A 115,343-nucleotide genomic window follows, 5' to 3' on the forward strand; every position below is an offset into this window, starting at 1 on the left:
CAACGGATAGCAACAGCACATCCCAATGAATCAGGAAGCCAGTGCTGTATGCTACGCATCAGCGTCTGGTAGTTCACATCCAGTAAAGCCATTGAGGAGCATCTGGTGTTTGGCATTTGATGTGCGATCACATCAATCAAAAAATGCTTTTTGCCCAACTAAGATGCTCCTAGCCATTGATACCTTTAGCGGTATCCCCGTCTCCCCATACCCAGTCTAATTTTGGGCTTTCACATCATCCCAAGAAATCCCCCACCCAACGAGTGCATCTTGAAACAGAAAAGCTTAAGGCGCTGCCGCCGCCCTGCGGTTGGCCACAATCAGATTAGCCTGATACTCTGTCGCTTTTTGCTGAGCCTTTTGATAGTTCGGGCTAGTTGACGGCACGGCTCTCATCAGCCCAACCGCTTTCTGCCACTCGCTTGCTACTGCAATCCACTCATTTTGAGACTGAGCCGTCTGGGCCAACACAGCCGCCTTCTGAGCGTTGTTAACGCCTTCTCTCCAAGGATCTGGCTTAGGCGCGACGGCTTTTGGTGCAGGAGAAGCTGCCTTGGGCGCTGGAGATGTCGGAGCTGGGCTGGCGGGCGCTGCTGTGGGAGAGGCTTTGGGTACAGGAGAGACTGGCTTTGGAGTTGCGCCAGATGCGTTTGGAGAGGGTGCGGTGGGGGTTTTTGATGCGCCAGATGAGGCTTTGGGGGAGGGGGAAGCAGCTTCGGGGACGCTTGGTTCTGGGTTCGAGCCGCCGAAGGGCAAATTTCCCGTGAAGTAAAGCCCTGCGATCGCCACCACAGGCACTAAGATACCCACAGGTATTACCCATTTGGGGAATTGTTTTTTCGCAGGCGTGGCTATATCTTCGTGTTCGTCTTCGTCTTCGTCTTCGTCGCCGTCATCTCGATCGAATTCTGATTCTTGATAATAGTCTTCGTCTTCGGGTTCGACATCATCTAAACCTATAGAATCATCAGGTATTCCACTCTCGGAGGGGTAAAGCGACTCTTCGGGCATCAGATTTATTTCATCTTCCCACGCAGCCGAGCCGTCACCTGTTCGACGTCCGTAAACCTTGACAGTATGAATTGATTCGACTCCCAAATTCGTCATCCCGTTGCGGATGAAATCGACCAATGCCATTTGACTCGGTACTTTGCTGGACTCCAAAATTATGTGGAGGCAGCCGTTGTCCCGCGTCACGTCGGCTTTGATGCCTTTGGGTTGGAGTGTACGGTTGATGCTAGATGCGATCGTATCTGGATCGCCCTGCTTGAGAAGTTCCTGCAGGTTTTGTTGTGTCATGGGTAGCGCTCTTTTTTTTTTGGGGGGGGGTTGGAGAGCCGGCAAATAATATTATTAACCGATCGGCGTTAGGCCGCGGACAATATTTATTTACCACATTAGCTTCTAGTGTGGCATTCTGAGACTATTTCTCGTATCTATTCAAAACCTTTTGACCTGCGATCGGGCATCAAGCACACAGGCGCGAGCAAAATTTGTTGTAAAAATTTACAGTAATCTCGCCCAAAAACGGTTATAATTTTCCTGCACTCCTGGCAGACTCCCAAAATTTGAGAAACTTGGACGGTTCGGCAGTAGAGGTGGCAACGGGTTCGCGCGGTGAGAGCAGCCGAACCGAACGTCTCGCGCCGAAGTTTCAAATCAATCTCAAATCGACGCTTCGGGCTGCTCCTGCTGCCAGCAGAGGACATCAGCGAAACAAGCTAGAAAGTTCTATAACTTTGGTTTGCAGAGTTGAGATTTCTTCCCGGCCCCGTTTTAAAGAAGCTTCTAATTCTAGGAGCAACGGCAAACTTTTTTGCAGTTTTTCTAAGCTGGCGTTCTTGACTTCTTGACGAAAATAGTATATGCGTTTGGGATTGCCAAGGTCTAGAGATCGAGCAATTTTATCGTCGCCCTCGCCCGCTTGGATCATTGCCTTTACCCACAGCCAAATCCGAAACTTACCAGTCAAGCCTGCCACAATCCTCAAACCAGGCTCGTTTTTGGCCGCTAAGCCCGCCAATAACTCCAAAGCACCTCCCGTATTGCCCTCGCGAATTGCATCGGCTAGTTGGAAGGTATTCTGGGCGTGACAGTGCACTAATGCGGCTACTTCCTCCGGGTTGAGAGGTTGGCTGCGGTTGCCGGCAAAGAGTCGTAATTTTTCCAATTCGCTGTATAGCTGACGGGTATCGCTACCGATGGATTCGGCCAAAAGTTCGATCGCCGTGGCGGTCAATTTGACATTCATTTCGCCGGCAACTTGGCGCGCCCGCTGGGCTAATTCCTTGTCATTCCAAGGCGGAATCGGTGAAAATTCGCGAAATTCGCCGGACTTGTTGAGTAGCTTGGTAGATTTGAGCCGGCTGTCGGGTTTTTTGACGGATGTCAGCAGCAACACTGTTGTAGGGGGAATCACCGGCAGCGTCCGTTCCAATTGGGCCAAGAGTTCTGGAGAACACTGCTGGGTGAGAGTCGTATTTGTCAGCCAGACAAAACGGCTGCCGCTACCGAAGGGGGGTGTTAAGGCTCGATCGAGTCCTTCGATCACTGCTTCGGGCCGATCGGCAATTATCTTGTCATAGTTAAAACTAGCCCAGTTGGGGTCGAGGACTGTTTGGCGCAATTTTGTGACTGCTTGCGCGATCGCAAAGTCGTCTTCCCCCCAAAATAGGTAAAACTGCATATTTAAAGCTCTGTACAGGAAAAAATTTGAGTCGCACGATCGTCGGCTTGTCCAACATATCCTGAATCCGACTGTTGGAAGCCCGCACCATAATATAAAATTTGGTGTGGGAGTATTTCACCGCGAGGAAATCAAGATTGGATGATACTTATCAAGCTTACGTAAACCGGGTGGCGCGAATGACGCTGCTGGACTCCTATAAGTCCCAGATGGAACACATCCAGGAATCTCCAAAATTTAAGCCTGATGAAGCCGGTCACAGAAATCCTGTACCTTTTCCGGGTTATTCGGTGATTACGCCACCTGCGGGGGAAGATGCAGAAAATACTGCTCTTTATAGTAATTTGCAGTCAGTCCAACAACGGCTATTGCAGGAAATCGCGGACGGTGCGATCGTAGCACTGCCTCCTGATAGCTTCCATTTAACCGTGGCAGATCTGATTTGGAGCAGCGCTTTTCAAGATGCTTCTGAGAACAATCCAGAATTTGAAGAGCAACTGCGCGATCGAATGAAAGAGTGTTTTGCCACCTGCAAACCCTTGGCGGGAGGCCCGGAGATTCGCTGGACTGTGCTGGGGTTGATGGTGATGACTAGGGCTGTGGGTGTTTGTTTGGCACCGACTGACGAAAACTCTTACAAGCAAATTCTAGAGTTTCGGCGATCGATCTATCAAAATCCCGATTTAATTGCTTTAGGAATTGAACAGCAATATCATTTGACGGCACACATTACTCTGGCTTATTTTGGGGACACCGGGCCGAATTTAGACCGCGATCGTTTGGTCGCCGTGATGTCTGAGTTAAATGACCAATGGCTTGACACGCCACAAGAACTGTGCGTGCACCGAGCCGAACTGCGGAAGTTTGACGACATGACTAGCTACGTGCGGCAACCGGATTGGCCTGTTTTTGAATTTTAAGGAAGTCATTAGTCATTAGTCATTAGTCATTAGTCATCAGTCATTAGTCAGTAGTCAGTAGTCATTAGTCATTAGTCATCAGTCATTAGTCATCAGTCATTAGTCAGTAGTCAGTAGTCATTAGTCATTAGTCATCAGTCATTAGTGCTGTCCCCCCCCCGAGCTTTCCGTCCAACGTCATCAGGAAGAGGGAAGAGGGAAGAGGGAAGAGGGAAGTTCGGCAACGAGCTAGGTAGGGAATTTAACGGATACAAGTCAGAATTCAGAGGACTCAATCAAGGAAAATTCTCCCCACTCTCCATTCTCCCCACTCTCCATTCTCCCCTTCTCCGCCTCTGGCATCTCCTCTGTTTCAAGGGTCAGGATACTGCCTATAGCGGTTCTCACAAAAGTGAGGTATGCTTTTAGGCCCGATGCCCGATGCCCGATGCTTTTAGGCCCGATGCCCGATGCCGGATAGTGCCTCATCTTTCTGAGAAAGGCGATATTAAATGCTTTAATTATTCTGGCTTGGTAACAAAATCAAGCAAAAAATTTATGATAAACCCGGAAAAATCAGTAATTCTGGTTTTTTACTTTTTGCTTAAATAGTGACTGTACACGTTGTTGGTATTGGTTTAGATGGAGCTGCTGGGCTGAGCGAATCGGCGCGGCAGGTTGTAGAAACGGCCGCTCTGCTGGTAGGGAGCGATCGACATTTGAGCTATTTTCCCGATCGCGGCCGAGAGCGCTGGGTGTTGGAAGATTCAACCGAAGCAATTCTGGAAATTCGGCGCTGGCTGGCGGAAGTACCGCAGTTAGAGGCGGATGCGGAAACTGTGGAAAGAGGCCGAGGTTCGATCGTCATTTTAGTAGCCGGCGACCCCATGTTCCACGGCTGGGGAAAGTTACTAATTTCCCAAATTCCGCCAGATAAATTGACATTTCACCCCCATGTGAGCTCGGTGCAACTGGCCTTCAACCGCTTGCAAATCCCGTGGCAGGATGCTCATTTTGTGGCCTCCCAGGGACGTTATTTTGAGGAATTGACGGCAAAACTCAAGTTAGGTGTGGAAAAAATTGCCGTGCTCGCGGACGAAACTCTCACTCCGGCGGCTTTAGCAAATTTGGTGAAAGCTCTAGATTTGCCGGCACGCTATCAGTTTTGGGTTTGCGAAAATTTGGGTTCTCCAGAGGAGAAGGTTGGCTTGTATTCTCTAGAAGCTTTGCTGCGAGAGTCTTTTTCACTTCTGAGCGTGGTTGTAATGCAGAGGGTGTTCCCGCCAGCAGAAGCTTTGGATTTGGCAAGTTTGCCTTTGTTGGGGATTCCCGATGCAGCTTTTATCGGTGGCGGTGACAGGCTTGGTTTGACGGTGGAACGGGAGGTGCGGGTGTTGGTGCTGGCACAGTTGGCTTTGCGGCCGGAACAAGTTGTCTGGGATGTGGGTGCTGGTAACGGTTCTGTGTCGATCGAGATTGCTCGATTATTCCCGCAGTCTGAGGTATACGCGATCGAACAAACGGTTTCTGGTACTTCTGCGATCGAACTTAATTGTAGTCGTTTTGAGCTGCAAAACGTGCTTTCGATTCATGGCAGGGCACCGGAAATTTTGCACCGCTTGCGCCCGCCGCACCGGATTTTTATTGGCTGCTGCGGTGAAGGGCTGACCAAAATTTTGGGCGTTTGCGCCCTGCGGCTGCTCGCTGGAGGCTCGATCGTCCTAGCTTTGGATGTTTTTGAGGATATTGCTACTGTTTTGAGCTGGATTGGCGATCGGGTGCGCCGGGAACCGCACTGGAGTTACCGAATTCTGCAGGTGCAGTTGTCGCGTTCTATTTCTGCGGGCAGTTTGACTCGTTTTGAGGCGCTGAATCCAATTTCGATTGTGACTATCGATCGACATTTGAATTAATGTCTGATTTTTAACTGCTGATTAATGGCTGTGTTATCTATGTTTTGTTTTTTTATTGAATGTAATCTTTTTTTTACCGCAGAGGGCGCAGAGGGCGCAGAGGAAGAGAATAGGTAATTTTAAAGGGGTTGGGGATATTAGGTTTTAATTTTTAATTAACAAAATTACGGCTGCTGTTGCTAGCAATAACAGAATTCCGGCTGCACCGGCTAGGGGTTTTGCTGCTATTCCTGTAATCCATTCCGGTACCTTAGAAGTTGGTTTAATTGCGCCTTCTGTATCTACGGTAGTTATACCCCAAATCCAAGCTGCGTGAATGCCGATCGCCAATCCTAAACTGCCATTGTCGGCGATGCGGGCTAAGGTTAAAACCATGCCCATCAGCCACAATCCCGGCAGTTGCGGTAGGGTTTCTTTGGCGGCCCAAATGAGGTGGGCGATCGCGAATATGAAACTGGCGATCGCACCTGCTATTAATATTGAGTAATCTTGCTGGAGGATTGTTTGCAAGCAGCCGCGAAAGATTAACTCTTCTGTGGCGCTAATCCACAGTCCTAATAACAGAGTCAGCAGACTAGCAGGATTAATGATTAATGCCCAGAAATTAATGTTTTTTTCGCCTGTTTCGGTGGAAATTTCACCTTTTTTTAACTCGATCCAGCCTGCGGTTAATTGTAGACCGAATAAAATTACTAAGCTGATTATTCCTAATCCTAATCCCCCCAGTAATGACATCACAACTGCGGGTTGCCAATCCCAACCCCAACTAGCAAAAGTTGTGTTTTCGATCCAACTTGTCGCCCACAAAATGAAGGGTACAATCAGGTATAGGGAAGCGAGTAAAGGTAGTTTTTTGTTTCCCAAAGGTTGGGGCGGATGCCATTTGAGGGCGATCGCCAGTACGATCGCTACGGGTAGCCACACAGCAATCCAAGTTGAGAAAAACAAGATTATTTTGATAATTGCTGGTATTGACGGCGACATCAGTCGCAGGTTGTTGATACTATTCCACATTTAATGGGTTGCAACTATAATACTGTTCACTGTTGACTGTTGACTGTTGATTGTTGATTGTTGATTGTTGATTGTTGATTGTTAGTTGTTATTGGGAATTGTTATTTGTTAGTTGTTATTTGTTAGTTGTTATTGGGAATTGAGAATTGGCAATTGGGAATTCGTAGCAAGTAACCAACAACTACTGACAAATTCCCAACAACTACTGACAAATTCCCAACAACTACTGACAAATTCCCAACAACTACTGACTACTGACTACTGACTACTAACTACTAACTACTAACTACTGACTACTGACTACTAACTACTAACTACTGCCAACTGCCAACTGTCAACTGCCAACTGCCAACTGACTACCGATCGATCTTGCGCTGAATTTGCCTTAGAGACTGGTACATTTCTGGAAGGCGGTTGTAAATAGCTGTGGCTTTGAGAAATAGTTTGTGGGGAATTGCTGGAGTGCCGGTGACGATCGCGCCTGCGGGTACGTCGTTGTGAATTCCGGCTTTGGCTGTGGCGATCGCCCCATCTCCGATTTTAGCTTGATTGGCAATGCCAACTTGACCTGCCAAAATTACATTGTTGCCAATTTTCACCCCGCCAGCCATGCCAACGTGAGCGGCAAACGCGCAATTTTTCCCGACTTGACAGCCGTGACCTACCTGTACTAAGTTGTCGATTTTTGTATTCTGGCCGATGCGGGTTTCTCCGACGGCGGGCCTGTCGATCGTGCTGTTGCAGCCAACCTCAACACCCTCTTCTAATACGGTGCAGCCAGACTGCTCCATTTTCACCCACCCGGAGGCTGTCGGCACGAACCCAAAACCTTCGGAACCGATCGCCGCACCGCTGTGAATCACGCAATTTGCCCCGATGCGAGTACGTTCGTGAATCACGCAGTTAGCGTGTAAAACAGTGTTTTCGCCTATTTCCGCATCCGGGTAAATTACGACATTTGGGTGAATGCAAGCGTTGCTGCCAATTTTGACTTTTGCTTGAATTACGCTGTGGGGCCCGATACTGACATTTTCACCGATTTCTGCGCTGGGGTGAACGACGGCTGAGGGATGAATTTCGGATGGTGGGCGAAACGGTTGATAGAAAAGGGCGATCGTTTGAGCAAATAACAATCGCGGATCTGCTGCGGCTATCCAAGCAATGTTGCGATCGCTGCATTGAGCTTGCAGGTTTTCGTCTAAGGGTAAAATTAAGGCGGAAGCGTTTGTAGTGGCTGTATGAGCGGCAAATTTAGCTCCTTCTATATAACTGATAGTACCGGGTGCAGCTTCATCGACTGGGGCGGGGCCTGTAATTTCTCGATCGTCCGCGCTGGAGGATTTGAGGCTGTGGTTGTTGGCTAAATTAAGTTTCTCTACTATTTCGCTAAACTTCATTTATAAAAATTTGTTGTTAACACAGATGGATCATAGTTAAAAGTACCAGCTTTGGAGCACGATCCGAGCAGTTGGCATTGAAAAAACAAAAACCCCGACTTCTCACAGAAATCGGGGTTGTAGCGATCGATTGTTTTTGTCAACTATTGAACGGAAACTGCATCTACATCAACGGTACTCGCTGTAGTGTCCGAGGGGCTGCCGGTGGCTTGGGAGGCTGATGCTGTCTCTGTTTGGCGGGATTTAAAATAGTCGGTAGCCATTTGCGAGACTTCCGAAATCAGCAATACTGCGATCGCCAAGTCGTCAATTTGTCCGATTACGGGGAGAAAATCGGGCGCAATGTCGATCGGGCTGACTAGATATGCCAACGTTCCCAGAATAATCCACCAGCGGTACTTGGGGTTGCGGAGCGTGTCGCGATACCAGTTGTAAACAGATTGTATAGAAAAGTTCATGGGGTTGTCCTCTCGTTATATTTTCAATCTTGACAAATTATCGCTCGAAACGCTTGTGGAGATATCCCCCCTAAGATTGGGAAGAGACTTCTACCTGGGAGTATAGGGAATTGGGGAGGGACAATTTGTCAATCTGTGTCCCAAAGGCGGGGACTCTTGACAACGCCCCTACAGAAACCTGACAGATGAAAGGCGATGGAATTAATCTGTGTTGATCTGCGTCGATCTGCTGTTTAAACAAATCTTCATATTAGACCTCTTGCAAAAGTCAAATTGACCCCCCTTAGTCCCCCCTTCCGCGGGGAGAAACAAGAATAATCTTGCTCCCTCCCCTTAATAAGGGGAGGGTTGGGGTGGGGTGCTTTGGATTTTTGCAAGAGTTCTATTGTTGACGGTAGATTCGGAATCTATTACTTGTATATCGTGATTAAAGCAAGTTACTTAGATTGGGATTTTTAAACTGCAGATGTTAACAGATAAACACAGATGAACGCTGATGGGATTTATCTGTGTTGATCTGCTGTTTAAAAAAATCTTCATATCTTTCAATCACGAATCTTGAAACACCCATTTTTGGTCGCCGATCGCAATTTCGCAACCGTTGGCTAACCAAAAAGGGTCGTTAGCAGCCAGCCTCTGTCCGCCCACAAAAGTGCCGTTGGAACTGCCGCTATCGACAAGTTGATATCGCTGTTTGCCAACTTCGTCAGTGGCCCTGCGAATCTGGGCGTGGTAGCGCGAACTTTGCGGATCTTGCAATACTAAAGTGTTAGTTGGTTCGCGTCCAATTGTAAAAGGATTGGCCGTTAAACCGATCGCCTGTCCAGAAAACTTGTAGATTAAATATGCGGTGTTTTTGCGATCGCTGCTGGCGAGTACCGTCGGTGCAAGTGAAGGTGAATTTCTCGCAGGTGGGAGACTGTTTTGGGCGAGTTGTTCTGTCAGTTGTTGCAAATCGCGATCGAATGCTGCTGCTGTGTCAGAAGCTGGAAGACTCGCGGGAGAATGACCTGAAATTAAGTTTAACTGCTGTACTGGCGCTTGAGGCGCGATCGGGCGGCCCGCTTCGGCAATTCTCATTTGCAGGGCGGCGGCATTTTCTGCTTCTTGTCGAGCACTCATTCCCTCAACTTGGCGAATAACTCCGTTGGTTTCGGGAAAGCTGACATCGCCAATTCGCACGTCTTCTAAGTTAAAACCTAGGGTATAAAAATCTTGGACGCGATCGAGCAAATTTTGGCGCAGCAAGAGCCGGCCTTGGGTGATAAGCTGTTGTAGGGGAATTTGCCCGATCGCTAATCCCATACAATCCTTAACTGCACTTGCTAAAACAGCTAGAGGATCGGACAATTCTAAAGCTACTCGTTTCGGATCTATAACTTGATAAATAACCGTCAGAGTCGCATCAATTAAAAATCTATCCTTAGACAAAAAATCTCCGTGCGACTGTACATCCAAATTGCGGAGTTTGGTGTCTACGATGACAATTTGACACTGTTCCAGCAGGGGAAGGGCGAAGCTGAAATGCCGCCCGGATTTCAGGGTACGCACGGCGCGGCCGTTTTTGACCAACAGCCCCGTGTAACCCGCCCCGATAAAGTCCATACTAAACCCGGCCCAGCGTTCGGGTGTGACGGTTTGAATTAGGGGAGAGGCGTTGTTCATGACAGGGAGTTGAGGGAGGTTTGATTCTATTTTTAGGGTAACAAATTGCTGGCGGCGAGCGATCGGGCGGTGTGCCGGTTCTGCAACCTCTATTCTATACTTCTGGACTCCCCGCGATTCAGCCCGGACTGGAGCTCGTTTGTATTTAGTTGGTAGTTAGTTGGTGGTTAGGGCGATCGAAATACTGTTCGTAGGGTGCGTCAGATCCGAAAAACTTGTTGAAATCGAAATAATTAATGTCTGACGCACCTTACAATTTCCTGTGACTGTGACTATTTGTGCTAATCTTAAAGAGATTCAAGATTACCAAGAAGTGTATGCTACGGGGAAAAAATGCCAGTATTTAGTAGAATATTCTAATAACCAATCTCGTGAATACGCTAGGGCTATTTTGAAAGAAGATGAAATTTTAGTTCTGGATTATGAACTCGCAGTTGCCTAAATAATCTTGACAATTAAAATTACTTAACCATACCGCACAGGAATCAGTGCCATGTCCATTTCCAAACCTGAAAAGCCATAGTATTTAAAACCGATTAATTCCCCCGATATTCAAATGCGATCCATCGCCTACAGTTTAGATACTTTGATTCCAGGACTCTACATTTGGCTGGGTGCGCTCAAAATTCGGGCGTTGCTGAGTTATAGTATGAACAGGAGGAATAATTTATGCAATGCAAGCGAATGTAAATCAACCCATATCCGTAAAAACGGCAAAAAAAAAGGAAAACAAAACCACATTTGTGTCGAATGTGGTCGTCAATTCATTAATGAGTATGCACCCCAGCGAGGCTATAGCGAGAGCATCAAACGTGACTGCCTAAAAATGTACGTCAATGGTATGGGGTTACGAGGGATAGAACGAGTTAAAGGAGTTCATCATACCACCGTAATGAATTGGGTAAAACAAGTCGGCAAACTGTTACCAGATGTTTATGACCCTGAAGTCATTCCAGAAGTTGGTGAACTCGATGAATTACAAACTTATGTGAAAAAAAAAACAGACAAAATATGGCTGTGGACAGCCGTTGACCACTTTAAACCAGGAATTTTAGGATGGGTATTAGGGGATCATAGCGCTAAGACGTTTGAACCATTATGGGACAAAGTAAGTGCATGGAAATGCTATTTTTATGTAACAGATGGATGGTCTGTATATCCCATGTTTATCCCTGATGGCGATCAGATTATTAGTAAGACTTATATGACACGAGTAGAAGGGGAAAATACAAGACTAAGACATTATCTAGCTAGGCTACATCGCAAGACTCTTTGTTATTCTAAATGTGAGGAAATGCTCAAGCATTCTATTAAGTTATTAATACATTACTTGAAATTTGACGATATTCCTATGACCGGGGCATTCATACCTTGATTCAGCAACGCCAAGTTTTGAGCGAATTGAATGAAGGGGAGCCATAGTGTGCGATCGCACCTCAATCAACCAATATAACTGAAGGGCGATCAATCTTGTTTGATTGTAGCCGATCGCCAGATCGAGAGTACAACTGACTAAAAAGGAATATACTCAACAGCATTCATCCATTCATCAGATTCCGAGGCTAAAGCAATGAGTTCCAATGCCACTTACAACAACCCCTTAGCTCGCATTCTTACGAAAAATGGTGAAGGCGAAAGCAGAGATTTGTCCTGTTGTACCTGCTCCCATTCCGTCCGAATCTCCTGCTCAATTTCAACTTGAAAGTCGAAGTAATAAGCCATTGCTGCATGAGCCTCTGACTGCATCAAATAAGAATGCTGGCGGCACATCTCTTCCACTGACCAACCGTAAGCTAGATAATCCATGACAATCTGAGCAACCCGCACGCGGGGTATCCGGTGCAACCGTGCGGGTTGACCCGCTACTTTCTCGATATGAGGATAAATTAAAGCTGATGTCATTGCTTTTTGGATCTATCTCTACAGGACATTAGCACAAATAGTATTATAACAGTCAGCAAAAATCAAAAGAATTAAACAAAGCGATCGCACCTCAACAAACCAATCTAACTGAAGGGCGTAAAGCGCCGCTATCCTATAGAGAATCGCCTACAATAGAATAAACACCCCTCATCTCAAACACCATGCAAATTGTTTTGCCACCTGAAGCCGAAGCCCTAGTGCAGCGCCAACTCACCAGCGGCAAATACAACAGCGCGATCGACGTTATCCTCGCAGCCATTAAACTACTCGAACAACAGCAAGACATTTATCAAGGACGACTGCAAGAACTCCAACAAGACGCACTGATTGGACATCTTGCATCCCAACACGGTGAAGTCGTAGACGGTGCAACCGCAATGGCACAAATTCGAGCTAATTTGCGTTCGCGTTACACTTCCTCAGAAGCATGAGTCCACAATGCAAGCCTCACCCAACCCGCAATTCAAGACATTGAGCAAATTGCAGACTACATCGCTAGTCGATCGGGACTCGATCGAGCCGATCGCTTTTTAAGCAATCTTGACGCTAAATTCGCCAAAATTGCTCAATTTCCCAATATTGGACGACAAAGAGACGAAATTTTACCCTTGCTTCGCAGTCTCTCCACAGACAACTATCTCATCCTCTATATGCCGATCGGACAGGATGTAGAGATTTTTCGAGTAGTCAGTGGTTATCGAGATTTGTCAGCCCTGTTCACCGATGCCGATGATTGAATTTAACTAAACAACGATCGCCCTTTAATTCACCTCACCAAAAACGCCGCACACTCCACATGAGAAGTCTGAGGAAAGAAATCCGCCGGCTGCACCCGTGCTAACTTATAATCCCCATTTTCGCACAAAATCTTCAGGTCGCGAGCCAAAGTAGCAGGCTTGCAGCTAACATACACAATCCGATTTGGCTTGATTTCCTTAATTGTTTCCAACACCGCGCGATCGCACCCTTTACGCGGCGGATCTAATAACACAATATCCGGTATCAATCCCAAAGCAGGCAGCAAACTCTCTACAGTTCCCACCTGAAAATCGACATTTTTCACATCATTTAATTCAGCATTTAGCTTAGCTTGCTCGATCGCAGCAGGTTGCACTTCTAAACCGATCGCTATTTTGACTTGTTTGGCCAGCGGTAAAGTAAAAGTCCCAATGCCGCAGTAAGCGTCAACCAAAACCTCATTTCCCTGCAAATTCAATTCCCCGACAATCACCTGCAACAGCCCTTCGGCAGCCTCAGTATTTACCTGAAAAAAAGTATCTGCCCTTAGTTGAAAGTTCAAACCAGCAAATTTTTCTCGCAGATCGGACTGACCGGCAATACAGCGAGTTTCCGCACCAAAAATTACATTAGTTTGAGCTGAATTCACATTCAAACAAACACCTACAAGTTGAGGATAGTGTTTCAGCCACTCAGCCGCTTGTGCTTCAATTCCCGGCAAGTCTCCCGTGCGAACTATTAAAGTTAGCAGCATTTCCCCGGTGCGCCGTCCGATTCGCAAGGACAAATGACGCAGTTCTCCTGTATGTTTCTTTTCGTCGTAGACTGGCCAATCTCTCCAGTGTATGTCTTCTTTGACTTCTTTTAATAACGGATTGAGGCGCGGGTCTTGCACCGGACACTGATTGAGATTGACTAATTTGTGGGTACTTTTTTGATAGTAACCTGCTTGCACTTGACCTGTGGCAGAAATTGCTACCGGATAAGTTGCTTTGTTGCGGTATCCCAAAAATTGGGGAAATCCTTCGATTTTTCCCGTTAATATTTCATCGACTTGCAGATTGCTAAATCCGCCAATCCGTTCTAAGGCTTGAATAATTTGATTTTGCTTGGCTGCAAGCTGGTATTCGTAGTCTACGTGCTGCCACTGACAGCCGCCGCACTTATCTGCGACAATGCAGTTGGCTCGGATTCGGTGTTCGGATGCTTCCAGAAGTGTGTCCAGCTTACCTGTAGCATAGGTGGATTTGACTTGCACGAGGCGCGCTAGGATGCGATCGCCCGTCACGGTATCGGGCACAAACACCACGAGTTCGCCAAAGCGGCCAACGCCGTCGCCGGTGTCTGTCAAGTCGGTAATTTCTATCTCAACCAGTTGACCTTGCTGACAAGGGTTGGCCACTTTCGTCGAGTTGCGCGTGGAAAATTTAGATTTGGTCATTAACAAATACCTGAGTAGTTTTGGAAGCCGTTAGAAGCAGTCGTGGTAAAATTTCAGATAGTAACGCACGATCGCTGTCTCAGATTGAAGTAAGCCATCGCACTCAAGCTCAATTGCAGAGTGTATTCCTGCTTCCGAGCCCCGGCTGCTGTAACGCCGGTAGATTGCCCTCGATCGAACCTGTGCGATATGCTATTAGGGCCAAGCAGCCAAAACTCGTCAAACAGTCTAAATGTCTGCCGGCATTCAAACTCTCAATCGCAGTTTTTGAATTTTTCCCACAGTACCTTGGGACACAAGGAAACTGGCTTAGTCACTAAGCATAACGCTTACTGAGATTTACCGCCTACTTCTAAGATTGATAAATGTTAGCAGCAAGGTAAGTATCCTGAGTAGGAATCTCATCTTAAAAAGATGGGAATGTCAATGAATGTTTTTCTCAAATATCCTCAAATTTGAATAACAATGAGCGTAGTTAGCCAATTAATTCTCCAAGCCGATGACGAACTTCGTTATCCCAGTACCGGCGAACTCCAAAGCATCAATGATTTTTTTAAGACGGGAGAACAGCGGGTGCGTATTGCTACTGCGCTGTCTGACAGTGAGAAAAAAATTGTTGAAGAAGCTAGCAAAAAACTCTGGAAAAAACGCCCTGATTTTATCTCTCCCGGTGGTAATGCTTACGGCCAGCGCGAACGGGCTTTGTGTCTGCGCGACTACGGCTGGTACTTGCGCCTGATTACCTACGGTATCTTAGCGGGTGACAAGGAGCCGATCGAAAGTATTGGTTTGATTGGCGTTCGGGAAATGTACAATTCTCTGGGCGTTCCTGTTCCTGGCATGGTGGAAGCTATCCGCTGTTTGAAGGAAGCTGCTTTGGCTTTGCTAAATCAAGATGATGCTAAGGAAGCTGCTCCTTATTTTGATTATATCGCTCAAGCGATGTCTTAATTGCTTTGCCGATCGAAATCGCGATCGATGTAGCGGATCGTTTGCGGGTGATTTTTGGGGTGATTTTATCTCGCAATTGCTCGCAAATGTTTCGCTTTTGTTTTTGAAAAAGGAAGAAGGAAGAAGGAAGTTCGGCAACGATCAATGTACGGGATGTAACGGATGTAACGGATGTAACGGATGTAAGTCCGTCGGAAGATGGAAGAAGGAAGAAAGAATCGAACGCAATGGTTTGAGCAATTAACACCGTCTTCACCGTTGGGCGCGGTTGCTATTGTTAGGGAATCTGCCTGATTTCTGCTACGAAGCAATGCTGTTTGAGCTTTCCCACATTTCGAGAACGTCTTGTCTTTCAATACACATTTGATTTAAAAAGTCAATAGTTTTTTGAAGGTATTGTTTGTTAAATTTCCGGGTGTCGTACTGAATCGAAGTTTTGAGCTGTGAAAGTTGCGAAAGGGTGGGGCAAGTGTGACGTTCTCCCCCGTTAACCGAAGCGGTATAATGGGGGCTTCACAAGAATTATGCTAACTGAAACCCAGCTAACATTTCCTTTGCTTCTTGTTTCAATGGCCGAGTAATCTCTAAGCCTCCACAAGCAGAAACGATGAGTCCCACCGCTTTAAAATCCTCAATTGCTCTCTTTAAAATATTTATTGCCGCATTAATATCACGGTCTAATTCAGTATGGCAATGAGGGCAAGAATGCCACCTAATTGATAAATCTTTTTTAACTTTAACTCCACACCCTGAGCAATCTTGAGATGTATTATTCGGGTTAACTTTAACAACACGAACGCCGCGTATTACCGCCACTGCTTCCAGTATCGTAATGAAACTTCCCCAAGCTGCATCTAAAATTGATTTACCCCAGTGAGTACGAGCAAGTCCTTTTATATTCAGGTCTTCAACTGCAATTAAGTCATATTGCCTTACCAGGAAGTGTGCTGTTTTATAATTAAAATCTTTTCGCTGTCTTTGAATTCGTTGATGAATTTTGGCGACCTTATTAGCTTGCTTTTGATAGTTTGCGGAGCCTTTTTGTTGATTCGCTAACTTCCTTTGTTGTCTACCTAAATGATTTTGAGCTTTTCTTCTTGTTTGTTGAATCGGGACAATTTTACCGTCTGACATCGCTAAAAATTTTTCTAAACCGACATCAATGCCAACTGCTGTTTTTATGGTATCTATTGGCATTAGTGTTGGTATACTGCCATCTTCTATGCTTAAGCAAACATACCAACCATCGGCTTTTTTAACAATGGTTGCCGTTTTGAGTGTAAATCCTTGATTGATAGGACGATGTACAATTACTGGTATTTTTCCAATTCTGGGAATTCCTAATGTAGTTCCTGTTAAAAAACAAGCTGCTTTTGGGTGATTGACTCTAGAAAAACAAAACGAACGTAATTCACCTTTCTTTTTAAAGCGTGGTCTACCCGCACGTTTAAGGGTTTTATCCGGTGTTAGCCAACGCCACCAAGCTTTTTCTAATCTTTGAATATTAATTTGCTGAACTTCAGCATAAATATCTTTGTACTCAGGAAATAATTTTTTGGTTTCCTTAAGTGCTGATTGCTGAGTGTAATAATTGACGGTTTCAGGTATTTCGCCAATTGACTCTCTCGAAATTGAGCATCGGTCAATCCGGCAACGAGTACGATGTAGCCAGTCCAACCTTTGCCCTAACGCATAATTCCAGTGCCGACTCAACAACTCTAACCAATTGTCCATGATGGCAATTTGTTCGGAGTTAGGCTTAATTCGGTACTGGTACGTTATCATCATGTCAGGATCCTAAATCGTTTAACGCATTATGTCAACCCCCTTATACGAAAAAGGCTGTAGGTCTGTTTACTTACTTAACGCTCATACAGTTTTTGTCACTAAGTATAGGCGTAAGGTGATTACGAAAGATTTGCTGTATAGACTAGAGCAAATCTTTAAGGATACCTGTGACAAGTGGGAATCAAGTATTATCGAGTTTAATGGTGAATCAGACCATGTGCATCTTCTGATTCAATATCCGCCACAAGTTCAGTTGAGTAAATTAATCGGTAATCTTAAGACTGTATCTAGTCGGTTAATCCGTAAAAAATTTTCGGAACATCTCAGCAATTTCTACTATAAACCTGTGTTCTGGACTGGCTCCTATTTTGTAGCTAGTTGTGGTGGTGTTACGATTGAACAGCTAAAAAAATACGTTGAACAACAATCAGTACCAAATTAAATCGTGCTGCGCGTTTACTTGCTGGCGGTAATTCCCCACCCGTTAAGCGAAGCGCTATAACGGGCGACCCCTTGCCGCATTAAGTTGGATCTGTAAAATGCCGGGATTTCTTGACTTTAAGGCTGTCGTCGATCGGGAAAAACTGCGCCCTGTGCGATTTACGGATACAGGACGCGGTAGATTGGGCAAACTTCTGAAAGCAGCAAGACAGACAACAGGCTGGTCTGTCAGCGAAACAGAATTTAAAACCAAGGGATATGAAGAGGCGCTGTTCACAGCTACAAATCAACCCGTACCCAAAGATGTGGGTATTAGTGCCGCCACATTCAACCGCTACGAACGCGGGAAGCTGGATAATTTGGATTGGCGATCGCTCTCTCTGCTATGCTTTGTCCTCAAGCCGATCGATCCGGTGACAGCGGAAGCGCTAGAACCCACAAACGCGCTTTACATTGCGTGCGAACATCCGCCGTACAATGACGCAAAGCTTTACGAGTAGTTGATTGCTGACATCTGAACTGATGCAACCAAATTATTGAGATGGGGAGTTTTGAACCGCAGATATTAGCGGATGAACGCTGATGTCATTTGATCTGTGTTTATCTGCGGCGATTGATTACCCCTCGCCCTTTTGTTTCGCCAGCATTGCCTTAGCTTGCTGCCACAAAGCATCTAACTCTTCGGGCGGATAATCCGACAAAGGTCGATCGCACGCAGCCTCAACTTTAGCAAACCGCTGCACGAAGCGATCGCTCGTTCCGTGCAAAGCAGCCGACGCATCTAAATTGTACCAGCGAGCCAATTGAATCAACACAAACATAATATCTCCCAACTCCGACTCCTGTGCTGCCTTATCCTCGTGTTTGAGAGCGTGTTCAAATTCCGCCATTTCTTCATGAAACTTATCCCAAACGCCGTCTACATTGTCCCAATCAAAACTCACTTCCGCAGCTTTTTGAGAGATTTTTGCGGCGGCAGCGATGGGAGGCAAAGTGCTGGCATAACGGCTCATTTTTGAGGCTAAGGTTGGTGGCTTTTCCGAATTTGTGCCTTTTTCTGCAGCTTTGATTTTTTCCCAGTTTTCGTTAACTTCATCCACGCTTTTGACTTCTACATCCCCGAAAACGTGGGGATGTCGCCGAATCAGTTTTTCGGTAATTCCCCCAGCGATTTCGGCGAAGGTAAATTGATGGGATTCGCTGGCAATTTGAGCTTGCAGAATTACCTGCAATAGCAAGTCGCCCAATTCTTCGACGATCGCATCTTTCTCTCCTTTGCGAATCGCGTCGGCGGTTTCATAGGCTTCTTCGATGATGTGAGGAATTAGGGTTTCGGGAGTTTGGGCTAAATCCCAAGGACATCCGCCGTCGGGCGATCGCAACGCCGCCACAACTTCTATCAAGTTTTCGAGTGCAGCGAGCGATCTACTGTGGGAATTAGACATTAAAATTTACCTGTTAGATTTGCTAGATGTGCGGCGGGGAGCTTTGATGTTTCGCCTTTTAATTGTCTTAGGAGGGCGCAACCCGCTCAAGCCTTTCTTTTTGAATCTTTTGTAAGCGGAGCCGCCCCAATCGCTCAAATAGTGGCTCATCGCGCCCAATTCGAGACCGATGTAAACTGCTAAAATTTCGATGTAGTGTTCTGAGATCGATCGACCCCAACCCAAAACCGAATCCTGCCAATTCCCGGCTAAATTTCCAATTTTTTCAGCAATTACCAATCCCAACACTCCGAAAACCGCGATCCAAATCGCGAGATACAAGATTCGCAAAGCAGTGCCGATTAGAGGCCCGTGGGACAAAAAAGAGCGGTGGCGCAAGCTTTTTTGGTAGGGGAGCCAAATCGGCTTGAACCATCCCCAGCGCTGATACTGGCAGGAGTAGATATCCAAGTCGGGGCCAAACATCAGCCCGCCGAATAAAAAGCTGCCAGAAACGAGCAAAGTCAGGTTGCTGCTCAGAGTATGGCCAAAGGTGAGGGCTGCCACCAAGGGCAAACTCCATAGAGTGATTTGATCGTGCGTGCGGCCAGAGGGCATTGAAAGTTTATGATTTTTTTAGTTGATCTTTCTGGGATACTGTGATATGATAAATCCCTGTAAGCGCAATTGGGCGATTAGCTCAGTGGTAGAGCGCCTGCTTTACACGCAGGATGCCGTAGGTTCAAATCCTACATCGCCCATCCAATAACTCAATATCAACAATTTCAGCCGTTTTTAGCCGTTAAGCCGAGAACGGCTTTAACTGTTGCTGTTGACGGTTGACTTTTGAATTTGGTGACGACTAAATTTAACATTTTGTGGCAGATGTCCCGCAAATAGGTACTCTATGCAGGAAAATTAATTCATAGATTTTCCTTTTTAGAATCATGTATATGAAGCCTAAAATAACTAGCCCGATCGCCTGGAAGCAAGCTGAACTTCTCATGCAGCCCGCCATGATTCGAGTCCTCGACAACATCCGCAAACAATTAGAGGAGTCCCCCTGGACGGGAACTTATCAAAACGTGGCGGTTCCAATTCCCGGCTATCAACTAATTTTAGAGCATCAAGGCGAGCAAAAATCCGTCGATATTTGGGAACTTTGCTATCAAATCTGCTTTGTCAACTACCCGCCAGCCCACACTCCAATGCAAAGCCAAGAAGTTGTAATTGATACTAGCTTGATTGAAGAAGACACTGGCGATGTAGATTGGAATCGTCTTGATACCAAAGCCAGCCAATTAATACAAGAAATCTTCGCTAATTTGAGTCAGTAGTCAGTAGTCAGTAGTCAGTAGTTAGTAGTCAGTAGTCAGTAGTCAGTAGTCAGTAGTCATTAGTCATTAGTCATTAGTCATTAGTCAGTAGTCATTAGTCATTAGTCAACAGTTAACAGTCAACAGTTAACAGTCAACAGTTAACAGCCAACAGCCAACAGCCAACAGCCAACAGTTAACAGTCAACAGCCAACAAAATCTTATGATTCAAGAATTGCACGACATTCAAGCCGCAGCCGGCGCTACATTTGCAGAATTAACAACCGCAGAAACAGTCCCAGTCAGTTTTGGTAACGACGGCGCCGCCATCGCAGCAACGAAACAAGGTGTGGCTTTGTACGATCGCACTCACTGGGGACGCATTCAAATCTCAGATAGCGATCGCCTGCGGTTCCTGCACAATCAAAGCACCAATAACTTTAACATACTCAAACCCGGTCAAGGTTGCGACACCGTTTTCCTCACATCCACCGCCCGGACGATCGACCTCGCCACCGCCTATGCTACAGAAGATGCTGTACTGCTGCTAGTTTCAGCCAACCGCCGCCGCCAACTCCTCGAATTGCTCGATCGCTACATTTTCCCAATGGATCGCGTAGAATTAACAGATTTAACCGATACAACAATCGCTTTCAGCCTCCTAGGCCCGGAAAGCACTCAACTATTAGAAAAACTCGGAGTTAGCGAACTGGAAAATCAACCCTACGCTACTCACAAAACGATCAAAAATTCCCTTCTTTCTCCCCCTTACGAAGAGGGAGATCGAGGAGGTGTTCGAGTTGCTGTTGGTAGCGGTTTAGCCACTCCCGGATACACATTAATTGCGCCAGCCAGCGATGCAGCCCACTTGTGGAAAGCATTAGTCAAAGCTGGGGCCGTACCGATGGGCGATCGCGTGTGGGAACAACTGCGAATCGAACAAGGCCGCCCCGCCCCCGATTTTGAACTCACCGACGATTACAACCCCCTAGAAGCCCGTTTGTCAAACACCATTTCCTACGACAAAGGTTGCTACATCGGTCAAGAAACAATTGCCAGATTGAACACCTACAAAGGAGTAAAACAGGAACTTTGGGGCGTGGAATTGAGCGGCGCAGTTGCACCCGGAACAATCATCACAATCGGAGCCGAAAAAGTCGGCAAACTCACCAGTTTTGTCCAAACAGAATCTGGTTTTTTTGGTCTTGCTTACATTCGCACAAAAGCAGGCGGCCCTGGGCTAAAAGTACAATTAGGAGAAATTGCCGGAGAAGTAGTCAATATACCTTTTTTAAGTTTGTAAGCTGTTGACTGTTGACTGTTGACTGTTGGCTGTTGACTGTTGACTGTTGGCTGTTAAGAGGGCGGGCACGGGGGCACCGCCCCTACTGACTGTTGACTGTTGGCTATCTACTCGTTACCAGGCTCTGCCTGGTAACGCAGATCCGGAGGCTCTGCCTCCATTTTCGCAGGCGAGACTCTTCAATAGTGACATCGATTCCTAGGCTCTTAGCCTCTCAACCAGTTATTGAAAATGATTTAGGATTGCTCTATAATTCCCCATTCCGAGAAACTTGAGTTAAATGATTACATATTCATCGCTCAAAACAGCTTGACTCACCTGCGGTTCCGGCTCTACAGCATCGCTGTAATTAGTTTCAATATGCTTGATGAAACTTTCCCGATAAGCTTTGAGATATGAGTTAACTTGTTCAATATCCTGCTCTCCTGTCGCGTAATGACTATCTCTTCTAAAGCGACCAGATTCTTTGACAAAAGCCATGTCAACTTGCCACAAAGCTGCATCAATCGGACGATATCCCAAATCAACAATATCGTAAGCTGCGAATCCTTGGGACTTCATAAAACTCATGACATCATACATTTGACCAAATAAAGTAACTTCAACAATTACATATTCAGTCTGCTGCAAAATTTCCGTTGCTCCCGCTAAAACATCTAATTCCTGTCCGTCTACATCGACTTTAATTAAATACGGGCCTGGTAAATTTCTTTCTCTGCATATTCCGTCCAGCGTAATTGCAGGTATGTTTCTCAAATAAGGATTGCTGCTGTCGGTAACGCGATTTTCTGAAATTGAAGAATGCAACATAGATGGACTGACATTCAGGGTGAAAACTCCCGATTTTTTGGTGGCTGCAGCAATAATATATTCTGCACTTGGGAGTTTCCGGCAAATTTTGGCGAGATAAGGTTCATTTTCTGCGATGGGTTCAATTAGTAAATGTCGCGAATTCGGAAAGGTTTCGTAGAGGTTAAAAGTTCCCAATGCCGCGCCGACATCTATGACTGTTTTAGGTTCAAAACCTAAGTTTTTAGCCAGCAACAAGCTACCTGACATGGTGTTTCTGGGAACTCCTATTTCTTGTGCGCTCATAATTATTTTCCTGATTTTAATAAGATGGATAAAATTGATATTGTATCCGGCAAATAGAGGCCTAGCCTCGCCTCTGGTGCATTACCAGGTTCTTCCTGGTAAGGAGGAATTATTTAATATTTTCGCAACCAACGGCTTCGCAAATTGAATTAAATCCTTTTTCATCTAATTTTTGCAGCAAACCTTCCAAAATTCGGCGCACCATCCAAGGGCCTTCGTAAACCCAACCTGTGTAGACTTGAATTAAACTCGCGCCGGCGGCGATTTTTTCCCAAGCATCTTGGGCGGTGAAAATGCCGCCAACTCCTATTATGGGTAGTTCGCCTTTTGTATATTGCCAGATAAATCGGATGATTTCTGTCGATCGCCCCCGCACTGGTATGCCGCTAATTCCGCCGGCTTCTTCGGTGATGGGTTTGCCTGTTTCTGGCAATATTTGGGTTTTTAATCCGTCGCGCCGGATGGTGGTGTTTGTGGCGATAATTCCTGCTAGTTGGTAGGTTTTGGCGATGTCGAGGATTGATGCGATATCCTCCATCTCCAAATCCGGCGCAATTTTGACTAAAATTGGCTTGATTCCCCGGTTTTCTTGTTGCAAAATTTCCAAAATTGTGCTAAGCCCCGCAGCATCTTGGAGCGATCGCAATCCAGGCGTATTTGGAGATGAAACGTTGACTACAAAATAATCCCCCCAATCTTTGAGCAGCTTAAAACTCTCCAAATAATCGGCTGCTGCCTGCTCTAACGGTGTTATTTTAGATTTACCGAGATTGATGCCGATCGGGTAAGGTGACTGAGGCATGGAACGCGAGGCCTCGGATTTTGACTGTTTCTGGGAAGCCTCAAACCGGGCGGCCATTGCTGCGGCTCCTTGATTGTTAAAGCCCATGCGGTTGAGGGCTGCGCTGTCAGCCTCTAAGCGAAACAAGCGAGGTTTGGGGTTTCCCGGCTGCGCTTGGCTGGTGACTGTACCCATTTCGGCAAAGCCAAAGCCAAAATTTGCCCAAATGTCTGCTGCTTGGCCGTTTTTATCAAATCCGGCGGCCAAACCGACAGGGTTTTTGAAGCTTATTCCCCACTTCGATTGTTCGAGGCGAGAATCTTGCACTCCCAAAGATTTTTGCAATCGCCAGAGCATTTGGCTGGTTGCTGGGTTTGACTGGGTTCTGGCTGCGAGTTCGAGAATTTGGAGAGTGCGGTTGTGCAGCCACTCGGCGTCGGTTTTCAATACGGAAAACAACAACGGGCGCACGCTAGATTGATATATATCCAATGACTTGTCCTGGGGAACTTGACAAATGAGAAATTAGAAGGGAAATAAAAATATTCAGGAGCCGACGACAACGAAGCGAAGATTTTTACTTCAACTTCCATCGACTTTATCTAATGTTTGAGATTGAATCATAATTGAGACGATTATATTATAGGTTGATTGTTTTTAATTTTAATTTTTAATTTTTTTAAGTTGGTAATTTGAAATTGGACAAAGGTGTGGGGAAGTTGGAAAATGGGGCATGAGCAAAGATCGAAGGATTTAGACGAACAAATGGCGCGCCTGGAGCGCGTTCTCCAAACTCTGCGAGAAGAGGAGAATGTGGAAGTGTTGCTGGAAACCACTCTGGGTTACTTGCAAGCGGAATTTGATTGGCGGTTGATTTGGATCGGATTGTACGATCGACAAGCTCACCGATTGTTCGGGAAAGGCGGCATGACTCCTAACGGCGACTTGTCTTTTCTCAAACAGCGGTTTGCCCTGAATCCGGGGGATTTGCTCGAACAAGTGGTGATTCAACTGCGCCCGGTGGGAGTCCCGGATTTGCGATCGGAAAATAGAGCGGGAGAATGGCGCAAGGCAGCTCAAACTTTCAACGTTCAAGGCACGACTCTGTTTCCGTTGCGCTACAAAGACCGCTGCTACGGCGTGATTTTGCTGGGGACAGACCAGTGGGGAGCGTCGCCAAAGTCGGAGGAAAAAACGCAGTTGGCGATCGTATTTGGAGCGCTGGCAACTGCTCTTTATCAAATAGAAAAAGATTGGCAGCGAGAACAAGTCAAACACCCGGATGAGTCTCTATTAGCGCTGATTTCGCAGTTGCGGGAATTGCGATCGCTCGATCAATACTTGCAAGCGGTAGTAGAACAGGCCCATGAATTTATCGAGCCGGCGCGGACTAATGTTTATTGGTTCGAGGCAGAGCGGCGCTATTTTTGGCGCAGAGTCAGCAACCGCCAAGTGTCTCCGGGTTTGGGCCCCCAGCGACCGGCTTCGGGGATCACGGTGCAAGACTTGGGCGAATTTTATCAGGCTTTGACTGCAGAACAAATGGTTTGGATCGGTGAATCTCACAGTTCTCTGAAAACTGAGCTGACTGGGCGGTTGATGCAGCAAATCCGCGCTCGCTCTCTGTTGGCTGCGCCGATTGTTTCCGAAGGCGAATTGTTGGGATTTCTGGCAGTGGAAGCGACGGAGGCGCGGATTTGGCAAGACAATGAAAAACATTACTTGCGGGGAGTGGCGGAGTTGGTGGCTTTGACTGCTCCTCTGTCGGAAATGGAGGAGAAGATTGAGCAAGCACAGCTCGATCGAGATTTAACTGCCGGCATTGCTCGTGCCATTTACAGCGATGCTGACTGGGAGGCGACTTTGAAAAATACTGCCGAAAAGTTGTGCTCTCGGCTCAAATGCGAATATTTTTTGCTGTTGCTGTACGGTGAAGAACAAAATTGCTTTGAAATTGTCTCCCAAAATCTGCCCCGCAACCGCAGGCCAGTGCCTTCGCCGCTCAAAGCTCTCGATGCGGCTGACAGGCTGCTGCTGCAAGAGTGCGGGGAACCTCTGGGGATTGAAAATTGGGAGGAAGACGGGCGGTTGGGAGCTTGGCGGGAAGTGCTGGCGGAGTCGGGTGTGCGATCGCTTTTGGCATCGAACACTAGGGGGAAAACGGCAAAGTCCGAAAACAGCAATCCCAAATCGCCCGTCGAAAATCAAAAATTGATCGAGGGTTTGCTGGTTGTTGGGCACAGCGCCACTCGTACTTGGAAGCGCGCGGAGCGAGAGTTAGTTGAAATAGTCAGCCAACAGCTAGGATTAATCTTGCACTCTTGGCAGCAAAGTTCCCAAATCGATAAATATCAGCAATTCTCGCGATCGCTCAAATCTGGGTTAGCCGTTTTGCAGCATTCTGGCGAGGTGCAATTCGGGCAACAGAAATCTGCTTCGGCTGTAATTTTCCCAGAGTTGCCGCTGCAAAAACTCGATCGTAACTTTGCTCAACAAATTTCCCAGATAATTTCCTGTCCTTTAGTAGCCATCATTACTTGGCATCCGGGCCAGGAGTTGGGTTCAATCTCTGCAGCGGTAGCGGCCAATCCCGTATTTGCCCTCAATCCCGATGCCGAGATTCCCGTGCAAACAGATGCTTTGATCCAGCAAACCCTGGCGCAAAGAGGGTTGCTGCAACTGAACTTAAGCCAAGTCCCGCTGGCGACGAAGCGGTGGCTCCGCAGTCCTGGAATTGGCGAAATTATGGCGGTGACACTGCAGACAGCCCCAGAACACGCTCCCACGGGCATTGTGGTGGTTGCCGACGCTCACGGCCGCCAGTGGTCTGAGTTGTCGGTGAATTTACTGAGTTCGATGGTGTCTCAGTTGGCTTGGTGGCACAGGTATTTGGTGGTGCAATCTGCCACTGAGTCGCAGCGATTGGATCTGGAAATGCTCAACTGGTACAAGCTGCGACGTTTTGAGGATTTTTACCGCACTGTGGGAGCGGGGATGAAGGAGTTGGGGGAGTTGAGCCAGTCGATTTTGCAGTCGGCGAAGGAACAAAAGGATGCTCTGAAAACTTTGCGCTACCAACAGGTTTTGCGACAAATGGGCAATGCTTTGGGGTCAACTCATTTGATGTTGAAACACGAACAGTGGCGGCTGCAATTTGCACAAGATGCGGTGTCTGTGAGCGCTTGGTTGAGGCGATCGCTCGATCGCGCGGCCGCCGGTGTCAAACAGTCGCAAGTCTTGCTGGAAGTCAACACGGAGGCTGCTGTGTCGGTGTCTGCGGGCAAGACTTTGAGCGTTCGCGCTGACAGCATCAAGCTGGATTTGATCCTGTGCGAATTGCTGGCGTTGGCTTGCAGGCGCTCTGGAGTTGGTGACAAGATTGAGATTCGTTCTGTACTGTTAGGGGAAGATTTGTTAGAGGTGTCTGTGCTCGATAGCGGTCGAAAGTGCGATCGACAGTTAATTGCTGCTTTCAACGGCGGTTCCCACCACGATATACTGGCCGTTTCGTCACATAGATCGATCGTCCAAAATCTTTTAATTTGTCAGCGAGTGGTACGCTTAATGGGGGGAGAATTTTCCTTAGAAAGGTTAGAAAATAATGCAATTGTCGCCCGCTTAGTCCTGCCCCTAGCCACTTCTTAAAATTCTGTTGATTTCCTAGGGCGCGCCTTGTGTCTACTGTTGAATAAACGAACAATTGCATGAATCACTGAATTGATACAGCAACCGCAGATGTCAGGTAGATGCAACACCGATAAACGCAGATAATGTCCTGTGAAGTGATATCAATTCCGGTTGCAATCCTCATGATGTTGACTGTTAACTGTCAACAGTCAACAGTCAACGCCTGAATTTACTATTCCGATGCTAACGGATTTGATATAACACTTGCCGCCGCCTCAGAATTCGGAAAAAACTTGGCAGTAATCCAAGCAGTTACAATATGGGAAAGCAATCCCATCGGCCCTGCAAACAAACACAAAGCCAAAGAATGAACCGTCCAAACTCCTGTCCGCTGTCCTTCCAAATAAATCCATCGCCCGACAAACAAATCCATCACTAAAAAATGAATCCATCCCGTAGCCGCCGCCGTTTCTTCTCCCAAAAATTTAGCAATATCTGCTAGTTTTGGATTGGACAAAGCCGCCGCATTTTCCGCCGTCAGACTGCTACCAAATAAATATATGTACAAGAGGGCGAGCACCACAAACGGAATAAAGGAATTCATTACTTTTCTGGTAATTCCCCAGTTTGGTAATAAAATCATAATTGCCCAAAAAGGTAAAACAAACAGATTACCCGCATTGAAAATTAGTTCTGGTGTCATAGTTTGCTATTTGCTCCTGCAAAATGCGATAGAATCAAGACTGTTAAGATTACTTTACACAATTTTTGCTAAAAATTATCAAAATATGCCAAAAATTTAATTCACAAATTAAAAAGAGTTGCTATACTGATCCCAAATCTAAGACTTGTGTCATGTGCGATCGATTAATCGCACTACGAACCTTAGAAAACTATATTTGGAAGGTGCTGATGCGTTTAGGAATGACATCTAAAATCCGAAATATAGCGGTTCTCAAAAAAGTGAGATATGCCCTATGCCCTATGCCCTATGCCCTATGCCCTATGCCCTATGCGCCATGCCCCATGCCCTATCCCTTATGCCGGATAGTACCTCATCTTTCTAAGAAAGGCTATATCAAATTCCATGACAACAACTTACAGTAATTTTCCTGATTGGTGCAAACATAAAGAAAATCTCTCTCCCGGTGCGAAACATACCGTAGATATACTGTTGCAAATATCAGATACTGCCGAATGCGATCGAGCCGATGAACTGCTTTCTAGTATAACAGAACTCAACCTCAAACAACTTCAAATTACCGATATCAGTCCCCTTTCATCTTTCACTCAACTTACGAGTTTGATACTCGACAGCAATCAAATATCTGACATCACTCCCCTGCAATTTTTAACTAAACTGAAAACTCTGGTAATGGATGTCAATCATATATCAGATATCAGCGCGCTTTCATCTCTTACTAATCTGACTAGACTCGTTCTAGATACCAATCAAATATCAGACATTACTCCCCTAGCTGCTTTAACTAATCTTACGGAACTTGTCTTGTTTGACAATCAAATATCCGACATCAGTTCCTTGAAAAATTTAATCAAGTTAAAATCGCTAATTTTCTACGCAAATAAAATTCACAATCTCGCTCCTTTAGCAAATTTAACTGAGCTCAAAGTTCTCTATCTTTACCAAAATAAAATATCAGACATCAGCCCGCTGGCTTCTTTGAAAAATCTACACACGCTATTTTTGTTCGAGAATAAAGTATCTGATTTAACTCCGCTAAAAGCTTTAACTAATTTAAAAAAATTAGTTTTATTCCAAAATCAAATATCTGATATTAGTCCTTTGGCAGATTTAACTGCTTTAGTTGAACTAAACCTAGGTAACAATCAAATATCAGACATCAGTCCGCTGAAATCGTTAACTAATTTGACTCAACTTTATCTGTTCAATAATCGGATTTCGGAGGCTGGGGCGCTACAAGCTTTGAATAATTTATTTTTGCTCGATTTGTACAATAATCAAATTTCTGAAATCGGTTGGCTGCAATATTTGCAAAGGTTGACGGCGCTTGACTTGCGCGGAAATCCGATTGTGAATAAGATTTGTCCTGTCAATCCTGAATCTATATGTCGGTTTTAATTGTTAAGGACGTGGCGAAATCTGGGCTCTTGTGATAGGATGTGGAACGTTGGTATCAGGAGAAAGTTATGAGTTCGCACGATGCTTTGATGTTAGTAGTGCTGCTGTTGCCAGGTTTGGCTTTGTCGATCGCAATTATGGGCAGTTTTGCCGCTGGTGGATAAAGTGTTCGATCCTGCAGATTTTAGTCCTCTGATAATTTTAAAGAGGACTAAAGTCTTCACTACAAACCTGTTGCTGCTAGTTTACAAAAATTGTGCAGTCACATCGGAATTTACCAGGGTGTTGGCGCACAAAATACCCGATGCTGCGACGGCGGGAACGCCAATTCCCGGCATGGTGCTGTCTCCCACCCGATACAAGCCTTTGACTGGGGTTTGCGGCCCGGAAAATGTGCCTTTTCCGGCGGCGATTGCAGGCCCGTAGGTTCCTTGATATCGGCGCAAATATCGGGCGTGGGTTAGCGGTGTGCCGATCGACTCTAACACTATTCGCGATCGCAAATCCGGTATAATTTTTTCTAAAGCTTTGAACAGAGATTGCGATCGCCCTTGTTTCTTTTCCTGATAACCGCCGCCGTATTCCCAACCTGCGTAAGGTTCCAATGTATAAGCGTGAATGGCATGATGTCCGGGCGGCGCTAGAGTTTTATCCCACACTGTCGGAATCGAAATCATGCAGGTATTTCCGGGTACTGTAATGTCAATTGTACTGTCGTGAACGACGACGTGGTGGCCGGTCAATCCTTCGAGTTTGTCTGCTTTAATGCCTAAATGCAGGTGCATGAAACTGTTTATTGCTGGCACCGATAAAGCCGTTTTTCGGTAGTTGGCCGGCAAATCTTCAGGCCGCAGTAACTTTGTATAAGTATCCCAAACGGTGGCATTTGAAATGACAATTGGGGCGCGGATAATTTCGCCGTTTTGCAAGCGAATGCCCGTGGTTTTGCCGGATTCAACTAATATTTGCTCGACTGGTGTTCCCAATCGAAATTTTCCTCCCCACCGCTGCAAGCCTCGAACTAAGGCATCGACGATCGCACCGCTGCCTCCTACAGGATATTCGATCGCCACTCGCGATCGTTCGCCAATCATAAAAGCAATTTCTGGCGCGACAGTTTCGTGGGCTTTCAAGCCCGACAGCAAAAAGCATTCCAAATCGATCAAACGCCGCACCCAAGGATCGCGCACGTCTCTATCCATTAATGTACCAGCCGAACTGGCGATCGCCCCCAATGACGGTAACAGCTTCAGCAAAGCAGGCGAGTACCGAGACAGCAACACAGGTATCAATTGCCAGTCCGATCTCAGCGCCAAAGCCGGAATTCCACGCAAAGCGTCATACACAACTAATAGATTTTGTTGAAATTGCTGCAATTCTATAGCGCCTTGCGGTGTGAATTTAGCTACAGCATCTAAGTAATTTCTCGCATTAGCATAAACTGGCAAACTTCCTTCAGGAAAATGGTAATGGCCCAGCGGATCGTAGGCAATTACTGCGATCGATTCCTCCAACACATTCAAGACTTGCGACAAAGGATTGAGCGACTGCGAATCGCTCAAACCGCAATAAAAAGAAGGCCCAGAATCAAAGTGAAATCCCCCGCGCCAAAAGCTGTGAGCCGCCCCGCCCGCTATGGTGTGGCTCTCGCAGACGAGTACCCGCTTCCCGTAGCGAGAAAGCATCGAGCCTGCGACTAAGCCGCCAATACCGCTACCAATTACGATCGCATCAAAGTCTTGCATTTATCAAATGTGGTATAATTGTATTATTTATTGCTGACCCGCCAGAAACAAGTACAAGCCCCGACTTATAGCCTATTTCAAAAAGGTGAGCAACAGGCTTAGATTTGAGATTTTAGATTGAGGGATCTATCGATACCTCATCGAGAGTGAGAACTGCTATAAGTAGTGAATTATCGCAAAATTTTAGACCCTTGCTGAAATCCGGTGATTCGCAAAGCTGCAAGTCAATCCAAAATCTCAAACTTGTTCGCTCGCAAAGTCGAAAAATCTAAAATGGAAAATCCACTGCATCTTGACCCGCCCAAAAACGGCAGCCCCCGCAGGACAGTCGTGGAACTCCTAAAATTTTAGACTCAAGTTGGGGCGTCGGTGAATCACTGGCGATGCAAGTAAATCTCAAATCTCAAATCTCAAATCGACTGACAGGGTATTTTTTGGAGAGGAAAACTATGCAAGCTTTATCTATTTTAGATGAAGTTGTTCGCGAATTAGAACAAGACATCAATCTCTCGCGCATAAAAAAAATTATATTTTTTGCTTGTAAAGAGTGTTGGGAAAACGATTCGACCAAACTCGCTAGCGCCGATGTAAAGAGTTTAATCCAAGAACTCTGCGCTAAATACAACAAGTTAGAAGATATTGAAGCAGTTTTAAGCAGTCTAGTTGCTAAGGTAAATAAAAAAACCGAGTACGCTTTAATGGCAGATCAAATCGTCTGCCAACTGAGCAGGCTTTACGAATACCAAGACTTCACAAAATTAGAAACAAACATATCTAATTTTGGCGGTTACGAAGCACCTGCATTTGACGAACACTTCAGTTCGGAACTGCCACCAGAGGAGTTGAACGAAAGAGACCCCGGAGATCTATTTGATGTCCGACAAAAAATTTTACAGCAAACAAATCCGCTGAGGGCGAAAATCCTTATTTTTTCTACTCTTTATCACCAGTTCACTTTTAGCGAGCGCGACTGGATGCTGCTAAAAAGCCAAGAACTTGACAATCTGCTGCGACAACTGTTTAAAGTCTGCAGCAGTCTGCCCGAACTCGAATCTCAGTTGTACAGAACTGCCGGCAGTCTCGACAACACAGACGAATCCGACCAAGTGGCTAGCGTGATTATCAAAGCGATGAATTATTGTTACGCAAAATTTCCACAGAAAGAACACGATCGAGCCGAAGATTCTGTTACCGAAGATTACGATCGAACCCATTTAAACAACAGCTTTTATCAAGAAAACGAGCCGGTTGACAGGGACAACGATTATTTTGAGTCTGGCGATATTACTCAAATCATTCAAGCTGCTCCCACTCACTATTATTATGACCCAGAGCAGACTTGCTTAGTGCCAGATGCGGCAGAACATACCAAGTTTAAACAACCCGAAACCAGCAGCAATAATTCTACGGCTAATTTCGGAAAGGACTTGGTAGAAACCTTACCAGTTTCAGAAACCCCGACAGTTATCGAAATTTACGAGCCGATCGTTCCAGTTACTATCAATATTAGCGATTCCATCAAGCGTAAGTTGGGATTGGAAGAAGAAATGACAGGATTGGTCAGTCAAAGCGCTAACTCAGCAACGGATCAAATAGAAAAGATATTCAGCGAGTTAGAAGCTGCTTTGAACGGCAAATTTTCTACGGAAAGTCCAGAGGAACGTTTGTATTTGAAATATAAAAATCTCAGAGATTATGTAGAACAAGTTCAGGGATTTACCGACAAATTAATTGAAATTCTGAAGGAAGTAGAGTCAAAAGAAAGCGGGTACTCTCCTTCTGAAACCTCCGAAAATATTGCCGAAAATAGTTCAGCAACAGAGCCGCCAAATTCCCCAGAGAAACCAAATCAGTATCAGCTTGTGGAAATGGCACAACAAGGCAAGCCAAAGGCGATCGCCCTATTGATCAATCAATTGCTACAGCCTAAAGGAATTACCGCTATAGCCGGATTTAAAGATGGTTGGCTCCACGTTATTTTAGAGTCTGCCGAATCACCAAACCAAGAGACTACAGCTACATACATTCACAAAAAACTGTGTACTTTAAAATCAAAATATCTGACTCGCGTGAAAATTCACGGGCGACAGGTAGGCAACAAAACAGTCGCTTGGACTCAAGAATTTGTGAATTAAACTCATTACATTCCCTCGACAGAATGGAAGCATCTCAGTTTGGCAAAAAGCTTTTTTTTGTTGAGCCTGCGAGCGTCCCAGATCGGGATGCTCGCACTATAAAAGGCTAAACTGAGATGCTCCCGACAGAAGTTTGCGGCCACAAAAACTAAGTTTGCAAGACAAAGACTGAAATTCAAAAATTCAAGTAATAGCATATTTTACCCAGATTCAAAACAAATATGAATGCCAGCGAAATTTTAAGGCGATATACATCAGGAGAACTAGATTTTCAAGGTATGAACCTCAGAGGCGTATACCTCAGCGGCGCGGATTTAATTGGCGTAAATTTAAGCAGTGCTGACCTCTGGGGTGCAAACTTAACGATGTCATACCTGAGCAGAATTAACCTTCAGAGCGCAAATTTAACTAATGCCAAGTTGTGCGGTGCTAACTTAAATCAGGCCAACTTGAGCGGAGCAAATTTGTCCGATGCAGACTTCCACGGAGCGACTTTGCAAGGTGCAGACTTTCGCAAAGCCAACATCTCTTTAGCAATTTTTATCGATGCAAATTTGAGCGATGCAGATATGCGAGGAGTCAATTTGCAAGCTACAGACTTGCGAGGCGCTTGCTTGCGCGGTGCAAATTTGCGTAAGGAGCCGCGAATTTTTGAGGGTGCAAATTTGCGGAGTGCAAATTTGCAAGGTGCAGATTTGCGGGGCGTCAATTTGCTAGGTGCAGATTTGACTAAAGCTAATCTCAGTCAAGCGAATTTGACTGAAGCATCTCTACGGGAAGCAAATTTGACTCAGGCGAATTTGAGCGAAGCTATTTTAAATGGCACATTTTTGACTGAAGCAACTTTGGTAGAAACAAATTTTTCTTGGGCTGTTATGACAAATGCTAAGTTAGAAAGAGCTATTTTAATTGATGCTGAATTGGCTGGTGCTAATTTGCGCGGTGCATTTCTTCCTGATGTTAAATTGAGCAATGCTAATTTAGTTATGGCTGATTTGAGTCGAGCTAATTTGGTGAGGGCTGATTTAAGTCGAGCTAATTTTAATCAAGCAAATTTGACTGAAACCGATATGACTGATGCTTACCTGGCTAGAACAGATTTGCGGGAGGCAATTTTGCACCGCACAAATTTGATGAGAGCCGATTTGAGCACTGCTAATTTAGCGGGAGCTCAGTGGCGCGGTACAATTATGCCAAGTGGAGAATTGCACGGATAGTAATTGGGAATTGGTAAGGGGAATTGGTAATTTTTAGGGTGGCTCAGCGATTAGTTTATCAATGCTGTCAAACAGCTAGCTGACGCATACTGCAAGGTGCAATTTAAATCCACAGTAGCTGAGCGTGACAGTAGTTTTTACTCATGAGTCATGGGAAATTATAAAACAGTTTTTTTGTTCAACAGCCTAACCTTACTATTAGTTGGGTTGGTGACTGGATGCTTGAGTTTATTCGGTTCTTCGGTAAAAGGGTTATTTTTGCCGCCTTGCTCTACCACGTATCCGGGTGCTGGTTTCTTTTTCTTGGCGTTTCAAATGTTATTTTATTTATCAGTAATGGTATGCGTTTTTACCTTTGGATTGCTGAGAATTATTCAACCAAATCGCCCAGAAAATAGATTTATTTTATATTCGGCACTGTTTACAGGTTGCTTTCTGTTCAATGAAGTTTTTCGCACCCACGTTCATCTGGGGCGTGCGGGTTTTCCTAAAGTGACAATTGTCATATTTTATGCGGTGCTGGCAATTGTATACGGATTGGTTTTTAGGAGGCAAATTAAATTAACTCCCTATCCTTTACTGTTGAGCGGCGTTGGGTTGTTATTTGTTGCCTTTTGTGCAGAAGCGCTGCCTTTAAAAAACGAGATTGTTTCGAGCTTGTTGGAGGGAATTCCGAAGTTGTTGAGCGGGATTAATATTGCACTTTATTTTTGGTTTGTGTGTCAGGGTTCGATCGTGCGATCGCTCAATGGGGCTTTCGGGGCGGGCGGGACACTCCACAATTAAATTTACTGCTTGTGGAACAGGCCGAAAAGCCTGTTCCTACTCGATATTTTAGTCTGCGAAGAGGGAATAACAAAGCCGGATTTGGTATCCCAATCAAAACAGAAAATATCTCTGCGCCATTGGCAAAACTGTTGCCGGTTCGCAAGTCAACAATTCCCCATCCGCCCTCACTTCATAGGTTTCTGGATCGACTTCCATATGCGGCAAATAATCGTTCAGTTTCATATCTCTTTTACTAATTTGTCGCGTCCCCGAAACTGCTACAGTTGGCTTTTGCAAACCGAGCTGTGCGGCAATATCTCGATCGCGCGCCGCCTGAGAAACAAACGTCAAACAAGTCGCCCCAATCGCCCCCCCAAAGCTGCCAAACATCGGCCGCATATGCACCGGCTGCGGCGTGGGAATGCTGGCGTTAGCATCTCCCATCTGCCCGTAGGCGATCGCCCCTCCCTTAATTACCAGTTCCGGTTTCACCCCAAAAAACGCCGGCCGCCACAAACACAAATCCGCCAATTTCCCCTCTTCCACCGAACCCACATACTGACTAATTCCGTGAGTAATCGCCGGATTAATTGTATATTTTGCAATGTACCGCTTCGCCCGAAAATTGTCATTTTCTCCCCTTGTGGAACGGGCATCTTGCCCGTTCAAAATCCCCCTTTGCACCTTCATTTTATGAGCCGTTTGCCAAGTCCGAATAATCACTTCCCCAACCCTTCCCATCGCCTGCGAGTCAGAAGAAATCATACTAAACGCGCCCAAATCGTGCAAAATATCTTCAGCAGCAATCGTTTCCCTTCTAATTCTCGACTCAGCAAAAGCCACATCTTCAGGAATCCCCCGATCCAAATGGTGACAAACCATCAACATATCTAAATGTTCTTCCAAAGTATTGACAGTGTAAGGGCGAGTCGGGTTAGTAGACGAAGGCAAAACATTAGCTTGACCGCAGACTTTAATAATATCCGGTGCGTGTCCGCCGCCTGCACCTTCGGTGTGGTAAGTGTGGATTGCCCGATTTTTAAAAGCAGCAATTGTCGCTTCCACAAATCCAGCTTCATTGAGAGTATCGGTGTGAATTGCAACTTGCACGTCGTACTCGTCAGCTACACTCAAACAATTGTCGATCGTCGATGGCGTAGTTCCCCAATCTTCGTGGAGTTTCAAACCCATTGCACCGGCGAATATTTGTTCGACTAATCCTTGAGGTTGGCTGCTATTTCCTTTACCTAAAAATCCCAAATTCACCGGGAAAGCGTCGGCTGCTTGCAGCATTCTGTACATATGCCAAGGGCCGGGAGTGCAAGTGGTGGCGTTTGTACCCGTTGCGGGGCCAGTGCCGCCGCCGATCATTGTAGTGATTCCAGAGGCGATCGCCACTTCTATTTGTTGCGGGCAAATAAAGTGAATGTGAGAGTCAATTCCCCCAGCCGTGAGAATCATTCCTTCGCCAGCAATTACTTCTGTACCAGGCCCGATAATAATATCTACCCTATCTTGAATGTAAGGATTTCCGGCTTTACCAATTTTGTAAATTTTGCCGTCTTTAATCCCGACATCTGCTTTAACAATTCCCCACCAATCCAATATTAAAGCATTAGTAATTACCGTGTCAACAGCACCGTCAGCATTAGAAATAGGCGACTGTCCCATACCATCGCGAATGACTTTGCCGCCGCCAAATTTAACTTCATCCCCGTAGGTTGTGAAATCTTTTTCAACTTCAATGAATAATTCTGTATCGGCTAACCGGACGCGATCGCCCGTTGTCGGCCCAAAAGTTTCCGCGTAGGCGCGACGATCCATTCTGTAACTCATATTAATTAGCTCCTTATCAGATTTTCTAGAATTTTTGTCATTTGCCAAATGCTTGAGTATACATTGATTTATACTAAAAATTTTCTGTTTGTATACATTCTATAAACTCAAGAAATGGTTTAAAACATTGCGTACATTTCTCGGCAATTTCTTGATACGAAATATTCCCTAGTATCAATTTTGCATCCACAGCTTTATTGTATCCTTTGCCAGAATCTCTGAAAAGTTGCTCTACAATTTTCGAGGGGGGGCGATCGTGATTTTGGTCTTCTACTGGTATTGTCCAGGTGACAGCTAGAGAAGTAACTCCTAGTTTACCTCGTAATGAAGATTCAGACGCCAAAATCAAAGCTTCCATTTCATATTTAAAACAAAAAACTTTGAAGCGTTCTTTGAGACGTTCATCCTGAATACCTTTCTTTTGTAATGCTTGAGAAAAATTCTCCATAATTCCCGCTTTTAGCTGTTGAAAAGTCTCATGGGGAAACCCTTTATTCTTAGGATATAAGTCTGGCAAAATAATTGCAATTGAATTCGGATTATTGCAAAGAATATTAACAGCTTTTATTGGAGCATTCAGCAGCAAATCTTTTTTAGCATCACCTCCCCTATCATTGTTACTTCCTTTGATTGGAAAAAACTCTATACTGACACCTTCTTCAAATTTTTTGTCAATCAAATTTACTAACAATGCTTCCATTGCATTTTTATCTGATGGCCCTTCTACATAGATAATTACCCTCATGGTAGAAGCTCCAATTCATCACTGCGGTGGAGTTTTTCAATTTCCTCTGTCCCAAAGTCATCAAGCATATCTGTTAAAACTTTGGAATTACCAGGTTTAATAAACTTTGATTCTCCATTCTCCTTTCGCATCACAGCAATTTGGGAAATATCAAATTGGGTTAAAAAATAAGAAGAATGAGTAGCCAAAAGAACTTGAGTACGTTCAGCAGCTTTTTCAAACAATCCTGCTAAAAGAGGGAGTGTCCGAGGATGAACACCTTGATCCGGTTCATCAATACAAATTAGAGAGGGTGGTTTCGGGTGCAAACAAAGACAAATCCAACAAATTAATCTTAGAATACCATCGGATAAATCCGCAAGACTTAAATCCTGGTTAATCCCCTTTTCCTGCCAAAATGCGATAACTTCCCCAGGCCCGCCGCGAGCTTTTACCGTCAATTTTTTGAATCCTGGAATAACTGATTGTAAATGTTGTTGCAGGTCATCAAAAACGGCGCTATATTCAGTCATTAAATAGTGTAATACAGAACTCAAATTCCCGGCATCTTCATCCAACACTGGTTCTTGTTCAATGAGAACAGATTTGCGAATTTTGTGATTAGCAATGTTAAATGAACTATAAAATTTCCAACCCCCGATATACTCTCGTAGTGTATAGAGAGTTGCTAAACCTGGATTTGTTATTGTCCTGAGTGCGAGTTGATTGCGTTTGGGAAATACACGATTTGTCTCTGCATATCCTGGTTCGCGATACAAACCTTCAGTACCTTTAATATCCATGAACAAATGTTGAGATGACTCAACTCGCTCGAAAGAAATTTGCGGATTGCTTCTCGGCCCCATGAGTTCTCCTTGATAGGAGATATTAGACTCACCTATATCAATTTTAAGCTCCCATTCAAACTTTTCTGAGCCGGGAAGATGGAAAATCTGTTGACCTATAGAACCCTTAATAATTTCGTTAGGAATCTCGCTTTCCATACTGTCGGTCAAAAACTTTAGAAACTCAAACAGGCTTGATTTCCCAGAACCATTAGCTCCGACAAGAATTTCTAGTGGTTCCAATCGAGCAGTAAAATCTCGGAATGGTCTATAACCCTGAATTTTGATTGAGGTTATTCGGCAGTGTGGTGTCATTTCGCTACCAGTCGTTTTAGTAATATTGTTGATAATACAGGACTTACGCACGGCTGCCAAAAACCCAGTTTCTCTGTCAATATCTCTCGCATAGATGCACGAACTTTCTCAGAAATCGGGTTTTTCGCGTAGTCCTATAATAGTCTAATTCTCTCTCATCCATCTAACTTACCGTTGACTTTCCCGTTAAAGCCGTAGACTTCACGACTGCCGACAAACGGTACTAATTGCACTTCTCTTTCATCTCCGGGTTCAAATCGGACTGCTGTACCTGCGGGGATATCCAGCCGCATTCCTTTTGCTTGTTCTCGATTAAATGCCAAGGCTTCGTTCGCTTCATAAAAGTGATAGTGGGAGCCGATTTGAATCGGTCTGTCTCCCGTATTTGCTACTAGCAAGTGCACTGTTTTACGCCCTGCATTTAATTCAATTTCGCCTGCTAAAACAATCATTTCTCCCGGAATCATATCTATCTCCTGCGAGTTGTTGCGGTGGAATATTTAACGAATCGGATCGTGCACTGTCACTAATTTAGTGCCGTCGGGAAAAGTTGCCTCAACCTGCACTTCGTGCACCATTTCCGGTATCCCTTCCATGACATCTTCCCGCGTCAGGAGAGTTGTCCCGTAGCTCATTAAATCTGCGACGGTGAGGCCGTCTCTAGCTCCTTCTAAAATCGCGGCGGAAATGTAGGCTAGTGCTTCTGGATAGTTTAATTTTAAGCCTCTTTGTTTCCGGCGCTCTGCTACCAGGGCGGCGGTGAAAATCAGCAGTTTGTCTTTTTCTTGGGGGGTGAGTTGCATTTTTATTCTGGTAAGGGCGATCGCATTATTTGCTCCAGTTCGGCTATCAATTATACATCAAATTTGATATCGAAGTAGCTGTCAATGATACAATTTTTGAATTCAGAAAACCCTATTTTATCCAAACTCTGGGCAAACAGCAAGGGCGTTCTGAAAAAGATAGGCGCAGCAAGTGCCAAATGCTGACAAACCAGTTTCTCGCTGCGGTGGTGGATGAACCGCGATATCGGCACAGCAAACCGTTAGGAATACGAGTCACGCCGGCGGTGGAATTACCCGGATAAATTGTTGCCTCACATGGCAAATTTCGCACTTTTTTTACTATTTCTGTAGTGACTGGTTCGCCGATCCAAGCGAGGGTAGCGACTACGGGTTTTCCTGCTAAGCCGTGAGGACTTTCTAGCATTTCCGATCCACCTTTGAGCAATTGTCTGTCAATCCACAGAGGGCTGTTTTGTTGCCAGACTTCGGTGTGCGATCGCCATTCTCCCGACAAGAACTTTTCGCCCCTAGCACTGCGTCCGAACCGGGTAATTTCCCACAGCAAAATCCTCGCTGTCGGTGCTAATTCTACCCGCAGATTTTGTCGATAAATTGCGCCGTCAAAAACGATTGTTTCCTGCGGTAGCCATTCTAAATTAGCACCAGATTCTAGTTTAATATCGATATCTTGTTGTGATTTTAGTCCGCTGCTACGATAAATTTTACTAGCAGCGGCGCTGGTAATCAAGGCTTTGGTGTTGGGTTGGAGGTGAAAATTGCTGGAAAGGCGATCGCCCCCGACAACTCCCCCAGCCGTGTGCAAAATGACGCTGTGACAAACCTCTTTCCCTTCAGGATAAAACGGGCGCTGCACCTTGAGGGGCGCTTGCATTTGATTGTGGATGATTTGAGTTGAGCCGCTGCGGTTGGCGTAGACTAAATTGAGGCAGCCGTGCCATCCATTATTAACGTTATCTGTATCTTGTGCGATCGAAGTTTCAGTCACAGATTTTTGAAATTCAAAACATTCACTATCAAAAACATACCACAACTGCCGCGCAGCCCGGTTATTTTATAAATAATGATAATCGTTATCTGAAATATTTTTCGGATCTGCACTGATTAGTATAACAATTTACATTTATCAAGCATCCGATCGGGGAAGATGCCCATACCATGTAAAATTAGTAACTAAAGGAGTGCAGACTATGCCTCAAGTTCTCTTCAAAGTTGATTTGACCAAACCGATGTCAGAACAGGAATTAGTCGGTCACAATCGCTGGCATCCAGATATTCCAGCAGTAGTGTCTGTCAATCCCGGCGATGTATTTCGCATCGAGTGCAAAGACTGGACAGACGGACAAATTAAAAATGACGACAGCCCCGACGACATTCGCGATGTAGACTTAACAGTAGTTCACGTTTTGAGCGGGCCAATTTACGTTAACGGCGCGCAACCCGGGGATATTTTAGTAGTCGATATCCTCGATATCGGGGCTTTGCAAGGGGACGAATGGGGTTTTACGGGAATTTTTGCTAAAGAGAACGGCGGCGGTTTCTTGACAGAACATTTTCCCACTGCAGCTAAAGCAATTTGGGATTTCCAGGGAATTTATACCGCTTCCAGACACATACCAAAAGTGCGCTTTGCCGGGATTACTCATCCGGGTTTAATCGGCTGCGCGCCTTCTCACGAATTGTTGAATAAATGGAACAAACGGGAAGCGGAATTAGTAGCCACAAATCCCGATCGAGTGCCGCCTTTAGCAGAACTGCCGAACCCCAAAAATGCAATTTTGGGGTCGCTGACAGGGGCAGAATTCGAGCGAGTTGCTGCGGAAGCGGCGCGCACTGTTCCTCCCCGCGAACACGGGGGCAATTGTGATATTAAAAACCTGTCGCGGGGATCTAAAATTTACTTCCCGGTTTATGTCGAGGGCGCGAAACTTTCGATGGGAGATATTCACTTTTCTCAAGGAGACGGGGAGATTTCATTCTGCGGGGCAATTGAAATGTCGGGGTACATCGACCTCCACGTTGATATTATCAAAGGCGGTATGGATAAATACGCAATGGTCAACCCGATTTTCAAACCGGGGCCGGTGGAACCGCGCTATTCTGAATATCTGGTTTTTGAAGGGATTTCTGTTGATGAATTTACGGGCAAACAGTATTATATGGATGCCCATGTTGCTTATCGGCGAGCTTGTTTGAATGCGATCGAATATTTGAAAAAGTTTGGTTTTACCGGAGAACAAGCGTATTTGCTGTTAAGCTGTGCACCAGTTGAAGGTAGGATCAGCGGCATTGTGGATATTCCCAATGCTTGCTGCACAATTGCTTTACCGACAGAAATTTTTGAGATGGATATTCTGCCGTCTTAATTATTAAGGCGGGCGCTGCCCGCCGCCTACTCATTGCATCCAAATCTACAATCCAAAATTGCTATGCCTCTTTACGATTTTAGGTGTGAAACTTGCGGCATTTTTGATAAGTGGCGCCCTCTTGCCGAATCAGATACACCTGTGCTTTGCCCGAGTTGCGAAACTGTTGCTAAACGCATCTTTTCCCCGCCGATGATTCTAACTGGAAAGCTGCGCTTGAAGGGTCAAGAAAATCAGGAACCGCAGCTAGTTAAGCGTTGTGAGGAACCTAAACCGCAGCGGAATCGCGAACACCGAGGGGGACGACCTTGGATGATCGGTCACTGATGCAATCCGGCAGGGGTTTCAACTCCTGCCTCAAAGCTGAAGTCCTCTAAAAGAGGACTGTAAAGTTAGTATTTCAGTCGGTTTAAACCGACTTTTGCTATTAGACAGGGACTTAATTCCCTGGCGGGCAAAGCAAGTATTTTGTACTTATTTATTTGCCAATACCACATAGTCATCAACTGCATAACTTAAGTCATAAGGTAACTTAAAGTGCTGGCGAAAAAGCGGACTGATAAATTTCTGTAAAGGTAGATTTTCTTTAGCAAATTTTGCAAAGTTAGGATGGGATGTCCTGCTATCGGTTGAGCGTAAATATTTATACCAAACCAAGTTTAAGCCCAGCTCATCAACAAATTGTTTTACTACACTTAGCTCCTTTTGGCAATCATTAACTCGACGAACATTGTACGCCTTAAGCAACTTTTTTTCTTGAATAATTAGCAAAACGTAACCCGAATCTGTCAGGGTATTTATAAATATATCCTTATAAATTTGATGGGATTTTTCTCTTCTCTCATCATCGTAAAAAAAACAGTGAGAAATCACAATAAAGTCAAAGAATTTTCTGGGCAGCCTTTTAGATTGATTGGCGCTATCAAAGATACTAGAAGTGTCAAACCGAAAGTAAGCATTCATCGCCTGGGGTTCCATATATTGCCGCCAAAACTGGAGTCCGCGATATTGAAAAGCTTTTTGCTGTTCCAGAGAGTAGTAGGATATGTGCATTGGTGGCATTGAAAAAAAGTCGCTACTGCTTTGTAGCAACAAACCAAGTCCGTAAGCAACAGTACCCGGCCCAGCCGCAATATCGAGGATATTGAGTTTAGTTGGTAACAACCCTGCTTTGTAAACCAGGAACCAAGCTAGATATGTACAATACACGTTATCTAGGAAATATCTCATTAAATAGATGTGAGGACTTAGCTCAAAACTGTATTGAGGATCTTGTCCTTCTTTCAGTTTTTGTATGTCGTCAATAGCTTGTTTAAGTAAATAATCAACATTGCTTTTTTCGCGGTTAGACTTATTAAGCTCATTCTTGATAAAGCCCGCCAGATGTTGTTCAAACTTATTAAATACCTTGTCATCAATGCCAGTGCATTGAATCATACTTGCATCGCATTCTATCAATTTGAAAGCTTTTGAAATATATTCAATCAACTTTGTGTCGGGAAATAAGGTTGATTCATCAATCCGCGCCAGAGAATCGTCAAGTTGCCCGAAGCTTAGTTGTATTTCTAATTCTGCTAAATGCCGATCGCCTTCTTTGATGCGGTCATTTTTTTTCTGCAATAACTTCTCAAGCTGTAGACGCTCTTTAAATAGCTTCTGCTGCCATGAGAGTTTTGCCCCGGAATTTTCTATTTGTTTTAACAGTTGTTTGGCAAGTCGATTATTTTGACTCTTAACGGCTTCGTTAAACTGATGGGAACGCCACCAGTTAGCCAGCGGATTACTCATAGCCAAACCCCTCTTTACCTTCCATAATCTCAACATCTGGGAGCATCGCAATTAATTTATTTTTAAACTTGCGATAACTCTGTTGTTCGCTATTGTACCACCAATCGTACTTTTGTTTAAGAGCTAATGCTTCCTCGCGAGTTGACGCAATTAGCGATCGCCCGTTGCTGGCATGAAAATCCTGAATCACCACCCGATCTACAACTTCCAGCTTGTTAATAAAATTAGCTTCATCTTCCGGTAAGGTAGGGAGGAGTGGCGTCACAGTTATAGAAAATCTGACTTCGCAATTTTCTCGGTAAGGAAAGCTGTATCTCAGTTTTTCAATAGCTTTGAGTCTAGCAGGAATACTAGGCGATTTTGGTTCAAAATCTTTCCTCACTTTTTCGCTACCAGTGGGAATGCTCATGTTAACTCGCAACCGCTGAAATTGCTGTAAAATATCGACATCTCTAGTTATCATAGGACTGCGAGTTTGGATAACTAGCGTTGGTTGATAGGGAACCATCACTTCTAACAAGTGCCTAGTTAAGTGTTCTTTAGATTCAATCGGCTGATACGGATCTGTGACACTACTCATGTAAATTGTAGGTGATCGTCCGGGATTTTTTTTAGACCAACTTTGCAGTTCTTTATTTAAAATTTCCGCAGCATTTTTCTTAATAATTACCCAATTTCCCCAATCCTGCCGCATCTGTGAATTAGGGCTAAAAGCAGCAGCATAACAATAACTGCATCCGTACTGACAGCCGCGATAAGGATTTAGCGTAAAATCGTAAGCGCTGATAAATCCAGTCGCTTTGTTGAGCAATGACTGTGCATTTTGTGCATACACTTTGGCAGTTCCAAAATTTTCCCGGAGTAGGATACTTTTTTTGCCTGCGGAATATCCCTCATACTGAGACTTTACCATGATTAAAACCTGTTGTTACAGTATTAAAACGGAAAATGTTTAGGAATGAGAAAGGCTATGGCGCTTCATTTTACTACTTCACTTTACCGCACTCAACAAATGTCAGCAAAGCAGTGGGGAATTACTCAACTTTACAATAAATTTTTTGAAGAACCAACAAGTCAGCTCTTTAAACTTCATGAAGCGCTCGATCGCGAATGTAATGCAGCTTACGGATTTACTGACAGCGACGATATTTTAGCAAAACTGCTGGAATTGAACCTAGAACTGGCAGAAACCGAAAAACAAGGTCAGCCCATAGTTGGGCCCACAGCCCCGAATTAAGCGAAAATACTAATTGCCAGGTAAAATTTTTTATCTATTTCCTCTGCAATTCTTGCCCAGGATCAAGACAAAATTGAGATCCATCCCCAAATCGGACAGGGTACGGAATTTGTGATTGCTTTGCTTGTGGCTGCCTAAAATACGATACACACAAATTCACGATTTTTTTTAGAAGTCGAGAATCGGCGTGTATCGCACTTTCAACCTAAATTTGATGGGGGTGGAGGGACTTGAACCCACACGACCGTTTCGGGTCAACGGATTTTAAGTCCGTAGCGTCTACCATTCCGCCACACCCCCCTTTAGTCAAATTGCTGTGGATTTGATTCACTGACAGCAACAGCCTTTTATTCTACAACCAAAACCCCAATTTACGCAACCCCTAATCTAAAAATTCTCAAAACTCGCGCTGCATCTCGCCAAGCGGTACAATAGTTAACCAGCTAGCGGAGCGTCTGTGCCCCCTTACCGTTGTTATTATTCCCCTAAAGCAAATCTATGTATATTACCTTGCTGCTTTACGCCGTGTTAGCAGGAGCCTACCTCCTGGTAGTACCGGCCGCCACCTACGCTTACCTGAACAGCCGCTGGTACGTGGCCACGTCTTTTGAGCGCGGCTTCATGTACTTCTTGATGTTCTTCTTCTTCCCCGGTATGTTTCTCCTAGCTCCCTTTTTGAACTTTCGCCCCAAACGGCGGCAGATTGAAGCCTAAATGCGACGTATTGACGTAATTGGAATCAGTCTCGGCTTTTTTGTAGCAGGTGGCATAATCTACTTGCTACTGCAATTCGCCGGACTCGACAGCATGAATGCAGGGATTTGGAGTCAGTTATTTTTGGTTGCCGGCTTGATTGGCTGGCTGGTGACTTATTTATTTCGAGCCCTGACTCAAAGTATGACCTACAGCGAGCAACTGAAAGAGTACAAAGATGCTGTCTTGCAGAAGCAGCTTGATGCACTCACTCCTGAAGAATTAGCCAAACTTCAAGCCGAAATTGAGCAGGAAAAAGATAATTAGTCACTGGTGAGTTGTCAGTTGTCAGTTGTCAGTGGTTAGTGGTGAGTTGTCAGTTGTCAGTGGTTGTATCATGTCCGGTCGAGCAACCGCGATTTTTGTAAGGGCGGGTTCACCAACAATACCTGCCAATAATTGACAATCTCAAAAACCCGCCCCGACCGGGATATTATGGTTAATCGCTCGGACATGATATTAGTTGTTATTAGCTAATACCAACTGCCAACAACTAACTGCCAACAACCAACTGCCAACAACCAACTGCCAACAACCAACTGCCAACAACCAACTGCCAACAACCAACTGCCAACTGCCTAATGACTATTTCTAATTGTTTTGAAACGTTGCGAAAGAGCAACAAATGTGCATTAATTCCTTTTATTACTGCTGGCGACCCAGATTTGGAGACAACGGCTAAAGCACTGCAAGTTTTGGATGATAACGGTGCTGATGCGATCGAGCTTGGCGTTCCCTATTCTGACCCGCTGGCTGACGGGCCGGTGATTCAAGCTGCTGCTACTAGGGCCCTGCAGCGGGGAACGCGGTTAGATCCGGTGCTGGAAATGGTAGCCAAAGTTAGTCCGAATTTGCGATCGCCCATTATTCTGTTTACCTACTACAACCCGATTTTGTACCGAGGTATAGAAACTTTCTTGCAGCAAATCAAAAGTGCTGGAGTTCAGGGATTGGTTGTACCCGATTTGCCCTTAGAAGAAGCTGACAGTCTCATCCAACCTGCCAACAAATTAGGGATTGAACTAACATTATTAGTTGCTCCCACAAGTCCCAAAAATCGCATAGAAGCGATCGCCCGCCAGTCTCAAGGATTTATTTACTTAGTCAGCGTAACCGGCGTTACGGGAGTGCGCGAAGGCTTAGAAACGCGAGCAAAAGAGTTGCTGCAAGAAATTCGTAGCATCACCGACAAACCCATCGGTGTCGGTTTTGGTATCTCGACACCGGAACACGCCCGACAAGTCAAAGAATGGGGTGCAGACGCTGTGATTGTTGGCAGTGCTTTTGTTAAACGCTTGGCCCAAGGCACTCCAGAAGAGGGTTTAGCAGCAATAGGCGAATTCTGCAAGAGCTTAAAAACAGCGATTCAATGATAGCAACTGTGCAGATACTTTCAGCCATTAGACAGATGCGGGCGATCGCCCCGTGTCGCCACAATTGGGATTAAAGACCTTGTTGTACTTGAGATCATACACCTCCTTCCTTCTGGTTCTTGACCGGAAGGTTTTTTTTACTCATAAAACGCAAAACCTTTCAACGCAGCGCGCACTTCCCGCCAAACGCTCAGCCAAGCAGGGAAAAGGCATTGCCGTATCCGGCGCACACAACTACGATTTTTAATAATTGGTATGAGATGGAGGATTGTCCGTTTTTTGTTCCATCTTGCTTCTTGTATCAATCTACTGTCAACCTAACGACGGGCTTTTCGGCCAAGTTGTCAACTGTTTGCTGTCTGCTGTCAAATATTCCATCTTCCATCTTCGATCTTCGATCTTCCATCTTCCATCTTCCATCTTCGATCTTCCATCTTCCATCTTCGATCTTCGATCTTCCATCTTCCATCTTCCATCTTCCATCTATACCTGCTACAACTTGAGGAATCTAACTTGAGGTAGATGAAAAGCTCCTGTTATTATTTATATATTTAAAAAAGTGTTTAAGTTCCTCTAGTTTGTAATGCTAGCCATCTACACAACTACCAGGAATTAGAGCATATCACAATAGAAATAGAAAGGATCATTTTTATGAACAGACTAACTGCTTTTCTGAAAAAAATTCGAGCTGTACAAATTTTAACAGTGTTTCTGGCTGGCATTTTAGTATTAGTGAGTACGGCCTGCAGTAGCCCTGATGTGAGCGCAACAAAAACTGATGGGAGCGCAACAAAAACTGATGTGATGGCAGGAAAAACCTCCGACCAAATGAGAGAAGAAGTGCCTTCTGAGGCTGTAACTTCGGTATATAAAGGCGGCCAGAATCAATACAGCGATGACGATCCCAGAAACACAACTGTTACAGCAGCAGAAGCAAAAGCTCAGCTTCTCAAAGATGAAGCCCAGCGCCGCATCGACACCAAATCTAGCAGCGATGTGGGCGAAAATGTGCGGCGGGTAAAAGAAGATGCGTCCGACAAACTCGACGAAATTGGCGACAAGGTGAATGAGAATGCTCGCAATGCTCAGCGCAAAGCTGATGACTTTGGCGACAAAACCAAACAAGGCTTTTCTAATCTTAAAGAAAACACTCGCGACGGATTGAAGGGAGCAAAAGACATTGTTAAAGAAGCTACCGACGGAGCGAAAGAAAGAGCAGCAGAGGGTACTGAGTCCCTGAAAAACAATGTCGGCCAAGGCAAGGAAAATGTCAAAGATGCAGCGCGAAATGTAAGATACAGTGCTGAAGATGCTTCGGACAAGGTTCGCGCGAAAGTCGATCGGGATATTGACAGAACTCAACGAGCAGCAGAAAGAGCAGCAGACGCGATCGACTAATTTCAAATAACGTTGAGAAACGAAGCAATATTAATCTTTTGGAGATTGCTTCGTTGTTCGCAAAGAACCAGCAATATACAGCGTGTTCCAGGTTTATGAGGTGTACCTCATATAAACCTGGGATGCGCTGTATCTTTTTGCAGGAGCCATTTTACTGATTTCACGATCGAGCTATATTAAATTACTTAATTATATAAAGTATTCTTTAAGACATTATTTTCCCGTGTTACTACTTGGATTTAGCATTAATTTAACTGCATTTGAGATGAAACGCAGCAATTTACACGTAAGTAAAAGACTCTCAATTCGATCGCCTAAGTATAAAATGTTGTTTGGTAGATAACTATAATTTGCGATCGGCAACTAGAAAATTATGCTGTTTATACCCTAAGATAGATACATTAACTATTGTCAAGTTAGACTCTGGACTGGGATCGGTCAAAATGGCTGCAACAGTAGAGGTAGTAAATTTGACAGTAATGCCTGGAGATTGTCCGATCGCGCAATTATACGCCGATTGTCGATCGGCTGCTGTCTCGGCGGCACCCGAAAAACACTCGCAACCGGCTAGCAGCAAACGGGAGCATCTGTGTTTTGCAAGAAGCATTTTTTTACAGTGCCCTCGGGATCTCGCAATCTGTAAAATACGCGAATTCTTGAGGTGTTCGGACTATAAATGCAAAACTGAGTTGCATCGCAGTTGTTAATTGCATTGCTCAAAATAGTCCTTAAGCGAACAGATATTCTCGATCAACTCGAAAAAATCAGAGTCATTTACTAATATATGAAACCTCCAAATATTTGAATTTATCTTGACTGTTGTCAGCCAGATAGAGCGGTATAAAATCGGCTTAAAAAATGCGAAAGATGCGCGATATATTGTCGCCGTAATCCGAAGCAGATCGATAGGGGGATGCAGACAAACTTTATTTGGAAAATTTTGTTGTGATGCTAGTAACAATGATGCACGACTTTTACGATGCGCTGGCACATTTGGCAACCTATACAGATGCCGCACCGACGGAGCGCCAACAAATCCTGAAGCGCGTTGACACGAGTCAGAAAAAACTCAAAGAATCCGCGCACCTTACCCCGATCGATTACCAGCACAAGTTCGATCTGGTTGAGGCAGAATTGCGGGGCCTTTTGGGGCAGAAAGCAGAAGCAATGGAATTGTACGATCGAGCTATTGCTGGAGCTAAAGCTAACGAATATGTTAATGAAGAAGCTCTCGCCTGCGAACTCGCTGCTAAGTTTTACCTGTCCCACGGTAGAGAAAAAATTGCCCTAGTCTACATGATAGATGCCTGCGATTGCTATGCTCGCTGCGGAGATGCAGTCAAAATTGAAGACTTAAAAAAACGCTATCCTCAATTGTTATCGCCGATTTTGCCGCCAGCAACAGTCGCTGCAAATCCATTAGCAACTGCCGTCATACCTCCTAATCAACATCACTCGGTGCATCCATTTATTCATTCATCTGTGTCGCGTCACCTGTCGGATTTCGGAGTTTTTTCAACTCTGCTAAAAGCTTGTCAAGCGCTTTCTAGTGAAATTGAACTCGATCGACTGATTGCCAAACTGATGCAACTGGCGATCGCAAATATAGAAGCTGACAAAGTAGCGCTGCTGTTACCAAACGGCAGTAAATGGGAAGTGGCTGCAGCAAGCGCGATCGACAATTTGGGCGTCGAAAGGGCGATCGGCTTACCATCAGCAGCACTCGATAAAAACAGCGATATCCTGCCCCTGAAAATTGTTGACTGCGTTAAAAACTTGTTGAAACCTGTGATTGTGCGGAACATTGCTGAAAATTGCGATCGCGATTCCGACTCCTACATCCAGAAATACCAACCGCAGAGCCTGTTATGTTGGCCGATTCTCGATCGAGACAACTTAGTCGGCATCTTGTATCTAGAAAATCGGTTAACAGCAGGAGTTTTTACGCGCGATCGCTTGCAATTTCTCAATCTCCTGTGTTCCCAAGCAGCAATCAGTTTGTCAAACGCTATACTTCATCAAAAATCTCAAGATTACAGCCAACAATTAGAGCGATTGTTAACAAAATTTAGCCGCACTGAAAATCAGCTTGCCGAGCAGAAACAAATGTTGCAAGCGATACTTGATGTCGCTCCGATTTGGATTTGGATGGTGAATCCAAAGGGTAAAGTAAAGTTTTTTAACAATACCTTTTGCCAAGATGTGGGCGCGCCTCTGAGCGCTTTTCTAGCGGTCGAGCATTACAAAGATATACTGGGGGAAAATGCAGCGAACTGTCTGGTTTTAGATGCTGCCTGTCTTGCCCAAGATTCGCCGCATTACTCCACCGAAAGTCTCACATTAGTTGACGGCAAACAACACTATATAGAAGTCACGAAAGTGCAGTTAAAAAATGCTGATGGCGAGACGATTGGTATTATTGGTTTGGGTGTTGATGCCACCGATCGCAAGCAAGCAGATGAACTTTTGCAAAAGCAAAATCAACAACTAGAAAAAACTTTAAAAGATTTGCAGCAAGCACAACTGCAAATAGTGCAAAGCGAGAAAATGTCGGCTTTGGGCAATTTAGTCGCCGGAGTCGCCCACGAAATCAACAATCCAATTGGGTTTATTTCTGGCAATTTAAGCGAAGCTAAAAGAAGCTTGGCAGATGTTATAGAACATTTAGAATTGTATCGCTCCGACGCACCAAAATCGGAGATTGCCAATCATGCCGAAGAGATAGACATCGATTATATTTTGGAAGATTTACCGAAGATGATCGATTCAATGCAAGTCGGGTGCGATCGCATTTCTAGCATCAGTACCAGCCTCCGCACCTTTTCCCGAGGAGACAAAGACTACAAAGTTCCTTTTAATATTCATGATGGCATTAATAGCGCTATTTTAATTTTGAAACACCGCCTCAAAGCCAACGAATGCCGCCCGCAGATCGAAGTAATAACTAAATACCATAACCTCCCTAAAATCGAATGTTTCCCCGGTCAATTAAATCAAGTTTTTATGAACCTGCTTGCTAATGCGATCGATGCCTTAGAAGAATCAAATTGCGGACGCAGTTTTAGCGAAATTGCCAGCAATCCCAACCGCATAACTATTTCCACTGAGGTACTGGGGGAAGGGCAGATTCAAATTAAAATTGCTGATAACGGCACCGGGATGAAAGAGGAAATCAAAAAGCATATATTCGACCATTTGTTTACGACGAAATGCGTCGGAAAAGGCACTGGATTAGGGTTGACCATTGCCCATCAGATTGCGGTAGAAAAACATGGTGGCAGCATTGAGGTGAGTGCGGAACACCGAATTGGGACTGAATTTGCGATCGTTTTGCCGGTGAAAGGATAAATTTTAATTACAGCAGTTTAGTAAGTAGGCTATTACAAATAATTAACATGAGGTGGGGAGAGGGGGCGGGTTAATAAATATTGTGGATGTGATTGAAAGATTGTTGGTAAAACCCGCCCCTATAAATACTAAGGGTAATTTACCCAACATTATCTAATTTATTAATTTGGCAAACTCAATTTCAATACCTGTCCGACTGATACTTCGTGCTTGTGAGTTGCTACCACCACCGCACCTTCCAATCGCGGATCGTAACATCCAACCCAAGCTGCAGGATGGCATTCGTGCACTAAATACCCGTACAGCCAAATCGCTCCTCTACCTTCAATGACAATTCCTTGGCTGAATTGAACGCCTTCGGGAATTTTCAAACCTTGTAAATCATCGGGTGTGATAATACCATCTTGAGTGGCAATTCGCAAACGCAAATGTTGGTAAGCTAAACCGTCTTGAGTTTGATTGGGGATGATTTTTAATTCAATAGGATTCATGGGACGCACATAATGTTGAATGCTGTTGTAAAATAATATGCTTTTTAGGGTAAATTGGGAATCCGATCGCCCACTTTCAATCCCAATTGAGCCGCCCTTCCGCCTTTGAGTTCAATAACTCCGTCCACGGGGACATCCGGGCCGTAGTTGGGACAGGTGTCGCTCAAACACGGCGGTACGTTGGGAATTATCGCTTGCACTACGCCTTCGCGCAGAAAAACCATATCGAGTTCGACTGACACGTTTTTCATCCAGAAACGCACGTTTCGCGCCGGGGCGATCGGGAAAAGCATTCCCCTGTCTTCGGGCAATTCTGTGCGAAACATTAAGCCAATTGCTTGTTCTTCGGGAGTTTTCGCCACTTCTAGTCCAAGGGGGCGATCGCCCACAATAGTATTAGCAGAAATTGGCAAAAGTTGACCCATATCCATCCCGCCAAACAGCGATATAAAGTTGGTTTCTGTCAGGTTAGGTTTTCCCAAAACAACTCCTAAATAGTTGCCAGAATTTTTATTTTGCATGACAGTTTGGTTGTCTGAAACAAAAATGTTCAAATCGCTAAACTTTATGTTATCAGTCAAGACAATTTTATCATTGCCGCTGCCAAAATCTGTAATTACATCAGCTTCATTAATAGTAGGTGCGGCGGAAGTTGTGTCAATCACAAATAAATCATCGCCCGCGCCTCCTGTCAAGATATCCTTACCTTCGCCGCCGATTAGCAAATCGCTACCCCGATCGCCATTAATCCAATCCGAATCTTGTCCTCCATAGATTGTATCGTTTGAAAGACCTCCAAACAGGGTATCAGCACCTTCATTTCCCGCGAGCAAGTCATTGTCGCGATCGCCAAAAATCAGGTCATTTCCCGCCAAACCTTGAATCGTATCATTACCTGCAAATCCTCTAATCGTATCGCTGCTGGGGCTTCCTAGGAGAAAATCGAAGCCGAAAGTACCGCCGATGTTAACCATTTAGTTTTTAATGATGGCTTTAATAAAAGGAAGCTTTGGCGATCGGCATTCGCCAACCGGTACCAAAAGCTCGATCGCTAATTTTCAAGCCAGGGGCTGCTTGTCGCCGTTTAAACTCCGATTGCCTGACTAATTTTACTACAAATTTAACCACCGCTGCATCGTGTCCCGCCGCCACAATTTCTGAGACAGATTGGTGATATTCGATCGATCGCTGCAAGATATCATCCAAAATATCATAATCCGGCAAAGAATCTCGGTCAACTTGTCCAGGTTTCAGTTCAGCACTAGGGGCTTTACTAATAATATTAACCGGAATTATCTCCTTGCTAGGGGAAGGAGACGGAGGCACTTTTCCTGCATATCCGCCAGCATTCAGCCACCGACAAAGCGAATAAACTTGACTTTTCTGCACGTCAGAAATTACCGCCAATCCGCCATTCATATCGCCGTAGAGAGTGCAGTAACCCACCGACATTTCTGATTTATTACCAGTGGAAAGCAGCAAATGTCCGAACTTATTAGAAATTGCCATCAACAGATTACCTCGAATCCGGGATTGAATATTTTCCTCAGCAATCCCGAAAGTTGTATTGACAAACAAATCGGCGAGAGTGCGATCGTAGGATTTCATCAAGTCGCCGATCGGCAACAGTTCGATCGCCATACCCAGATTTCGGGCTAATTCCAAAGCATCATTAACCGAATGATCCGAACTGTAAGGAGAAGGCATTAATACCCCCAGCACATTTTCCGGCCCGATCGCGCAACAGGCGATCGCCGCCACCAAAGCCGAATCTATCCCGCCGCTCAAACCGAGTACAACCTTAGAAAAACCGCACTTGCGAACATAATCTCGCACTCCCAAAACCAAAGCAGCCCAAATTTCTGGATCTTCCAAGGGCGGATCGAAACTTAAATCAGTTGCAAAACTGGAATTTTGCCCCTTCCCGCTGCTAATTAAATCTTGTTTTTTTTCGTCATATTCCAGCACGGCAAAATCCGTTTCAAAAGAATTCAACACCTGAATCAAATCACCCTTTCGATTCACCGCCAAACTGCTGCCATCAAAAATAATATCATCATTTCCCCCTACCTGATTAGCGTAAACAATCGGTATTCCCCAGCGAATGACACTATGCTGTAACATCGCCGATCGCACTTTCCGCTTCCCGACAGAATATGGCGATGCCGACAAATTCACCACCAAATCCACCTCCATTTTTGCCAAATCAGCAATCGGATCGCCCGAGTAACTGCGTTTACCCCAAAACTCCCGATCGTTCCACAAATCTTCACAAATTGTCACGCCAATTTTCAATTCGCCAACAGTAAAGTAATTGCTACTTTCTCCCGGTTCAAAATATCTATCTTCATCAAATACATCATAAGTAGGCAACAAGCGTTTATGAAAAACTTGTTTAATAGCACCATCTTGCAACAAAACAGCGCTATTAAACAATGCTTTTCCGCCTAATTGAACAGCATGAGCATTAGGTACGACAGTACCGACTATCACGGTCAAATCCGGCGGCAAATTCCGCGCCAGTTGGTGCAACTGTGCGCCGGCGGCTGCAATAAAACTCGGTTCGATCAATAAATCGCGCGGCGGATAACCAATCAGAGAAAGTTCCGGTGTTAGCAATAAATTTGCACCTTCCACCCTGGCTTTTTTCGCACACTCCAGAATTAGATTGGAGTTGCCCAAGATATCACCAATAGTAGGGTTGAGTTGTGCGATCGCAATTTTCATATTACCAATTCACCTCATAAATATTGCTGACAGTCCGCCGGCGCGGACTCAATTTCCTAATAGTTCTAGATGTGAATTTAGGGAAGCATTAGTCAGACTTGTAATTTTTCAACTCTTCTTCAATATAATAATTTACCAAATCGCGGTAAATATTTTCTACCACATCAGGGTTCAAACCCGATTCTTTAGCCCACTCGCGCCGCTGCTGTAACATATCATGAAAGCGATCGGCTGCTCTAACGTTAGCTTCACTCGTTTTGAACCTTGCTGCTGCGATGACGTATTTAAATCTCTTGCTCAAAGCGTCGATCACTTCTCGATCGATGATATCGATTTCCTCCCGCACTTCGTGAATATTGGCGCATTCATCAGGGTCTTTCATCACCGTCACTCCTTCATAGCTTCTATTCTTATCTTACTAAATCGATCCCCGAATGTCAGTCTATTTTAGATTTTAGATTGAAGAATTTTAGATTGATTCCATAGATGAATCTGGGACATTGAACAAGAATTGAAAATTGGGCTTTCCACTACTTAATATCATTTTTCAAAACTCGCGGAACAAAACAATTGTTAGGCTCGTTTATTCTTCCCGATAAGTAATATCCTGTCCGTTCGATTGACCGCAATCAGCAAGGTTCCTAAAGGTTCGCAGTGCGGACGGTCGCCCGCATTACGAACGGCATAATTTTGGATAGCGACACACCATACAAATACTTCTCACCTTTTTGAAAAAGGCTATAAGTAGGGGGCTGTCGTTTTTGGGCTTTGTCATCCAAGAAATATTTAGATAAACACCAGTGGCTTATTTTTGAAAGGAGCAAAAGCTGCCGCATCAAAGCGGTACAAACTAGCAGGGCGGCCAGCCCCCCGCGAAACTTTAACTTTGGTGTCGCATAAAAAACCCAATTTCAACAATCTAGCTCTAAAATTAGAATAATCCGAAAAATTTTCTCCTAAAATAGTAGTATAGAGTTGATACAAATCGCTCAAGGTAAAAAGCTCCGGCAAAACTTCAAAAGCTACGGGACTGTATTCAAGTTTGTTACGCAGTCGCCGGTATCCGTATTCGAGAATTTGATTGTGATCGAAAGCTAGCTTAGGAACTTGTTGGACGGGATACCAAGCAATGCCGCCGACGCGGTGGCTGACACCGGCAACTACACTCCCAGCAATTAATTCAGCTTCTTCAAACCGAACCAAAGCAAAATAACTCACCGAAAGATAGCGATCGCCCCTGGTAAATTCCCGAGGATCGCGCCCCGCTTCTCCAAAAGTATACAGTTGCTCCAAATACAAATTTTTAACCCGGATTTTTTCAGACAAAATTCGGTAAGCTGCTTGTTCGAGAGACTCTCCGTGTCGCACCAAAGTACCGGGAAGACTCCAACAGTCGATAAAGGGTTCGTCTTGCCGCATTACCAACAGCACCAACAAGCGGTTCTGCACGGTATCGACGGAGAAAATCACATTATCTACTCCTACTTTAAAGTCAGCTAATGAGCAACTTTCTCTCTTTTTTGTGCCTCGTGCCATGCGTACAAATGCTCCCGATTGATGTAATCTTCAATGGTCGGAGTTAGGGCTTCGGTGTCTCCTGTTTCGCGATAGGAGGTAGAAGAAACATTGGGAGCATTCAAAGATGCGATCGCCACTTCTGCACCGCTGCGCCTCAACTGCCACAAATCTAACTGTTCTGACGGATAACCAGGCCGCGGTACGATCAGCAACTCCACTTGTGTTAACAATTCTTCAAATTTGTACCAGCGAGGCAGTTGTCCCACCAAATCCGAACCTATTACCAGAGTCAACTCTGCATCCGGCCACAGCAATCTTGCTTGTTCCACAGTTTCCACAGTCCGAGGACTGCTGAGTTCGGGATGCAAGCAAAGATTGTGTCTCGGCGAATTAATTTCTTGAATGATTAACAGCAGCATTGCCGATCGGTGTTCTAGAGAAGTTTGGTGCGACTTAAAAGGATTGTCCGACGCCCAAACTGCTACCCAATCAAAATTTTGGGAAAGCCAATTTAGGATAGTTTTGTGTCCCGCTGTAGGCGGATCGGCACTGGTTCCAAAAAGAGCAATCTTCTGCATAGGGAATCGGTAATTGGTAATTGGTAATTGGGAATGGGGAATTGTTGAGTGTTGAGTGTTGACTGTTGACTGTTGACTGTTAAATGTTGACTAATGACTAATGACTAATGACTACTGACTACTGAATCTTTTTCGTTTTTTGAGTGAGACTCTGCAAATCTGTAGAAATTTCCACCGTCGGCGAAATCGGGTTGTCAATTTGCCGAGTTTCGGCTCGAAGACTGGCGACAGAAGCAGCAGTTCGTTTGGCGATCTCCTCCAAACTTTCCTGGTTCTGCACTCGTTTCCCATCCTTGACAACCAACTCCATTAATGGTACATAAGAATCGCAATTGTTAATAGTTTCGCCGGACAATCCCAAACAATCTCCGAGAATTTGCCCATTTTCAATATGTCTAAAAATTTGCTTTCTACCTGGATATGTTACCTTGCCACTTGCCTCTTTCATCACCGGAATTCCGTCAATTTCCACCAACTTATAAACACCGTTCACAGGCGAACCGCTCACCAACTTGGTTCCCAAACCGTAACCGTCAATGCAAGCGCCCGCACTTTTTAATTTAGCAATTTCTCGATCGTCCAAATCGCCGCTAGCAAAAATTGGAACGCCCGGAAGGATCGATCGCACTTCCCGAGACAGCACCGCCAAATCACCCGAATCCAGCCGCACGCCTTCCAACTGCATTTCACCGCTGTTTACTCGATCGGCCAAGATCCGCGCCGCTGCCACAGTATTATAAGTATCGATCAGCAGCGGTGCCCCCGGAAAACAGCGGTGAAAAGCTGCAAACGCCTCCTCTTCGCTACCTTCGAGGGCTGCCACAGCCATTACCAAAGCATGAGCCATAGTACCTACAGGTTTGCGGCCCAACTTCAAAGCAGCCAAAACATTAGAAGTTCCGTCGAACCCAGCAGCCAGAGCCGCCCTAGCCGCCCACACAGCAGCTTGAGGCCCAAAAGCCCTGCGCGTCCCGAATTCCAGCAACTTAGCATCCGGGCCCGCCACATCCCGCAGCCGCGCAGCCCGCGTCGCAATCAAAGTTTGATAATTTATCGCATTCAACAAATAAGTTTCCACCAACTGAGCCTGCCACAGAGGAGCCTCAATTCGCAGCAGCGGCTCATTGGCAAACACCGCCGTCCCCTCCGGCACTGCCCAAACATCCCCAGTAAAGCGGGCTGTGGCAAGTAGAGTCCAAAATCGCTCCGGCGCACCTGCAAAAATCCCAGTGGACTGCAAAGCCTGAATTTGCGCCGGAGAAAACCGAAATTTCTCCAGATAGTCGATAACTTGAGCCAAACCCATCGCGATCGCGTAGCCAAAATTCTCTGGCAGCCTGCGCGCGAACAACTCAAAACTCGCGGCCCGCCCGTCGAGCCCTTCCCCAACGTAACAAGCGGCCATCGTTAGCTGGTAGAGATCGGTTAAAAGGCTGTAATCTGCTGAGGAAACAGTCAATTCTTGGTCTTCTTGGATTTCCTCAAAATTTTTGAGGTACAGGCTCTCAGTGGCAGTTTTCATGGTCAAACCCCGGACAAGCTTCTTTATTTAATTATAGTGACTAACACCATATATTTTTGTAAATTTTTGATAAACCTGGCATGGCGCAGTATAAACATTTCGGTTTTTGGACGCTAAAATGCTTGTTTATGTGTAGGGGGCGCGGAGTATTATGGTAGAATTAATAAAAATAACTCATTTAGGACTAACCCGAAAAACCCGGCTTCTGAGAAAAATCCTGCATCTAATCGAGAGATATTGACGCAGAAACCGGGTTGAAGGCCCCGCCCGCGTCCAGGATTGTGAGTATTAGATCCCAGGCTGCTAAAAGTGCTGTGGGGGTATGGAAATTCTGTTTGTTTAGCCGTTCCTCATTTCATCCAAAATAGCTAGTTTCATCATCTTCAGCTTGCTTCGATAGTTGCAGACTAATAAGTAATTAGAACAAATATTGCTAAAGCGATCCAAAGGCAAAAAATAAGAGTAATCTAAAAGTATCCCAAGCCAAAGAGAGGCGGATTTTATGAATCTTTATAAATATGTTGTAAACGCAATGCGTTACGTTTCGGAAGCAGCCTCGCGGATATTTAGACGCAGCGATGACGATTATCCCAACACTGGCGTTCAGCCTTTTGAAGGTACGCCACCCAAAGGTTCTAAATGGGAAAAATGAGCAGCCGATCGGGGAGTTTCTAGCGATGCAGGGAAAGGCATTCTGTTTAACAGTCAACAGTCAACAGTTAACAATTAACTGTTGACTGTTGACTGTTAACTGTTAATACTAATTGTAGGTTGGGTTTCACTTCGTTCTACCCAACCTATCAATTACCAATTACCCAAAACTGATTCAGGAAAAAGGCGATCGCAGCACTGCCGATCGGCACCGTCAAATTATCAATTCCCCACTTAGAAACCGATTCTAAACTAGCAGCAACAAAAGCCACAACGGCAGACACCGCCCAAGTTTGCCCAACATTTCCTTGAACCGCCAGCAAAATCAAACTGGTAACAGCAAAACTCACCAAATACATAGTTGCAGAACCTTCCCAACTCTTCTGCATTCCCCAAACTCGATAAATATGTTTGCCGTATTTCTGGCCGATGACAGCAGCCAATCCGTCGCCCCAAGTCATCACTAAAATGCCCAAAGCAGCGTATTCCTGATGTTGCAGCGGCCAAAACCAAGCTACAAGAACGCTGATACTAACAGCATAGAAAAAAGTCCCCAAACTCTTGCGGTTGATGCTGTTGAGACTGGGTAAAATCGGAACTTGGTAAGAAATTAGGGCGATCGCCGCCGCTAAAATTCCCGCCGAAATCCCCACCCAACCGGGTATTTCCAGCCACCAAGCCAGCAAAATCACATTCCCAGTACCGATGTGAACCACCTTCCGCGATACCTCAGCATCGACAGAAGTAAAGCGATTTAATCCCTCAGCTACCAGTAAAATCAAGCCCAGCCAGACTCCCACGAGGGAAATTTGCAGCCACACAGTCGGAATTTCAGAAAATATAGACACGATATTTAGGAAACACTTATTTACATCAGGCACTGTTTACTACTTTAGTGGAAAGCGCGATCGCTCTGTTCGGTGTTGGCAGGATTTTCTACCGTCACTACGGTATAATTTACTCGCTCTCCTGTGGTAGGCTTTGGAGACAAAGTGAGTTAGTCTAATCAAATTAGTCGTTTGAAGTTTTGAGAGGCTCAGAGAACCTGATTGCTATGCAATATGTATTAATCATTCATGAAGTAGAAAATTATGAAGCTTGGAAAAAGGTATTTGATAATGCCGAAAGCATCCGAAAAGAAGCTGGCGAGCGATCGTATCAAGTCTTGAAGTATGACAATGAACCAAACAAAATTGTTCATTTCTCCGCGTGGACATCAATCGCAGATGCTAGGGCGTTCTTTGAGTCGCCTGCACTGGTTAAAATTAGAGAGGAAGCGGGAGTTAAAGCTCCTGAATTTATTTATCTAGACCAATTAGACTCAGGAGTATTGTGAAAGACCTATTTGTATAATGTAAGTTGTTCCAACTATGTAGTTAAGTTTTGAGTATGTACGACGGTAGCTACTACCAGCTAATGGCTGAGTACAATTGCTGGATGAACCAAAAAATATATTCTGTATGCTCGGCAATTCCTGATGAACAGCGCAAACAGGATATGGGTGCTTTTTTCAAGTCGATTCATGGCACTTTGAATCACTTACTTTATGGTGACAAAGCATGGATGGGTCGTTTCACTCTTCATCCATTTTCGGTAACTGTTATCGGGCAAGAACTGTATGCTGAATTTGAGGTTTTGAGAGCAGAACGGGAGACAACGGATCGGCAAATTATAGAATGGTCTAGACACCTTAATTCTGACTGGTTGAGTCAACCGTTTGAGTACACAAGCAATGTAGATGGTAAATGCCGCGTGCTACCGACTTGGGTTTTGGTGACACATATGTTTAATCATCAAACTCACCATAGAGGGCAAATTACCACACTGCTCAAACAACTTGGCTACGACCCAGGCGTTACAGATATTCCGTGGCTACCCGCTATATCATTCGGATAATTTCTGCACACACGAGCGAGATGATTGTTGACAGTTGACTGTTGACTGTTGGCTGTTGACTAAAATTATGCTTTCGGCGGGACAACTGACTGTTTGGATACTTGAACAATACTGATGCAACCGGAAACGATAGGAAAGGGGCTATCGAGCCATAGAAATAGCAGGAGAAACGGACACTCCTGCTAAACCACTACTATTTTGGCGAATTCGCGCCTTGTTACGCCGGCACTCCCAAGGGAATTCCTTTCTTGTCAGCCACAGCGACCGCTTGTCGCAAGGCTGCGGTACGATCGCTCATGACATGCTCTGGCGCGATCAGATCCAACAATCCCAACTTCTGCAAGCGCTGCTGAATTTTCTCGCTGGCACCGACAATGTAAACCTGCAAACCCTTATCGCTGGCATCGCGAATCGCATTTTCGATCGCCAGCGAAGCCGTCACTCCCAGCATCGGCACCTCAGTCAAATCCATCACCAAAGCATCCGCATCCTTCATAGCATTGTGTTCGCGGGCGATCGCCTTCGACAAACCAAAAATCATCGGGCCGCTCAAACAGAACAGCAACACGCGCCCCCTGCCCCGATCCAAGAGTTGCTTCTCCTCCTCACTGATGAGCACCTCATCATCCGTGTCGGAAATCAGCTTCACTCCCGCAGACTGCAAACTACTCAACCGTTCGATAGTCAGGATATTGGCAATAAAGACGCCCACACCCACCGCCACAATCAGATCCACAAACACAGTCAAAAACAGCACCCCGTACATGATCAGGGAACCTTTAACAGATACTTTGTGCGATCGTTTCAGGAAACTCCAGTCAAGAATATCAATCCCAACCTTCAGCGCAATCCCCGCCAACACCGCCATCGGAATCGGTTCAGTTAACCTCGCCGCCCCCAAAACCACCACCAGCAACACCAACGCGCGAGTTAAACCCGACAACGCCGAAGTCGCGCCTGTTTGGATATTGACCACAGTTCCCATCGTTGCCCCGGCGCCCGGTAAGCCACCGCAGATCCCCGATATGATGTTGCCAATCCCTTGACCGATCAACTCCTTATCGGACTTGTGCTCGGTCCGCGTTAGACTGTCCGCCACCACCGCTGTCAGCAAGGTATCGATACAGCCCAGCATCCCCAGCATCACCGCATCCACAAACATCACCGTGATTTGACCGGCGGAAAAAGTCGGCAATTGCAAGGGGGGCAGTCCCACCGGAATTTCGCCAATCCGGCGAATATCCGCGCCCTGAAACACAGTCATGGAAATTACCGTACCGACAATCAGCGCTATCAATTGCGGGGGCACGATTTTCTTCACCTGTTTGGGCATCAGGAAAATAATTGCCACCGTCAAGGCACCCAGAATTGCTTCCGGCGGATTTATGTTCCCTAGCAACTGCGGAATTGCTAAAAAAGTGCCCAAAACACCGCCTTTGGGCGGGGCTTGACCCAGAAACGGTGCAATTTGCAGAATGATCAAAATCACGCCAATTCCCGACATAAAGCCGGAAATCACGCTGTAGGGCATCAGGGTGACGTATTTCCCTAGCTTGAAAATACCAAAGATGATTTGAAATAACCCCGCCAGCATCACAACGGTAAACGCCATTGCTAGCCCTTGTTCGGGATTGCTGGCGGTGAGGGATGCGACGATCGCAGTCATCACCACGGTCATCGGCCCCGTGGGTTCAGAAATCAGTGTTGGGGTGCCACCAAACAGCGCCGCAAAGAAGCCAACGCAAATGGCACCGTACAGCCCCCCGATCGGCCCGATTCCAGAAGCGACCCCGAAGGCGAGGGCCAGGGGCAGCGAGACGATGGCAGCCGTGACACCGCCGAAGATGTCGCCCTTGAGATTATTAAAACGAATCTGATTAGTTATTGACATGAGTGGTGCATTAATAAACTAGACAAAATTTAACAATGCTGACTTTGAGCTATTCACCGAGTCTCAGGGTCAAAGTTTTCCCGAATGGCATGACAGATAGCACCAGCAGGGCAGACCCAAGGAAAGGTCTGTACTCGTGCCCGATCGATGTCAAACTCGTAAATACTTAATTTTTCAGTATTTCTTAATTTCTTAATTTAATGTAAAACGTGTCCGATCGAATTTTTATTTTTTGCCGACTCTCTCAACGATCCCCGGGAAGTTCTCCATCGAGCCAAATCGGAGCAAATCTCAAGGCCAGACTATACTCCTTGCTATAAGTAAAATTAATATATATTATTTTATTGTGATAATAATTAGTAATAACTCTTATTGATGGTTATTTTATCAACTCCCGCACAAACTCAAACGCCCTAGGACGCAACTCCACCGGCAGCAACGACAATCCCAAACCCGCCCACATTTTCGCCGCAGAAACAGACTTTCCAGCTCGCACCATCAGGCGCCCTTTTGCAGTTTCACCCACCTCAATCAGCCGCAAACCTAACGCTAATTGAGTTTCTGCAATCCTTTTGAGCCTGACTGTTTCCAACTTCTCCGACTCAAACTCGTAACTGGTCAAATAGCGCAATTTATCACTTAAATATGGAATTGCCCGATCGACTCCTTGCTGTCCTGCGTGAAATCGATACTCCATCAACAGCTCCGGCAAGTAATAGCACTTTTTGCCCGCAATCGCAAGTCTCACAAACAAATCGTTATCTTCGCAATTTTGCCAATTCGGCCGCAGAAATCCGACTTCTTCCAGCGCGCCGCGACGAAACAAAGTTGCCCCTATTTGCAAACTCTGTCTCAGAAAAACTGTCGAGAGCAAATCTTCAATAATTCCAGCCGACAAATCGGTGCGCCCCCACTGCTGCGAATTCAGTTTAGTCTCGGTTTCGTCAATATTGTTGTGAATGTCGATCGCCCAATGGTCGGTACTGACAAAATCAATGCTGGGGTCTTTATCTAAAATAGCAGATGTCCGCTCCAGAAATTGCGCTCTCAGGCGATCGTCATCGTCAAATTTGATAAAATATTCGCCCCTTGCCGCCGCAAAGCCCGATCGCATATTATTACTTTTACCGATATTCTGCGGGTGACGAATGTAGCGAATTCCTGGCCCTACAAATTCTGACATTAACAGCGGAGTGCTGTCAGTCGAGCCGTCATCGCAGACAATTAATTCAAAATCTGTATAAGTTTGATCTAACACGCTGGCGATCGCACTAGCCAGCAAATGCACTCGATTGCAAGTAGGAATGCAAACGCTAATTTTCGGCACAAACAAAAACCATTTTAGATTTTAGATTTTAGATTTTAGAGCTGAAATTTTAAACTTTAGACTGCCCCAAATTAAAGTCTTCCTGATGCCCTGTTTGGCCAATGCCCTGTTTGGCCAATGCCCTGCGCGGGCCAATCCCTCCGCTTCGCTCCGCCCAATGACTAATGACTTCTTCCTTCTTCCTTCTTCCTTCTTCCTTCTGACTTACATCCGTTACATCCGTTACATAATCCGTTGCCGAACTTCCTTCTTCCTTCTTTAACTCAAACGAGCCGTACATTCAAGAATTAACTTTTGATTCACCAAAGCGAAGGGTTGAATTTCCAAAGCGCGGCGAAAAGCTCCAATAGCACTCGTGTATTCTCCTAGGGCAGCGTAGCACAAACCAAGACCGTGCAGCGCCCCAAAATGTACCGGGTTCAATTTGAGGACAATTTCGCAATCGTGAATCGACTTTTTATAATTTCCTTGGGTATAGTGAAGTACGGCGCGCCGATTCCAAGCTTCAGCAAAATCGGGCGATTGAGCAATCAGTTTCGTCAGCAAATCCAAAGCGTGGCGAACATCGCCGGCACTTAGCGAAACTTGCGATCGCCTGAGAATTTGCATCCCATAATCACCCTTCTGGTTAAACCAAGTCCGCCAGAGTTCTGTAGTTGCCCGATCGCGCACGCTTTCTTCGGAATTTTTTAAGTCTTGGAGCAGCGCTTTGATAGATAATTCGTCCATAGTGAGAAGATTGTTAAAAAAGTTTTATCCGTCAATCTTATCGCGACAGCGGCAATTTGATTTATCCAATATCCCATGCAAATTTTGATGCTTTCCTCGACTTTTCCCTACCCGCCAAGCCGCGGAGGAACTCAGGTAAGGACTTTTAATTTATTACAATACTTGAGCCGGCGGCATGATGTAATTCTCGGCACTGTGCGATCGCCCGATGTCACCGACGCACAAATCGACGCATTGCGAGGGCAAGTGACAGAATTAGCAGTTTTTCCCCACCCGCAGATACCCCCCCAACCCCCCCTTGCTAAGGGGGGGCTAAGACTCAATCAGGGGCTTGAGGAAGGATTATTGCCTCCCATTGCACCCCCCCAATTTCCCCTTGCAAAGGGAGGGCTAAGACTCAATCAGGGGCTTGAGGAGGGCTTCTTGCCTCCCCCCCTTAACAAGGGGGGGACTGAGGGGGGGTTCTCTGAAATACTCGGAAAATTCCACAGATTCGGTCAATTTGTGTTATTCGGGACACCTCCAAACGTGCTCTCAAGCTACTCTCAAGCAATGCAGAATTGGGCTGACGATTTGGTAGCTGCAGGGAAATGCGATGCTGTTACCTGCGAACACAGCGTTAACGAGATTTACGTGCGTCCAGAATGGCGACAAAAACTGCTGACAGTGGTCAATATTCACAGTTCGGTTTGGGGAACTTGTAGGGAAATGTTAATCACCAGCACTTCCCAAAAACCTCTGCGCGATCGACTAAATTTGCCGCTACTCGCCCGCTACGAAAGACGCTACTGTGCCAAATTTTCCCGCATTGTCGCCACCACATCCACAGACAAGCAGCAACTCCTAGAATTGCTGTCGCCAGCGGGAAGACTCGGAGAAAAACCAGATTTTTTTGTGCCTCCGATTGATGTCATTCCTAACGGTGTGGATTTGACAGAATTTCCGTACCGGTCGATCGATCCGGGAGGACACACCTTAATCTTTGCAGGCGCAATGAACAATTTGCCCAATATTGACGCCGCCAGATTTCTCAGTTTGCAAATATTGCCTTCCTTGCAGCAGCGATATCCCGATGCTACCCTCACTCTAGTCGGGGCTTCGCCAGTCCCGGAAGTGCTCGCCTTGGGGAAACTCCAAGGAATTCAAGTAGTAGGTCGGGTGCAAAGGGTGGCAGAATATTTGCATCAGGCTGCAGTTTGTGTGGTGCCGATGAGGATTGGTTTCGGGATTAAAAATAAAACTTTGGAGGCGATGGCTGCGGGAACTCCCGTGGTGGCGAGCGAGCGAGGTTTGGAGGGTTTAGCCCTCGGTGGCGGCGCACAACCGACAAGGGCCTTGCGGGCGAACAAAGTTCAGGAGTATGTTGAGGCGATTACCAGTTTGTTTGAAAATCAGCAACAGCGGCAGGAGTTGTCCGAAAGCGCGCGCGCCCTCGTTGAAAGTCAATACACCTGGGATATCATAGGTCGGCAGTACGATCGACTATTGCAACTTTAAACTCGAAATTCTAAAATCTAAATTCTAAAATTGGACGGACGATGGAACACAAAATTAACCCCTCGAAACGCCGAGTCAAACCCCCAGAAAATTCAAAAGTTGCTCCTCCTCCTCCGACAAGACGCCGCCGCAATCGTCGCCCCAAAAAACTTCAAGACTCCCAGCTTCCCCTACTTCCTTCCCCAACTCGCGCCAGATATCCCTGGAAAAGACTCGTAGCTAATTTGACAGCCCTCGGCATCTTGTGCGGCTGTTCCGCTTTGATGGGAGGCGGCGCTTGGCTGAGTTACCAGCTAATTGTCGATCCCAACGGTAACAGGTTGGTCTCTCAGTTTGTCCCTGGATGGTCGCGCCTGCCTACCGGTAGCAGAGATTCCATCCAAACTCTGGCTCAAATCAAAGCCAGCATCCGCAAATTGGGCTTCATAACCGGCGAACCCCTACCGCTTCCCGTCGAGAAATCTGCAGATAATTCTTTTGCCGATTTGCTGTTGCCGGTGATGGTAGAAAGGACAGTTAATGCTTCTACTGTTTGCAAAAATCCTTGCCGTCAAATTGTTGAACTTCGGGTGTACAAGCGGGTGCAGCTTCCCGATCGCGATTCCGATAAAGAGCAGTATTTTCAGTTAGCAAGTTCTGTGAGTGTAGAAGGCCCTGCCGAATCTTTTGTGATTGCTTCTTTAGCTGACTCCCAGTCCGACAATCAAGCCTCCAATCAGTCGCTACCCCTAACAGAACTGCGCCGCTTTGACGGCAAGCCCCCCGCCGAAGGTATTTGGTTTAATGTCAGCGGTAAACTGGTGCGCGGCGACAAGAAAATTCCCTACGGACAAGTCATTCGCTACAACCCCAGCCAAAATCATTTAATCTCGCTGTTGGATTGGGTGAGTGCGGCCGGACAACCGCCGAATTGGCAGCAAATTGTGAAGGGTTCAAATCCGCAATTGGCGATCGACCAAACAGTTGGTTTAGAGCCGCAATTTACCCTTTATCAAATTGGCCCGCGCAAATTTGTGCCGAACCCAGTTCAGTTAACTCCGATTTCTTTAGAAGAATTTGCCTTCAACGATCAGACTTACAAAAACGGGCTGCGGCTCGCCAACAGCGGGCTGTGGTCTCCAGGATTAAATGTCATGCGTATTGCTAAGGGTAAAGCCGGCAAAAATTGGCCCGCACTCGCGCAAGCTCAACTAGAAACGATCGAATTTCACGCTAAAATTACTCGTGCTCAGGCGATCGCATCTTGGGCCAGTCCCGGCCAACAAGTGCTCGCAGAATTGATCGACGGCCGCTGGAGTGAAGCTTTGCAAGTATTTGAAGCCGATCCCAGCAACAGTCACGAAATTGCCACAACCCTCAAAAATGACGGCGGGCGAATTATGAACCGCGTAGATGCCGCCTTGAGAATCAATGCCGCTGACGGCGATGCCAAGGCTTGGGGCGCTCTGATTGTAGCCTCTCAAGACGGAACTCGCGAAGCAATGAATTGGCTCGACCAGCAATCAGATACCGACAGCGAAACTAGAAGTCGAATTCGGAATTTGGTCAACAAACTTGATGAAGCAGTTTCTCTCGCCCAAACTTTAGAAGACCACAAAAGTCAAATTATGGGTTCTGCTACATTAATTAACAATGTCAACCCCGCTGACTGGCTGGAACCCGAAGCCAAAAGCGAGTTAAAATTGACCTCTGAACAAGTTTGGTATCAGGTGCAAGTAGCGAGTTTTTACGACGGTATCCGCTGGGTTAATTCGCCCTTTCCAGATGTAGAAGTGCGCTCTTTTCCCGATACTCAAATCAAATGGCTTTGGGGGCGGTTGGGCTTGCAGGCTGACCCCAAGATAAAAATTGAGGTAGCGATGGCTAACGGTCAACAAAGAGTCGCTGTCGGAACGGTGAAAGCGGTGCAGATTCAAGACGGAAGTCTGCGCTTGCTGGCCGCGGTTGACAAGCGATCGTAATCCGGCAACAAGCATTCTGCAGGGAAACAGTCCCGGACACACTCTTGATATCATGTCCAGTCGATTGACAATAATTAAGATGTGGTTCGTAAAGATGTGGTTCGTAGTGCGGACTAAAGTCCGCTCTTTTTTGCGGACTTTAGTCCGCAACACGAACCGTTTTTGTTGTGGTAATTGACCGGACATGAGATAACAGGAAGAAATCAGGTTTTTTTACCATTTCTGTCGATCGCAACAGAAGTATTTCCGCAAAAAAACCCGGTTTCCTGCCACCCGTGCCTCCCAAACTAGGAATCAGGAATCAGGAAAAGGCTTTCTGTTCCCCCTCTCCTAAGTCCCAATCCCTATCAATTTCGGAAAACAATACAGACAGCAATTTCTTAATTCAATTTACACAACTCGCGCCCAAAAAAGCCAGAGATATTACATCGCGCCTTTTTTAGAAAGTGCTGCAATCATCTGCCGTTTCACGGCTTTCGCCCAAAGCTCAAACTCCACACTGTTGGTGCTGTTAACTTTCACTTCCTCAGCAGGCTGATGTGGGGCTTCCTTCTGTACTGTAGTCTCCATTCTTTTTTCCTCTTACAAAAAATGTTATTAGTCGCTCGCAAGCGGTTAGGATCATAGATCTATTTTATCTACTAATTTATGCCATTAGTTACACTAAAGGCATAAATTTTAATTCTAAAATGCAGTAAATACATATAGATAATGCAATTTATGAATTCCATCACCAAAACCGTGCAAATATTGCTAGATATAGATTTTCCCTGACATTAAAATTTTATAACTTACATTGTGTAGCACAATCAAACCAATACTTATGTTAGTAAACTTATTTTAAAATGAATGTATTTGCATATACAGCAGAAAATAATTTGATTGAATTCAAATAGTGCCGTAAGCCGTAGCGTAGCGGGGTGTAAGCCATCGCCCGCAGGGACGAGTCCCGGTACAATATAATTGCGATCGTCCAAACGCTCATCAACAGCAGCCGTATAAATCTGCACGTCAGAGTGCTGTTGATGAAGGTATTCAACTCCCTCCGGCGCAGCCAGCCAGCACAAAAACTTAATAGACTTCGGATTAACTTCTTTAAGCCGATCCACAGCAGCCACTGCTGAGTTACCAGCAGCCAGCATCCGATCGACAATTAAAACATCTCGCGGTTCGATATCCAGGGGAACTTTGACAGAAAGACGAGCCCGCCACCTGAGTAGTGCGATCGCGGTACAAACCAATAGACTTGAATGGCAAAAATTGCAAAACACCTTGAAATTATCTGCGTCAATCGGTGTTGCATCAGCCCGATATCTGCGGTTTCTCTGAAGATAATTATCATCTTCTGAATCTGCCGGAAAATACGAATATCGTCACCTTTTCCTCCTTCGCCACTAGCAGACAGAGCCTTTTACTACAAATCCAGCAGTTATGATTCCCGAATTAAAGCATCTTTTCTCAGCCAATAGCGAAGGCATATAATTGGTCGTCCAACAAATACCTCCTAGCGCAGCGCCGACCAAAAAATCAGAACTTTGTTCCCCACAAAGCCTCATAAAAACGATGAATATTATTCGCTCAAATCTTCCGGAACACTCTTTGAATGAAATGAATATTAGAAAGTATCAGGACACAACAAGCATTAATACATAAATTAATGCTACTCGAAAAAGCCGAGCCAGGTACAGATATCTAGCTCTCAGTCAGAATCTGACTGCCTTTTCAGTAAAGGCTTGCCATCTCCTAAATAGAAAGGCATCGCCTCAATATTCCTTGAATTTTTCAGAGTTGTCCTAACAAAAAAACCTTAAGGAGAACATCCATGAAATTTGCAAAACTCTTGCTGGCGACAGCATTAATGGCCGCTTCTATCAGCCCCGCCTTGGCAAATCCTGCAGTTCAAATATTAGGAGCCAGCTACGGCGGTAGCGGCTGCCCAGACCGCTCCGCCAGCGTCAGCGTCAGCCCCGACGGTCAAGAACTCACCATCCTATTTGATAAGTTTGCAGCCCAAGGAAATGTCTCAACAGAAACCCGGAAAAGCTGCAATCTGAGCATTCCTATCAAAGTACCCCAAGGCTTCCAAATTTCTATCTACGATGCCGATTACCGCGGCTACATTGCTCCTAAAACCACAGGAAACCTGCGAGCAGAATACTTTTTTGCGGGAACCCGCGGCCCAGTTTTTAATCGGAATTTAAGCGGAGAAACTAACTACAACGTTCGAGATAGCTTAGCTACTGTAGCTAATGTTTGGTCTCGCTGCGGCGACAGTGTAAATATGCGAGTAAATGCTGCGATGACAGCCCGCGGTGCCGGCATGGCAACCGTTGACTCCTTCGATTTAGCTCATCGCGGTTTAGTTTATCACGTCAAATATCGCACTTGCAAATAAGCAGAAACACTAAAAAACAGATAACACTGATGACCCGGATTCTTTACGAAACCGGGTTTTTCAATGCTCTAATTGTATCAATTCCGGTTGTACCGAAATGATATAGAGGAAACGGCAGTGCCGTTTCCCTACAATTAATCTGACGTAGGGAAACGGCACTGCCGTGTCCTAATTTCTTATGATACTGCCGTGTCCTAATTTCGGCTTATTTAAAACACAGTACCGTCACTTTCAATCTGAATTGGCGGCACTCCACCGACTCTCAATTCTGCCGCAATTTTTCGCCCCGCCGCCCAAGTTCCCCCTTGCAAAATCTTCACCAGCGGCAATTCTGTCGCACTCAAATGTAGCTTTTTTCGCATAGTTGCGGCAATCTTATCTAAAAGAATCACAGTTAGCGATCGCCATTCCACTATAACTTCCGAACCAGGCAAATAACTACGATCGCCAACAGCCACATCTTTTACCCGCAGCAGCCCGACATCCAAACACAAACCACCGTTGCGATACTCCGCCAAACCCGTTAAATCATCGAATCCGGCGACTTCTAAACCCAGTTGTTGCAGCGGTTCCAACAGCGAATAAGTCAACCACTGCGAGAGTTTGTGAAACGGCACAAAGTTATCTCCAAAATTTTCTCCCGCCAAAGCTGAATGCCGCCAAACATCCCCTAAATTAACCCCACCAATGGCATATCTTCCCGGCCAAATCTCCTCAAAACCTGTCAAAACAGCATTCAATACTTCAGAAGCATTCACAGTTTTGACTCCAGAAACCCGATTGTCGAGCAAGTATTGTACCAAATTGCCGGGACGCGGGTTTTCGCTACCAAATAATAATCGATGCTGGCAAATCGCCTTCCCCAAACGCTGCAACAATTCTAATCTGCCGCTTAAACCAACTAGCGGATTGTCTCCACTTACCTGAAATCCCGCAGCTAAGGTTTCTAGTTTTAATTGAGAAAGCCCCCGCGAATCAGCAGAAAAAGGAAAATCGGGATTGCTGGAAAAAACACCTTGACAAAACATCCGAAAACTGGCTATTGCTAACCCTTCTGAACGGCGGTAAATTTGTCCTGTTTCTGGTTCGCAATACTGCCAATCTGCACCGGCACCGGCATCAAGTAAAACGCTGATAATTGCTAAATCAAACTTGATCTTAGCTTGTTCTACGGGTGAAAATTCTGTTAAAGCTGCATCTAATTCGGCTAGTCGCGGCAGGTTGCCGGCTTCAAAATGCCGCCAGCGACTGTGAAAGGGAATGTTAAAATCGGGATACTGTTGGTGAGTGGTGTCGATTACATAATTTGCTGCTTTGTCGAGTTGGGATAAATCGACGCGGAAGTAGGGTAGTTTATTTTCGGAGGCTAAATTAAAAAGCCGATCGCACTTTTGGCGAATCGCAGCCGCTGTTCTCAGATATTGTACAGTCTCCCGTTCAAGTTTGCTCAACTTCATACCATCAAACACCGATAAACATCGTTTTCTTGAAAAAAGTCAAACTGACTGTAATCTAAAAGATTATCTAAAATCGCATTTTTATCGATTTTTATCAGCTTGTACTCCCACTTCGAGCCGCTGACTTCGCGTTTTATTTGATCGGAAACTATCATCGAATTTTTGTCAGTAGCCGGAGATATTATTTTACTTAAATCCTCCAGCCTGTCGGCGATATTAATATCTTTTCCGTAAGTGCAAGACCGAAATATATACAAATTTCCTTTAGTAATTCCTACCGACAAGCCGCAAGGTATTTGATTGCCGCGAATAAACAGTTTCCAATTCTCGCACAAACTTTCCATTGCCGCTAGGGCTGAGTGAGCTTCCTGGAAAGTTAACAAGTGCGAATCACCAACAATACTCCGAATTGTACCGCCGTATTCTTCACAAATTGTTTTTTCAAAATTATCGAACTTAGTCAATAAATATTCAACATCTTTGATAGAATTAGATTCTTGATATGCAATAAAACCTCTCAAATCAGCTTTAATTATTGCTTGATTTTCGACTATTCGCGTTTTGTGACTTTGGTCAACTTTGTAAACTTTTTCAGGTTCGCTCATCCCTTTCAAAGAAAACTCGTTAACAAAAGATGTTTGCACCTCTGCTTTGTTGAGCGCCAGCCATGCTGCTTGAGACAAATATATTTCATCCGGCGGAGTTACTGATTCTATCCGCGCTGTTAAATTCACTGTATCGCCAAAGATATCTTTATCTTGGTGCAAGACATCTCCTAGGGTAATCGACACGCGAATAGCCAATCGTTCATCGTTCGATTTACTAGATTGTTCAGCTCTCAATTCTTGCTGCATTTCTATGGCTGCCATCGCTGCTGCTGTGACGCTGGGAAAAATCATCCAAAATGAATCACCTTCCCCTTTAATCATGCTGCCTTCATTTCTGATAGTAATATCTGAAATAAAATTTTTATGCTCGTTTAACAAATTACTTAATTCCGACTGAGATAATTTTTTAACTCGGACGGTATATCCACAAATATCTGTTTTTACGATAACAGTAGAACGCAAATTAGCCATAACCTACCCTGACCGATCAAAGACCAGCAATAAATTTTATTTGGCAAAGACGCGATTGTTCGCGCCCGATTGTTCGCGTCTTTGGCCTGTCAATCTCCTAAATCGCGTCCGATGGCTTCTGCAAGAATTGTAGCATCTGGCACGGGGTCTGGCGTGTAGTAGCCTGCTGCTTTTTTGGCGGCGATTTCTACTTGTGCGTCTGCGGGAATCCAATTTTCGGGAATGGGGATGCGATCGACTACTTGAATGCCAGAATTGATAATTGCATTGTATTTGAGATCGCTCATAGAAACTAAACTGTCAATTCGAGAGATGCCCAACCAGTGCAAAACATCTGGCATGAGTTCTTGAAACCGCATATCTTGAACTCCGGCGACACATTCAGTACGAGTAAAATAGGCATCAGCGCGATCGCCCCCTTCCTGCCGTTTTCTGGCATTGTACACCAAAAACTTCGTAACTTCCCCCAAAGCTCTGCCTTCCTTGCGGAAATAAACAATTACTCCAGAACCGCCGGATTGTGCAGTTTGGATGCAAATTTCAATCCCATGTACCAAATAAGGGCGGCAAGTGCAGATATCTGAACTGAACACATCAGAACCGTTACATTCATCGTGTACCCTTACCGCCAACTGCTTCTGAGGGTCAGAAATATTTGCAACATCGCCAATAATATAAACTGTAGTTCCGCCAATCGGGGGCAAGAAAACCTGTAAATCCGGCCGCGTCACCAAATCCGAGAACATACCGCCTGTTTGCTCGAATAAAACGCGGCGGAGAACACTTTCTTGCACGCCTATCCTGCGGGCAATTCCCGGCAAATACCACACGGGGTCGATCGCAATTTTAGTTACCGCTAAATTGCCGCCTGCTTTGACTATTTTGCCATCAATTTGCACGCGCCCCTTAGCGATGGCATCTTGCAATTCCGGCATATTAATATGAGCTTTAGTAACAGCAATTGTCGGGCGAATATCGTATCCCTGCTGAAAAAATGAAGTATAAATTTGGCTGACCAAACCCCCAAAGGGATCGAGAGAAACAATCAAATTGCGATCGCCCCAACTCGGGTGAGGCCCGATGCGTGCCGCCGGAGACGTGTTAGTAAAATCGGGCAGGTGATCGGCTTGAAGTGCGCCGGAAGCAACTGCTAGCGCTCGATAAACAGAATAGGAACCCGAATGAGTGCCGATCGCATTCCGGTGAGAAGATTTGCTGAGGCTGCCAATCACCGGCCCCCGTTTGAGAGGATCGATTTCTCCCCAACAAATGGGAATTGGTTCTGTACCGGATCTGTCGGGATGGGATGTTAAAACTATATGCTTGGGTTGTGACACAGTTGTTTTTGGCTCTGGCTATGGCAATTTTAAACGATTATCGATTGTAACAACAGAATTGTGTCTGCGGAAGGATTCGAGCTATCCAATTTTAGCGAAATCTTTTAGAGCAATTAGATTTAATGTGTGAATCATATTTTTTTAAGCTGTTGTGCAAATAAACATTGTATATTTCGACGATCGATCAAAAATCTTCTCCCTCTCTCCCCCTCTCCCTCTCTCCCCCTCTCCCCCTCAATCACCATACAGAATCTAGATGCACAACAGCTTAACGAACCGCAGAGGCGCAGAGGGCGCAAAGGAGAAAAAAAGAGAGTAAAATGGAAATAGAGAAATAAAAAAGTTCCCAAATTTGGAAATAATTGCTATATTTAAAACTGGTATCGCTAAATTATTAATAAAATTCTAACTCACAAAGTTAATGTTGCCAAGTACATCTAATTATTTGCTCAAAAATGCTCGCGTCCCCGCGTCTCTGCTAGAAATACAGTCGATCGCACCCTCAGTTTCTGCAATTGCAACAACGGGGACAGAGAACAATTTTTGTGCGGTGGATCTGGAAATTGCAGCGGGTGCGATCGCCCAAATCATCCCCACCAATACAGAACCTTTATCGCAACTTCGAGATATTCCAATTGTAGACTTGCAAAACGGCTTAGTTTTCCCTTGCTTTGTGGATATGCACGCGCATTTAGACAAAGGCCACATTTGGGAACGATCGCCCAATCCCGACGGAACTTTTGCAAGTGCGCTGGAGACTGTCCGCGCTGACGCCGATAAACACTGGAATGCAGAGGATGTTTACCGGCGGATGCAATTCGGCCTCAAGTGCAGCTACGCCCACGGCACCAAAGCCATCCGCACTCACATCGACAGCGCAGGCGATGGGGGAACCGTTAGTTTAGCAGTATTTGAAGCCTTGCAAGCCGAATGGAGCGATCGGCTAATTTTGCAAGCAGTTTCCCTAGTTTCCCTCGACTATTACCTGACACCCGCAGGCGAAAAATTAGCAGACAAAATTGCCCAAATCGGCGGCATCCTCGGCGGAGTCGCCTACATGAACCCGGATTTAGACAAACAACTCGATCGCGTATTTAGCTTAGCCCAAGAACGCGGTTTAAACCTCGACTTCCACACCGACGAAACCGACGATCCAGAATCCACAACATTGCGGGAAGTAGCAAAAACGGCTATTCGCCATAAATTTAGCGGTCAAATAATCTGCGGGCACTGCTGCAGTTTAGCCGTACAACCGCCGGATTTAGTAACAGAAACTTTGACATTAGTCAAGCAAGCAAATATTGGCATTGTCAGCTTACCGATGTGCAACCTTTATTTGCAAGACAGAGAATCGGGGCGTACACCGCGCTGGCGGGGAGTGACGCTGGTGCACGAACTCAAAGCAGCAGGAATTCCCGTCACAGTTGCTAGCGACAACTGTCGCGATCCGTTTTACGGATTTGGAGATCACGATGTTTTAGAAGTCTTTAATATGTCAGTCCGCATAGCCCATTTAGACAGGCCTTGGGAAGATTGGCCGCGCACAGTCACAACAACACCAGCAGATTTAATGGGATTGCCGAATGTAGGACGAATAGGAGTTAGTTTACCCGCAGACTTGATTTTATTTAAGGCGCGAACTTTCAGCGAATTGTTATCTCGGTCGCAGCGCGATCGCACAGTTTTGCGGCAAGGTAAAGAAATTGATACAACTTTGCCAGATTACCGGGAACTAGACAATTTGTTAGCAAGTTAAACTTATAGCAATTCTCGCATAAACTGTCAAATATTTTTCTTCTCTTCTCTTCCTTCGCGTCTTCGCGGTTCGTTAAAATCCATCGCTGTAAACTTGTCAATTCACAACTAATTTGATATAAATGTAAATGCTAATTTAATGGAGGTTATTTTAAGTGAAAGCAGTTATTTTATTGTCGGGAGGGCTGGACTCCTCAACTGTTTTATATCAAGCCAAAGCCGACGGCTGCGAATGTTACACGATTTCCTTTGACTACCAGCAAAGACACCGGCGGGAGTTGGATTCAGCAAGGGCGATCGCGCTTTCAGCGGATGTTAAGGCGCATCAGGTGATAAACTTTGACTTGACGCTGTGGGGCGGTTCGGCTTTGACGGACAATCAGATGGAATTGCCGATCGATCGCAACCTAGCAGAAATGTCGCAAAACATCCCCATTACCTACGTTCCAGCTAGAAATACGATTTTTCTCAGTTTTGCCCTCGCCTACGCAGAAACCCTAGAAGCCGATCGTATTTACATCGGCGTCAACGCTTTAGATTATTCCGGCTATCCCGACTGCCGCCTCGATTACATCCAAGCAATGCAGGAAGTATTTCGGTTAGGAACGAAGCAGGGAAGGGAAGGAGAAGCTATTAAGATTGTCACACCTTTAATCGAACTTAAAAAAACCGAAATAATTGAATTGGGGAATAATTTGGGAGTGCCTTGGGAGCAAACTTGGTCTTGCTACGCAGGCGGGGAAAAAGCCTGCGGCGTTTGCGATTCTTGTCGGCTGCGGCTGGCGGCTTTTGAGGAATTGGGATTGAAAGATCCGGTGGCTTACGCTTAAACATGACTTACGCACGGGTAGTCAGAAACCGGGTTTTTTCGAGTCTCTTCGCTTCGCCCGCCGAAACGGTAAATAAACCCGGTTTCTAAGCATCGCAGCGGGTGGTCAGAAACCGGGTTTTTTCGCAAGAATATATTACAGATGGCAGAAGCTGCCAAAAACCCGGTTTCTTGGGTTTTGATGCGTAAGTCCTGCATGACTAAAATTTTTAAAATTGATTCTTAGTTAGTTTGGAATCATCCGAGTGCTTATTTAGCTTCCGGCTCATCCTCAACTTCCAATTGACTTTGGTCTTCCTGTCCATCCTTAATTTCATTTTGCAGCGAATTCAATGGGACTAAAAGCAGATCAGCCATTTGCGATTGTCCTCTAGCCCTCAAGATTTCTATAGCTTTCTGAAAATCTTCAACTCCCCCCTGTTTTTCTCCAATTACAGCTCGAGTATGAGCACGAACCATATAAGCTTCTACAAAGTCAGGATTGATATTAATTGCTTGAGTAAAAGCTTCAGCAGCTTCCTTGTACAACCTTCTGCGACCGAGGTCGAATCCTTGTTGATAAAGTTCTTGAGCTTTCATAGCATTTCTTAATTTCTGCTGTTCATCGCGCTTGCATAAAGGATCGAGTCTGTTGACTTTACCTGATGAATCAAGTATAAAGCACCCTGGTTCTTCCTGGGCATTCGCTACAATTTGAAAAAGAGGTAGAGACGCAATAAGGACAGAAGAAAAAGCAGAAATTAAGTAGGAGTGTTTTAGCATTACTGGTACTGTTTAAATGTTAAATTTCTACGTTGGTTCTGTTTTTGTGCTATTAAATAGAGATTAAAGGTTTATTATCTACTCATTCATACTTTACTCAATGGTGAAAATTATGTCTATTGAAGAGCGCCGAGGTATTGAAACAATTGACAGAAACCAAAATCTACTTCTCGTTCGCGCTCCTATTGAGTCAGTGGCGGAAAAATTTAGTAGGGCGAGACGCGCGGATGTTTGGGAACGGGATATCTACGATCGCGAAATCGAAATTACCGCCGAAAGCTATATTGTATTTCAGTTCCGAGGACATCCTTGGACGATCGTTGAACAAGTGAAATATCAGCCCGGTTCCCTTATGTTTGGAGAAGGAGATGCCATCACCCTTTCCTGGTTCCTATCCACTCGCGCCATCTACTACAAATGCAGCGACACTTGCGGTTATATTGGTTATAACTGCTACGACAGAGGTGCATTTGCAGAGATGCTGTACTTTGAGGAAGAAATGGATCTCTTATTCCTCTCTGACTTTCGCGAGGTTAAAGCTGAGGACATTGACAGTGCCTTTCGCTTTACTTACGCTTTTATGGAGGAGCAAGATATCTATATTCCCTACGTATATTACGAAAATGTGAGGGCTGGCGATCGCCTTAATTTCCGGCCCAAAGGCCCGACGTTAGATGATTTAGTACGCAGCGACTTCGAGCGAATAGATTATATAGGCATTAACTAAAAGATTCTCAACTAGAAAATCTCGCCACATCTCTCAACCCGCTATTCTTGCGACTTTTTCCCACAATTTCCCCATCTATCTGTCCAATTTCACTTAAAGTTCGATCGCCCGCCGCCCCTGACAGCAAATGAATTTGAAGTTGTTCCAACCGCGGCCCGATCGCCGAAACCACCGTAATTTCTGCATTGTCGCCGCGCCAAACTTCCCCAACAGCCGGCATTCTTTGCAACTGATAGCTCAAAAAACCTCCGATTGTTTGATATTCCTCAGCTATCGGCAAATCCAAATTCAATATTTGATTGACATCATCTACATTTAGCTGCGCTTGTACTAAAAAAGTGCGATCGTCCAATACTTGCAAAGCAATTTCTTTACTGTCGGGCGAGTGGTAAGTGCGGCCGATAATTTCGGCGATCAAATCCCTCAGCGTGACCAACCCGGAAATGCCCCCAAATTCATCAACTACGATCGCAATTTCTTCCGACGAACGCTGCATCAAAGGCAGCAATTCTCCCAGCAGCATCATCTCCGGCACAAACCTCACTGCACTCATCCAAGTTACAATTTCTGTGTCGGGAGATAGCAAACCTTCAGCTAGAGGTTTTGCAAGTTGTTTGAAGCCAATAATGCCGATAATATCGTCTAAAGAATCTCCCGTCACGGGATAAAAGGAATGGTTGGAAATTGCCATTTCGTCGAGCAAAGTTTGAAAAGTAGCCGTCTTGGGAAGTGCGATAATGTTTGGCCTCGGCACCATCACTTCTTGTACCCAAACTTCGCCAAATTCAAACACGTTATTGAGCAATTCTCGCTCTTCTGCTAGTAAGCCGCTTGATTCGCTGGAAGTAGCTATAATTAATTGCAGTTCTTCGGGAGTAACGGGCCGGTGTCTTAGGTTGTATTCGATTCCTGCAAACCGCAAGAGCGATCGGGTGGATTGATTGAGAAACGACACAAAGGGATTGAACAGCCGGGAAATCAATAAACTCGGAGGCCCGAAACTTCTGGCTAGCTGTTCGGAATAAAGTAGGGCTACAGATTTGGGGAAAAGTTCGCCGAGTACGATTTGCAGGTAAGCTAGCAGGAAAAAAGTTACTATTGATATTCCGAAAGAATGGGCCAGCGCCGATTTGATATAAAGTGGCAGCGGCAAACTGGCGATCGACATTCGGACTAGCACGGCGATCGTATCTTCCCCAATCCAGCCGAGAGCTAAACTAGAAAGAGTGATTCCCAACTGCATTGTTGAGAGCAATCGCTCGATACTTTTCTGCAAAGATTGAACAGTTAAAGCTGCAATGTCGCCAGCCTCGGCTAACTGATTGATGCGCGATCGGCGTACCGTCACCATCGAAAACTCAGCCGCCACAAAAAAAGCGTTGATCGCAATCAGCAGCAGCACTGCCAGCAACCGCGACAGCACTTCTGTCGGAGTCATCGCGGGTAAATCAGCTATCTCCTGCACTCTCGCCCCTAAAAGTGACACAATGCTCCCTAGAACAACTTTATCGATCGAACCTCAAAATCCCTGGAGTGTTTGCTCCTTTTGTCTTACTTCGCTACTGGAATCCCAGCTATTTGCAACTGAAGTTTTTGACCTGGATAATCTGTCAGCGTCAGCGAAACTTGTTTAGCATTTTCCAGTAAAGCGGTGGGAATACTCACCGTACCGTAATACACCTGCCCGTTGGGGGGCAGTTCCGACGGCAAATCCTCAGCAGTCGCCGAAAGGGCCCGGCCGCGATCGTCCGTGACGTTCAAGAAACTGTAGAGAAACCTCACAGATTGGGAACCTTCGTTTTTCATGCTCACGTCTAGCAGCATGGAGTTGCCGCGCTGACTGGCCGCGCTCACTTCTAGGGTTATTCCCCCGTCGCGACTGTTCAGGGGAAATTTGGCGCTGGCCTTTGGTTCGGCGGGCTTTTTGGCTGTGGCTGGTTTAGAGCTTGTCTTGTCTGTTTTAGTATTTGCTCCGGTCGTTTTGTCAGGATCGCGACCTTCTATCCGCGCTTTGACGGTTTTAAGAATGTCTGTTTCTTTCAAAATACTCACTTGCTCTTTGCTAGCCACAGTTCCCTGCTTGCCGGTGCCTGCATAGTTGCTGGGGCGAACATCAGGTTGAGTCGTTCCTTTCAAGGCTTCGCGACCTGTAGTAAATCCCAAAACAGAACTCGTCACACCTGCTCCAAACATAAGAGTTAGCAGAATTAGAGTCAGCACTACTGTTGAATTCACTGCCATTGCCTGTAATTTTATGCCTAGTCGTAGAAACTGCTTTGTCCGGTCGAGCCGGATAGCGCAGGTGCGTTTCGGGCGATCGGGGACTCAACAGATCTAAAGATTTTGATTTTTGTTCTCTAGTTCTAGCACGAACTGAGAAATTATGTTATAGTTACTTCTTAAGTTAGATAGATTGAACAAATCAATTTAACGGCAGTTGGCCGAGCGGTTTAGGCAGCGAACTCATAATTCGCCCCAGGCAGGTTCAACTCCTGCACTGCCGATTTTAAATACATTAGGACGCTCAGCGCCCGTCGCAACCAAGCTTCTTTCTGCGACGCATGGGGGGCGAGAAACCGGGTTTATGGGAATTTTGGCGTTAAGTAACGAGAAATATACCTACCAACCCAGTTTTTGAGGGTGAGGGAGGGAGAAACCCAGTTTCACTCTTCTGAAATCGATCGCGAACCAGACACCCAAGTCGATCGACTCGCAAGTTCAACTTATAGCGGTTGTCAAGCGTCGTGAGGTATGCCCTATGCCCTATGCCCGATGCCCGATGCCCGATGCCCGATGCCCGATGCCCAATGCCCAATGCCCAATCGCTCCGCCCAATGCCCAATGCCCAATAGTACCTCCTATGAGAGCTCGAAAGGCTATATCAACCCTTAATCAATTCCACCCCGTAGCGCCCATCGTACTCTTGAGCGTAAACCTTAACTTGTTCTTCCTTTGCAGTCGGCAACTTTTTACCCGTAAAATCTGGCTGAATCGGTACTTCTCTGTGGCCTCTATCGACTAATACCGCCAACCAAATTTTTTCCGGCCTTCCGTAATCATTTACCGCATTCAAAGCCGCTCGAATTGTTCTACCTTTATATATGACGTCATCTACCAACACAACGATTTTCCCCGTCAAATCGAAAGGAATTTCTGTTTTAGCCGGTGTCCGCATCGCAACTCGATCCAAATCATCTCGGTAAAAGGTAATATCCAAAGCGCCCACCGGTACTTTTACTTGTTCGAGGACTTCAATTTGATCTGCCAACATTTGAGCTAGCGGCACTCCTCTAGTATAAATCCCCAACAGCACTAACTCCGACGGAGCCCCAGATTTTTCGACAATCTCGGAAGCGACGCGGGTGAGAGTGCGCCTCACTTCATCCGGCGATAAAATTTTGATAATTTTAGTCATTATTTGACTGGGATCTAATTGTTGGCTGTTGGCCCATCGAACAATTGAATAATTGAATAATTTTAGATATTTCGACTTGGCCCTAAAAGTTTGAGATTGACTTCACTGATGAATCTGGTGGCTGGTATCTGTCGCCCAGTAAAGTCAGCAGTTAGGGGACAAAAGACCATAAAGTATAAACCAGCCATGATAGTCCCAACCAAGTCAAAAAGCAATAGCGAGTTAATTGCAAAGCTTGATAAATTTGTTCTGGGGCGATCGCGCGAATAGGCTCGCCTAACAGCGGTTTGTGTTTGATAACTCCCCGATAGGAATTTATACCTCCTAGTTGTACTCCCAAGATGGCTGCGTAGGCGCACTCGCTCCAACCGGAATTGGGACTGACATCTTTAACAGCATCTCTCTGACAAATCTGCCATACGTAGATCGGTTTACCAGAGATCAGGGCTAAAGTAATCACTGTTAGCCGGCAAGGAAACCAGGTGAGGATGTCTTCTAGTTTGGCACTAAACCATCCTAAATTAGTGTATGGCTGTTCTTTGTAGCCGACGGTTGAATCTAATGTGCTGGCTGCTTTGTAAGCGATCGCACAGGGAACGATCGCGCTGGCGAGCATCGAGTTAGGATCGATCGGCAAATTGGTAACAGTTAATAATAAATCTGGCAGAGCGAACCCAACTAGGGCATAAAATAGCGGGGCACTCACGCCATCGACTGCATTCTCTGTTACAGTTTCTAACAATGCTCGCAGAATTTCTGGCTCGGATAAGTTTTCAGTATCCCGGCCGACGTAAAGACTCAACCGTTCCCGCGCCTTGACTAAATCTGCAACAGTTAAAGGTGCTAGCACATCTTGAGCCGCCGCCCTCAAACTGCGACCGGCAAAACAGCTTGCGAGCAAAATGGTCTGCAGGGCAATACTTAAAAGAGGGTGTACCCAACTAGCAGCAAGGACGATCGACCAACTGACAGTATAACTGCCTAGAATCAGCCCGATCGCTAGTATTGTACCAGCACATCGCAGCAGCAGTTTGTGCAGCTCACCGGCCGGACGATCGCCCGCAGGAGCCATTTTGTCTGCGGGATTATTCCAGATACTAAAGACAATTCGAGTATAGCGGTCGATCGCCCAACCCATCGCCTGTACGGGATGCGGCCAACCCCAAGGATCGCCGATCGAATAATCCAATACCGCAGCTAAAATCAAAACAGCAAATTGATCCGGCATCATTATATATTGTGTCAAACTTGATAGTCTGTCCTGCCAGCGAGCGATCGTTCGATCGGGCTGGTTTTAGCTGCTGTTACCAACAGCCGAATTGGATTTTTTATCCCAGATTTTCAGTGCTGAGATTACTTTCGTCGCCAAGCTTGTGTACGTTCTGCTCCCAATTAACACCATCAAAGGGTAGAATCTGAAATTGGGAAACGGCATCGGAGTCAAGACAGCGGACGTTGACATCGAATTGATCGGGATGCGATCGGGGACGATAGAACGAGTGAATCCCACAAATCCGGCAGAAAGTATGTTTGGCAGTTCCTGTATTAAACGTATAAGTTGTCAAAACATCTTCGCCGCACAGCAACGTAAAACGTTCCGGCGGCACAATTAGGTGCAAAAATCCTTTCTTTTTACAGATAGAGCAGTTGCAGTCAGATGCTTCGTGTTTGTCAACCGCGACTGTGAAGCGGACAGCACCGCAATGACAGCCGCCGGAGTAGGTAACAAGTGTTGTGTCCATGTTTTCGGGCGATCGAATAAATCAACTTACCATCTAAATGATAAAGCTAGTTTCTTCTCCCAGAGCAGCTTGCCAACTGCGGACATCATAGTATAAGTCTTCGAGGGAAATAGTGTATAGCGCTTCGGCAAGTTTTTTGTGCAATCGGTTCCACAAACTGAATGTTACCCAATCCTCTGCTTGCGTCGCGTCGGGAGAATGTCGAGGTAAAGGTTCAATAGTTTCGCCTACCGCCTCTAAGATTTGTCCTAAAGAAATTTGAGCCGGCTCGCGGGCTAATTGATATCCTCCCTGGGAACCCCGAACTGATTGGACTAAACCGGCTCGTCGCATTTCAATCAATAATTTTTCGAGATACGGAGCCGGTAACTCCTGTCGGTTCGCGATCGATTTTACCGATGTCGGGCCGAACCGAGGTTGCAAACTTAGATCCAGTAATGCTTTGACACTGTAGTGTCCGCGTGTGGTTAACTTCATGGGATTTTAAAATTGGGGGCAAATATTTAGCTAGCTGATAGCTGATAGCTTATGCTACCGAGTTTAGAGATTGCTTGCACCGGCTGCTACTTCTCAAGAAAGACTGCACCTTGTTAAAAATATTTAGACAATAGTGGTTAACAATTGAGCCGATCGGTGTAAGATGGTTTTACGATCGGCTATAAAGCTAAAGTTTCTTGGTCAAACCAAAAATCAACCGAGAAAAATTCCGTACACCAGTTGAATATTTCAGGACTCAGTAGATGGCTAAAAAGAAAAATATCGAACCCCTTGAAGGAGAAGACCTGATCCAAAAGGTCAAAGAGCTAGAGAACCTCACCAAGGAAGAAAAAGCTAGAGCCTGTGGCTACTACACCGTTACCAAGAATGGCGTAGAACGGGTCAACATGATGAAATTCCTGAATGCACTGATTGATGCAGAAGGCATTCAGTTAGACGGGAAGCAAAACGGTAACGGACGCGGCGGACGCTCTGCCAGCTATCGGATTAGCGTTCAATCTAACGGCAATTTACTGATTGGAGCCGCCTACACCAAACAAATGGAACTGAAGGCAGGAGATGAATTTGAAATCTCTTTGGGACGCAAGCACATTCACCTGCGCCAAATCGATCGCGAAGAAGTAGCCTAAGTCTTTAGGACTTGCTTTAACTTCTTGCTTGAACTGATTGGTTTGATTTCAAGCATTGAGTGCAAGCAGAGAGTTAGCTCTGAAATCTTTCTGTGCGCTCACAACAGTATGGCTTCTATAGATGGCAATGGCTCGACAAAAGCCACTGCCACTACTTGATATTTTCTGAGAATACCTATTCTCACCCCTCGCTATATCCGTTTGGACAAGCGAGGGATTTTCCGCGCGTTAAAGAGAGGTCAAGCGTGAAGCAGAGAAAAGTAAGAAAAAACAGGGAAAGAGGTAGAGAAAGCATCTCCGGCTCTGTAAAAAACATTTTTTTGCTGAAACTTGAGTTCGACTCAATCGCTTTCAATTGTTGAATGTATCTGCGTTCATCAGTGTTGCATCTGCTGGAAATCTGCGGTTAACAGATAGAATATTGATGCAGCTCAAGTCGGTTCAGGTAATCGCACTACAAATGCCAAGCCGGAAATCCTGCGAGAAAGAAGAAGTAGCTAAGGTTGATATGTTGCACAACAGTCAACAAGCGATCGAGAAACCGGGTTTTTGAACCGCAAGGCGCGATCGAACTAAAAAAAAGAATGTAACTTGAGACAATCCATCACCCGCAAGTGATAGAAATAAAAACCAAAAAACCTTGTTTATGGGAAAATTGTTGCTGCTCCGTTGATATATTGATGTAGAAACTTGGTTTTTGGGTGGTGTCTCCAAAACACACTGAAATTACGGGCTGGAACAGTTAAAGTGTTAGAGAGCAATTAGACACCAGCCTATGCCGTTGCCCCGAGTCGCGAGCAAAACTTTGTCACAGCCAACAAAAATACCCCTGCGTTGCGTTCTAGTAGGCTCTTTTGTGGTGCAAATCGTCGCAGCCGTAGGGATTGTCGGGTATCTTTCCTTTCGCAATGGAGAAAGAGCAGTCGAAGAAGTCGCTCTGAAATCGATCGCCCAGACGGGGAATAGAGTTGAAGAACAACTGACTGCTGTTGTGGAAAATACCCACTGGGTAAATCAACTTAATGCCTCAGCGATCGAGCGCGCCGAATTAAACTTAGAGTTAGGACAAGCCCAGCCGGGAGGAGAGAAGTTCCTCTGGCAGCAAATGCGATCGTTTAAAAGCATTCAATGGATTTCCCTCGGTTCTCAAAAAACAGGAGAATATCTCGGCATTAAACGCAACCCGAAGGACAACAGCTTGCAAATTGTCGCAGCTAACAAGTCTACTAAATATCAGAATATCTACTACGCAACAGACAAAAAAGGTACTCGCACCGCCAAATTAAAAGCAGAACCGGGAACCTACGATGCCCGATCGCGCCCCTGGTACAAAGAAGCTGTCGCAGCTAACAAACCGATTTGGACGAGCATTTATCGGGGTTTTACTCCGGGGACTGTGTTTATTGCTGCGAGCCAACCGATTCGCGATCGCAATGGTGAATTGCTGGGAGTTTGTGCGGTAGATTTGTCCCTCTGGGAGCTTCAGCAATATCTCCATCGCCTCAAGGTTAGCAAAACTGGAGAAATTTTTGCGATCGAACGATCGGGCTTGCTGGTGGCCAGTTCGAGTCAAGAATCATCCTTTAGAAAGATGTCGGGAAAGCAGGAACCTGAGCGTCTAAATGTTTTAGACAGTGAAACTTTTGTCATTCGCACCGCAGCTAAGTATTTGTACGAAAAGTTTGGCGGCTTTAGTAACATTCAGCAGCGACAACAACTGAAATTCAGCCGAGATGGGGCAGAATATTTTGTGGAAGTGCTGCCGTTTTCGGATAGTAACGGTTTGAACTGGCTGATCGCGATCGCAGTTCCCGCATCGGATTTCATGGGGCAAATTAACAAAAATACCCGCACTACCATTTTACTTTGTGCCGCGGCGCTGCTGCTATCGACCATTGTCGGAGCGCTCAATGCCCGGTGGGTGACGCTGCCCCTGCTGCGGCTCAACCAAGCAGCTAAAGATATCGCCCAAGGAGAATTCGATCGCACTGTTGCTATCAGCAAGCTTGATGAAATCGGCTCCTTAGCACAGTCTTTTAACGAAATGGCGGCTCAATTGAAAAAGTCTTTTCAAGCTTTGGCCCAAAGCGAGGAAAAATTTGCCAAGTTGTTAGAAAGCTTGCCGGTTGGGGTGATAGCTCTGACTCCGGCTGGTAGCAGTATTTTTATGAATTCGATGGGAGGAGAAATTACGGGTAAAGGGGCGGTGGCAAATACCACCCCTGAAGAACTTTCCGAAACTTATCAACTTTATATATCGGGAACAGACAGGCTGTACCCGATCGAAGATTCGCCCTTTGAACGCGCCGTGATGGGCAAAGAAACGTTCCTTGAAGATATGGATCTTCGCCGGAATGGGAAAGTTATTCCCTTGCAAGTGCGATCGCAGCCAATGTTTGATGCTGAGGGGAATGTGATTTACGTACTGATTGTTTTTCAAGATATCACGGCGCGCAAACAAGCAGAGCAAATATTGGCAGACTACAACCGTACCCTGGAAACGGAAGTAACCTCGCGCACTCTGGAACTAGCTCAAAGTAATGCCCGCTTGCAGCTCGAAATTGAGGAGCGCCAGCAAGCTGAAAAAATTATCCACCAAGAGCGGGACTTTAATTTAAAGATTATCGAAAATTCTCCGATCTTCTTTGTGGCGATCGATTCGGAGGGTAAAATCCTGCTGGCCAATGAATGTATGTTGGAATCTGTGGGCTATACTGCTGCTGAAGTTATCGGCCAAGATTATTTAGCTAAATTTGTACCGGAGGGCGATCGAGCCGGATTGCACTCGATTTTTGAGCGCGTCACAACGAGGGAGCAAACGGTTAACGAGCACCGGATTATCACTAAGTGCGGTGATACTTTGTTAGTCGAGTGGTACGGTACGCCCGTTTTGGATGAAAATGGCAATTTTGACTTTTTGTTTGGGTTTGGGATTGATATTGGCGATCGCAAACAAGCACAAATAGCATTGCAAAAAAGTGAAGCTCTATTTCACAAATTAGCAATCACGGTGCCCGGAGAACTTTACATATTCGTACAGCATCCCGACGGCTCTGTCAAGATGGAATATATCAGTCCTATGTGCCGAGAAATTCAAGAATTAGAGCCGGAGGAAATCCAGAACAACTTTGCTTTACTCTACGAACAAATGCACCCGGACGATCGCCCCAGCTACTTCGAGGCCATTGTCAGAAGTGCTGTAAATCTCGAACCATTTGCCCGCGAGTGGCGGATTGTCACAGCATCGGGAAAGCTCAAATGGCTGCAAGCTCATTCTCGGCCGGAATTGCGCGAAAATGGAGATATCGTCTGGCACGGCATAATACTCGATATTAGCGATCGCAAACAAGCAGAACAACAACTCAAAGAAGCCGCATTAGCAGCAGAAGCTGGAAACAAAACTAAAAGCATCTTTCTCGCCAACATGAGCCACGAATTGCGAACCCCCCTCAATGCCATTCTCGGCTTCGCTCAATTAATAGAACCCAGCCCTAATTTAACTTTCACGGAAAAAGAAAATATCAAAATTATTCGCCGCAGCGGAGAACACCTGCTTCAACTGATAGATAGAGTCTTAGCCTTATCTAAAATTGAAGCGGGGCGCATGACAATCTACCCCAAATGCTTTGACTTGTACCGCTTGCTGAGCGACGTGCAGAATATGTTCCAAATTCCGGCACTCAATAAAAAAATAAAATTAATTATTGACTGCTCCTCGGATGTCCCTCAATACATAGAAACAGATGACATTAAGTTGCGGGAAGTGCTGATTAATATCTTAGACAATGCAGTGAAATTTACTCAAAACGGCTCAGTATCAGTCACCGTCCGAGCGAAGCAAGAAGGAAGAACAAGGTCTGTAAAAGAAGATTTTGTTAAATCATTTGAAAGCTTATCAAAAGTTTTTATTTGCTTTGAAATTACCGATACAGGAGTTGGCATCGACCCGGAAGAATTAGATAGTATATTTGAATTATTCATGCAAAGTTCATCGGGGAAGACACTTCAAAAAGGTATGGGTTTAGGATTAAGCATCAGCCGCGAGTTCATAAAATTAATGGGTGGCGAAATTACCGCCGAAAGCGAAGTGGGATGCGGTACAGTTTTTAAGTTTGATATTCCAGTCGTTACAGCAATTTCCCCTGTTGATATAAATAATATTTCAGAGACTTCAACTATCCTAAAACAAGAAATATTGGATACTCATAAAATATTTACGCTTAACTCGAAACCGCAAGTTTCTCCAGAATGGATGAGCCAACTTCAACAAGCAGTCCGTGAGGCTGACTTCGATTTTATTGCTACAACAATTGAGGAAATCCGCAGCGAAAACGAGCTTTTTGCCGAAATTTTGATGAATCATTTAGATAATTTTGATTATCAAGAAATCCTCGATTTAATTGCATCAATTCAACTGTAGTTAAGAGGGCGGGCACGCACCATCCACCGCCCCTACTGACTGTTGACTGTTGATTGTTGACTGTTGACTGTTTAAGCGATTGCTAGTTACCAGGCTCTGCCTGGTAATGCAGATAGGCGAGGAAGAGTCTCCTTTAAGGAAGGCAACTTACAGGAGAGAAGACTGTAGGAGGTGTTTAAGTTATTAAGTTTTCGATCCTGAGTGAACCGTAGTGTTTCCGATTGAGAGAAAAAGTCCTGAGATGGCCTAACGTCCTCGCTCAGTTGATTAAAAGACTATAGCAATCCTAAATCATTTTCAATAACTGGTTAAGAGGCTAAGAGCCTAGGAATCGATGTCACTTTTGAAGAGCCTCCTGCGACAATGGAGGCAGAGCCTCCGGATCTGCGTTACCAGGCAGAGCCTGGTAACGAGTAGAACGAGTGAATCATTTAGGATTGCTATATGATAATTATCATTGTTGATTTGTCGCTAATAATTTAAGGTTTGAGTTGAATTTTGTGAAGCTACAGTTAACCCCCCCGATCGCCCTTTTGGTAAAAGCAATCGAGGGGGTTAACTATTATTTGTCAAGTATCTGAGGGTATCAAGCAGGGTCTGCTTGAGCTCGTTTTTGTAGTAGGCGGGCAATTTCTGCTTTTTCTACAAGTCCCACGAGAACTCCGTTTTCGCGAATCACGGGGAGTTCTTGTACTTTAAGTTGTTCTAGGAGAGTGACGACTTCGAGGAGGGATAATTCTGGTTTGACGGTGGTGGAAAATTCGATCGGCTTCACGAGTTCTTTGACCAAAACTTGGGGCCAGGTACCGGTGGGGATGGTTTTGAGGTCGTCAAGGTCGATCGCCCCTACCAATTGTCCCGCATCGTCGGTAACTAGGAATCGACGCCAGTTTTGAGTGTTACCGATCACGTAGTTGTTGGCAAATTCTCTGAGCGATAAGTTTTCGGGGACGATCGGGCTTTGCGCGGTAACAGCATCTGCGGCTGTCAGCCCTGCGAGTTGATTTTGGACTGTGCCATATTGTGCGGATTGACCAGCATTTTGCAACAAGAACCAACCGATTACTATATTCCAGATCTGGCCGCCGAAAAGGCCTGTAGCAATGGCAATCCAACCAATGATTTGACCGACGCGGCTAGCAAAAATTACGCCTTTGTAAGGGTTGCCGGTAATCTTCCAGACGATCGCTTTGAGGATGTTGCCGCCGTCGAGGGGCAAACCGGGAATTAAGTTAAATAAAGCCAAAACTAAGTTGATGGAAGCTAAAAGTCCGACGATGGCGGCTGCGGGGCCTGTGAGACCAGCACCGATGCCGATCGCAGTTAACAAACCCGACAACAATAAGCTAACTAACGGGCCTGCAATGGCGACCCAAAATGCTTCGGCTGGGGTTTTTGATTCTCTTTCCAAATTAGCCAGCCCGCCAAACAGAAATAGCGAAATCGATTTCACGCCAATTCCCTGTTTGATGGCCACCCAACTGTGTCCTAATTCGTGGGCTAAAACGGAAGCAAATAACAGCAGGGCTGTGAACAATCCCAGCATCCAGGGCGCTACGGGGCCTAATGCAGGAAACAGGTTAGCTAGTGCGCCGCCGTATTGCCAAGTTACTAAACCCAGAACTAGAAACCAAGATACGTTGACATAAAAGGGAATTCCAAACAGGTTGCCGACGCGAAATGTACCGTTCATAATTGGCTACCTCTGATATTATGGGCGAAAAGTTTTTTCTCTGTTTCCTTATAGTAACGAAATGTAACTCAAATGTTAATGTTTCAATTAGGGTGTTATCCGTCTGTAGAGGTTCGGTTTGCTGAATCATCACCGCCGGCTGCGGTTAGGGCTGCAGGGCTGCCAGGGATTGACAATCGCCGAAAGAACGGAAGTCATCTCTCTGAGGACATAACATTATATTTATTTAAGTTTTAAATATAAGTTTTCAGTCGGTTAAAACCGATTTTACCTTTGATACGGGGAATTAATTCCCTGGCGGACTATTGCAGCTCTGACTGGATATCAGTTTCAAGCAATTTTAGCTATAATCACTTACTATAAGAATAGTTTTGGTGCTAATAATTATGTCAGAATCCTTTTGGCTCGGTCGGCTGCTGCTGCAATTCAACAGCGAAGCGAGCGAGATTATTACAGACTTATCGGCTGTGGCTTTCACTCCCGACGGCCATTTGTGGCTGGGTTCCGATGAGGGGACTTCGCTGGAATGTTTGTCGCCTGTCGGGCCTCATATTTTTGGAGAACATCAAAAATTTGCGGTCGCGGATTTTATCGATTTATCGGGAGACGACGAAATCGATATTGAAGGAATTGATTTCAGCAGCAATTGCCTTTGGCTGGTCGGTTCTCACAGCACAAAACGCAAAAAACCTAAAGGTAAAGATTGCGAAGACGATATCGAAAGATTAGCCACAATAGAGACAGAACTCAACCGCTATTTGCTAGCCAAAGTTCCTGTAAAAAACGGGATTTTGTACAAGTCAATTTCCCATCCTGAAAATCCCCAAATTCAATTAACGGCGGGATGCCTTCAGCGGACAGAAACGGGCAATCTGCTGACAGATGCGCTGCAAGATGACAAACATCTCGGCTTTTATTTTTCTGTGCCAATTCCGAGCAAAGAAAATGGCTTCGATATTGAGGGGTTGGCGGTGCGGGGGGAGAGCATTTTTCTCGGTTTGCGGGGCCCGGTGCTGCGGGGTTGGGCGATAATTTTAGAGATAGAAGTTGAAGAGGCAGAACCGGGAGTTTTAAGGCTTAAGGCGATTGGGGAAGGAGGGAAATTGTACAACAAACATTTTGTCGATCTGAACGGTTTGGGCGTGCGAGAATTGTGCTGGAACGGGGAAGATTTGATTGTTTTAGCCGGGCCGACGATGACTTTATCTGGAGAGATGAGGGTTTTTCGGTTAAAGGGGATTTTAGGGCGCTCGGGCGACAGTATTACTGGGCAAGGTGGGGGAGATTTGGAGGTTTTATTTGACTTGCCTTTTCAGGTTGGTACGGACAATGCTGAGGGGTTGAGTTTGTTTCCCTATTTGGGGGAGGAGAATTCGTTGTTAGTGGTTTACGATTCGCCGGCTGCGAGTAGAATGGTTGGGGAAAATGCGATTTTTGCGGATATTTTTAGATTAGGTTCGTAGTGAGGACTTCAGTCCTTAGAATTAGGGACTTGCATTGCTGACTGCGAACCGAAATTTGGTTAATTGTCGATCGCATCTCCTCCCAGCGGCCTGCTGTAGCGCTTCAATTCATCAATCAATCGAGTATCGTTAGAAGCTGTTCTCGCACCCGCTTCGGCCGCCCACCGCTTCAAATCTTCAATTTGCGATCGCGCGATCGCAGCTAATGGTACTGTATCCTCGATCGACCTCAAAACATCCTCCGTCGTCAAATCTCGGCGCTGCCCGTTCACAAAAGTGCCAAAAGCCCGGTACAATCCATCAATTACAACTTGCTCGATTTCCGCACCGCTAAAATCCTTAGCGCACTTCGCCAAAATCTCCAAATCAAAGTCGCGCAATCTAGTCGGCCGCAAACGCTGCAAATGCACCTTAAAAATATCTTGCCGTTCCGATTCTGAGGGCAAATTCAAAAAGAAAATCTCATCAAACCTGCCCTTTCTCAGCAACTCCGCCGGCAAAATCCGCACGTTATTTGCAGTTGCGACAATAAACACCGGGCTGGTTTTTTCCTGCATCCAAGTAATCAAACTGCCGAATACCCGGCGCGAAGTTCCCGAATCGCCGTCACCGCCGCTGATAATGTTGCCGAAGGCTTTATCTATTTCATCGATCCACAAGACGCAAGGGGCGATCGCCTCTGCCAATTGTATCATTTGTCGAACGCGGCTTTCGCTTTCCCCGACCACGCCGCCGAACAATCTGCCAGTATCCAAACGCAGCAGCGGCAAACGCCATTCAGCAGCAATAGTTTTCGCCGATAAAGATTTGCCCGTTCCTTGAATTCCTACTAACAAAACGCCTTTAGGATTGGGTATACCGTAGCGGCGCGCCTCGTCAGTAAAAGCATCTTGCCGCATCTTTACCCACTGCTTCAAATTCTCCAATCCGCCGACACTTTTGAGAGATTCTCGCGAATTGAAAAACTCCAAAATTCCTGTTTTGCGAATTGCTTGCTGTTTCTCTTCCAAAACTCCATCAATATCTGACTCATTAATTTGTTGTTTGGCCGCCAAAGCTTTAGCTAAAACCCGCCCGATCCGAGCGCGGCTCAAACCTTGACAAGCTTTAACTAATTGTTCCTTTGCTAAACCGCTAACTTGCAACTGTTCCGGTTTTTCTACAATGCGGGAAATCAAACTATCGATTTCTTGGATGTTGGGCAAGGGGAAATCAATTACTGTGGCTTCTTCTTTCAATTCTTCTGGCAATTCGAGGGCGTGAGAAGTGAGGACGATTGTTTTTTTGCTGCGCTTCAATTCCCTGGTTAAATTACGCAATTCCCGCACTACTGGAGCATTTTTTTCGGTGTAGGGCGCTCTCAAAATTGGGTGCAAATCCCGCAGTACAAATATGGTATATTCTTCTACAGCAGTCTTGCCGATGCGATCGAGCGCCGCCATTACTGAGCCTTTTGCAGAACCGTTATCTTCCCAGCCGCGCACGATATCCCAGAACAATACTCGGCGCGCGGGAGTTACTTGCAGCGCTACTTGGGCAATTACAGCTTCGACGGGTTCCTCCTCTGCGCCGACAATGTACAGCAGCGAATAGCGGGCGCGAATCATCAAATCCAGTCGCTTTACCAGTGAATCGAAAGGATTATTTTTACTGAGATTTACGGCATCTAATTCTCGAAATTGTGGGCGATCTACTGTCATCTTATTTGATATTTTAGATGTAAAATTAACTCGACTAAATATTTTGTTTTTAGTGAAAACTTTAGTTATTCAAAATGATTAAAACTAACTAAAGTCCGTACTACCAACGAACCTTCAAATTATATCGGACTAAAGGTTTGTAGTGAGGACTTTAGTCCTTCAAAAGAATTTAAACTGACTAAAGTCCGTACTACGAACGAACCTTGAAATTATAACAGAATAGGGATAATTTGGCTACTTAGCAACTTTTCGGGCTTGTTTCACCAGATCGATCAGAGTGTGGTGGGCATCTTCGGCGTCGATTAAAGTGCGATCGAACTTGACTCTGACAGGCACTGTTTCGCCATTTACTTCAGCGGTTAAATCCATGCCGTCGGCATCGATAGCGAGCATTTGAGCGGATGTGGCCTCTGGCTTGTCGCCGTAGGCTTGAGCGTACAGGACTACGGCGCTAGCGTGGTCTTCGTTCATGTGAGTGCAGATGCGATCGCTAATTTCAGTGGAAAACTGGTCTGACATGGGGAGATTCCTCAGATGCAATATCGATCGATTGTACTGCGAATCGAAGTTAACAAGACACTTCGCAATTTGCTAAGATAACATTAAAACGATTCTAGCGGGAATCTAATCGATGCATAAATTTGTTATCCCGGAACTGTATGCACGTTATCTCTCAATCAACGCTCAGGAAATTTTGGGAAAAGCATCCTGATGCCGAAACAAGCCTGCGCTATTGGTATAAAATTACGACAATAGCCGAGTGGTCAAATCTAGCTGAAGTGAAATCAGTTTTTTCCTCTGCCGATCGAGTTGGCAACTTTACTGTCTTTAACATCAGAGGTAATAATTACAGACTGATTACTTTCATAGATTATGAATTTAAACCTAAAAAAGTTTTTATTAGAGCTGTACTTACACATGAAGAATACGACGCAGATAAATGGAAAAAAGACCCGTGGTATGAATAGACATCTCGAATAATTATTGTCGGGAGTAGGGGTTAGGTATCCTGTTTGCCCTTTACGGGCTTTTCTGGAGATGTCTAACGATCGTGTTATACTTTCTTAATCTTGCATACTCACATGAAAAATTCTAGCGCTTATATCGAACTACTCAAAATATTTCCTCCCCGACCCATAACTGCCGAAGAGGAATTAATTGTAACTCAAAAAGCGATCGACTCTCTGTTGGATAAAGGCGAACTGACTCCAGACGAACGCGACTATCTAAACGTACTAGGAACCCTGGTCTATGAGTATGAGCAAACTTTAGAACCCATACCTGACATTTACGGCATAGAACTATTAAAGGTTTTAATAAAAGAATTTGAACTCAGACAAAAAGACCTAGTTCCTATTTTTAAAACCGAGTCTATTGTCTCAGATATCCTCCATGAAAAGCGTCAACTTACCGCCGAACACATACAAAAACTTGCAGAGTTTTTCAGCGTCTCGCCTGCTGTTTTCTTTCCACTGCATAAAGGTTGTTTGTAGTAAGAAATTTCGTCTTGATTGACTAACAGCTTTCATAGAGGACGATCATTCTCACTACAAACTACACAACCTAACTAAAATATTTGTCGTCAAATGGCAATTCATCAAACAGCGAATCAATCTCAGTCTCATGGAAAGTCTCATATCGTTTCCGCTGGTATCGGAATGATTTAACCACATAGAACACAGAGTACACAGAGGGAGAGAATATATATCTGAATCATTCCGATGCTACCGGATTTGATATCAGGCTTCGCTACTTGTTGCTTGGTTGCTTGAATGGAGTTTAGCTACTGGTAAATCAGGAAAATTTTCTACAGCAACAGGCTGCGATTTTTCCAACTTAACTACTGGCAATTCCCCGCCATTGCCTCCATTTTTGCTAGTTTGATTCCACATCATCATACCCAACAAACCATCCACCAAACCGCCGCCGCTACCGTTGCCTGTTACCGCCACATCCGGCACAACTCGCACGTTGCGATCGCCGATAATTTGCATTAACTGCAAAGCCGTATAACCAGAACCTCCCAAAGCTACAACACCCGCGCGATAAGCTTCAGCTTGAGCATTTCCCTTCACCCGAATCGACTCAGCTTCGCCTTGAGCTTGTTTTACCTGAGAATTCGCTTTTAACTCAGAAATTTTGACGCCTTGTTCCGATTTTACCATCTCTTGTTGAATCTCGGCCAGCGCCGTTTCTCGCACCAATTGTTGCCGCTGAGTTTGTGCTACTTGCTGCACCTCATAAGTCTTGCACTGTTCCTCGGCAATTTTGCGATCGGTTTGAGTTTGCATCAACTCTGCCGGCGGCAAAATATCCCCGATCAAAGTATCAATTGCTTGCACGTCGTAGGTACGCAAAGCTGCTTTGATATACTCTGCGGCTTCCGCTTGCCTGCCGCTTCTTGCCGAGAGAAAATCTAATACAGAATAAGCTTGAGCTGAATTGCGGAAATAATTGCCAATTGTCGGCTGCAAAACGTGGTCTACTAAATTCTGCATCGAACCGACGCGAGAGATGACTTTCGGAGCATCCAAAGCTCCAACATGAATAATTTGAGCTACTTCTAAATCAAAGGCAAAACCGTCTTGAGAACGAACGGTTAAAGACGAAAGTTTAGAATCGTAACTGTGCCGTTCTGTTTTTCCAGACCAGTTCAATACTATATTAGTAGTCGGCACTAACTCTACTTTCAAAATGCGAGTATTCAGCGGATGTTTCCCCGGATAAAGAGGAGTCACCCACACCCCTTTATTCCCGACATTTACTAAATTTCCATGAGTGAAAGCAGCGCCGCTCACATCTTCCGAGGTTTTGCCGACATAAGAAATCACCGCGCCGACATAGCCGATCGGGATTTCCGTCATCGGCACTTGGTCAACCCCCACAAACCAAGGATTTAAGTTCCACGAACCAGAAAGCAAAACCTGTTCCTGCAAACCGCGCCGCCCGCCGGCTGTGATAAATTTTTGCGCGTTTTGGAAGTTGTCGTGATTCGGAATAATCGGGCCGGCAATTTCGCCATCTTGAATCGGAACGCCGTCATAAGTTGTGACAATTCCCACTTTATCTGGGGCAATTGTGTACAGCTTCAACTGTTCTGCTGTCATCCCGTGTTTGGCAGCATTTGCTGCTGTAATTATGGTAAACAATGCCGTGTTAATTCGATAGCTACCGCCAGTCAAAATGCCTAGTTGCCTGCCTTTTTCCCCGCCTTCTTTAAGGAATTTGCGAGCATCTTGAAAATTGTCGCATTCTGTGATTTTGCCGAGAATGCGCTGCGGCGGATTCGACTCGCCGCCTGCTGCGATAACTAAACCAATTTCGCCTTGGGGAACTATCGTCAGAGATTCTTTGCGAACGTTGTACTGCAAAGGCCAATAACCCCAGTGCCAACCGGGAGGCAAAGTATCAGCTTGATATCCAGCTTCTCCGTTTAAGGCAATTAAATCTCCTGGGGGCAAAGACTTGCCGCCGAAGCTAAACTTTTTACTGACAATGCCAACTTCACGATCGCCAATTACTACCAATCCGCCAAAAAATAGCGGCAGCACGAGAATAATTATCATACCGCCGATCGCGATCGGGATAAATCCGCCCGGATCGAGCTGCATTGTCTGCACGGGAACAGTGCTGCGTAACTGCCCTAACTGCAAGCTAGAATCAGGTTTTGCGACTAACTGAGTCGAGGTTTGATTTGCGAGGGGGATATTGCTAGCTGCTAATACCGGCGAGGGTTTCAAACTGGTTGTTGCACTAAGAGCTAAAGACGCCGAAACAGCGGCTGCAAACTGTTTTAAAACGCGGACTTTGACTTGAGACTTGGACAAAAATGAATAAAGCATTTTTTTGATAAGGGCTAATTTGTCCTATGAGCTCCAGCTTAGCCTTACTAAAAAGTTTTTACCTAAAACTTAAGGTCTTATTTATCATTATTTGCCGTCATAATAGTCATATTTTTCAGTAAAAATACTTAAGATAAAACTCAAAAACCATCAGTCATCAATCAAGGCGTAAGGCTCGCAGTGCACACCCTAGCGATGACTAATGACTAATGACTAATAACTAAGCGCTCTAAACGAACTGACCCGTTGTTGTCGATCGCACGCGGCGAATCCCAATCACCGACGGCATCGGCGATCTGCGCGAATCATTCGAGATATTACTCGGCCACAAACTGCCGCGAGAAACACTGCGAGTCTGATTAAAAACAGCACCGTTCAAATCCAACATTTCAATTTGCCGACTCAGTACAGTACCATCATCGATCGGGCAATCTTCCCCAGGATGCTGCACCGAAAGCAACAGCGTATCTCCCACAAAAGTCGGCCCGGTCATTTCGCACCGATTCGGCCCTTGAGCAAACGGAATGACTGTTCCCGCATTCGGGCCGGAAGTCGGAATATAAAACAGCCAATTATTGCCGAAAACACCAGTAAAATCCGAGACATTTCCTGTCTTTTTGTGGTCGATCGCCGTTGCCTTTCCCACACTCCCTACGTCAAAACCATTGTGCGTGGGAGTAGACATATCAGTGACACCCCAAATATTACCTTGAGTGTCAAAAACTAAATTATCTACACTAGCAAAGCCCGCCCCAGAGACTGAACCCGCTTCTCCACCTTGAACAAAACGCTGCCAGCGGAATGTCGAACCCGCGCCGTCGGAACTATCTTCAATTATTTTGTAAATTCCTCCCGACTGCTGGGTGCTATTGACTCCGCTACCGTATTTAGCAACAGTAAAAATGCGAGAATCTGGATAACCATCGCTACCAGGTGCGCCGTCAGTATAAGAAATGAAAACTTCCTTAGTAGTAGGATTAACTTCCAAATCTTCAGGCCGCGCTGTCGGAGTGCCACCAATCAAATTAGCAGCATGAAAAGCATCAACTAAAACTGCGCCTTGGCTGCTGTAGAAATTAGCCAGAGTTTTATTTCTGTAGCCGGGAAGTGCTGTTGCTTCATTAGTTGTATCTACTACAAAAGAACCGCCGTCCTCGGTTTGACCGGCAATTCCGCTGCGTTTGGGGAAGCGAGTATTTGCATCTCTTTGAGCTTTGCCAAAAGTTGCTAATTCCGCTTCGCCAACTTTAGAAGGACTGACTGGATTCGTCGGGCTATTTAATGCCAACGGCAGCCATCTTCCCGCACCGTTGCGGTTGTATTGGGCAACGTACAAAGTGCCGTCTTCAAACAAGCGGCTGTTGGTTTTATCTGCGGGATTGCTGACAGTACCGCTGCTGACAAATTTCCAGGTGTGTCCGCCGCGCCGATCGTCCCCCATGTACACTACTAACTTGCGTCCCGCTGCGGCGCGAATCGCGACGTTTTCGTGGCGGAAACGGCCTAAAGCGGTGTGTTTGCGGGGGCGGAAACTCGGATCTTGGGGATCGACTTCTACCATCCAGCCGTATTTTTCGCCGACTAAGCCGAATTCCTCGCCGGTAGTGCCCTTGGCGTAGCCGGTTTGGCCGCCGTTGGGTTTGATGTTTTCTTGAACTCCGACGAAGAATAGTTCGCTACCTTGGAAGTTTTCTTCGGCGGAGAGGATTGTGCCCCAAGGGGTTGTGCCGCCGGAACAGTTGTAGGCTGTACCGATGATGCGGTTTCCCAGCCCGTCGCTGTTGACTTGGGCGAAGACTTGGGTGGCTGCGGGGCCCGTGCCCGTGAGGTACTCGTTATCGCCTTGTCTGGTTCCCCAGGAGGTGACATCTTTGTATTTGTCGGTACGCTGGCTGTTGATGCCGAGGCCGGAAAGTCCGTGAATGCGTCGGTTGAGGGAGTCGCGGGCGATCGCCCTAAACCGTCCGTCAGCTTGTTTGGTAATGCGGACGATCGATCCGCCGAGGTTGTACAGGAATTCGCCGAGGGTAGCCTGATTTTTTACGGATAAGTCTATACCGAGGACGGCGCGATCGGTCGCAGGAAAAGATGCCACATCTGACGGGGCCTCCGGCGCGATTTTCGACATCGGGAAAGATACGTACTCGTGGTTAACCCAGAGATAGCCGTCGTCACTGCTGCCGCGAATCCCTACAAAGCCGGTGTAGTCGTTGTTGTAGCCGAAATAGTCTGCCGGATCGGGGAAAACTCGATCGCCCCAGCGGAGAATCACGTACCGTTCGTATTCCGGCGGCACAACCACATCGTCAACCACGCTGTAGCTGGTTAATCGAGTATTCTGCGAGGCCGCCATCACTGTTCCCTGTCCGTTTGGGGCGATCGGCATAAAGCTCGACAATTCTTGATAAACTGGCAGCGGGTGAGGAAGTCTTAACGGAGTGAAAGATAGCGGCCCTACAATAGATTCCGCCGAGGTGGAATTGATGCCGAAGAGTGTTTGAGTTAGTTGAGGGGCAAGCACAGTGGTAGCTGCACTGCTGCCAAAGAAAATTAACAGTTGTCGGCGAGTTATTTTAGACATAAATTCCTTTTCAACCCAACTTCCCTAATCAGATGATTCCGTATGAAACTCTATCACTGTTAAATTAAGGGGAGTTAACCTGAAGGTTAATTAAAGTGGAATTATATTTGGGTTAATAATTGGTTATTAGTTGTTTGTTGTTTGTTATTTGTTGTTGGCTACCAATTCCCAATCCCTCCGCTTCGCTCCGCCCAATGCCCGATGCCCGATGCCCGATTTCAATCATCTCGAAAACCCGGATCGTTTTGTCTGGATGCCGATCGACTGGGCGCAGGTACATTCATCGCTTGCGAAGACCCTGAATTTGCGGGCAAAATATTGCTGTCTCTGAATCCCAGCAGCAATTTAGCATCCGCAAAATATCTAGTCCACTGTTCGATTCTCGCATCTTTTTGCCAGTCGCGGCGGGATACTCTCGATCGCAAAACCGGAACTAACTGCCGGCTGCGAGTGGCTGTAATTATCACCGTAACTACTGTTAATTCGGGATTTTCTTGAAACTCGCGGGCGATCGACTCTTTCGCTAAATCTTCCGCCTGCTGCATTAAACTTGCAAAAGATTGACTGCCGTCCGAATCTAAGGTAACATAGCCTTCTTTGGTTTCAGCCAAACCTATCGATATACTTGCTATTAAACTGAGATTTGCCAATATGACGGCAGATAATAAGCGCAGGTAAAAATTCATTGTTTTTGCAACTAAATACTAACACTTGTCAATGATAGTCAATAAAAATTAACAGACAGTTAACCTTAGATTAAAATAATATTTTGTGTCATGAATTAATCCGTGTATCCGTGTCAAAATTCGTGTCACGGCTTCCCTCTTCCCTCTTCCTTCTTCCCTCTTCCTTCTTCCTTCTTCCCTCTTCCTTCTTCCCTCTTCCTTCTTCCTTCTTCCCTCTTCCTTCTTTATGAAATTAACAAAATGCGCGATCGCCCTCGGTAGCAACTTAGGCGACTCCCTCGCCACACTCAAAAGCGCGATCGCCACTCTCAACAACACCCCAGAAATCACCGTAAAATCCCATTCTAGCTGGTATAAAACCGCCCCCGTCGGGCCTCCCCAACCCGATTACATCAACGCCTGTGCCATCCTAGAAGTTGCCCTAGAACCGAAACAATTGCTAGCAGCTTTATTAGAAATTGAAATAAAATTTAATCGGATTCGCCGCGAAAAATGGGGGCCCAGAACCCTCGACCTCGATTTGCTGCTGTATGATGATTTAATCTTAGAAACGCCGACACTGACTTTACCTCATCCCCGGATGACCGAAAGAGCTTTTGTATTAGTACCTTTAGCAGAAATAGCCCCGGATTTGGTGCATCCGGTGACGAAAAGTGCGATCGACCAACTCGTGCAAAAGGTAAACTGTTCGGGAGTGGAAAAAATGAAAATGTAAAAATTGAGCAAAATTTAATGGCTTCAATCGCCTATGATGTCATAAATTAGTGCAATCAAACATTATTCGCTTCTCGCTTATGCCATTAGGAAAAGAACTGCCCCAACTCCTCAAACAGCGCCTGTTTTACCAAGGGCGCAAATTCAACTTTGACGTAGCTAGGCTGCGCCTTCCCAACGGTTCCGAAGGCGACTGGGAATGTATTCGCCACCCAGGCGGAGCACTTGCAGTTCCCGTCACTCCCGAAGGTAAACTCGTCTTGGTGCGACAATACCGATTCGCCGCCAAAGGACGGATTTTAGAATTTCCCGCAGGTACAGTTGAAATCAATGAAAGCCCGGCCGAAACTATCAAACGCGAAATCGAAGAAGAAACCGGATATCGCGCCGGCAAATGGCAAGAATTAGGCAAATTCCTGCTCGCACCCGGTTATTCTGACGAAATCATTTATGCTTTTTTAGCCCAAGATTTGGTCAAGCTGGAAGAGCCGCCAGAACAAGACGATGATGAAGACATGGAAACAGTTTTATTCACTCCAGAGGAATTAGAAAAAGCCATTTTAGCAGGCGAACCAATTGATGCAAAATCAATTTCTAGCTTTTTTCTAGCGCGCCCTTTTTTGATGTAAAATAGTATCGCGGTGCGTCGCTTACATACAGTCGCAAATAACTAGAATTGTGGCAGCGACGCACCCTACAAAAATATTAAACCTCAAATCAAATGTCAGACTTAATTTTATTTTGGCACCGTCGAGATTTACGTATTTCTGACAACATCGGACTGGCTGCCGCGCGCCAGGAAAGCCCGAAAGTAGTCGGGATTTTTTGCCTGGATCGCAATATTCTCGATCGCGATGACGTAGCGCCAGCCAGAGTCACCTACATGATAGGTTGCTTGCAAAAACTTCAGGAGCATTACAGCAAAGCAGGTAGCCAATTGCTGATAATCCAAGATGAACCAAGTCACGGCATCCCAAAATTAGCAACCGCAATCGATGCCAAAGCAGTATTTTGGAACCTGGATGTTGAACCCTATGCAAAAGAGCGAGATATCAGCGTATCAAAAGCTCTCGAACAAGCAGGAATTAAAGTTAAAAATTTCTGGGATCAAATCCTGCACGCCCCGGACGATATTCGCACTGGTACAGGAAAACCCTACACAGTTTATACACCATTTTGGAAAAATTGGCACAGCAAACCCAAAGCTGAACCAGTAGAGACACTGCCGATAACTTATCTGGAATTAATGACCGGATTAAGCGCCCAAGAACAAGAAATCGCCAACCAAACAGGTGCAATAGAAACACTGCCAACGGCATCTAGTTTGGGATTTACTTGGGAAAATCCGTTAGTAATAGAACCCGGAGAAGATGCAGCGCGAGCAAAGTTGGAAGAATTTTGCGAAATCGCCATTTACGAATATCAAGAACAGCGCAATTTTCCAGCAAATAATGGCACATCGCAACTCAGCGCCGCCCTCAAATTCGGTGCAATTGGTATCCGCACAGTTTGGCAAGCTACCGAGAGAGTAATGGAAACTTGCCGCAGCGAAGAAGCGTGCACAAGCATCCGCACTTGGCAACAGGAAATAGCGTGGCGAGAATTTTACCAACACGCCATGTATAACTTCCCTGAATTAGCAGATGGGCCCTACCGTCAAACATTCAAAAATTTTCCTTGGGAGAACGATGAAAAACTCTTTCAAGCTTGGTGTAGGGGCAAAACTGGTTATCCGATTATCGATGCAGCAATGCGGCAGTTAAATCAGACTGGTTGGATGCACAATCGCTGTCGGATGATAGTCGCTAGTTTCCTCACGAAAGATTTAATTGTTAACTGGCAGTGGGGTGAAAAATACTTCATGCAAAATTTGATTGACGGCGACCTTTCTGCTAACAATGGCGGCTGGCAGTGGAGCGCATCGAGCGGGATGGACCCGAAACCTTTGCGAATATTTAATCCCGCCAGTCAAGCTCAGAAATTTGACCGGGAAGGGGAATATATTCGGCACTGGGTTCCAGAATTGCGCCGAGTTGATACGAAACTTTTGCTAACAGGAAATATTTCGCCTATAGAACGCAGGCTGCTTCATTATCCCGATCCGATCGTAGATCACAACGAGCAGCAGCGCAAGTTTAAGGAGCTTTATAAACTACAAAAAATAGCAGATTAGAAAACCGGACGAATGGAATTCGCGCCTACACAGACAAAACCCGCCGATGCGGGTTGAAGAAATAAAAAAAACCGGGCAAATGGAATTAGGTTGTTTTCTTTACACCTTCTAAATTCGGACTATTTTTTTGGTAGACGCGGTTGAAACCGCCGTCTTATCCGATCTAAATCGTATTGAGTTACAATAAACTTAATTAAATCGGAGGTTGGAATGGTAACGCTGCAATTGAGACAAATCAGTGTACCGCCTGGACATAGAGTGCTGTTCCATGATGTAAGTTGGCTGGAATTTGAAGCAATTTTAGAGGAGTTGGGAGAACACCGTGCTTCCAGAATCGCTTACAGTAAAGGAATTTTGGAGATTAGGATGCCACTACCAGAACACGAATTTAATAAAGAAATCATTGGCGATATGGTCAAGATATTACTCGAAGAACTTGAAATTGATCGAGAATGTTTTGGTTCGACGACTTTTAAACGCCAGAGTATGTTGCAAGGAATAGAGCCTGATAACTGTTTTTACATTCAAAATTCCGCTCTAATGATTGGCAAAAAGCGCATCGACTTAAGTATCGATCCGCCACCGGATTTAGCAATTGAAGTGGATTTAACTTCTAAAACTCAATTGGATGCTTACGAGGCGCTGGGAGTTCCTGAAATCTGGCGGTACGAAAATAAAAGGCTTCAGATTAATGTGCTTGAAAATGGGAAATATGTTGAATCGGCAATTAGTCCGACATTTCCGAATCTGCCAATTATTGAAGCTATTTCTGAATATTGCGAACAAAGTCAAACAGCGGGGACGAGTCAAACTCTCCGATTGTTTCGCAAGTGGGTGAGAGAACAAATCCTGTCAATTCCGGTTGCACCGTCAGGTGATTGTTGATTGTTGACTGTTGACTGTTGACTGCTGACTGTTGACTGTTGATTCGGGGTAGGAAAACTGAATGATTGAGTATTAGCTGTTGACTCGATTTTATTATTCCGATGCAACCGGAAACGATATCAGACTTTGACGACTAAAGTCCTTACTACCAACTTGAGGGCTAAAGTCCTTACTACCAATTTGCTAAAATCAAATTGCTTTTTTAGTTGCGCTGTTGAGTGATAGAGAGAGAGTAAGGGTGTTGACCTTGAGCCCGATCGCCCACGAAAATTACATAAGTCCCCTTGTCCCCATAACCGGAAAATTCTACGTTCCCCGCACCAGCATTCGCCGGTAGGACGCAGAAACGACCCCTCGGCCCCTGAATCATCAAACTCGGCGCTCCCGCCGTTTGTACTGCAATTTTCCAGTATGGCAAATCCTGCGTTACTTCGATCACCTGGTTCGGCCCGGCGGCCACGAAACCGCAGTCGCCGCTATTGTTCGGGCCGCCGGAGACTCCTGAAACACTCAGGGGTTCGCGAAATCCCGGAGCAATTTGTAGCGGTTGGCTCCGAAGGGCCCCCGGTGCAGTTAAAATCATTCCTAGGGCTAGGATTGCGATCGAACCCAAGCGCAGTCTGGGGCGATCGCACGGATAGCATATCTTCATTTTTATCCTTATTTATCCGAACACAATGGCGGAAGGTTCCACTTCTTTGACGGTAGAGGATAATGAGCGGTTCCGAACACGCTAATGTGACTCTTATTAATGTGACCGCCCTAAAACGATCGGCGTACAGCTAAACTAACTCCCAATTTTTTTTATGAATCCTCAAAATAAGTTCAATTTGCAGCAAGCGATCGCACAACTAAAAGCTAAAGTAGAGCGATCGTCCCTCATCCAACAAAATCCAGATAGCTATCAAGCGCTCGGAACCTTCTACAATCAATTTCTGGACAAGTTTCAAAAACTCCCCAAACCAGGACAAGTGGCAGTCTTTGCCGTCGGAGCGATCGTGGTTCTGACAGTCTTCAATAGTATAGTACAGCTAATTTCGGCCCTGATGAGTCTTGCCGTTCTCGGAGTGTTAATCTACATAGCGTACAAATTGGCAATATCTGCTGATTCGTCCAACTAACGACTAAAAATAGGAAATTATAAATATGGCTAACCCAACCGCATCCGGTGATGATATTAATCAACCCGATCCGTCTCCATCTTGGCAGACAAAATCCCAGCAAATGCCACTGCTGGTTCGTAGGTGCGGCGCTTGGGCCGTTGAAATTTCCTTAATTGCCGCCAGCGCCCTCGTTCCCTTCAGTATCGGGGCATTGGTCAACAAGGACGCTCAAACCGTGCCCCTAAATTCCTCTGTAGCGGCAACATCGGAAACTGTAGCCCGTATTTTGGGCGTACCCGTGCGCGATCGCAACCCAAGAGTCGCACCCCTAACTAATCTATTCTGGTCGGGGGCGCTGCTAGCACCGCTAGTTTTAGCGGCGTGGCAACTATTTTTGCTCGCCAGAACCGGCCAAACACTCCCGAAACGCTGGTTTGCCGTTAAAGTCGTCACAGCTTTTGGTACTCCTCCGGGTTGGAGGCGAGTGCTGATCCGCGAAAGTTTGGGGCGCTGGGGAGTGCCTCTGGGCGTAGCCTACGGCATTTGGCGCTTATCCGGCGCGTTTCCTGATTTAATCATTTTAGGGGGGTTGAGCGGCTTGGCAGTGCTGGCAGACGGCGCTTTTGCATTCCGCTACAAACGGCAATCGGGACACGATCGCCTCGCGAATACTTTGGTGGTCAATGCTCGATCGATCGAACAATCTGCAAATCCTGTCAAAAGTCAAGATTGGACTGAGGAAGACGCGCAGATTGCGGCTTTGGTTTTGACTCGCGAAACCAATGTCAAAGAAGATCCCAGTTTGTGGAATTGGATGCGCCAACATCCAGGCACAACTTTAGTGATAGTTACCATTGGCAGCGCGGGATTAATTTTAACTTTGTTTGTTGGCACTTTGATCTACACTCAAAGTCAAGCAAATATGCGGGATTCTCGCCAGCGGAACGACGAATTATTTGTGGCTTTAGTGAGTAAATTGTCTCCGGCTTCGCCCAGCGGAACATCGGGGAGGCGATCGGCAATTTTGGCTTTGGGAGCGGTGGAAGACTCCCGCGCCGTACCGCTGTTAGCGGATTTGCTAACCCAAGAAGACAGCAACCCGATGCTGGACGCGATCCAACAAGCTTTAGTCAGTAGCGGGCCGAAAGCTTTACCTGACTTGCGGCGATTAAACCAAGGTCTCAGCAACGAGCTAGAATCCCTGCGTTACCGGGGGAAGGCCCCGGAACGCGAGTTAGCGGCGACCCGTCAGCGAACAGTGCAAAGGGCGATCGGCAAAATTCTCACAGTGTATAGCAGCCAGCTTAACGGTGTCGATCTCAGTCGCACCGATTTAAGTCAAACTCCTGCCGGCCCCGCTCAGTTTACTTTAGTATTAGACAAAGTGGACTTATCAGGAATTAAGCTGAGAAACACCAATTTAACCAATGCCAGCTTGCAGGGAACTCGCTTTTACGGCACCGGCGAAGACAGGCGTCCGGGTACATTTGACGATTGGATTTCCGACTTGAGCAGCGCTAATTTTGAAGGAGCAAATTTAACCGGAGCATCTTTAAACAGTGCTGTCATGAACCGCACTACTTTTGTGCGCGCTGTCCTGAACAAAGCTAATTTGTCAAGCGGCAATTTGAATTCAGCTAATTTTAGCAGTGCTCTTTTAATTGGCGCAAATTTGCAGCAAGCAATGTTAAAAAATGCAGCTTTTACCGGTGCAGATATCGGCAGCGCGAATTTATCTGGAGCCGATTTGTCAGGTGCGCGCTTGGGTAAAGTCAAGGCTCAAGGCACTCAGTTATCCTTGACAAATTTGTCTAAGTCGGAATGGCAAGGTGCAGATTTATCCGGTGCAGATTTGAAAAGTGCGAACTTACAAAATGCCGATTTGAGTTCTGCTAAACTCGCCAACGCCAATTTTCAAGATGCTCGGTTGCAAGATGCTAATTTGCGGAATGCCGACCTGAGTGCGGTTGATTTTAGGGGCGCAAATTTAGCGGGAGTGAATTTTCAAGGGGCTGTGTTTCTGGGGAAAGCAGCTTCCGATCAGTTTATTCAAAATCCTGCGGGTAGTAAATCAGGTCGATTCCAAGGAGTTGATTTTGCCGACGCTAAAAATTTAGATCGAAGTCAAATTGCTTACATTTGTTTGCAGGGTGGGATTCATCCGAAGTGCCCCCAGAAAAATTAAAAATTAGTTGTTATCGGTTTGTAGTGAAGACTCAAGGGGAGCATTTCATTTTTGTAAAAAGCATTTTTTGTTTGAGTGCTGTCCTCGCTCGCTTGGCGATCAAAGCCCGTGCGAGTGAGGACAGGACTACAAAAGCTGGCGCGCTTGATGCTCCTTCTTCCTTCTTCTTTCTTCCTTCTTCCTTCTTAGGCAATAGCATCCGCACCGACAAGTGTCTCGAATTGCGCTAATAGCGTTCCATCAGCATTGTTTGCAACTCCAAAAATTTTAGGTAACTGACCTGTTTCAACGAGAACTTGTCTCACTTCTGCGTTAGATACATCAGCTAGATTTTTTTTATTTAGAATAGCATTAATGGCAGCGATACCGACACCTTGACCAACTGCGGCGTTGAATTCAACAATTCGACCGACAGAACAGGCAAACCCTTCAAATCCAGAACACGGACTGACAACTGCCAGGTTAGGAATATTTTTCATTAATGCGTGGCGGATGCCAATATTGAAGGTAGGCTGTTTAAACATCAGACTTTTAAACCACCCTAAACTCTTGGCTTTCTCCCCCACACCAGGGATGCCTCCGCGTACATCAAAATGATAGCTAAATGTTGCTAGTGCCTGATTAGCCGGTACGCCACCTAACAGCATTTGTGCGCCAGTCAAAGGTTCTACAACTCCCGTCACATTTCCTGCGTGTCTGATATAAAGTTCTGAGGCATAATTAACAGAAGTAGCACCCAAACTCCTCAGCCAAGTTGCCACAAATAACATCTCTTTTTGCATATTAGCCGTCGGTTTGCTCCCGCTTTTGGCTAAGGCTTCTGCTTCGCTGCCGGTGACTGCAAATAACAGCGCGTTCCACGAAAGTCTTTGATTGGGAAGTATTGCGATATTTCCCTCGTCTAAAATTACGCCGGTTTCAGGAAAAGATAGCTTTGTTCCTCTAAAGGAGTGGTAAGCTACAGACAGCGCGGGCGATCGCACGTCGATGTAATCGTTGCCCGCCCACAGAGTTTTGAGATTTCCTCTGGTGTCGAGCATTTCCTGCCGGAGTTCTTTTGCTAGTTCGGCATCCTTCTGGGCTGCGTACAGCAAAAATTTTTGACTCTCAGCATCCGCGAGGTTTGTGAAGCGTTTTAGATAATTGTAATCGAGTTCTTTCAGTCTTCTTGTACTGAGTCCTTGGGTTTCAAAAACGAGGGTGACTGGAAGTTCGGAGTTTGGCAGACCAAAGGTTTCAAATCCCTTCAGCTTTTTCGCGCCGGCAGCTTGAGCTAATTCGGCATTGATGGTAGCATCAATAAATTGCTTGCCTGCATAAACTATGCCTCTAGATGTGGTTATGCTGGCAATTCTTTGGCGTTCTTTATTGACTGATTGAATTTCTACTTTGCTGAGGAGATCGACCCCTGCTTGTGACAGCATTTCTTGTAGCGCTGCGCTGGCTTTGCGGGGGTCAAGCGCGATCGCACTGACACCGGATTTTTGCAGGAACTCTTGATAGATTGTCGCCGGTGAACCAAAGGTATCTAACTTTAAAGATTGTCGCAGTTCTTGACCGATCTGACTTCTATCTAAATAAGCCAGGCCGCCTCTGACTAAATGCCCGCCAATTCCTTCTTGCAAGTTTCCTTTAGACATCAGCAAAACTCGCGGATAAAGCTTTGTCCGGCGACGGTATTCTCTGGCTGCTGAGATAACGGCTAGAACTCCAGGAACTTCGTCACCAAAGCCGATGACATCGTAAAAACGCAAATCCATAACCATTATTTAATAACCTATCCTGATTTTCATTGTTTTGAGCTGCATTTCAATGTTTGCTATCAAACTATCTATCTGTTCCAAATAAAGCCGCATATTTCCTAATTTTTTGGATAAATATTTATACATTCCCGAACGCAGAAAGCGGGTTTTTCTCGAAGATTCTCGGTTGAGGGCGATCGGATCGGGCGTGGAAAAATTCAGATTGGCGATCGCCCGCAGAGTGCATCTGTGTCGCACTCTTGACTGCAATCAGCTTATATTATCAGGATCTATCCCCAACTCTCGCAATCGTTCAGCTAGGCGATCTGCGCGCTGGGCTTCCTGTTGTGCGCGCAGCGATTCCTGTTGTGCGCGCAGCGCCGATTCTTTCACCTGTTCTTCAGGAGTCAAATAACGTTTGCCATCAGCATCGTACCAATACAACCACTCCCTTGTCACCCCAGAATAATTGCCCCTTTCACAGCCAATCCCCAAACCAATTTCTGGCATCCAAACAGGATTTCCTGGCTGTAACTCATACTTTCCATTGACTAACTTATGTACTTCCAAATGGGGTCGATCGCGACGACTGGAAGAATAAATGACGTAATACAGTACACCTAAACGTTGATATTCTTCCAACTTATCTGTGTATTCTTGTCGATAAGTCGGGGAAACGACTTCGAGGACAAAAATTGGCATCACCTTTTCTTCCCACACTGCGTAACTGGGACGTAATTCTTCCCGAGAAAACCGTTGCACCCCTAAACTCAAGAAGGCATCTGGCACAATCGGAGGTTTTTCCGGGTGATGGTAAAGACCCATATCTATACAAAAAAACCAGTCCATGCGTTCTGCCCAAAGTATGAGCAATATTGCTTTTAGCAATCCTGGGATTAATTCTTGCAGTTCGTTATCCACTGGTGTTTCATCTGAGTCTGGTAGTTCGTCGGCTGAGGGCCAGTGCGTCGGAAAGTTGTAATTTAACATGGCGGGTTTCCTCAAAACTCATTAATATTATAGCGTTTAGTTGTTTGGCTGTAATTTTGTATTTCCTAAAGATTTTAACGAACCGCGAAGACGCAAAGGACGCGAAGGAAGATAGATTAAATTGTGTTTGCTGGCAGTTTTATTGTTTGTCATTGCGATGAACGAAGCAATCCTAAGTGTTGGCGATTGCTTCGTTCTTTGCAATGACACTTGAAGCTGTCGGACACAATCTAAGCTAGTTAATTTGAAATAATTTTGGTAAAATATTCGGCTGAGAGTTGCGCGATCGACTATACTAAGCTAATCATTCGGTTCTAATGGGGAGCAGCCATTAGAGGAAACGGGGAAAGTTCGGTGTAAGTCCGGCGCTGTCCCGCAACTGTAATGAAAGCCATGTCGCTTTCTGAGTCAGGATGCCCGCCGATGTGTTTGTTTACATAGTCTCATCTGCGAGGTTCAGCGTGAAGGCCAGAAATCGGAAATTAGTCAGCCTGGGATTGATGGCTGGCTTGAGTTGTTATATTGTCCTCGGTTCGGCAACGCCCGCCGCAGCTATGCACATTTCGGAAGGTTTTTTGCCGGTGCAATGGGCGGCGTTTTGGTGGATTGTGGCGTTACCTTTTTTTCTAGTTGGTTTGCGATCGATCGCCCGCATTACCAAAGAACACCCGGAACTTAAATTACTGTTAGCTTTGGCGGGCGCGTTTACTTTTGTGCTTTCTGCTTTAAAAATTCCCTCGGTAACGGGGAGTTGTTCTCACCCGACGGGTACTGGTTTGGGGGCGATTTTATTCGGCCCTTCGGTGATGGCTGTACTCGGCGCTTTAGTGCTGCTTTTTCAAGCGGTTTTGTTGGCCCACGGCGGCTTGACAACCCTGGGAGCAAATATGTTTTCGATGGCAATTGTTGGCCCTTTTGCTGCGTATTTTGTCTATCATTTGCTGTTGCGAACTGGTAGTCAGCGGGCGGCAATTTTTTGTGCTGCGGCTTTGGCGGATTTGCTGACTTATGTGGTGACTTCGATTCAATTAGCGTTAGCTTTTCCCGCAGCAAGCGGTGGTTTTGTAGCTTCGTTTCTCAAGTTTGCTAGCATTTTTGCAATTACTCAAGTTCCTCTGGCTATTAGTGAGGGATTGCTGACTGTATTGGTTTGGAATTGGCTGCATTCCTACGGAAAGCCGGAGTTGGAAACTTTGAAGTTATTGAGACAGGAGTCATAAAGTCATGAGTCAGAAAAATACAAGAAATCACCAATCTACTGCGCGAGAAAATTGGATTTTGGTTGGTGCTGTGGTTGCTCTTGCTGTTCTTCCTCTAGTATTTGTTCGAGGTGAATACGGCGGTGCTGATGGGGAAGCCCAAAAGGCAATTACCGAGATTCAACCGGGCTATGAACCTTGGTTCAAGCACTTTTTTGAACCTGCTAGTGGCGAAATTGAAAGTTTGCTGTTTGCGTCTCAAGCGGCGATGGGGGCTGGCGTAATTGGCTACGTGATTGGGTTATATAAAGGCCGATCGCAATCTCGGCAAAATTCCGATCGCAAAACCTTGGAATGAACCATCAGATTGATAGTCTGGCTTATACAAATCGCTTGCGCGGTTTGCCGCCATCTCACAAACTATCATTTGCGATCGCCCTTTTGATTCTGTCTCTGGTTTCCCATGTAGCGGTGCAGTTGTCGATCGCCCTCTGGTTGACAATCTGGATCGTCGTTTATGCAGGAATTCCGGCGAAACTCTATCTGCGGTTGCTGTCGGTACCGCTGGTGTTTTTGCTGACGAGTTTGCCTGCTTTGGCGATGGGTGGAATTCAGTTAAATCAAATCCAAGCAATTCACTCGGATATTTGGCAAGGTTGGGGGATTAGCATCGGGAATTTTTATCTGTATGTGAGTCGCACTGGCTTATACCAAGTGAGTCTGTTATTCCCGCGCACCTTGGCATCGACAAGCTGTATGTATTTCATCCTGTTGACGGTACCATTTACTGAAACATTGCAAATCCTCCGAAAATTGCGCTTTCCGCCGTTGCTGACAGAACTTCTGTTGTTGATGTATCGGTTTATTTTTAGCTTGTTGGCGATCGCCGATGAACTTTGGATCGCCCAAAACTCGCGCTGTGGCTACCGCACTTGGAAACTGGGAATGCGTAGTTTAGGCATTTTAATCGGGCAATTGCTTCAGCGAACTTTAGTAAACTACCGTCAAGTTTCCTTGAGTTTAGCGTCGCGCGGTTTTAATGGAGAACTGCGCGTTTGGCATTCTTCCCCTTACAAACCTTCGCAAAGATACACATTTGAAGCCGTGTTTGGCTGTACAGTTTTAACTGTGTTAAGTGTGGCATTTCAAAGTTGAGAAGAAATTAGGAAATGAGGAGACGGCACTGCCGTCTCCTCTATATTATTCCGGCGCAACCGGAATTGATATGAATTCCCTGCCCGACTGAAGATATGACTTTTATGAACATAATTAATGATTTTTATGAATTGACTCCCCAAGAAACCTGTTGAATAATTGTACTCAACACTTATCTTGTGGAAATCCTATGATAAATAAACGCATCCTCAAAAGAATAGTTTTTTCATTACTAGCATCATTAACCCTACTGTTAGTCACAGTCACTCATGCAACAGCCCAACAGCTACCGTTTTACTGGGATAACATCAATGTTGCGATCGACGTTCAGACAAACGGAGATATGTTAGTTACTGAAACGCAAAAATATGTATTCACAGCAGCATACAACAATGAACGATATCGTTATATTCCTTTAGATAAAGTCGATGCAATTAAAGATGTGACAGTTGCCGAAAACAATCGCATAATTCCTAGTAGCACTGGAACAGAAAACAATCAACTTTGGATTCGTTGGGAACATGAATTAAAACCGCCAGATACACATACTTTTGTCATCAAATATCGAGTTGTAGGTGGATTGCAGTTAGATGGTGAGAATACTCTCGTTTATTGGAAAGCCATTGCAGCAGGTCGTAAAGCGCCAGTTAATACTGGACAATTTACGGTAAATTTACCAGATGCTTTGTCAGGGAAAGTTCTCTCGTTTACGAATTTCGGTGCAGCAGCGGTTCCCCGTCAAGTAGATCCGAAAACCTTTGAATTTGTGGCAAGTCAGGCTATTCAGCCGGAACAAGAATTAGAAGTGCAGATTGCCTTTCCGCAGGCGGTTTTGAATATACCTCAACCTGGTTGGCAACAAGGTGGTAATCACGGAGGAGAAGGCTCTTTCATCAATAACATAATAGCTGTAATAATTTTACCGCTAGTTGGTTTGACATTAATATTTTTTCCGTTGATGATTCTTCTCCTTGTGTTGGTTTTCAGCACCGTTATTTACCAAGGAATCAAGAAATCAATCAATGATCGACAATGCCCTGAGTGCAAAACGTTCAATCTTAAACGGACTTATCAAGTTTTGATTCCTGCAACTACTAGCACTTCAGGAAACAGGTATGTTACCCATCACTGTGGAAATTGCTCTTACCATCGGGAGTACGAAGAAGTAATTCCAGTCATTATCATTAGTAGCGGTGATGGCGGCGGTGGCGGTGGTGGCGGTGGCGGTGGTGGCGGTGGCGGTGGCGGTGGCGGTGGTGGCGGTGGTTGATATCAACGGGAATTACGCATCACAATCAAAGAAACCGGGTTTTTAGCTAATCTGTGGGTTCTAACGAAGTATTTCGGAAAAAACCCGGTTTCTGAGCACCTGTTGATATATTGATATCACCCAAATTCAGGAGACGGCAGTGCCGTTTCCCTACAAATAATCGGGTAGGGAAACGGCATTGCCGTGTCCGAATTTGCTTGATTTTGATATCAACCGATCGCACTCCCTAGAAAATCATATTCCAAATATGACTTTTATGAACTTAATTAATGAATTTAATGAATTGACCTAAAAAGATAAGTGTTGAATACTGATTGTAGCAAATAACTTTTCAGTACATTTGAGCTTAAAGTAGGTTAAAAACTATGACTAAATCGCGTTGGCTTCGCAAGCTTTTACCATTGGCAGTATCTTTCGCAACTGCGATCGCAGCGGCAGGCACTTTTACCCCACCAACTTCAGCTCAAACCAATCCGCCGCCTCCGCAACCCCAGGAAGTTCAACCAGCCCCAGCAGA

110 protein-coding genes, 3 tRNA genes, 1 pseudogene and 1 riboswitch (1 of these 115 running past the window's edge) are annotated in these 115,343 nt (G+C 45.6%); of the genes and pseudogenes, 53 read left to right on the plus strand and 61 right to left on the minus strand.

The genetic code is table 11. From position 1 onward, the window contains the following. Window positions 1-285 precede the first annotated feature (285 nt). A complete protein-coding gene (locus tag QUB13_RS01700; protein WP_333091229.1) occupies window positions 286-1,299 on the minus strand; it encodes a hypothetical protein in 1,014 nt (337 codons plus the stop codon). Window positions 1,300-1,708: 409 nt separating this feature from the next. Further along, window positions 1,709-2,686 carry a DNA polymerase III subunit delta gene (gene holA / locus QUB13_RS01705; protein WP_333378249.1) on the minus strand — a complete coding sequence of 326 codons (978 nt, stop codon included), beginning with the start codon at window positions 2,684-2,686 and terminating at the stop codon, window positions 1,709-1,711. 179 nt (window positions 2,687-2,865) lie between these two features. On the opposite strand from holA, the gene QUB13_RS01710 reads away from it, so the two are divergent. Continuing rightward, complete coding sequence (locus QUB13_RS01710; protein WP_333091350.1) at window positions 2,866-3,606, plus strand: DUF1868 domain-containing protein; 741 nt, start codon at window positions 2,866-2,868, stop codon at window positions 3,604-3,606. A gap of 590 nt (window positions 3,607-4,196) precedes the next feature. Further along, window positions 4,197-5,498, plus strand: coding sequence for a precorrin-6y C5,15-methyltransferase (decarboxylating) subunit CbiE (cbiE, locus tag QUB13_RS01715; protein ID WP_333378252.1), 1,302 nt, complete (start codon window positions 4,197-4,199; stop codon window positions 5,496-5,498). 144 nt (window positions 5,499-5,642) lie between these two features. Here cbiE and QUB13_RS01720 read toward each other — a convergent pair whose 3' ends face one another. The 4 genes from QUB13_RS01720 to QUB13_RS01735 form a co-directional block, all read right to left on the minus strand. After that, window positions 5,643-6,512: a CPBP family intramembrane glutamic endopeptidase gene (locus tag QUB13_RS01720; protein WP_333378255.1), complete on the minus strand. Its 870-nt coding sequence runs from the start codon at window positions 6,510-6,512 to the stop codon at window positions 5,643-5,645. 356 nt (window positions 6,513-6,868) lie between these two features. After that, a complete protein-coding gene (gene lpxD / locus QUB13_RS01725; RefSeq protein ID WP_333378258.1) occupies window positions 6,869-7,909 on the minus strand; it encodes a UDP-3-O-(3-hydroxymyristoyl)glucosamine N-acyltransferase in 1,041 nt (346 codons plus the stop codon). A gap of 143 nt (window positions 7,910-8,052) precedes the next feature. Next, window positions 8,053-8,367, minus strand: a complete 315-nt coding sequence (locus QUB13_RS01730; protein WP_194066177.1) for a YkvA family protein — start codon at window positions 8,365-8,367, stop codon at window positions 8,053-8,055. A 549-nt stretch (window positions 8,368-8,916) separates the two neighbouring features. Further along, complete coding sequence (locus QUB13_RS01735; protein ID WP_333378261.1) at window positions 8,917-10,032, minus strand: SPFH domain-containing protein; 1,116 nt, start codon at window positions 10,030-10,032, stop codon at window positions 8,917-8,919. A 262-nt stretch (window positions 10,033-10,294) separates the two neighbouring features. Between QUB13_RS01735 and QUB13_RS01740 the strand changes: the two genes are divergently transcribed. Both QUB13_RS01740 and QUB13_RS01745 read left to right on the plus strand, forming a co-directional pair. Further along, window positions 10,295-10,474: a hypothetical protein gene (locus tag QUB13_RS01740; RefSeq protein ID WP_333378264.1), complete on the plus strand. Its 180-nt coding sequence runs from the start codon at window positions 10,295-10,297 to the stop codon at window positions 10,472-10,474. A 207-nt stretch (window positions 10,475-10,681) separates the two neighbouring features. Continuing rightward, the gene (locus tag QUB13_RS01745; RefSeq protein WP_333378898.1) at window positions 10,682-11,407 is read left to right on the plus strand and encodes an IS1 family transposase; all 726 of its coding nucleotides are present in this window, start codon (window positions 10,682-10,684) and stop codon (window positions 11,405-11,407) included. 212 nt (window positions 11,408-11,619) lie between these two features. Here QUB13_RS01745 and QUB13_RS01750 read toward each other — a convergent pair whose 3' ends face one another. Further along, a complete protein-coding gene (locus QUB13_RS01750) occupies window positions 11,620-11,934 on the minus strand; it encodes a DUF433 domain-containing protein (RefSeq protein ID WP_333378267.1) in 315 nt (104 codons plus the stop codon). 182 nt (window positions 11,935-12,116) lie between these two features. Between QUB13_RS01750 and QUB13_RS01755 the strand changes: the two genes are divergently transcribed. Beyond that, window positions 12,117-12,386: a ribbon-helix-helix domain-containing protein gene (locus QUB13_RS01755; RefSeq protein ID WP_333378270.1), complete on the plus strand. Its 270-nt coding sequence runs from the start codon at window positions 12,117-12,119 to the stop codon at window positions 12,384-12,386. Window positions 12,387-12,413: 27 nt separating this feature from the next. Then, a pseudogene (locus QUB13_RS01760) lies at window positions 12,414-12,692 on the plus strand (type II toxin-antitoxin system RelE/ParE family toxin); the annotation flags it as partial. Between the two features lie 29 nt (window positions 12,693-12,721). Here QUB13_RS01760 and rlmD read toward each other — a convergent pair. Then, window positions 12,722-14,134, minus strand: a complete 1,413-nt coding sequence (gene rlmD / locus QUB13_RS01765; protein ID WP_333195500.1) for a 23S rRNA (uracil(1939)-C(5))-methyltransferase RlmD — start codon at window positions 14,132-14,134, stop codon at window positions 12,722-12,724. 465 nt (window positions 14,135-14,599) lie between these two features. On the opposite strand from rlmD, the gene apcD reads away from it, so the two are divergent. Together apcD and QUB13_RS01775 are read left to right on the plus strand one after the other, a co-directional pair. Next, entirely contained in the window at window positions 14,600-15,085 is a 486-nt protein-coding gene (gene apcD, locus QUB13_RS01770; protein WP_194011261.1) for an allophycocyanin subunit alpha-B, read from the plus strand. 97 nt (window positions 15,086-15,182) lie between these two features. After that, window positions 15,183-15,329 carry a hypothetical protein gene (locus QUB13_RS01775; protein ID WP_333378275.1) on the plus strand — a complete coding sequence of 49 codons (147 nt, stop codon included), beginning with the start codon at window positions 15,183-15,185 and terminating at the stop codon, window positions 15,327-15,329. Between the two features lie 278 nt (window positions 15,330-15,607). On the opposite strand, the gene QUB13_RS01780 is transcribed toward QUB13_RS01775, so the two are convergent. Further along, on the minus strand, window positions 15,608-16,873 hold the full coding sequence (locus tag QUB13_RS01780; RefSeq protein ID WP_333378278.1) for an RNA-guided endonuclease InsQ/TnpB family protein: 1,266 nt from the start codon (window positions 16,871-16,873) through the stop codon (window positions 15,608-15,610). A gap of 28 nt (window positions 16,874-16,901) precedes the next feature. Between QUB13_RS01780 and tnpA the strand changes: the two genes are divergently transcribed. Together tnpA and QUB13_RS01790 are read left to right on the plus strand one after the other, a co-directional pair. Next, the gene (gene tnpA / locus QUB13_RS01785; protein WP_333378281.1) at window positions 16,902-17,315 is read left to right on the plus strand and encodes an IS200/IS605 family transposase; all 414 of its coding nucleotides are present in this window, start codon (window positions 16,902-16,904) and stop codon (window positions 17,313-17,315) included. Between the two features lie 97 nt (window positions 17,316-17,412). After that, complete coding sequence (locus tag QUB13_RS01790; RefSeq protein WP_333378284.1) at window positions 17,413-17,814, plus strand: helix-turn-helix domain-containing protein; 402 nt, start codon at window positions 17,413-17,415, stop codon at window positions 17,812-17,814. A gap of 117 nt (window positions 17,815-17,931) precedes the next feature. Here QUB13_RS01790 and mazG read toward each other — a convergent pair whose 3' ends face one another. Next, on the minus strand, window positions 17,932-18,759 hold the full coding sequence (mazG, locus tag QUB13_RS01795; RefSeq protein WP_333378287.1) for a nucleoside triphosphate pyrophosphohydrolase: 828 nt from the start codon (window positions 18,757-18,759) through the stop codon (window positions 17,932-17,934). Between the two features lie 6 nt (window positions 18,760-18,765). Next, a complete protein-coding gene (locus QUB13_RS01800; RefSeq protein ID WP_333378290.1) occupies window positions 18,766-19,356 on the minus strand; it encodes a metal-binding protein in 591 nt (196 codons plus the stop codon). 71 nt (window positions 19,357-19,427) lie between these two features. Between QUB13_RS01800 and QUB13_RS01805 the strand changes: the two genes are divergently transcribed. The 3 genes from QUB13_RS01805 (at window position 19,428) to ygfZ (ending at window position 21,357) form a co-directional block, all read left to right on the plus strand. Then, window positions 19,428-19,499, plus strand: a tRNA-Val gene (locus QUB13_RS01805). Window positions 19,500-19,691: 192 nt separating this feature from the next. Then, window positions 19,692-20,075 (plus strand): hypothetical protein, encoded by a 384-nt coding sequence (locus QUB13_RS01810; RefSeq protein ID WP_333378293.1) that lies wholly within the window; start codon window positions 19,692-19,694, stop codon window positions 20,073-20,075. Window positions 20,076-20,277: 202 nt separating this feature from the next. Then, window positions 20,278-21,357 carry a CAF17-like 4Fe-4S cluster assembly/insertion protein YgfZ gene (gene ygfZ / locus QUB13_RS01815; RefSeq protein WP_333378295.1) on the plus strand — a complete coding sequence of 360 codons (1,080 nt, stop codon included), beginning with the start codon at window positions 20,278-20,280 and terminating at the stop codon, window positions 21,355-21,357. Window positions 21,358-21,633: 276 nt separating this feature from the next. On the opposite strand, the gene QUB13_RS01820 is transcribed toward ygfZ, so the two are convergent. Together QUB13_RS01820 and QUB13_RS01825 are read right to left on the minus strand one after the other, a co-directional pair. Continuing rightward, complete coding sequence (locus tag QUB13_RS01820) at window positions 21,634-22,452, minus strand: FkbM family methyltransferase (RefSeq protein WP_333378298.1); 819 nt, start codon at window positions 22,450-22,452, stop codon at window positions 21,634-21,636. A gap of 109 nt (window positions 22,453-22,561) precedes the next feature. Next, on the minus strand, window positions 22,562-23,725 hold the full coding sequence (locus QUB13_RS01825) for a quinone-dependent dihydroorotate dehydrogenase (RefSeq protein ID WP_333378301.1): 1,164 nt from the start codon (window positions 23,723-23,725) through the stop codon (window positions 22,562-22,564). Window positions 23,726-23,959: 234 nt separating this feature from the next. Between QUB13_RS01825 and QUB13_RS01830 the strand changes: the two genes are divergently transcribed. After that, complete coding sequence (locus tag QUB13_RS01830) at window positions 23,960-26,878, plus strand: sensor histidine kinase (RefSeq protein WP_333378304.1); 2,919 nt, start codon at window positions 23,960-23,962, stop codon at window positions 26,876-26,878. Window positions 26,879-27,092: 214 nt separating this feature from the next. On the opposite strand, the gene QUB13_RS01835 is transcribed toward QUB13_RS01830, so the two are convergent. Further along, the gene (locus QUB13_RS01835; RefSeq protein ID WP_333091266.1) at window positions 27,093-27,563 is read right to left on the minus strand and encodes an ABA4-like family protein; all 471 of its coding nucleotides are present in this window, start codon (window positions 27,561-27,563) and stop codon (window positions 27,093-27,095) included. Window positions 27,564-27,947: 384 nt separating this feature from the next. Here QUB13_RS01835 and QUB13_RS01840 point away from each other — a divergent pair, with 384 nt between their 5' ends. Continuing rightward, window positions 27,948-28,961: a leucine-rich repeat domain-containing protein gene (locus QUB13_RS01840; protein ID WP_333378307.1), complete on the plus strand. Its 1,014-nt coding sequence runs from the start codon at window positions 27,948-27,950 to the stop codon at window positions 28,959-28,961. 245 nt (window positions 28,962-29,206) lie between these two features. On the opposite strand, the gene QUB13_RS01845 is transcribed toward QUB13_RS01840, so the two are convergent. Next, window positions 29,207-30,706, minus strand: a complete 1,500-nt coding sequence (locus QUB13_RS01845) for a phytoene desaturase family protein (protein ID WP_333378309.1) — start codon at window positions 30,704-30,706, stop codon at window positions 29,207-29,209. Between the two features lie 449 nt (window positions 30,707-31,155). Between QUB13_RS01845 and QUB13_RS01850 the strand changes: the two genes are divergently transcribed. From QUB13_RS01850 to QUB13_RS01860, 3 genes are all read left to right on the plus strand, one after another. After that, window positions 31,156-32,841 carry a hypothetical protein gene (locus tag QUB13_RS01850; RefSeq protein WP_333378312.1) on the plus strand — a complete coding sequence of 562 codons (1,686 nt, stop codon included), beginning with the start codon at window positions 31,156-31,158 and terminating at the stop codon, window positions 32,839-32,841. Between the two features lie 221 nt (window positions 32,842-33,062). Next, window positions 33,063-34,058 carry a pentapeptide repeat-containing protein gene (locus QUB13_RS01855; protein WP_333091270.1) on the plus strand — a complete coding sequence of 332 codons (996 nt, stop codon included), beginning with the start codon at window positions 33,063-33,065 and terminating at the stop codon, window positions 34,056-34,058. A 150-nt stretch (window positions 34,059-34,208) separates the two neighbouring features. Next, on the plus strand, window positions 34,209-34,844 hold the full coding sequence (locus tag QUB13_RS01860; RefSeq protein WP_333091273.1) for a hypothetical protein: 636 nt from the start codon (window positions 34,209-34,211) through the stop codon (window positions 34,842-34,844). 93 nt (window positions 34,845-34,937) lie between these two features. On the opposite strand, the gene ureC is transcribed toward QUB13_RS01860, so the two are convergent. From ureC to QUB13_RS01890, 6 genes are all read right to left on the minus strand, one after another. Then, entirely contained in the window at window positions 34,938-36,662 is a 1,725-nt protein-coding gene (gene ureC, locus QUB13_RS01865) for an urease subunit alpha (protein ID WP_333378316.1), read from the minus strand. Window positions 36,663-36,735: 73 nt separating this feature from the next. Then, on the minus strand, window positions 36,736-37,407 hold the full coding sequence (locus QUB13_RS01870; protein WP_333378319.1) for a DUF4276 family protein: 672 nt from the start codon (window positions 37,405-37,407) through the stop codon (window positions 36,736-36,738). Beyond that, a complete protein-coding gene (locus tag QUB13_RS01875; protein WP_333378900.1) occupies window positions 37,404-38,546 on the minus strand; it encodes an AAA family ATPase in 1,143 nt (380 codons plus the stop codon). The genes QUB13_RS01870 and QUB13_RS01875 overlap by 4 nt, the downstream gene beginning before the upstream one ends. A gap of 155 nt (window positions 38,547-38,701) precedes the next feature. Beyond that, window positions 38,702-39,013, minus strand: a complete 312-nt coding sequence (locus QUB13_RS01880; RefSeq protein ID WP_333091278.1) for an urease subunit beta — start codon at window positions 39,011-39,013, stop codon at window positions 38,702-38,704. A 33-nt stretch (window positions 39,014-39,046) separates the two neighbouring features. Further along, window positions 39,047-39,349 carry an urease subunit gamma gene (gene ureA / locus QUB13_RS01885; protein WP_015179363.1) on the minus strand — a complete coding sequence of 101 codons (303 nt, stop codon included), beginning with the start codon at window positions 39,347-39,349 and terminating at the stop codon, window positions 39,047-39,049. A gap of 112 nt (window positions 39,350-39,461) precedes the next feature. After that, the gene (locus tag QUB13_RS01890) at window positions 39,462-40,337 is read right to left on the minus strand and encodes an urease accessory protein UreD (protein ID WP_333378322.1); all 876 of its coding nucleotides are present in this window, start codon (window positions 40,335-40,337) and stop codon (window positions 39,462-39,464) included. 202 nt (window positions 40,338-40,539) lie between these two features. Here QUB13_RS01890 and fmdA point away from each other — a divergent pair, with 202 nt between their 5' ends. Both fmdA and QUB13_RS01900 read left to right on the plus strand, forming a co-directional pair. After that, a complete protein-coding gene (gene fmdA, locus QUB13_RS01895; protein ID WP_333378325.1) occupies window positions 40,540-41,715 on the plus strand; it encodes a formamidase in 1,176 nt (391 codons plus the stop codon). 63 nt (window positions 41,716-41,778) lie between these two features. Continuing rightward, window positions 41,779-42,042, plus strand: coding sequence for an FmdB family zinc ribbon protein (locus QUB13_RS01900; protein ID WP_333362203.1), 264 nt, complete (start codon window positions 41,779-41,781; stop codon window positions 42,040-42,042). A gap of 147 nt (window positions 42,043-42,189) precedes the next feature. Here QUB13_RS01900 and QUB13_RS01905 read toward each other — a convergent pair whose 3' ends face one another. After that, window positions 42,190-43,503 carry a photosystem II assembly protein gene (locus tag QUB13_RS01905; protein ID WP_333378329.1) on the minus strand — a complete coding sequence of 438 codons (1,314 nt, stop codon included), beginning with the start codon at window positions 43,501-43,503 and terminating at the stop codon, window positions 42,190-42,192. Beyond that, window positions 43,496-44,416, minus strand: coding sequence for an SPL family radical SAM protein (locus tag QUB13_RS01910; RefSeq protein WP_333378333.1), 921 nt, complete (start codon window positions 44,414-44,416; stop codon window positions 43,496-43,498). The genes QUB13_RS01905 and QUB13_RS01910 overlap by 8 nt, the downstream gene beginning before the upstream one ends. A 45-nt stretch (window positions 44,417-44,461) precedes the next feature. On the opposite strand from QUB13_RS01910, the gene QUB13_RS01915 reads away from it, so the two are divergent. Further along, window positions 44,462-44,740: a hypothetical protein gene (locus QUB13_RS01915; protein ID WP_333378336.1), complete on the plus strand. Its 279-nt coding sequence runs from the start codon at window positions 44,462-44,464 to the stop codon at window positions 44,738-44,740. Between the two features lie 215 nt (window positions 44,741-44,955). On the opposite strand, the gene QUB13_RS01920 is transcribed toward QUB13_RS01915, so the two are convergent. Further along, window positions 44,956-45,040: transfer RNA gene (locus QUB13_RS01920), tRNA-Leu, on the minus strand. A gap of 198 nt (window positions 45,041-45,238) precedes the next feature. Between QUB13_RS01920 and ndhL the strand changes: the two genes are divergently transcribed. The 3 genes from ndhL to trpA all read left to right on the plus strand — a co-directional run bounded on the left by ndhL (window position 45,239) and on the right by trpA (window position 46,866). Beyond that, the gene (ndhL, locus tag QUB13_RS01925) at window positions 45,239-45,454 is read left to right on the plus strand and encodes an NAD(P)H-quinone oxidoreductase subunit L (RefSeq protein ID WP_193972727.1); all 216 of its coding nucleotides are present in this window, start codon (window positions 45,239-45,241) and stop codon (window positions 45,452-45,454) included. Continuing rightward, the gene (locus tag QUB13_RS01930) at window positions 45,455-45,760 is read left to right on the plus strand and encodes a DUF3007 family protein (protein ID WP_333378340.1); all 306 of its coding nucleotides are present in this window, start codon (window positions 45,455-45,457) and stop codon (window positions 45,758-45,760) included. A gap of 314 nt (window positions 45,761-46,074) precedes the next feature. Beyond that, a complete protein-coding gene (gene trpA, locus QUB13_RS01935) occupies window positions 46,075-46,866 on the plus strand; it encodes a tryptophan synthase subunit alpha (RefSeq protein WP_333378342.1) in 792 nt (263 codons plus the stop codon). A gap of 312 nt (window positions 46,867-47,178) precedes the next feature. Here the strand turns inward: trpA and QUB13_RS01940 are convergent, their stop codons facing one another. Then, the gene (locus QUB13_RS01940) at window positions 47,179-47,328 is read right to left on the minus strand and encodes a hypothetical protein (protein ID WP_333378345.1); all 150 of its coding nucleotides are present in this window, start codon (window positions 47,326-47,328) and stop codon (window positions 47,179-47,181) included. A gap of 189 nt (window positions 47,329-47,517) precedes the next feature. On the opposite strand from QUB13_RS01940, the gene QUB13_RS01945 reads away from it, so the two are divergent. Beyond that, window positions 47,518-48,264, plus strand: a complete 747-nt coding sequence (locus tag QUB13_RS01945) for a DUF6658 family protein (protein ID WP_333378348.1) — start codon at window positions 47,518-47,520, stop codon at window positions 48,262-48,264. Window positions 48,265-48,607: 343 nt separating this feature from the next. Here the strand turns inward: QUB13_RS01945 and QUB13_RS01950 are convergent, their stop codons facing one another. After that, window positions 48,608-48,871, minus strand: a complete 264-nt coding sequence (locus QUB13_RS01950) for a hypothetical protein (RefSeq protein WP_333378351.1) — start codon at window positions 48,869-48,871, stop codon at window positions 48,608-48,610. 341 nt (window positions 48,872-49,212) lie between these two features. Between QUB13_RS01950 and QUB13_RS01955 the strand changes: the two genes are divergently transcribed. After that, on the plus strand, window positions 49,213-51,612 hold the full coding sequence (locus QUB13_RS01955; protein WP_333378902.1) for an ATP-binding protein: 2,400 nt from the start codon (window positions 49,213-49,215) through the stop codon (window positions 51,610-51,612). 161 nt (window positions 51,613-51,773) lie between these two features. On the opposite strand, the gene crn3 is transcribed toward QUB13_RS01955, so the two are convergent. The 7 genes from crn3 to QUB13_RS01990 all read right to left on the minus strand — a co-directional run bounded on the left by crn3 (window position 51,774) and on the right by QUB13_RS01990 (window position 58,448). Then, complete coding sequence (gene crn3 / locus QUB13_RS01960; RefSeq protein ID WP_194012148.1) at window positions 51,774-52,103, minus strand: CRISPR-associated ring nuclease Crn3/Csx3; 330 nt, start codon at window positions 52,101-52,103, stop codon at window positions 51,774-51,776. Window positions 52,104-52,147: 44 nt separating this feature from the next. Next, window positions 52,148-53,077 carry a DUF192 domain-containing protein gene (locus QUB13_RS01965; protein WP_333378354.1) on the minus strand — a complete coding sequence of 310 codons (930 nt, stop codon included), beginning with the start codon at window positions 53,075-53,077 and terminating at the stop codon, window positions 52,148-52,150. 19 nt (window positions 53,078-53,096) lie between these two features. Continuing rightward, window positions 53,097-54,830: an NAD+ synthase gene (locus QUB13_RS01970; RefSeq protein WP_333378357.1), complete on the minus strand. Its 1,734-nt coding sequence runs from the start codon at window positions 54,828-54,830 to the stop codon at window positions 53,097-53,099. Window positions 54,831-54,918: 88 nt separating this feature from the next. Beyond that, window positions 54,919-55,212, minus strand: a complete 294-nt coding sequence (locus tag QUB13_RS01975) for an isochorismate lyase (RefSeq protein ID WP_333378359.1) — start codon at window positions 55,210-55,212, stop codon at window positions 54,919-54,921. A gap of 404 nt (window positions 55,213-55,616) precedes the next feature. Next, window positions 55,617-56,366, minus strand: coding sequence for an NUDIX hydrolase (locus tag QUB13_RS01980; RefSeq protein ID WP_194013067.1), 750 nt, complete (start codon window positions 56,364-56,366; stop codon window positions 55,617-55,619). Continuing rightward, a complete protein-coding gene (locus QUB13_RS01985; protein WP_333378362.1) occupies window positions 56,327-56,926 on the minus strand; it encodes a nicotinate-nucleotide adenylyltransferase in 600 nt (199 codons plus the stop codon). The genes QUB13_RS01980 and QUB13_RS01985 overlap by 40 nt, the downstream gene beginning before the upstream one ends. Window positions 56,927-57,044: 118 nt before the next feature. After that, window positions 57,045-58,448, minus strand: coding sequence for a nicotinate phosphoribosyltransferase (locus QUB13_RS01990; protein WP_333378365.1), 1,404 nt, complete (start codon window positions 58,446-58,448; stop codon window positions 57,045-57,047). 502 nt (window positions 58,449-58,950) lie between these two features. On the opposite strand from QUB13_RS01990, the gene QUB13_RS01995 reads away from it, so the two are divergent. Next, window positions 58,951-59,100: an isochorismate synthase gene (locus QUB13_RS01995; RefSeq protein ID WP_333378368.1), complete on the plus strand. Its 150-nt coding sequence runs from the start codon at window positions 58,951-58,953 to the stop codon at window positions 59,098-59,100. Window positions 59,101-59,248: 148 nt separating this feature from the next. Here the strand turns inward: QUB13_RS01995 and QUB13_RS02000 are convergent, their stop codons facing one another. Beyond that, complete coding sequence (locus QUB13_RS02000; protein ID WP_333378371.1) at window positions 59,249-59,947, minus strand: diacylglycerol/polyprenol kinase family protein; 699 nt, start codon at window positions 59,945-59,947, stop codon at window positions 59,249-59,251. Window positions 59,948-60,153: 206 nt separating this feature from the next. On the opposite strand from QUB13_RS02000, the gene QUB13_RS02005 reads away from it, so the two are divergent. Beyond that, window positions 60,154-60,435 (plus strand): putative quinol monooxygenase, encoded by a 282-nt coding sequence (locus tag QUB13_RS02005; protein ID WP_333378373.1) that lies wholly within the window; start codon window positions 60,154-60,156, stop codon window positions 60,433-60,435. A gap of 53 nt (window positions 60,436-60,488) precedes the next feature. Next, window positions 60,489-60,995 (plus strand): DinB family protein, encoded by a 507-nt coding sequence (locus QUB13_RS02010; RefSeq protein WP_333378375.1) that lies wholly within the window; start codon window positions 60,489-60,491, stop codon window positions 60,993-60,995. A 217-nt stretch (window positions 60,996-61,212) separates the two neighbouring features. On the opposite strand, the gene bicA is transcribed toward QUB13_RS02010, so the two are convergent. From bicA to QUB13_RS02030, 4 genes are all read right to left on the minus strand, one after another. Next, window positions 61,213-62,886 (minus strand): bicarbonate transporter BicA, encoded by a 1,674-nt coding sequence (gene bicA / locus QUB13_RS02015; RefSeq protein ID WP_333378378.1) that lies wholly within the window; start codon window positions 62,884-62,886, stop codon window positions 61,213-61,215. Between the two features lie 379 nt (window positions 62,887-63,265). Next, window positions 63,266-64,213 (minus strand): glycosyltransferase family 2 protein, encoded by a 948-nt coding sequence (locus QUB13_RS02020; protein ID WP_333378381.1) that lies wholly within the window; start codon window positions 64,211-64,213, stop codon window positions 63,266-63,268. Window positions 64,214-64,262: 49 nt separating this feature from the next. Further along, window positions 64,263-64,493, minus strand: coding sequence for a hypothetical protein (locus QUB13_RS02025; protein ID WP_333378384.1), 231 nt, complete (start codon window positions 64,491-64,493; stop codon window positions 64,263-64,265). Further along, window positions 64,472-64,942, minus strand: a complete 471-nt coding sequence (locus QUB13_RS02030; RefSeq protein WP_194013113.1) for a tetratricopeptide repeat protein — start codon at window positions 64,940-64,942, stop codon at window positions 64,472-64,474. Before QUB13_RS02030 ends, QUB13_RS02025 begins: the two co-directional genes overlap by 22 nt. A gap of 75 nt (window positions 64,943-65,017) precedes the next feature. On the opposite strand from QUB13_RS02030, the gene QUB13_RS02035 reads away from it, so the two are divergent. Both QUB13_RS02035 and QUB13_RS02040 read left to right on the plus strand, forming a co-directional pair. Continuing rightward, window positions 65,018-66,439, plus strand: coding sequence for a glycosyltransferase family 4 protein (locus QUB13_RS02035; protein ID WP_333378387.1), 1,422 nt, complete (start codon window positions 65,018-65,020; stop codon window positions 66,437-66,439). Between the two features lie 41 nt (window positions 66,440-66,480). Then, window positions 66,481-68,400 (plus strand): hypothetical protein, encoded by a 1,920-nt coding sequence (locus tag QUB13_RS02040; protein ID WP_333378390.1) that lies wholly within the window; start codon window positions 66,481-66,483, stop codon window positions 68,398-68,400. Between the two features lie 423 nt (window positions 68,401-68,823). On the opposite strand, the gene QUB13_RS02045 is transcribed toward QUB13_RS02040, so the two are convergent. Both QUB13_RS02045 and QUB13_RS02050 read right to left on the minus strand, forming a co-directional pair. Next, window positions 68,824-68,970, minus strand: a complete 147-nt coding sequence (locus QUB13_RS02045) for a hypothetical protein (protein WP_333378392.1) — start codon at window positions 68,968-68,970, stop codon at window positions 68,824-68,826. A gap of 251 nt (window positions 68,971-69,221) precedes the next feature. Beyond that, the gene (locus QUB13_RS02050) at window positions 69,222-69,641 is read right to left on the minus strand and encodes a uracil phosphoribosyltransferase (RefSeq protein ID WP_333378394.1); all 420 of its coding nucleotides are present in this window, start codon (window positions 69,639-69,641) and stop codon (window positions 69,222-69,224) included. A gap of 581 nt (window positions 69,642-70,222) precedes the next feature. On the opposite strand from QUB13_RS02050, the gene QUB13_RS02055 reads away from it, so the two are divergent. Further along, entirely contained in the window at window positions 70,223-70,795 is a 573-nt protein-coding gene (locus tag QUB13_RS02055; RefSeq protein WP_194067689.1) for a DUF4360 domain-containing protein, read from the plus strand. 209 nt (window positions 70,796-71,004) lie between these two features. Here QUB13_RS02055 and QUB13_RS02060 read toward each other — a convergent pair whose 3' ends face one another. The 3 genes from QUB13_RS02060 to QUB13_RS02070 all read right to left on the minus strand — a co-directional run bounded on the left by QUB13_RS02060 (window position 71,005) and on the right by QUB13_RS02070 (window position 74,668). Further along, a complete protein-coding gene (locus QUB13_RS02060) occupies window positions 71,005-72,252 on the minus strand; it encodes a URC4/urg3 family protein (protein ID WP_333378397.1) in 1,248 nt (415 codons plus the stop codon). Continuing rightward, window positions 72,249-73,331, minus strand: coding sequence for an adenylate/guanylate cyclase domain-containing protein (locus tag QUB13_RS02065; RefSeq protein ID WP_333378400.1), 1,083 nt, complete (start codon window positions 73,329-73,331; stop codon window positions 72,249-72,251). Before QUB13_RS02065 ends, QUB13_RS02060 begins: the two co-directional genes overlap by 4 nt. Window positions 73,332-73,420: 89 nt before the next feature. Continuing rightward, window positions 73,421-74,668 (minus strand): GTP cyclohydrolase II, encoded by a 1,248-nt coding sequence (locus QUB13_RS02070; RefSeq protein WP_333113627.1) that lies wholly within the window; start codon window positions 74,666-74,668, stop codon window positions 73,421-73,423. A gap of 421 nt (window positions 74,669-75,089) precedes the next feature. Here QUB13_RS02070 and QUB13_RS02075 point away from each other — a divergent pair, with 421 nt between their 5' ends. Continuing rightward, window positions 75,090-76,424 (plus strand): cytosine deaminase, encoded by a 1,335-nt coding sequence (locus QUB13_RS02075; protein ID WP_333378404.1) that lies wholly within the window; start codon window positions 75,090-75,092, stop codon window positions 76,422-76,424. A 154-nt stretch (window positions 76,425-76,578) separates the two neighbouring features. Further along, window positions 76,579-77,253, plus strand: coding sequence for a 7-cyano-7-deazaguanine synthase QueC (gene queC, locus QUB13_RS02080; protein WP_333378406.1), 675 nt, complete (start codon window positions 76,579-76,581; stop codon window positions 77,251-77,253). A 248-nt stretch (window positions 77,254-77,501) separates the two neighbouring features. Here queC and QUB13_RS02085 read toward each other — a convergent pair whose 3' ends face one another. After that, the gene (locus QUB13_RS02085) at window positions 77,502-78,014 is read right to left on the minus strand and encodes a hypothetical protein (protein WP_333378409.1); all 513 of its coding nucleotides are present in this window, start codon (window positions 78,012-78,014) and stop codon (window positions 77,502-77,504) included. Between the two features lie 112 nt (window positions 78,015-78,126). Between QUB13_RS02085 and QUB13_RS02090 the strand changes: the two genes are divergently transcribed. Further along, entirely contained in the window at window positions 78,127-78,741 is a 615-nt protein-coding gene (locus QUB13_RS02090) for a hypothetical protein (RefSeq protein ID WP_333378412.1), read from the plus strand. Between the two features lie 7 nt (window positions 78,742-78,748). Here QUB13_RS02090 and QUB13_RS02095 read toward each other — a convergent pair whose 3' ends face one another. Together QUB13_RS02095 and QUB13_RS02100 are read right to left on the minus strand one after the other, a co-directional pair. Beyond that, complete coding sequence (locus QUB13_RS02095; RefSeq protein WP_333378414.1) at window positions 78,749-80,227, minus strand: hemolysin family protein; 1,479 nt, start codon at window positions 80,225-80,227, stop codon at window positions 78,749-78,751. Window positions 80,228-80,292: 65 nt separating this feature from the next. Next, a complete protein-coding gene (locus QUB13_RS02100) occupies window positions 80,293-80,982 on the minus strand; it encodes a hypothetical protein (protein ID WP_194067698.1) in 690 nt (229 codons plus the stop codon). Window positions 80,983-81,172: 190 nt separating this feature from the next. On the opposite strand from QUB13_RS02100, the gene QUB13_RS02105 reads away from it, so the two are divergent. Next, window positions 81,173-81,245, plus strand: a tRNA-Ile gene (locus QUB13_RS02105). A gap of 95 nt (window positions 81,246-81,340) precedes the next feature. Here QUB13_RS02105 and QUB13_RS02110 read toward each other — a convergent pair. From QUB13_RS02110 to QUB13_RS02130, 5 genes are all read right to left on the minus strand, one after another. Beyond that, window positions 81,341-81,583, minus strand: coding sequence for a hypothetical protein (locus QUB13_RS02110; protein ID WP_333378417.1), 243 nt, complete (start codon window positions 81,581-81,583; stop codon window positions 81,341-81,343). Between the two features lie 39 nt (window positions 81,584-81,622). Then, entirely contained in the window at window positions 81,623-82,156 is a 534-nt protein-coding gene (pyrR, locus tag QUB13_RS02115; RefSeq protein ID WP_194011114.1) for a bifunctional pyr operon transcriptional regulator/uracil phosphoribosyltransferase PyrR, read from the minus strand. 151 nt (window positions 82,157-82,307) lie between these two features. Continuing rightward, window positions 82,308-83,387, minus strand: a complete 1,080-nt coding sequence (gene cbiB / locus QUB13_RS02120; protein ID WP_333378421.1) for an adenosylcobinamide-phosphate synthase CbiB — start codon at window positions 83,385-83,387, stop codon at window positions 82,308-82,310. 97 nt (window positions 83,388-83,484) lie between these two features. After that, window positions 83,485-83,898 carry a GFA family protein gene (locus tag QUB13_RS02125; protein WP_194011112.1) on the minus strand — a complete coding sequence of 138 codons (414 nt, stop codon included), beginning with the start codon at window positions 83,896-83,898 and terminating at the stop codon, window positions 83,485-83,487. Between the two features lie 33 nt (window positions 83,899-83,931). Beyond that, on the minus strand, window positions 83,932-84,375 hold the full coding sequence (locus tag QUB13_RS02130) for an Rrf2 family transcriptional regulator (protein ID WP_194011111.1): 444 nt from the start codon (window positions 84,373-84,375) through the stop codon (window positions 83,932-83,934). A 263-nt stretch (window positions 84,376-84,638) separates the two neighbouring features. Here QUB13_RS02130 and QUB13_RS02135 point away from each other — a divergent pair, with 263 nt between their 5' ends. The 3 genes from QUB13_RS02135 (at window position 84,639) to QUB13_RS02145 (ending at window position 89,445) form a co-directional block, all read left to right on the plus strand. Then, window positions 84,639-85,025 carry an AbrB family transcriptional regulator gene (locus QUB13_RS02135; RefSeq protein WP_194011110.1) on the plus strand — a complete coding sequence of 129 codons (387 nt, stop codon included), beginning with the start codon at window positions 84,639-84,641 and terminating at the stop codon, window positions 85,023-85,025. Window positions 85,026-85,449: 424 nt separating this feature from the next. Further along, complete coding sequence (locus QUB13_RS02140; protein ID WP_333091326.1) at window positions 85,450-85,578, plus strand: hypothetical protein; 129 nt, start codon at window positions 85,450-85,452, stop codon at window positions 85,576-85,578. A gap of 252 nt (window positions 85,579-85,830) precedes the next feature. Further along, window positions 85,831-89,445, plus strand: a complete 3,615-nt coding sequence (locus QUB13_RS02145; RefSeq protein ID WP_333378425.1) for a PAS domain S-box protein — start codon at window positions 85,831-85,833, stop codon at window positions 89,443-89,445. 586 nt (window positions 89,446-90,031) lie between these two features. Here QUB13_RS02145 and QUB13_RS02150 read toward each other — a convergent pair. Beyond that, a complete protein-coding gene (locus QUB13_RS02150; protein WP_333378428.1) occupies window positions 90,032-91,138 on the minus strand; it encodes a site-2 protease family protein in 1,107 nt (368 codons plus the stop codon). A 386-nt stretch (window positions 91,139-91,524) separates the two neighbouring features. Between QUB13_RS02150 and QUB13_RS02155 the strand changes: the two genes are divergently transcribed. Next, a complete protein-coding gene (locus QUB13_RS02155) occupies window positions 91,525-92,601 on the plus strand; it encodes a DUF3616 domain-containing protein (protein ID WP_333378432.1) in 1,077 nt (358 codons plus the stop codon). 59 nt (window positions 92,602-92,660) lie between these two features. On the opposite strand, the gene QUB13_RS02160 is transcribed toward QUB13_RS02155, so the two are convergent. Then, window positions 92,661-94,301, minus strand: a complete 1,641-nt coding sequence (locus QUB13_RS02160) for an AAA family ATPase (protein ID WP_333378434.1) — start codon at window positions 94,299-94,301, stop codon at window positions 92,661-92,663. Window positions 94,302-94,535: 234 nt separating this feature from the next. Next, window positions 94,536-94,820, minus strand: a complete 285-nt coding sequence (locus tag QUB13_RS02165) for a DUF2470 domain-containing protein (RefSeq protein WP_333091332.1) — start codon at window positions 94,818-94,820, stop codon at window positions 94,536-94,538. A 140-nt stretch (window positions 94,821-94,960) separates the two neighbouring features. Here QUB13_RS02165 and QUB13_RS02170 point away from each other — a divergent pair, with 140 nt between their 5' ends. Both QUB13_RS02170 and QUB13_RS02175 read left to right on the plus strand, forming a co-directional pair. Continuing rightward, complete coding sequence (locus QUB13_RS02170) at window positions 94,961-95,269, plus strand: type II toxin-antitoxin system HigB family toxin (RefSeq protein WP_333378437.1); 309 nt, start codon at window positions 94,961-94,963, stop codon at window positions 95,267-95,269. A gap of 114 nt (window positions 95,270-95,383) precedes the next feature. After that, the gene (locus QUB13_RS02175; RefSeq protein WP_333378440.1) at window positions 95,384-95,794 is read left to right on the plus strand and encodes a helix-turn-helix domain-containing protein; all 411 of its coding nucleotides are present in this window, start codon (window positions 95,384-95,386) and stop codon (window positions 95,792-95,794) included. A 246-nt stretch (window positions 95,795-96,040) separates the two neighbouring features. Here the strand turns inward: QUB13_RS02175 and QUB13_RS02180 are convergent, their stop codons facing one another. The 3 genes from QUB13_RS02180 to QUB13_RS02190 form a co-directional block, all read right to left on the minus strand. Next, a complete protein-coding gene (locus tag QUB13_RS02180; RefSeq protein WP_333378443.1) occupies window positions 96,041-98,143 on the minus strand; it encodes an SPFH domain-containing protein in 2,103 nt (700 codons plus the stop codon). Window positions 98,144-98,372: 229 nt separating this feature from the next. Beyond that, window positions 98,373-100,724 carry a PhoX family protein gene (locus tag QUB13_RS02185; RefSeq protein WP_333378446.1) on the minus strand — a complete coding sequence of 784 codons (2,352 nt, stop codon included), beginning with the start codon at window positions 100,722-100,724 and terminating at the stop codon, window positions 98,373-98,375. A 218-nt stretch (window positions 100,725-100,942) separates the two neighbouring features. Next, on the minus strand, window positions 100,943-101,410 hold the full coding sequence (locus QUB13_RS02190; RefSeq protein WP_333378449.1) for a hypothetical protein: 468 nt from the start codon (window positions 101,408-101,410) through the stop codon (window positions 100,943-100,945). A 226-nt stretch (window positions 101,411-101,636) separates the two neighbouring features. Between QUB13_RS02190 and folK the strand changes: the two genes are divergently transcribed. From folK to QUB13_RS02210, 4 genes are all read left to right on the plus strand, one after another. Next, entirely contained in the window at window positions 101,637-102,125 is a 489-nt protein-coding gene (folK, locus tag QUB13_RS02195) for a 2-amino-4-hydroxy-6-hydroxymethyldihydropteridine diphosphokinase (protein ID WP_333378452.1), read from the plus strand. 79 nt (window positions 102,126-102,204) lie between these two features. Continuing rightward, window positions 102,205-102,753 (plus strand): NUDIX hydrolase, encoded by a 549-nt coding sequence (locus QUB13_RS02200; RefSeq protein ID WP_333378455.1) that lies wholly within the window; start codon window positions 102,205-102,207, stop codon window positions 102,751-102,753. Window positions 102,754-102,845: 92 nt separating this feature from the next. Beyond that, window positions 102,846-104,297, plus strand: coding sequence for an FAD-binding domain-containing protein (locus QUB13_RS02205; RefSeq protein ID WP_333378460.1), 1,452 nt, complete (start codon window positions 102,846-102,848; stop codon window positions 104,295-104,297). A gap of 210 nt (window positions 104,298-104,507) precedes the next feature. Continuing rightward, the gene (locus QUB13_RS02210) at window positions 104,508-105,182 is read left to right on the plus strand and encodes a Uma2 family endonuclease (RefSeq protein WP_333378463.1); all 675 of its coding nucleotides are present in this window, start codon (window positions 104,508-104,510) and stop codon (window positions 105,180-105,182) included. A gap of 202 nt (window positions 105,183-105,384) precedes the next feature. On the opposite strand, the gene QUB13_RS02215 is transcribed toward QUB13_RS02210, so the two are convergent. Next, window positions 105,385-105,834, minus strand: a complete 450-nt coding sequence (locus QUB13_RS02215) for a hypothetical protein (protein ID WP_333091348.1) — start codon at window positions 105,832-105,834, stop codon at window positions 105,385-105,387. A gap of 154 nt (window positions 105,835-105,988) precedes the next feature. Between QUB13_RS02215 and QUB13_RS02220 the strand changes: the two genes are divergently transcribed. Next, window positions 105,989-106,303, plus strand: a complete 315-nt coding sequence (locus QUB13_RS02220; RefSeq protein ID WP_194012082.1) for a hypothetical protein — start codon at window positions 105,989-105,991, stop codon at window positions 106,301-106,303. 25 nt (window positions 106,304-106,328) lie between these two features. Then, the gene (locus QUB13_RS02225; protein WP_333378468.1) at window positions 106,329-108,470 is read left to right on the plus strand and encodes a pentapeptide repeat-containing protein; all 2,142 of its coding nucleotides are present in this window, start codon (window positions 106,329-106,331) and stop codon (window positions 108,468-108,470) included. 185 nt (window positions 108,471-108,655) lie between these two features. Here the strand turns inward: QUB13_RS02225 and QUB13_RS02230 are convergent, their stop codons facing one another. The 3 genes from QUB13_RS02230 to QUB13_RS02240 are packed head-to-tail and all read right to left on the minus strand — an operon-like array spanning window position 108,656 to window position 111,202. Continuing rightward, window positions 108,656-110,230, minus strand: coding sequence for an FAD-dependent oxidoreductase (locus QUB13_RS02230; RefSeq protein WP_333378472.1), 1,575 nt, complete (start codon window positions 110,228-110,230; stop codon window positions 108,656-108,658). Window positions 110,231-110,239: 9 nt separating this feature from the next. Beyond that, window positions 110,240-110,470, minus strand: a complete 231-nt coding sequence (locus QUB13_RS02235; RefSeq protein ID WP_333378475.1) for a hypothetical protein — start codon at window positions 110,468-110,470, stop codon at window positions 110,240-110,242. A 12-nt stretch (window positions 110,471-110,482) separates the two neighbouring features. Further along, the gene (locus QUB13_RS02240; protein ID WP_333378478.1) at window positions 110,483-111,202 is read right to left on the minus strand and encodes a Uma2 family endonuclease; all 720 of its coding nucleotides are present in this window, start codon (window positions 111,200-111,202) and stop codon (window positions 110,483-110,485) included. Between the two features lie 292 nt (window positions 111,203-111,494). Then, window positions 111,495-111,641, plus strand: a riboswitch (cobalamin riboswitch). Between the two features lie 61 nt (window positions 111,642-111,702). On the opposite strand from QUB13_RS02240, the gene QUB13_RS02245 reads away from it, so the two are divergent. The 5 genes from QUB13_RS02245 to QUB13_RS02265 form a co-directional block, all read left to right on the plus strand. Beyond that, the gene (locus tag QUB13_RS02245; protein WP_194070795.1) at window positions 111,703-112,422 is read left to right on the plus strand and encodes an energy-coupling factor ABC transporter permease; all 720 of its coding nucleotides are present in this window, start codon (window positions 111,703-111,705) and stop codon (window positions 112,420-112,422) included. Window positions 112,423-112,426: 4 nt separating this feature from the next. Next, window positions 112,427-112,759 carry an energy-coupling factor ABC transporter substrate-binding protein gene (locus QUB13_RS02250; protein ID WP_194070792.1) on the plus strand — a complete coding sequence of 111 codons (333 nt, stop codon included), beginning with the start codon at window positions 112,427-112,429 and terminating at the stop codon, window positions 112,757-112,759. Then, window positions 112,756-113,556, plus strand: a complete 801-nt coding sequence (cbiQ, locus tag QUB13_RS02255) for a cobalt ECF transporter T component CbiQ (protein ID WP_333378482.1) — start codon at window positions 112,756-112,758, stop codon at window positions 113,554-113,556. The genes QUB13_RS02250 and cbiQ overlap by 4 nt, the downstream gene beginning before the upstream one ends. 190 nt (window positions 113,557-113,746) lie before the next feature. Continuing rightward, on the plus strand, window positions 113,747-114,826 hold the full coding sequence (locus tag QUB13_RS02260) for a DUF2207 domain-containing protein (protein WP_333378485.1): 1,080 nt from the start codon (window positions 113,747-113,749) through the stop codon (window positions 114,824-114,826). Between the two features lie 365 nt (window positions 114,827-115,191). After that, window positions 115,192-115,343, plus strand: partial view of a hypothetical protein gene (locus QUB13_RS02265; protein WP_333378488.1) — the 5' portion only. The gene runs 142 nt beyond the window's last position; 152 of the gene's 294 nt are visible here — the first part of the coding sequence; it begins with the start codon at window positions 115,192-115,194; its stop codon lies off the right edge, out of view.

Origin of the sequence: Microcoleus sp. B4-D4, from assembly GCF_036705185.1 — a bacterium.
Taxonomy (GTDB): Bacteria; Cyanobacteriota; Cyanobacteriia; order Cyanobacteriales; family Microcoleaceae; genus Microcoleus.

Bases quoted from the DNA above. Each gene is read 5' to 3' on its own strand.
- QUB13_RS02055 (WP_194067689.1), top strand. From the start codon at position 70,223: ATGAAATTTGCAAAACTCTTGCTGGCGACAGCATTAATGGCCGCTTCT.
- QUB13_RS01950 (WP_333378351.1), bottom strand. From the start codon at position 48,871: ATGCTTCTTGCAAAACACAGATGCTCCCGTTTGCTGCTAGCCGGTTGC.
- QUB13_RS01975 (WP_333378359.1), bottom strand. From the start codon at position 55,212: ATGAAAGACCCTGATGAATGCGCCAATATTCACGAAGTGCGGGAGGAA.
- QUB13_RS01900 (WP_333362203.1), top strand. From the start codon at position 41,779: ATGCCTCTTTACGATTTTAGGTGTGAAACTTGCGGCATTTTTGATAAG.
- QUB13_RS02230 (WP_333378472.1), bottom strand. From the start codon at position 110,230: ATGGATTTGCGTTTTTACGATGTCATCGGCTTTGGTGACGAAGTTCCT.
- pyrR (WP_194011114.1), bottom strand. From the start codon at position 82,156: ATGACTAAAATTATCAAAATTTTATCGCCGGATGAAGTGAGGCGCACT.
- QUB13_RS01930 (WP_333378340.1), top strand. From the start codon at position 45,455: ATGCGACGTATTGACGTAATTGGAATCAGTCTCGGCTTTTTTGTAGCA.
- apcD (WP_194011261.1), top strand. From the start codon at position 14,600: ATGAGCGTAGTTAGCCAATTAATTCTCCAAGCCGATGACGAACTTCGT.
- QUB13_RS02155 (WP_333378432.1), top strand. From the start codon at position 91,525: ATGTCAGAATCCTTTTGGCTCGGTCGGCTGCTGCTGCAATTCAACAGC.
- QUB13_RS01830 (WP_333378304.1), top strand. From the start codon at position 23,960: ATGGGGCATGAGCAAAGATCGAAGGATTTAGACGAACAAATGGCGCGC.
- QUB13_RS01905 (WP_333378329.1), bottom strand. From the start codon at position 43,503: ATGAGTAATCCGCTGGCTAACTGGTGGCGTTCCCATCAGTTTAACGAA.
- QUB13_RS01700 (WP_333091229.1), bottom strand. From the start codon at position 1,299: ATGACACAACAAAACCTGCAGGAACTTCTCAAGCAGGGCGATCCAGAT.
- QUB13_RS01755 (WP_333378270.1), top strand. From the start codon at position 12,117: ATGCAAATTGTTTTGCCACCTGAAGCCGAAGCCCTAGTGCAGCGCCAA.
- cbiQ (WP_333378482.1), top strand. From the start codon at position 112,756: ATGAACCATCAGATTGATAGTCTGGCTTATACAAATCGCTTGCGCGGT.
- QUB13_RS01790 (WP_333378284.1), top strand. From the start codon at position 17,413: ATGCCGGGATTTCTTGACTTTAAGGCTGTCGTCGATCGGGAAAAACTG.
- QUB13_RS02215 (WP_333091348.1), bottom strand. From the start codon at position 105,834: ATGAAGATATGCTATCCGTGCGATCGCCCCAGACTGCGCTTGGGTTCG.
- QUB13_RS01840 (WP_333378307.1), top strand. From the start codon at position 27,948: ATGACAACAACTTACAGTAATTTTCCTGATTGGTGCAAACATAAAGAA.
- QUB13_RS01835 (WP_333091266.1), bottom strand. From the start codon at position 27,563: ATGACACCAGAACTAATTTTCAATGCGGGTAATCTGTTTGTTTTACCT.
- QUB13_RS02060 (WP_333378397.1), bottom strand. From the start codon at position 72,252: ATGAAGTTGAGCAAACTTGAACGGGAGACTGTACAATATCTGAGAACA.
- rlmD (WP_333195500.1), bottom strand. From the start codon at position 14,134: ATGACCAAATCTAAATTTTCCACGCGCAACTCGACGAAAGTGGCCAAC.
- QUB13_RS02165 (WP_333091332.1), bottom strand. From the start codon at position 94,820: ATGTCAGACCAGTTTTCCACTGAAATTAGCGATCGCATCTGCACTCAC.
- QUB13_RS01940 (WP_333378345.1), bottom strand. From the start codon at position 47,328: ATGGAAGATCGAAGATCGAAGATGGAAGATGGAAGATCGAAGATGGAA.
- QUB13_RS02125 (WP_194011112.1), bottom strand. From the start codon at position 83,898: ATGGACACAACACTTGTTACCTACTCCGGCGGCTGTCATTGCGGTGCT.
- QUB13_RS02140 (WP_333091326.1), top strand. From the start codon at position 85,450: ATGCAGCTCAAGTCGGTTCAGGTAATCGCACTACAAATGCCAAGCCGG.
- crn3 (WP_194012148.1), bottom strand. From the start codon at position 52,103: ATGAATCCTATTGAATTAAAAATCATCCCCAATCAAACTCAAGACGGT.
- QUB13_RS01875 (WP_333378900.1), bottom strand. From the start codon at position 38,546: ATGACACCACACTGCCGAATAACCTCAATCAAAATTCAGGGTTATAGA.
- QUB13_RS02205 (WP_333378460.1), top strand. From the start codon at position 102,846: ATGTCAGACTTAATTTTATTTTGGCACCGTCGAGATTTACGTATTTCT.
- QUB13_RS01955 (WP_333378902.1), top strand. From the start codon at position 49,213: ATGCTAGTAACAATGATGCACGACTTTTACGATGCGCTGGCACATTTG.
- QUB13_RS02150 (WP_333378428.1), bottom strand. From the start codon at position 91,138: ATGAACGGTACATTTCGCGTCGGCAACCTGTTTGGAATTCCCTTTTAT.
- QUB13_RS02190 (WP_333378449.1), bottom strand. From the start codon at position 101,410: ATGAATTTTTACCTGCGCTTATTATCTGCCGTCATATTGGCAAATCTC.
- QUB13_RS02170 (WP_333378437.1), top strand. From the start codon at position 94,961: ATGCACGTTATCTCTCAATCAACGCTCAGGAAATTTTGGGAAAAGCAT.
- QUB13_RS01845 (WP_333378309.1), bottom strand. From the start codon at position 30,706: ATGCAAGACTTTGATGCGATCGTAATTGGTAGCGGTATTGGCGGCTTA.
- ureC (WP_333378316.1), bottom strand. From the start codon at position 36,662: ATGAGTTACAGAATGGATCGTCGCGCCTACGCGGAAACTTTTGGGCCG.
- QUB13_RS02065 (WP_333378400.1), bottom strand. From the start codon at position 73,331: ATGGCTAATTTGCGTTCTACTGTTATCGTAAAAACAGATATTTGTGGA.
- folK (WP_333378452.1), top strand. From the start codon at position 101,637: ATGAAATTAACAAAATGCGCGATCGCCCTCGGTAGCAACTTAGGCGAC.
- QUB13_RS02030 (WP_194013113.1), bottom strand. From the start codon at position 64,942: ATGGACGAATTATCTATCAAAGCGCTGCTCCAAGACTTAAAAAATTCC.
- QUB13_RS01870 (WP_333378319.1), bottom strand. From the start codon at position 37,407: ATGAGGGTAATTATCTATGTAGAAGGGCCATCAGATAAAAATGCAATG.
- QUB13_RS02210 (WP_333378463.1), top strand. From the start codon at position 104,508: ATGGTAACGCTGCAATTGAGACAAATCAGTGTACCGCCTGGACATAGA.
- holA (WP_333378249.1), bottom strand. From the start codon at position 2,686: ATGCAGTTTTACCTATTTTGGGGGGAAGACGACTTTGCGATCGCGCAA.
- QUB13_RS01855 (WP_333091270.1), top strand. From the start codon at position 33,063: ATGAATGCCAGCGAAATTTTAAGGCGATATACATCAGGAGAACTAGAT.
- QUB13_RS01995 (WP_333378368.1), top strand. From the start codon at position 58,951: ATGAATCTTTATAAATATGTTGTAAACGCAATGCGTTACGTTTCGGAA.
- QUB13_RS02160 (WP_333378434.1), bottom strand. From the start codon at position 94,301: ATGACAGTAGATCGCCCACAATTTCGAGAATTAGATGCCGTAAATCTC.
- QUB13_RS02010 (WP_333378375.1), top strand. From the start codon at position 60,489: ATGTACGACGGTAGCTACTACCAGCTAATGGCTGAGTACAATTGCTGG.
- QUB13_RS02035 (WP_333378387.1), top strand. From the start codon at position 65,018: ATGCAAATTTTGATGCTTTCCTCGACTTTTCCCTACCCGCCAAGCCGC.
- QUB13_RS02250 (WP_194070792.1), top strand. From the start codon at position 112,427: ATGAGTCAGAAAAATACAAGAAATCACCAATCTACTGCGCGAGAAAAT.
- QUB13_RS02260 (WP_333378485.1), top strand. From the start codon at position 113,747: ATGATAAATAAACGCATCCTCAAAAGAATAGTTTTTTCATTACTAGCA.
- QUB13_RS01780 (WP_333378278.1), bottom strand. From the start codon at position 16,873: ATGATGATAACGTACCAGTACCGAATTAAGCCTAACTCCGAACAAATT.
- QUB13_RS02225 (WP_333378468.1), top strand. From the start codon at position 106,329: ATGGCTAACCCAACCGCATCCGGTGATGATATTAATCAACCCGATCCG.
- QUB13_RS02180 (WP_333378443.1), bottom strand. From the start codon at position 98,143: ATGCTTTATTCATTTTTGTCCAAGTCTCAAGTCAAAGTCCGCGTTTTA.
- fmdA (WP_333378325.1), top strand. From the start codon at position 40,540: ATGCCTCAAGTTCTCTTCAAAGTTGATTTGACCAAACCGATGTCAGAA.
- QUB13_RS02075 (WP_333378404.1), top strand. From the start codon at position 75,090: ATGTTGCCAAGTACATCTAATTATTTGCTCAAAAATGCTCGCGTCCCC.
- QUB13_RS01980 (WP_194013067.1), bottom strand. From the start codon at position 56,366: ATGGCACGAGGCACAAAAAAGAGAGAAAGTTGCTCATTAGCTGACTTT.
- lpxD (WP_333378258.1), bottom strand. From the start codon at position 7,909: ATGAAGTTTAGCGAAATAGTAGAGAAACTTAATTTAGCCAACAACCAC.
- cbiB (WP_333378421.1), bottom strand. From the start codon at position 83,387: ATGATGCCGGATCAATTTGCTGTTTTGATTTTAGCTGCGGTATTGGAT.
- QUB13_RS01730 (WP_194066177.1), bottom strand. From the start codon at position 8,367: ATGAACTTTTCTATACAATCTGTTTACAACTGGTATCGCGACACGCTC.
- QUB13_RS02100 (WP_194067698.1), bottom strand. From the start codon at position 80,982: ATGGCAGTGAATTCAACAGTAGTGCTGACTCTAATTCTGCTAACTCTT.
- ndhL (WP_193972727.1), top strand. From the start codon at position 45,239: ATGTATATTACCTTGCTGCTTTACGCCGTGTTAGCAGGAGCCTACCTC.
- QUB13_RS01965 (WP_333378354.1), bottom strand. From the start codon at position 53,077: ATGGTTAACATCGGCGGTACTTTCGGCTTCGATTTTCTCCTAGGAAGC.
- bicA (WP_333378378.1), bottom strand. From the start codon at position 62,886: ATGTCAATAACTAATCAGATTCGTTTTAATAATCTCAAGGGCGACATC.
- QUB13_RS02245 (WP_194070795.1), top strand. From the start codon at position 111,703: ATGGCTGGCTTGAGTTGTTATATTGTCCTCGGTTCGGCAACGCCCGCC.
- QUB13_RS01910 (WP_333378333.1), bottom strand. From the start codon at position 44,416: ATGGTAAAGTCTCAGTATGAGGGATATTCCGCAGGCAAAAAAAGTATC.
- QUB13_RS02085 (WP_333378409.1), bottom strand. From the start codon at position 78,014: ATGCTAAAACACTCCTACTTAATTTCTGCTTTTTCTTCTGTCCTTATT.
- QUB13_RS01915 (WP_333378336.1), top strand. From the start codon at position 44,462: ATGAGAAAGGCTATGGCGCTTCATTTTACTACTTCACTTTACCGCACT.
- ygfZ (WP_333378295.1), top strand. From the start codon at position 20,278: ATGATTCAAGAATTGCACGACATTCAAGCCGCAGCCGGCGCTACATTT.
- trpA (WP_333378342.1), top strand. From the start codon at position 46,075: ATGACTATTTCTAATTGTTTTGAAACGTTGCGAAAGAGCAACAAATGT.
- QUB13_RS01990 (WP_333378365.1), bottom strand. From the start codon at position 58,448: ATGAAAACTGCCACTGAGAGCCTGTACCTCAAAAATTTTGAGGAAATC.
- QUB13_RS02040 (WP_333378390.1), top strand. From the start codon at position 66,481: ATGGAACACAAAATTAACCCCTCGAAACGCCGAGTCAAACCCCCAGAA.
- QUB13_RS01735 (WP_333378261.1), bottom strand. From the start codon at position 10,032: ATGAACAACGCCTCTCCCCTAATTCAAACCGTCACACCCGAACGCTGG.
- QUB13_RS01850 (WP_333378312.1), top strand. From the start codon at position 31,156: ATGCAAGCTTTATCTATTTTAGATGAAGTTGTTCGCGAATTAGAACAA.
- QUB13_RS01720 (WP_333378255.1), bottom strand. From the start codon at position 6,512: ATGTGGAATAGTATCAACAACCTGCGACTGATGTCGCCGTCAATACCA.
- mazG (WP_333378287.1), bottom strand. From the start codon at position 18,759: ATGTCTAATTCCCACAGTAGATCGCTCGCTGCACTCGAAAACTTGATA.
- tnpA (WP_333378281.1), top strand. From the start codon at position 16,902: ATGTCAACCCCCTTATACGAAAAAGGCTGTAGGTCTGTTTACTTACTT.
- QUB13_RS02135 (WP_194011110.1), top strand. From the start codon at position 84,639: ATGGCTAAAAAGAAAAATATCGAACCCCTTGAAGGAGAAGACCTGATC.
- QUB13_RS01970 (WP_333378357.1), bottom strand. From the start codon at position 54,830: ATGAAAATTGCGATCGCACAACTCAACCCTACTATTGGTGATATCTTG.
- QUB13_RS01800 (WP_333378290.1), bottom strand. From the start codon at position 19,356: ATGCCCTCTGGCCGCACGCACGATCAAATCACTCTATGGAGTTTGCCC.
- QUB13_RS01820 (WP_333378298.1), bottom strand. From the start codon at position 22,452: ATGAGCGCACAAGAAATAGGAGTTCCCAGAAACACCATGTCAGGTAGC.
- QUB13_RS01745 (WP_333378898.1), top strand. From the start codon at position 10,682: ATGAACAGGAGGAATAATTTATGCAATGCAAGCGAATGTAAATCAACC.
- QUB13_RS01880 (WP_333091278.1), bottom strand. From the start codon at position 39,013: ATGATTCCGGGAGAAATGATTGTTTTAGCAGGCGAAATTGAATTAAAT.
- QUB13_RS02200 (WP_333378455.1), top strand. From the start codon at position 102,205: ATGCCATTAGGAAAAGAACTGCCCCAACTCCTCAAACAGCGCCTGTTT.
- ureA (WP_015179363.1), bottom strand. From the start codon at position 39,349: ATGCAACTCACCCCCCAAGAAAAAGACAAACTGCTGATTTTCACCGCC.
- QUB13_RS01945 (WP_333378348.1), top strand. From the start codon at position 47,518: ATGAACAGACTAACTGCTTTTCTGAAAAAAATTCGAGCTGTACAAATT.
- QUB13_RS02025 (WP_333378384.1), bottom strand. From the start codon at position 64,493: ATGTACGGCTCGTTTGAGTTAAAGAAGGAAGAAGGAAGTTCGGCAACG.
- QUB13_RS02175 (WP_333378440.1), top strand. From the start codon at position 95,384: ATGAAAAATTCTAGCGCTTATATCGAACTACTCAAAATATTTCCTCCC.
- QUB13_RS02240 (WP_333378478.1), bottom strand. From the start codon at position 111,202: ATGTTAAATTACAACTTTCCGACGCACTGGCCCTCAGCCGACGAACTA.
- QUB13_RS02130 (WP_194011111.1), bottom strand. From the start codon at position 84,375: ATGAAGTTAACCACACGCGGACACTACAGTGTCAAAGCATTACTGGAT.
- QUB13_RS02090 (WP_333378412.1), top strand. From the start codon at position 78,127: ATGTCTATTGAAGAGCGCCGAGGTATTGAAACAATTGACAGAAACCAA.
- QUB13_RS01985 (WP_333378362.1), bottom strand. From the start codon at position 56,926: ATGCAGAAGATTGCTCTTTTTGGAACCAGTGCCGATCCGCCTACAGCG.
- QUB13_RS02220 (WP_194012082.1), top strand. From the start codon at position 105,989: ATGAATCCTCAAAATAAGTTCAATTTGCAGCAAGCGATCGCACAACTA.
- QUB13_RS01710 (WP_333091350.1), top strand. From the start codon at position 2,866: ATGACGCTGCTGGACTCCTATAAGTCCCAGATGGAACACATCCAGGAA.
- QUB13_RS02005 (WP_333378373.1), top strand. From the start codon at position 60,154: ATGCAATATGTATTAATCATTCATGAAGTAGAAAATTATGAAGCTTGG.
- QUB13_RS02185 (WP_333378446.1), bottom strand. From the start codon at position 100,724: ATGTCTAAAATAACTCGCCGACAACTGTTAATTTTCTTTGGCAGCAGT.
- QUB13_RS01860 (WP_333091273.1), top strand. From the start codon at position 34,209: ATGGGAAATTATAAAACAGTTTTTTTGTTCAACAGCCTAACCTTACTA.
- QUB13_RS01750 (WP_333378267.1), bottom strand. From the start codon at position 11,934: ATGACATCAGCTTTAATTTATCCTCATATCGAGAAAGTAGCGGGTCAA.
- QUB13_RS01810 (WP_333378293.1), top strand. From the start codon at position 19,692: ATGAAGCCTAAAATAACTAGCCCGATCGCCTGGAAGCAAGCTGAACTT.
- QUB13_RS02045 (WP_333378392.1), bottom strand. From the start codon at position 68,970: ATGGAGACTACAGTACAGAAGGAAGCCCCACATCAGCCTGCTGAGGAA.